Source organism: Caulobacter sp. BE254 (genome assembly GCF_031457295.1).
In the GTDB taxonomy this organism is placed as follows: Bacteria; Pseudomonadota; Alphaproteobacteria; order Caulobacterales; family Caulobacteraceae; genus Caulobacter.
Window position 1 is genome coordinate 567,468 of record NZ_JAVDWJ010000001.1, and the last position, 115,343, is coordinate 682,810.

Annotated in this window: 72 protein-coding genes and 3 pseudogenes (2 of these 75 cut by a window edge); 36 read left to right on the forward strand and 39 right to left on the reverse strand. The window is 66.9% G+C overall.

Translation table 11 applies throughout. The annotated features are described in order from the left end of the window. The 3 genes in view from J2X41_RS02580 to J2X41_RS02590 are tightly spaced (at most 5 nt apart) and all read left to right on the forward strand, a layout consistent with a single transcriptional unit that may run on beyond the window. Nucleotides 1-314, forward strand: the final stretch of a protein-coding gene (locus tag J2X41_RS02580) for a sugar ABC transporter ATP-binding protein (protein ID WP_310079365.1). 1,249 nt of this gene lie to the left of the window's left edge; 314 of the gene's 1,563 nt are visible here — the last part of the coding sequence; its start codon lies off the left edge, out of view; it ends in the stop codon at nt 312-314. Continuing rightward, a complete protein-coding gene (locus J2X41_RS02585; RefSeq protein ID WP_310079367.1) occupies nt 311-1,327 on the forward strand; it encodes an ABC transporter permease in 1,017 nt (338 codons plus the stop codon). The genes J2X41_RS02580 and J2X41_RS02585 overlap by 4 nt, the downstream gene beginning before the upstream one ends. 5 nt (nt 1,328-1,332) lie before the next feature. Further along, the gene (locus tag J2X41_RS02590; RefSeq protein ID WP_310079370.1) at nt 1,333-3,627 is read left to right on the forward strand and encodes a GH92 family glycosyl hydrolase; all 2,295 of its coding nucleotides are present in this window, start codon (nt 1,333-1,335) and stop codon (nt 3,625-3,627) included. A gap of 8 nt (nt 3,628-3,635) precedes the next feature. Here the strand turns inward: J2X41_RS02590 and J2X41_RS02595 are convergent. From J2X41_RS02595 to J2X41_RS02610, 4 genes and pseudogenes are all read right to left on the reverse strand, one after another. After that, nucleotides 3,636-6,047 (reverse strand): annotated as a pseudogene (locus tag J2X41_RS02595) (glycosyl hydrolase 115 family protein); the annotation flags it as partial. Between the two features lie 178 nt (nt 6,048-6,225). Beyond that, nucleotides 6,226-7,482 (reverse strand): histidine-type phosphatase, encoded by a 1,257-nt coding sequence (locus J2X41_RS02600; RefSeq protein WP_310079372.1) that lies wholly within the window; start codon nt 7,480-7,482, stop codon nt 6,226-6,228. Between the two features lie 16 nt (nt 7,483-7,498). After that, nucleotides 7,499-10,054, reverse strand: a complete 2,556-nt coding sequence (locus tag J2X41_RS02605) for a GH92 family glycosyl hydrolase (RefSeq protein WP_310079374.1) — start codon at nt 10,052-10,054, stop codon at nt 7,499-7,501. 131 nt (nt 10,055-10,185) lie between these two features. Continuing rightward, nucleotides 10,186-13,269 carry a TonB-dependent receptor gene (locus J2X41_RS02610; RefSeq protein ID WP_310079376.1) on the reverse strand — a complete coding sequence of 1,028 codons (3,084 nt, stop codon included), beginning with the start codon at nt 13,267-13,269 and terminating at the stop codon, nt 10,186-10,188. 439 nt (nt 13,270-13,708) lie between these two features. Here J2X41_RS02610 and J2X41_RS02615 point away from each other — a divergent pair, with 439 nt between their 5' ends. Next, complete coding sequence (locus J2X41_RS02615) at nt 13,709-16,924, forward strand: glycoside hydrolase family 2 TIM barrel-domain containing protein (RefSeq protein ID WP_310079377.1); 3,216 nt, start codon at nt 13,709-13,711, stop codon at nt 16,922-16,924. 66 nt (nt 16,925-16,990) lie between these two features. Next, entirely contained in the window at nt 16,991-17,914 is a 924-nt protein-coding gene (locus tag J2X41_RS02620; protein ID WP_310079379.1) for a family 43 glycosylhydrolase, read from the forward strand. Here the strand turns inward: J2X41_RS02620 and J2X41_RS02625 are convergent. From J2X41_RS02625 to J2X41_RS02650, 6 genes are all read right to left on the reverse strand, one after another. Continuing rightward, nucleotides 17,860-18,177 (reverse strand): hypothetical protein, encoded by a 318-nt coding sequence (locus tag J2X41_RS02625; RefSeq protein WP_310079381.1) that lies wholly within the window; start codon nt 18,175-18,177, stop codon nt 17,860-17,862. The two genes, J2X41_RS02620 and J2X41_RS02625, sit on opposite strands and share 55 nt — an antisense overlap. A 4-nt stretch (nt 18,178-18,181) precedes the next feature. Beyond that, entirely contained in the window at nt 18,182-19,750 is a 1,569-nt protein-coding gene (locus J2X41_RS02630) for a carboxylesterase family protein (RefSeq protein WP_310079383.1), read from the reverse strand. 10 nt (nt 19,751-19,760) lie between these two features. Further along, entirely contained in the window at nt 19,761-21,734 is a 1,974-nt protein-coding gene (locus J2X41_RS02635) for a glycoside hydrolase family 3 N-terminal domain-containing protein (RefSeq protein WP_310079386.1), read from the reverse strand. 66 nt (nt 21,735-21,800) lie between these two features. Continuing rightward, nucleotides 21,801-23,993 carry a TonB-dependent receptor gene (locus J2X41_RS02640; protein ID WP_310079388.1) on the reverse strand — a complete coding sequence of 731 codons (2,193 nt, stop codon included), beginning with the start codon at nt 23,991-23,993 and terminating at the stop codon, nt 21,801-21,803. A gap of 305 nt (nt 23,994-24,298) precedes the next feature. Next, nucleotides 24,299-25,321, reverse strand: coding sequence for a LacI family DNA-binding transcriptional regulator (locus J2X41_RS02645; RefSeq protein ID WP_310079390.1), 1,023 nt, complete (start codon nt 25,319-25,321; stop codon nt 24,299-24,301). A gap of 96 nt (nt 25,322-25,417) precedes the next feature. Then, nucleotides 25,418-26,776 carry a glycoside hydrolase family 27 protein gene (locus tag J2X41_RS02650; protein WP_310079392.1) on the reverse strand — a complete coding sequence of 453 codons (1,359 nt, stop codon included), beginning with the start codon at nt 26,774-26,776 and terminating at the stop codon, nt 25,418-25,420. A 385-nt stretch (nt 26,777-27,161) separates the two neighbouring features. On the opposite strand from J2X41_RS02650, the gene J2X41_RS02655 reads away from it, so the two are divergent. Further along, nucleotides 27,162-28,814, forward strand: coding sequence for an alpha-L-fucosidase (locus tag J2X41_RS02655; RefSeq protein WP_310079394.1), 1,653 nt, complete (start codon nt 27,162-27,164; stop codon nt 28,812-28,814). Nucleotides 28,815-28,909: 95 nt separating this feature from the next. Here J2X41_RS02655 and J2X41_RS02660 read toward each other — a convergent pair whose 3' ends face one another. Beyond that, a complete protein-coding gene (locus tag J2X41_RS02660) occupies nt 28,910-30,364 on the reverse strand; it encodes a TolC family protein (RefSeq protein ID WP_310079396.1) in 1,455 nt (484 codons plus the stop codon). 93 nt (nt 30,365-30,457) lie between these two features. Here J2X41_RS02660 and J2X41_RS02665 point away from each other — a divergent pair, with 93 nt between their 5' ends. The 5 genes from J2X41_RS02665 (at nt 30,458) to copD (ending at nt 36,777) form a co-directional block, all read left to right on the forward strand. Beyond that, nucleotides 30,458-31,081 (forward strand): TetR/AcrR family transcriptional regulator, encoded by a 624-nt coding sequence (locus tag J2X41_RS02665; RefSeq protein ID WP_310079398.1) that lies wholly within the window; start codon nt 30,458-30,460, stop codon nt 31,079-31,081. Between the two features lie 76 nt (nt 31,082-31,157). Next, nucleotides 31,158-32,249, forward strand: a complete 1,092-nt coding sequence (locus tag J2X41_RS02670; RefSeq protein WP_310079400.1) for an efflux RND transporter periplasmic adaptor subunit — start codon at nt 31,158-31,160, stop codon at nt 32,247-32,249. Beyond that, nucleotides 32,246-35,344: an efflux RND transporter permease subunit gene (locus J2X41_RS02675; RefSeq protein WP_310079403.1), complete on the forward strand. Its 3,099-nt coding sequence runs from the start codon at nt 32,246-32,248 to the stop codon at nt 35,342-35,344. Before J2X41_RS02670 ends, J2X41_RS02675 begins: the two co-directional genes overlap by 4 nt. Nucleotides 35,345-35,484: 140 nt before the next feature. Further along, nucleotides 35,485-35,847 carry a copper homeostasis periplasmic binding protein CopC gene (copC, locus tag J2X41_RS02680; protein ID WP_310079407.1) on the forward strand — a complete coding sequence of 121 codons (363 nt, stop codon included), beginning with the start codon at nt 35,485-35,487 and terminating at the stop codon, nt 35,845-35,847. A 3-nt stretch (nt 35,848-35,850) separates the two neighbouring features. Continuing rightward, a complete protein-coding gene (gene copD / locus J2X41_RS02685; protein ID WP_310079410.1) occupies nt 35,851-36,777 on the forward strand; it encodes a copper homeostasis membrane protein CopD in 927 nt (308 codons plus the stop codon). 25 nt (nt 36,778-36,802) lie between these two features. Here the strand turns inward: copD and J2X41_RS02690 are convergent, their stop codons facing one another. From J2X41_RS02690 to J2X41_RS02710, 5 genes are all read right to left on the reverse strand, one after another. Then, nucleotides 36,803-37,780: a copper resistance protein B gene (locus J2X41_RS02690; protein WP_310079412.1), complete on the reverse strand. Its 978-nt coding sequence runs from the start codon at nt 37,778-37,780 to the stop codon at nt 36,803-36,805. Continuing rightward, nucleotides 37,777-39,600 (reverse strand): copper resistance system multicopper oxidase, encoded by a 1,824-nt coding sequence (locus tag J2X41_RS02695; protein ID WP_310079415.1) that lies wholly within the window; start codon nt 39,598-39,600, stop codon nt 37,777-37,779. The genes J2X41_RS02690 and J2X41_RS02695 overlap by 4 nt, the downstream gene beginning before the upstream one ends. A gap of 103 nt (nt 39,601-39,703) precedes the next feature. Beyond that, on the reverse strand, nt 39,704-40,276 hold the full coding sequence (locus J2X41_RS02700; protein ID WP_310079417.1) for an RNA polymerase sigma factor: 573 nt from the start codon (nt 40,274-40,276) through the stop codon (nt 39,704-39,706). Continuing rightward, nucleotides 40,273-40,713 (reverse strand): periplasmic heavy metal sensor, encoded by a 441-nt coding sequence (locus tag J2X41_RS02705; protein WP_310079419.1) that lies wholly within the window; start codon nt 40,711-40,713, stop codon nt 40,273-40,275. The genes J2X41_RS02700 and J2X41_RS02705 overlap by 4 nt, the downstream gene beginning before the upstream one ends. Before the next feature lies 1 nt (nt 40,714). After that, nucleotides 40,715-41,002: a hypothetical protein gene (locus tag J2X41_RS02710; protein WP_310079421.1), complete on the reverse strand. Its 288-nt coding sequence runs from the start codon at nt 41,000-41,002 to the stop codon at nt 40,715-40,717. Nucleotides 41,003-41,300: 298 nt separating this feature from the next. Here J2X41_RS02710 and J2X41_RS02715 point away from each other — a divergent pair, with 298 nt between their 5' ends. The 8 genes and pseudogenes from J2X41_RS02715 to J2X41_RS25235 form a co-directional block, all read left to right on the forward strand. Continuing rightward, a complete protein-coding gene (locus J2X41_RS02715) occupies nt 41,301-43,487 on the forward strand; it encodes a TonB-dependent receptor (protein ID WP_310079423.1) in 2,187 nt (728 codons plus the stop codon). Nucleotides 43,488-43,516: 29 nt separating this feature from the next. After that, nucleotides 43,517-43,611 (forward strand): annotated as a pseudogene (locus tag J2X41_RS25230) (hypothetical protein); the annotation flags it as partial. Nucleotides 43,612-43,693: 82 nt separating this feature from the next. Further along, the gene (locus J2X41_RS02720) at nt 43,694-44,662 is read left to right on the forward strand and encodes an alpha/beta hydrolase (RefSeq protein ID WP_310079425.1); all 969 of its coding nucleotides are present in this window, start codon (nt 43,694-43,696) and stop codon (nt 44,660-44,662) included. Nucleotides 44,663-44,718: 56 nt separating this feature from the next. Next, nucleotides 44,719-46,092 carry a tetratricopeptide repeat protein gene (locus J2X41_RS02725; RefSeq protein ID WP_310079428.1) on the forward strand — a complete coding sequence of 458 codons (1,374 nt, stop codon included), beginning with the start codon at nt 44,719-44,721 and terminating at the stop codon, nt 46,090-46,092. Beyond that, entirely contained in the window at nt 46,089-48,644 is a 2,556-nt protein-coding gene (locus tag J2X41_RS02730; RefSeq protein WP_310079430.1) for an ABC transporter substrate-binding protein, read from the forward strand. Before J2X41_RS02725 ends, J2X41_RS02730 begins: the two co-directional genes overlap by 4 nt. Then, entirely contained in the window at nt 48,641-49,459 is an 819-nt protein-coding gene (locus J2X41_RS02735; RefSeq protein ID WP_310079432.1) for an ABC transporter permease, read from the forward strand. The genes J2X41_RS02730 and J2X41_RS02735 overlap by 4 nt, the downstream gene beginning before the upstream one ends. A gap of 1 nt (nt 49,460) precedes the next feature. After that, entirely contained in the window at nt 49,461-51,056 is a 1,596-nt protein-coding gene (locus J2X41_RS02740) for a dipeptide ABC transporter ATP-binding protein (protein WP_310079434.1), read from the forward strand. Between the two features lie 29 nt (nt 51,057-51,085). Next, nucleotides 51,086-51,181 (forward strand): annotated as a pseudogene (locus J2X41_RS25235) (hypothetical protein); the annotation flags it as partial. A gap of 324 nt (nt 51,182-51,505) precedes the next feature. Here the strand turns inward: J2X41_RS25235 and J2X41_RS02745 are convergent. Then, nucleotides 51,506-52,558, reverse strand: coding sequence for an alpha/beta hydrolase (locus J2X41_RS02745; protein WP_310079436.1), 1,053 nt, complete (start codon nt 52,556-52,558; stop codon nt 51,506-51,508). Between the two features lie 486 nt (nt 52,559-53,044). Between J2X41_RS02745 and J2X41_RS25240 the strand changes: the two genes are divergently transcribed. After that, the gene (locus tag J2X41_RS25240; RefSeq protein ID WP_404979870.1) at nt 53,045-53,230 is read left to right on the forward strand and encodes a transposase; all 186 of its coding nucleotides are present in this window, start codon (nt 53,045-53,047) and stop codon (nt 53,228-53,230) included. Here J2X41_RS25240 and J2X41_RS02750 read toward each other — a convergent pair. The 4 genes from J2X41_RS02750 to J2X41_RS02765 form a co-directional block, all read right to left on the reverse strand. Further along, on the reverse strand, nt 53,157-55,301 hold the full coding sequence (locus tag J2X41_RS02750; protein WP_310079438.1) for a peptidase domain-containing ABC transporter: 2,145 nt from the start codon (nt 55,299-55,301) through the stop codon (nt 53,157-53,159). The two genes, J2X41_RS25240 and J2X41_RS02750, sit on opposite strands and share 74 nt — an antisense overlap. Continuing rightward, nucleotides 55,298-56,593, reverse strand: coding sequence for an HlyD family efflux transporter periplasmic adaptor subunit (locus J2X41_RS02755; protein WP_310079442.1), 1,296 nt, complete (start codon nt 56,591-56,593; stop codon nt 55,298-55,300). Before J2X41_RS02755 ends, J2X41_RS02750 begins: the two co-directional genes overlap by 4 nt. 4 nt (nt 56,594-56,597) lie before the next feature. Next, nucleotides 56,598-57,548 carry a glycosyltransferase family 9 protein gene (locus J2X41_RS02760; protein ID WP_310079444.1) on the reverse strand — a complete coding sequence of 317 codons (951 nt, stop codon included), beginning with the start codon at nt 57,546-57,548 and terminating at the stop codon, nt 56,598-56,600. Between the two features lie 879 nt (nt 57,549-58,427). Then, a complete protein-coding gene (locus tag J2X41_RS02765) occupies nt 58,428-59,141 on the reverse strand; it encodes a hypothetical protein (RefSeq protein WP_310079445.1) in 714 nt (237 codons plus the stop codon). Nucleotides 59,142-59,731: 590 nt separating this feature from the next. Here J2X41_RS02765 and J2X41_RS02770 point away from each other — a divergent pair. Next, the gene (locus J2X41_RS02770; RefSeq protein WP_310079448.1) at nt 59,732-59,941 is read left to right on the forward strand and encodes a hypothetical protein; all 210 of its coding nucleotides are present in this window, start codon (nt 59,732-59,734) and stop codon (nt 59,939-59,941) included. A gap of 213 nt (nt 59,942-60,154) precedes the next feature. Next, complete coding sequence (locus J2X41_RS02775; RefSeq protein WP_310079450.1) at nt 60,155-61,432, forward strand: radical SAM protein; 1,278 nt, start codon at nt 60,155-60,157, stop codon at nt 61,430-61,432. 838 nt (nt 61,433-62,270) lie between these two features. Here J2X41_RS02775 and J2X41_RS02780 read toward each other — a convergent pair. Further along, nucleotides 62,271-63,260, reverse strand: coding sequence for a P1 family peptidase (locus J2X41_RS02780; protein ID WP_310079452.1), 990 nt, complete (start codon nt 63,258-63,260; stop codon nt 62,271-62,273). Nucleotides 63,261-63,394: 134 nt separating this feature from the next. On the opposite strand from J2X41_RS02780, the gene J2X41_RS02785 reads away from it, so the two are divergent. Next, nucleotides 63,395-64,786, forward strand: a complete 1,392-nt coding sequence (locus J2X41_RS02785; protein ID WP_310079454.1) for an amidase — start codon at nt 63,395-63,397, stop codon at nt 64,784-64,786. A 13-nt stretch (nt 64,787-64,799) separates the two neighbouring features. Here J2X41_RS02785 and J2X41_RS02790 read toward each other — a convergent pair whose 3' ends face one another. The 10 genes from J2X41_RS02790 to J2X41_RS02835 all read right to left on the reverse strand — a co-directional run bounded on the left by J2X41_RS02790 (nt 64,800) and on the right by J2X41_RS02835 (nt 80,756). Beyond that, a complete protein-coding gene (locus J2X41_RS02790) occupies nt 64,800-66,053 on the reverse strand; it encodes an MFS transporter (protein WP_310079456.1) in 1,254 nt (417 codons plus the stop codon). A gap of 275 nt (nt 66,054-66,328) precedes the next feature. Then, nucleotides 66,329-67,411 (reverse strand): non-reducing end alpha-L-arabinofuranosidase family hydrolase, encoded by a 1,083-nt coding sequence (locus tag J2X41_RS02795; RefSeq protein ID WP_310079458.1) that lies wholly within the window; start codon nt 67,409-67,411, stop codon nt 66,329-66,331. A gap of 50 nt (nt 67,412-67,461) precedes the next feature. Beyond that, nucleotides 67,462-68,655: an acyltransferase gene (locus J2X41_RS02800; protein WP_310079460.1), complete on the reverse strand. Its 1,194-nt coding sequence runs from the start codon at nt 68,653-68,655 to the stop codon at nt 67,462-67,464. A 112-nt stretch (nt 68,656-68,767) separates the two neighbouring features. Continuing rightward, a complete protein-coding gene (locus tag J2X41_RS02805) occupies nt 68,768-70,648 on the reverse strand; it encodes a glycoside hydrolase family 97 protein (RefSeq protein WP_310079462.1) in 1,881 nt (626 codons plus the stop codon). Between the two features lie 45 nt (nt 70,649-70,693). Beyond that, nucleotides 70,694-72,265, reverse strand: coding sequence for an alpha-L-fucosidase (locus tag J2X41_RS02810; protein WP_310079464.1), 1,572 nt, complete (start codon nt 72,263-72,265; stop codon nt 70,694-70,696). A 113-nt stretch (nt 72,266-72,378) separates the two neighbouring features. After that, a complete protein-coding gene (locus J2X41_RS02815) occupies nt 72,379-73,965 on the reverse strand; it encodes a GH39 family glycosyl hydrolase (RefSeq protein WP_310079466.1) in 1,587 nt (528 codons plus the stop codon). A gap of 131 nt (nt 73,966-74,096) precedes the next feature. Beyond that, nucleotides 74,097-75,119: an alpha/beta hydrolase-fold protein gene (locus J2X41_RS02820; protein ID WP_310079468.1), complete on the reverse strand. Its 1,023-nt coding sequence runs from the start codon at nt 75,117-75,119 to the stop codon at nt 74,097-74,099. Nucleotides 75,120-75,235: 116 nt separating this feature from the next. Next, a complete protein-coding gene (locus tag J2X41_RS02825) occupies nt 75,236-76,912 on the reverse strand; it encodes a DUF5597 domain-containing protein (RefSeq protein ID WP_310079470.1) in 1,677 nt (558 codons plus the stop codon). Between the two features lie 89 nt (nt 76,913-77,001). Beyond that, nucleotides 77,002-79,908, reverse strand: coding sequence for a beta-galactosidase GalA (gene galA / locus J2X41_RS02830; RefSeq protein WP_310079471.1), 2,907 nt, complete (start codon nt 79,906-79,908; stop codon nt 77,002-77,004). Nucleotides 79,909-79,937: 29 nt separating this feature from the next. Continuing rightward, nucleotides 79,938-80,756, reverse strand: a complete 819-nt coding sequence (locus J2X41_RS02835; RefSeq protein WP_310079473.1) for an FCD domain-containing protein — start codon at nt 80,754-80,756, stop codon at nt 79,938-79,940. Nucleotides 80,757-81,777: 1,021 nt separating this feature from the next. On the opposite strand from J2X41_RS02835, the gene J2X41_RS02840 reads away from it, so the two are divergent. Further along, nucleotides 81,778-82,530: a helix-turn-helix domain-containing protein gene (locus J2X41_RS02840; RefSeq protein ID WP_310079475.1), complete on the forward strand. Its 753-nt coding sequence runs from the start codon at nt 81,778-81,780 to the stop codon at nt 82,528-82,530. Nucleotides 82,531-82,551: 21 nt separating this feature from the next. Here the strand turns inward: J2X41_RS02840 and J2X41_RS02845 are convergent, their stop codons facing one another. Together J2X41_RS02845 and J2X41_RS02850 are read right to left on the reverse strand one after the other, a co-directional pair. Beyond that, entirely contained in the window at nt 82,552-84,939 is a 2,388-nt protein-coding gene (locus tag J2X41_RS02845) for a glycoside hydrolase family 127 protein (protein WP_310079477.1), read from the reverse strand. Then, nucleotides 84,936-87,281 carry a glycoside hydrolase family 95 protein gene (locus tag J2X41_RS02850; protein ID WP_310079478.1) on the reverse strand — a complete coding sequence of 782 codons (2,346 nt, stop codon included), beginning with the start codon at nt 87,279-87,281 and terminating at the stop codon, nt 84,936-84,938. The genes J2X41_RS02845 and J2X41_RS02850 overlap by 4 nt, the downstream gene beginning before the upstream one ends. A 289-nt stretch (nt 87,282-87,570) precedes the next feature. On the opposite strand from J2X41_RS02850, the gene J2X41_RS02855 reads away from it, so the two are divergent. From J2X41_RS02855 to J2X41_RS02870, 4 genes are all read left to right on the forward strand, one after another. Further along, nucleotides 87,571-89,334 carry a glycoside hydrolase family 43 protein gene (locus J2X41_RS02855; RefSeq protein WP_310079480.1) on the forward strand — a complete coding sequence of 588 codons (1,764 nt, stop codon included), beginning with the start codon at nt 87,571-87,573 and terminating at the stop codon, nt 89,332-89,334. A 46-nt stretch (nt 89,335-89,380) separates the two neighbouring features. Further along, nucleotides 89,381-90,976 carry an alpha-L-arabinofuranosidase C-terminal domain-containing protein gene (locus tag J2X41_RS02860; RefSeq protein ID WP_310079483.1) on the forward strand — a complete coding sequence of 532 codons (1,596 nt, stop codon included), beginning with the start codon at nt 89,381-89,383 and terminating at the stop codon, nt 90,974-90,976. A 185-nt stretch (nt 90,977-91,161) separates the two neighbouring features. Then, entirely contained in the window at nt 91,162-91,899 is a 738-nt protein-coding gene (locus J2X41_RS02865; RefSeq protein WP_310079484.1) for a FadR/GntR family transcriptional regulator, read from the forward strand. Between the two features lie 200 nt (nt 91,900-92,099). Beyond that, nucleotides 92,100-92,876 carry a GntR family transcriptional regulator gene (locus J2X41_RS02870; protein ID WP_310079487.1) on the forward strand — a complete coding sequence of 259 codons (777 nt, stop codon included), beginning with the start codon at nt 92,100-92,102 and terminating at the stop codon, nt 92,874-92,876. A 26-nt stretch (nt 92,877-92,902) separates the two neighbouring features. Here J2X41_RS02870 and J2X41_RS02875 read toward each other — a convergent pair whose 3' ends face one another. Both J2X41_RS02875 and J2X41_RS02880 read right to left on the reverse strand, forming a co-directional pair. Then, on the reverse strand, nt 92,903-94,795 hold the full coding sequence (locus J2X41_RS02875; RefSeq protein ID WP_310079489.1) for an NPCBM/NEW2 domain-containing protein: 1,893 nt from the start codon (nt 94,793-94,795) through the stop codon (nt 92,903-92,905). Between the two features lie 25 nt (nt 94,796-94,820). After that, nucleotides 94,821-95,864, reverse strand: a complete 1,044-nt coding sequence (locus J2X41_RS02880; protein WP_310079492.1) for an alpha/beta fold hydrolase — start codon at nt 95,862-95,864, stop codon at nt 94,821-94,823. 326 nt (nt 95,865-96,190) lie between these two features. On the opposite strand from J2X41_RS02880, the gene J2X41_RS02885 reads away from it, so the two are divergent. Next, nucleotides 96,191-98,278: an alpha-N-arabinofuranosidase gene (locus J2X41_RS02885; protein ID WP_310079494.1), complete on the forward strand. Its 2,088-nt coding sequence runs from the start codon at nt 96,191-96,193 to the stop codon at nt 98,276-98,278. A 36-nt stretch (nt 98,279-98,314) separates the two neighbouring features. Here J2X41_RS02885 and J2X41_RS02890 read toward each other — a convergent pair whose 3' ends face one another. Both J2X41_RS02890 and J2X41_RS02895 read right to left on the reverse strand, forming a co-directional pair. Continuing rightward, nucleotides 98,315-99,349, reverse strand: a complete 1,035-nt coding sequence (locus J2X41_RS02890) for a cupin-like domain-containing protein (RefSeq protein ID WP_310079496.1) — start codon at nt 99,347-99,349, stop codon at nt 98,315-98,317. Continuing rightward, a complete protein-coding gene (locus J2X41_RS02895) occupies nt 99,346-100,032 on the reverse strand; it encodes a SapC family protein (protein WP_310079498.1) in 687 nt (228 codons plus the stop codon). Before J2X41_RS02895 ends, J2X41_RS02890 begins: the two co-directional genes overlap by 4 nt. 313 nt (nt 100,033-100,345) lie before the next feature. Here J2X41_RS02895 and J2X41_RS02900 point away from each other — a divergent pair, with 313 nt between their 5' ends. The 6 genes from J2X41_RS02900 to J2X41_RS02925 all read left to right on the forward strand — a co-directional run bounded on the left by J2X41_RS02900 (nt 100,346) and on the right by J2X41_RS02925 (nt 114,068). After that, nucleotides 100,346-103,306 (forward strand): TonB-dependent receptor, encoded by a 2,961-nt coding sequence (locus tag J2X41_RS02900; protein ID WP_310079500.1) that lies wholly within the window; start codon nt 100,346-100,348, stop codon nt 103,304-103,306. 72 nt (nt 103,307-103,378) lie between these two features. Then, a complete protein-coding gene (locus J2X41_RS02905; RefSeq protein WP_310079503.1) occupies nt 103,379-104,923 on the forward strand; it encodes a tryptophan 7-halogenase in 1,545 nt (514 codons plus the stop codon). A 94-nt stretch (nt 104,924-105,017) separates the two neighbouring features. Next, nucleotides 105,018-107,711: a glycoside hydrolase family 3 C-terminal domain-containing protein gene (locus tag J2X41_RS02910; protein WP_310079505.1), complete on the forward strand. Its 2,694-nt coding sequence runs from the start codon at nt 105,018-105,020 to the stop codon at nt 107,709-107,711. 121 nt (nt 107,712-107,832) lie between these two features. After that, nucleotides 107,833-108,792, forward strand: coding sequence for an alpha/beta hydrolase (locus J2X41_RS02915; RefSeq protein WP_310079507.1), 960 nt, complete (start codon nt 107,833-107,835; stop codon nt 108,790-108,792). Between the two features lie 790 nt (nt 108,793-109,582). After that, a complete protein-coding gene (locus tag J2X41_RS02920; RefSeq protein WP_310079846.1) occupies nt 109,583-110,572 on the forward strand; it encodes a LacI family DNA-binding transcriptional regulator in 990 nt (329 codons plus the stop codon). A 577-nt stretch (nt 110,573-111,149) separates the two neighbouring features. After that, nucleotides 111,150-114,068 (forward strand): TonB-dependent receptor domain-containing protein, encoded by a 2,919-nt coding sequence (locus J2X41_RS02925; protein WP_310079509.1) that lies wholly within the window; start codon nt 111,150-111,152, stop codon nt 114,066-114,068. 195 nt (nt 114,069-114,263) lie between these two features. Here J2X41_RS02925 and J2X41_RS02930 read toward each other — a convergent pair whose 3' ends face one another. Then, complete coding sequence (locus tag J2X41_RS02930) at nt 114,264-115,019, reverse strand: DeoR/GlpR family DNA-binding transcription regulator (RefSeq protein WP_310079511.1); 756 nt, start codon at nt 115,017-115,019, stop codon at nt 114,264-114,266. 224 nt (nt 115,020-115,243) lie between these two features. On the opposite strand from J2X41_RS02930, the gene J2X41_RS02935 reads away from it, so the two are divergent. Continuing rightward, nucleotides 115,244-115,343 carry the 5' portion of a TonB-dependent receptor gene (locus tag J2X41_RS02935; protein WP_310079513.1) on the forward strand. The gene runs 2,666 nt beyond the window's last position, so only the first 100 of its 2,766 coding nucleotides appear in the window; its start codon is at nt 115,244-115,246; its stop codon lies off the right edge, out of view.

The following is a 115,343-nucleotide window of genomic DNA, read 5'->3' on the forward strand; positions in this document are numbered from 1 at the left end:
TGCTGGGCCGCTCGATGGCCCTGGCCCCGCGCGTGCTGATCGTCGACGAACCCACCCGCGGCATCGACATCGGCGCCAAGGCCGAGGTGCACCAGGTGCTGTCCGACCTGGCCGCCCAGGGCGTGGCGATCCTCGTCATCTCCTCGGAACTGGCCGAGGTCATGGCCGTCAGCGACCGCATCGTCGTCTTCCGCGAAGGCGCGGTCGTCGCCGACCTCGACGGCGAGACGGCCACCGAAGAGGGCCTGATGGCCTACATGGCGACCGGCGTCGGCCGGGCTCCGCCGGCAGGAATGGAACACCGTCCCCAATGACCTCCTCCCCGACGCTTTCCCCCGATCCGGCGGCCGACCAGGCGACCTCTGCGCCGCGCCGCTTCGACCCGCTGGCCTTCGCGCGCAAGCACCGGACCATCCTGTTCCTGCTGCTGCTGATCGCCGTGTTCGGCGCGGTCAACGAGCGGTTCCTGACCATCCGCAACGCGCTGAACATCCTCAGCGAGGTGTCGATCTACGGGATCATCGCGGTCGGCATGACCTATGTGATCCTGATCGGCGGCATCGACGTGGCGGTAGGCTCTTTGCTGGCCTTCGCCTCGCTCGTGGCGGCCTATGTGGTGACGACGGTCGTCGGCCCCTCGCCGGTGAGTTGGCTGATCGCCCTGGGCCTGTCCAGCCTGGTGGGCCTGGCGGGCGGCTATGTCCATGGCAAGGCGGTCACCTGGCTGCACGTGCCGGCCTTCATCGTCACCCTGGGTGGCATGACCGTGTGGCGCGGCGCGACGCTGATCCTCAACGACGGCGGCCCGATCTCGGGCTTCGACGCCGCCTACCGCTGGTGGGGCACCGGCGACATCCTGTTCGTGCCGGTGCCGATCGCCGTCTTCGTGCTGGTGGCGGCCCTGGGCCATGTCGTGCTGCGCTACACGCGCTACGGCCGCCAGGTCTACGCCGTCGGCGGCAACGCCGAGGCCGCTCGGCTGTCGGGCGTCAATGTCGACTTCATCGTCACCAGCGTCTACGCGGTGATCGGCGCCCTGGCCGGCCTGTCGGGCTTCCTGCTGTCGGCCCGCCTGGGCTCGGCCGAGGCCGTGGCCGGCACGGGCTACGAGCTGCGGGTCATCGCCTCGGTGGTGATCGGGGGAGCCAGCCTGACCGGCGGATCCGGCGGCGTGGGCGGCACCATCCTGGGCGCGCTGCTGATCGGCGTGCTGTCGAACGGCCTGGTGATCATGCACGTCAGCTCCTACTTCCAGCAGGTGGTGATCGGCCTGATCATCGTCGCGGCGGTGGCGTTCGATCACTACGCCCGCACCCACAAGGCCTGACGCCAATGCGCGCCCTGAGCGGCCTTTTTCTCGGCGTCGCCCTGGGGGTCCTGCCGCTCGCGGCGCAGGCCCAGACTACACCCCCCGACCTGACGCAAAAGGCCGATCCGTTCGTCGGCGTGGACGGCGGCGGCGTCGCCGGCGGCAACACCGTGCCCGGCGCCGGCGTGCCGTTCGGCTTCGTGTCGCTGAGCCCCGACACCACCAACGCCGACACCAACGGCTACGACTCCAGGAGCCCGATCATGGGCTTCAGCTACACCCACGTCAGCGGCACGGGCGGCTCGGGCAAGTACGGCAATTTCCGCGTCACCCCCGCCGTCGGACCGCTGAGACTGAACCACCTGCATTTCGACAAGGCCGACGAGCAGGCCTCGCCGGGCTATTACAGCGTGGGCCTGGGCAACAGCGACGCGGAGCGCATCAAGGTCGAGCTGACCGCCTCGCGCCGGGTCGGCTTCCAGCGACTGACCTATCCCGCGGTCGCCGACAGCCAGCTGATCTTCGACGTCAGCTCGGTGGTCGCCATGCGCGGGCGCGGCCAGCGGGTGCGGCTGGCCAAGGTCCAGCTGATCGACGACCACACCCTGGCCGGCGAGGTCACGGTCGAGGGCGGCTGGAACCCGGCGCCCTACACCCTCTACTTCCACGCCGTCGCCGATCGTCCGGCCAAGGCGTTCGGGGCGTGGAAGGCGGGCCAGGGTTGGTTCGAGACCCAGCCCGGCGTCGGCCGCCTGGAAGGCGGGTCGCAGGTCAAGAGCCCCGCCAACCGCCAAGGCCTGATGATCGAATACGACACCGAGCGCGAGTTCTCCAACCGCCTGGGCGCCTATCTGACCTTCGACACCACCGGCGACCGTCAGGTGCGGATGAAGCTGGCCGTGTCGTTCGTCAGCGCCGAGAAGGCCCACGCCAACCTGGCCGAGGAGATGCCCGGCTGGGACTTCGACGGCTATCGCCAGGCCGCGCGGGAGCAATGGAACGGCGCCCTGGCCAAGATCCGGGTCGAGGGCGGCTCGGACGAGCAGCAGCGGATCTTCTATTCGGCGCTCTATCGCGCCCACACCATGCCGCACGACCTCAGCGGCGAGAACGTCTGGTGGAAATCCGACGAGCCCCACTACGAGGACTTCTACACCCTGTGGGACACCTTCCGCACGCTGCACCCGCTGCTGACCGTGATCCAGCCGCAGCGGCAGCGGGACATGATCCGCTCCCTGATTGACACCTACAAGCACACCGGCTGGATGCCGGATTCCCGTATCGCCGGGGCCAACGGCATGACCCAGGGCGGCTCCAATGGCGACATCCTGATCGCCGACGCCGTGGTCAAGCGCCTGGGCGGCTTCGACGAGGCCCTGGCCTATGAGGCGATCCGCAAGAACGGCGAGGTCGACAGCGACCAGCCCTTTCTGCAGGGCCGCGTCCTGAAGGACTATCTGAAGCTGGGCTATGTGCCGTTCACGGAGACCCGCTCGGCCTCGCGCACCCTGGAATACGCCTATGACGACTACGCCATCGGCGTGGTCGCGAAGGCCCTGCGCAAACCCGAGGACGCCAGGCGCTACCTGGCCCGGTCGGGGAACTGGAAGAACCTCTGGGACGACACGCTGGGATGCATCCGCCCCCGCTATCCCAACGGCGAATGGGTCGAGAACTACAGCTGCACCTACGAGTATCCTGACCGTTCAGGACCCTGGTGGGACGCCCCGTTCTATGAGGGCAATTCGCTACAATATTCGACCTACGTGCCGCAGGACGTGGCCGGGATGATGGCCAAGACCGGTGGGCGCGAGGGCTTCGTGACCTGGCTGGACCGCCTGTTCGACGGCCACTACTCGCAGGGCAACGAGCCCGACATCCTGGCGCCGTATCTCTATATCCACGCCGGCCGCCCTGACCGGACGGCCGAGATCGCCCGCCAGCTGATGGCCAAGCACTATCGTCTCGCCCGCACCGGCCTGCCGGGCAACGACGACGCCGGCGCGATGTCCAGCTGGTACGTCTGGAACGCCATCGGCCTCTATCCCAACGCCGGCCAGCCCTATTACTACATCGCCTCGCCGCTGTTCACGCGCAGCACCCTGGCGCTGGAGGGCGGCAAGACCTTCACGATCCAGGCCCTGGCGACCTCGGAGACCAATCGCTACGTCACGGCCGCCAAGCTGAACGGCAAAGCGTTGGACCGCGCCTGGATCACCCACGCCGAACTGGCCCAGGGCGGCGTGCTGGACCTGACGATGGGTCCCGTGCCGTCCCGCTGGGCGACGACCTTCACGCCGCCGCCCAACGGGCTTTAACCCCTCCCCTAGTGGTTCTCGTGCACGGCGACCTGCTCGGGCAGGACCAGCCGCACGCGGTCGAGGGCGACGCGGCCGGTGCGCGAGGTCACGGTGATGGTATGGCGGCCCGGCGACAACGATGGGCCGACCGTCGCCTTCAGCAGGTTGTCCAGCACGCCCTCCGCCCAGGCCGGAGAGCCGACCTTGCGCGGCAGCTTCACATGCTCGACCGCGCCGCCGTCGATGCTGACGTCCAGTTCGATGTCCTGAGCCTGGCCGTCGGGGAAGATCGGCAGGACGCCCAGTTGAACCCGGCGACCGTCGGAACCCGCGACGTCGACGGCCAGGGTCAGGGCGGCGCCCGGCGCGTCGGCCACCATCACGCCGCGGCCGCGACCGACGCCCTCGACCAGGCGCCAGCCGGTATTGGCGGCGAACGCTTCGGCCTCGAGCACCGGCGAGGCCGCGGGCGCATTGCCGTCGACCACCGCCAGGAACCGGGCTGGGTCAGCGGTCAGGCCGGAGCCCGGCAGCGGGATCGAGCGCGCGCGATAGATCCGCCATTGGCTGTCGGCCGGCTCCTCGGGCATCAGCCAGCGCCACTTGCCGCCGGCGACCTGATTGTTGAAGCGATCGGTCAGGGCGGTGATCTCGGCCTGGGCGTCGACGGCCGCGCCGCCGGCCGACCGCGCCATCGCCTGGTCGTTGTCGATCAACTCGTTATACCGCTCGGCGGCGAAGAACCGCATGTTGGCGGCCGCCGAAATGCGGATCGGGAACTCGACCAGCTCGAACCAGGCGTCGGCCAGCTCCGGCGGCACGGAGGCCCCGGTCGCCTTCGTCTCCGCCACTAGCTTGCGGAAAGCCCGCAGGCGGTCGTTGACCTCGTCAGGCGTGTAGCTGGACATGTGGCGGCTCTCGGCCTGTGGTTGCCATTCCAGGTGCTCGGGCCGGCGCTCGAAGTTCAGATGGTAATAGCGGTCCATCAGGTCGGCGGTGTTGCCGGCCAGGGCGGGCCCGAAGGCGCGGCGGCTCCAATCCTCCAGGAACTGGCGCTGGGTCTTGCCGCGCCAGCGGTCGATGTCCCAGGCCATTTCCAGGAAGTGGCTGGTCCCGATCTCGGCCGGCTTGATGTCGCCGACATTGGCGATCCAGACGTTGCGTGCGCCCTTGTCCCAGGCGTGGATCATTTCCTCCTGCACCAAGGCCGGCGGCGTCGTGCCGAGCCAGAGGTAGGCCAACGGAAAGCCCAGATAGGACAGGTGGTAATAGACCCCTGCCCCGCCCTTGCGTCCGGCCTCCTGGGCGCTGGGGAACTGGCGGATATAGCCGAAATTATCGTCGGGCCAGACGATAGTGACGTCGTCCGGAACCGCGACGCCGGCCCGGTAGATGTCCAGCACCTCCTTGTAGGGCACGAAGATCTGCGGGACCTTGGCCACGTCCGGCGAAACGTTCCGGCCCAGGATCTCGCGCTGGTCGGCGATGATCCTGTCCAGCAGCGCCACCTTGTCCTGCATGGTCTTGGGCCCGACCATGCCGGTGTCGTGGATGCCGCGCATGCCCAGGGTCCATAGGTTTTCGTAAGGGCCGTTGGCCTTGGCGCGCTCTTCCCAATAGGCCTTCACGCCGTCGGGATTGGTCGCGTAGTTGAACTTTTCGGGCGCGTCCTTCCACTCGCCGACATTGTTGCGCAGCATGGCCTCGGCGTGGGACGAGCCCATGACGATGCCGTACTCCTGCGCCAGCTTGGCGTTGGCCGGATCGGAATTGAACGGCGCGGTGGTGTGGTGCATGGCCGGCCACAAGGTGTTGGCCTTCAGGCGCAGCAGCAGGGTGAAGATCCGGCGGTAGGTCTTGGGCCCGATGTCGCCGCGCTCGGGGTCGAAGGTCTTGGCCGCCCAGGGATAGAGCCCCCAGTCCTCGTCATTGACGAAGACGCCCCGGTAGCGCACCGAGGGCGGGCCGAAACGGTGGACGCCGGGGGCGACGAACAGCGTGTCGCGATGCTTGGGCGTGACGTCGGCCCACCAGGCCCAGGGCGACACGCCCATGGCCTGCGCCACCTCGTAGACGCCGAAGGCCGTGCCCCGGCGATCGCTGCCGATCACCACCAGGGCCTTGTCGACGCCGGGCAGCGGATGGTCGACCGAGGCGATGACGAAGCTTTCCCAGGCGCCGTTCAGGCGCGAGACATCGATCTTTCTCGCCGCGACGATCTGGTCGATCAGCTTGCTGCCACCCAGCGTCCCGACCAGGATCGCCGTCCTGCCGGCGGGCGTGGCCGCGACGGTCGCCTGCTGGGCGGTGACGGTCTTGATGTCGTCCGCCAGGTCGTCGGCGGCGTGGCGCACCACGGCGGCGTCGGCAGGATCGACCACGATGGTCGGCGCCCGTCCCGCCTCGACCAGCACGAAGCCGCCCCGCGCCAGGCTGTCGGTGAAGAGGGTCCCGGTCTCGTCGCGCCCTTCTCGCGCCTGGGCCGCGTGAACCGCGCCGAGACAAAGAACGAGCGCCAGGACGCTCCGCCAGATCGACTTCAGTCTGTTCATCGGCCCAGGCCTCCCTACGCGTGGCGGGTCTTGTACTTCGGATGATGCATGGTCGGACCGCTCGTCACGAGTCCAAGGCTTGCGACACGATCGCTTCGAACCGGTCCAGGGGGCAGTCGAACGCTGGCGTCGCCGTGCTGCAGCCCGGAATGAACACCGGGGCGGCCGGCGGCGGCGTCGCCTGGGTCAGCGGCGTGGCCTCGCGCAGTTGGCGAAGGCTCTGGCCGGTGAAGCGGGCGCGGATCACGCGCACGCCGTCGGCGCGCCGCCAGCGCTCGAACACCAGGGCGCCGCCCGGGCCGATCTGGTTGGGCTGATAGCCCGGCAAGGCCCATTCCAGGCGCAGCAGGCCGCCCAGCACCGCCAGGGTACCGTCATGGCCGGCGACGAAGACGACCCGCGCGCCCGTCGGACCGATCGCCGCGTCGGAGGCTCCGGTTTCGAGCGTCGCCAGGATCCGTCGCGCCAGGGGACCGCCCAGGGCCTTGGCGACATAGGGCGTGCGGAGCCGCAGGTCGAACTCCGCCTGGTGCAGGGCGAAGACGCGGGTCAGCGTATCCTCGTCCAGGCCTCGCCACCCCTGTCCCGCGAAGTCCTGGCCGTCGGCCCAGGCCATCAGCAAGCTCTCGGTGACCCCGGAGGCGAAGGCTTCCGGCCCCCACAGCGAGACCAGGTCCTCGCCTTCGACGAAGCCCGGCTTGGCGTCGAGGATCCGCCTCTTGCCGGGCGACGGCGGGCACGGACCGACCGGACATTGCATCAGCAGCGCGTCCAGGCGCTCGATCGCATCGCGATGGCTGGCGCTCCAGGCCGTCAGGTCGCCGCCGGCTCGGCCAGCGACGGCGGCGCGCGCCAGGTCGGCGTCGGCGACCACCACCCCGGCCTTGATCGGCTCGAACATCGGGTCCACGCGCCCCTCCCCGACGTTGCCGACGGCGACGACGCAGCCCGGCGACAGGGTCCGCGCGACCGCCTTGGCCGTGGCGATCGTCCTCTGGGTGACGTTAGCCCAGTAGTAGGTCGCGCCGCAGTCGTCCGGGCGCAACAGCCCCTCGGCGACATAGCGCTCACGGAAATAGCCGCCCATCAGAGCCGCCAGGGTCTCGCCGCGGGCGGTCAGGTGGCCGGGCGGGACCGAGAACCGCGGCCAGGGCCGGGCCGAGGTTTCCTCCAGCCGCTCGGGGCTCGACATCGCCGCCCGCACCCCGTGGCGACTGAGGATCACCACCTTCTCCAGCCGCTCGCCCGGCGCGCCGGCCCAGGCCGAGCCCGCCGACAGCAGAAAGAACACGGCCAGGGCGGTTCGAAGGAACGGGATCATCGCGCGGCTCCGAAAGTCAGCGGCAACCGGTTCCGGCGATCAGCTCGACCTCGGCCACCTGGATGGCTTTACCCGCGGTCAGCTCCAGCCGATAGCGGGCATAGGGCTTGGCCACGAGCGCGAAGGTCCGGGTGGCGTGGCGATGGTCGAAGCGTTCGCCGCGCCGCTGGTCCAGCTTCACCCAACGCTTGCCGTCGAAGCCGCTGAACCGCCACGCGGTCGGATCGGCCTCTTCCGCGCCGACGCTGACGGTGTAGGCCTTCAAGCAGGTCGCCGCCGGCCGGGCGAACACCGCCGACTGGCCGGCCGAGGCTGTCCAGACGGTCGAGGTCTTGCCGTCGGTCAGGGCCGGCGCGCTGGCCTCGGTGGTCAGCACGGCGCCGTCATAGGCCCACTGGCCGGGCTTGTCGCTCATGGTGAAGCGCAGCACGCCGCCGGCCAGCAGCTGGCCTTGGGAAACGAAGGGCCCCAGCAGCGGCTTGCCGTCCAGGCTGGCCGCCGCGATGTACGGGTGATCCGCGCCGGCGTTCTGCGCGACGATCTCCAACGTCTTGCCGCCTTCGAGATGGATCAGGCTGCGCGGGTGGCGCGGCCCGTGCAGGTAGAACAGGTCGCTTCCCAGCTTCGGAAACAGGCCCAGGCGGTTGAACACGTAGTTGGAGCTCATGGCCCCGGCGTCCTCGTCGCCCGGATAGGCAGTGTCGGTGAAGTGTTTGAACACCTCGCCGGCCCAATAGGACGACAGGTCGGCGCGGCCCAGGTTGTGGAACAGCCAGGGCGTGGCGAAGGAGGGCTCGTTGGTGATGTCGATCAGGCCGGCGTCGAGGGCGTGGTTGAGCCGCTCGTTGAAGCGCACCCGCCCGCCCATGGCCTCGACCAGGCCCGGCAGGTCGTGCAGCACGCCGTAGGAATAGATCCAGGCCGTGCCCTCGTAATAGCCGACATTGTTGTGGACCTTGCCGTCCCAGCCCTGCTTGGGGTCGACGTCCTGGAACTTGCCGTCCGGATAGCGCGGCATGAGGAAGCCCTTGAAACCGTCGCTCTCCGTCTCCGGATTCCAGATCTTGCGCCAGTTCTGCGAACGCCTGGTCAGCGCCTCGGCTTCGTCGGCATGCCCGGCCTTGGCCGCGACCTGGGCGGCGAAGTAGTCGTTCAAGGCGAAGCCCAGGGTCGACGAGCCCGACTTGGCGCGCTGGTTGTTCGGTTCGGGGCTGAGGTCGCCGACGCCGAAATAGCCGCTTTCCAGATAGCGCGGGCGGCGGCGCTCGAAGGCGTTGAAATGGGTCACGCGCCAGGCGTCGGTCCAGTTGACGCCCCGGGCCCCGCGCAGCGCTGCCTCGCCCAGCACGTTGTCGACCTCGTCGCCGCCCTGGCCGACATGGTAGTTCTGGCCGCCGATGATGGCGGTGTCGGCCGCGCCGAACTTGTCGAAGGTGTGGATCAGCGAATTGAGGTTGGCCGCATACTCGCTGGGACGCAGCACCGACATCAGCGGGAACAGCGTCCGGTAGGTGTCCCACAGGGTGTAGTGGTCATCCCAGTTTGGACGGCCCAGCTCCTTGGCCGGCTGGTCCAGCGAGCGGTCCCGCGGGTGGGTCGAGGCGTGGTAGAGCGCGGTGTAGAACCGTCGGGTCTGGGCGTCCGAAAGCCCCGAGACCTCGATCTCGCCCAGCCGGTCGTTCCAGGCGGCCTGGTTTTCCTGGCGCACGCGCTCGAAGCTCCAGTCCGGGATCTCGCGGTCCAGCAAGGCTTCGGCCGTCTCGGCGCTGGTGAAGGACACCGCGATCTTGACCAGCAACGGCTTGTCGCCGGTGGTCTTGAAGGTCTGCCAGGCGCCCAGACGCTCGTCCGGACCGGTCCTGCCCTCGATGGCCCCGGCCTTGCGGTCCTGCTTGTCGAAGACGCCCCAGGCCGTCGGCTTCCGGTCGAACTTGGCGACGAACCAGATGTCGATCAGGGCGGGGTTCCAGTAGCCCTTGGCCTTGACGTGGCCGACGACCTTGCCCTCGGCCGGGAACAGCTTGACGTCGGCCTGGTCCGAGGCGACCAGGCCACCGACCTTGCGCGTCACGTCGAACACCAGCTGAGCTTGGTCGGTGTCGGGATAGGTCAGGCGATAGATCGCCGCATAGTGGGCCGGCGTGACCTCGACGCGCGTGTCGTAGCGCGACAGGCGGACGGAATAGGCGTCGGCCGCCAGGACCTCGTCGGCCTTGGGCGACAGGTGGGCGGCCTCATCGAACTGGGCGAGCCCGACCTGGGGCGACAGCAGGAACGTGCCGTAGGTGGTGACGCCGCCCGACCCTTGCGAATGCAGCTGGGCGAAGCCGCTGATCGGCTCGGCGGCGTTGTAGCCGGCGTTGCTGGGGTTGGGGGTCTCGGGCGACGGATGGATGGAGCCGTTTGGCCGCGTCGGCCCGGGGATGGTGTCGCCTTCGTTGTCGTTGCCCAGGCCGACCGTCAGCGCGGGAAGCTTGTAGAGCGGCCGGTCGGACTCGGCCCAGGCCGCGGATGACGCCGCCAGGAGGACCAGAACCAACAGGGGCGACAGGCTCGCGCGAAGTCCGGGCATCAAGATCCTCCGGCTACGGAACGAGGAGGGCCGCCGAAACTGAATGTCCCGCCGGGTCCCTCCCCCGAAATCGAAAATATAGCCGGTCCACGAATGGACCGGCTATCAGGTGGCTTCACGGGGAGTGAAGATCAGAAGGTGGCGCGCGCCGTCAGGGTGTAGGTGCGGCCATCATAGTCGACCCAACGCGAGACCTTGGTGTCGTTCTCGTATTCGAAACGCTTGGAGTCCGTCAGGTTGTAGGCGTCCAGCGACAGGGTGAAATTGTCCGTCACGTTGTAGGAGGCCGACAGGTCCAGCTGGCCGCGCGCCTTCACCGAGCGAGCGCTGCCGGTATAGGTGCCGTTGGCGTTCAGCGGGTAATCGGAGCGATAGTTGTAGACCATGCGCACGCCGTATTTCGGCGTCTCGTAGTAGCCGATGACGTTGACGTTATGCTTTGAGATGCCCGGGAACGGAGCGATCGCCGGGCTCTTGGACGTCGTGTAGGCGTAGTTGAAGCTGCCGCCCAGGTTCTTCCAGAAGCCCGGCAGGAAGTCGAGGTTCTGCTGGATGTTGAACTCGACGCCCTCGACGGTGGTCGGCTTGTCGAGGTTGTAGGACCCGGTGGCGTTGACGTGGACCTGGGTGTTGGCGCTGCTCAGGCTGGTGGCGTTGCAATAGGTCCCGTCCCACGACAGGGCGCCGAAGCCCCAGGTCGAGCCGTCGGCCGGACAGATGATCGACGGGTCGGTGGTGGTGGCGATGCGGTTGGTGATGTTCTTGTGGAAATAGGCCAGCGAGATCAGGCCGTTGGGACGGTTGTACCACTCCAGCGACAGGTCGAACGACTCGGCCAGGTAGGGCCTGAGGCTGTTGTTCCCGATGGCGACCGAGACGTCGTAGACGTTGGTCGAGCCCGAGCTCAGGCTGCTGTTGAAGATCGGCGACGGACTGACCTTGGTCGACGGCGAATACTGGCGCGGGTGCGGGCGGACATAGGTCTTGTAGTAGGCGCCGCGCAGGATCAGGTCGTCGGTGACGTCGGCCACGAAGATCGCCGACGGCAGGAAGTAGTGGTAATTGTTCTTGTATTCGTCGGTCTTGAACGCCGTGGCCGAGCCGATCGAGTCGGTCGGCGGGGTGACGCGGTCCAGGGTGGTGATGGTGTTCTTGGTGTCTTCGTAGCGGCCGCCGAAGTTGCCGCGCACGCCATGACCGAAGATTTCGGTGTCGTACTTCGCCTGGATATAAAACTCGTTGACGTCGTTCTCGTTGGTGAAGTTCTTGTCGTAATAGCTGCTGTCGGCGTACTGGATGTTGAAGCCCTGGCTTGAGAGGCCGCCGTCCTTATAGGGCGTGACCGGACGGACCGCGTCCAGGAACTGGTGGATGTTCAACACCTGCCAGTTGCGATTGTAGTCGCCGGCGGAGCCGCCCATGAAGTCGTCGACGAACGGCGCCGTGACCATCATGCTCGAGGTGATCTTGTTCAACTGAGCGCCGTAGGCGTAGACCCGGTAGCCGGTCGACACGTACTTCTCGCGCTCGAGGCGCACGCCGGCCTGGAGGCTCTTGACCGGTCCGAACTTGACGAAGCGCTCGAGGTCGAAGGCGGCGGTGCTCAGGTCGTTCTTGGCGAAGCTCTCGGTGCCCTGGATCTGGATCTGGTTGGTCGAGTTGGCCTTGGAACCGTTGTTGTAGAACGACGTCGGGTCGCCGGGGCCGCCCCAGGTCCAGGTCTGGCCGTTGGCGATCGCGTTCTGCGGCGTCGGGCTGGTCGAGTATTTGAAGGCGCTGATGTCATCCAGGCCCGTGGTCAGCGAGCCCGTGATGCCGTTGCCGCCCGCCTTGGTGTAGGTGGCGACGTCGACTTCGGTCTCGACCGAGGCGTTGTAGCCCGACGACACGGTCAAGGCGCCGGCGAAGCGCCAGTCGTCGTTGCTCCAGTCGATATTGCCGATCAGGCCCTTCGACTTCTGGTGTTGGGAATAGAGACGGGTCGAGGAGAGCGCGTTCATGTTGTTGAACGAATAGCTCTCGTACAGATAGCGTCCGTCATTGGTCTTGATCGGCGTGCCGGTCGGGGTGATCACCGTGCCCGCGCCGGCCGTGGACGACGGCAGGACGGTGTTGATCAGGAAATATTGAGTGGTGTCAGGCAGGTTGCGATCGGTCGAGAAGCCGATCAGACCGACCTTGGTGTTGTCGTTCGGCTTCCACTCCACGCCCGCCGAGCCCGACCAGACCTTGCCCACGTTCATGCGGGTGTACTGGCGGATCTGGCTATTGGCCCAGATGCCGTTGTTGCTGGTCGAACCGGTATTGCTGGTGATGTAGCCCGCCTTCACCAAATCGTCCTGCTTCATGCCCAAGGCCTGAGCCAGTGATCGGCAGTACGAGGTCGCGCTGGTGGGGCATGCGGTCGGCGAGAAATACTGGCCGTAGGTGCTGTTGAACTGAGTGGGCGAGAGGCCCGTCATCGCCGAGGTCAGATAGTCGTAGCTGTTGAGCCGGACGGTGTCGCGGCGGAACTTTTCCTTCTTGTAGGCGATCGTCCCGAACACGGCGAGATCGTCCGTCAGGTGCTTGTTGTAGCTGAGGGTCGCGGCCGGCGCGCCCAGATCGCCCAGGTCGTTGTACTCGTAGGACAGCTTGGCGAAACCGCCGTCCTTGCGCGACAGCGCCGGGGCGATCTGCATGTCGACATTGCCGCTGAGGCCGCCCGACACGGTGTTGGCCATCGGCGACTTCTGGATCACGAAGGCCGAAAAGATGTCCGAGTTGAACGCGCCCAGCGGCGTGCCTTGGTTGTCGCGCAGCAGCGGCGGATAGGCGAACGACTGGCCGTTCAGCGTGGTGCGGGCGTATTCGCCCGGCATGCCGCGCAGGTTGATGGTGGCGTCGCGGCCCTCGGCCTCGCGGTTGATCTGCACGCCCGGGATGCGCTGCAGGGCCTCACCGACGTTGAGGTCCGGGAAGCGGCCCAGGCCGTCCGAGGAGATGCCGTCGGTGATCTCGATGGCGTTCTTCTTGGCGCGAACGGCGTTGGCGTAGCTCTGCTTGAAGCCGGTCACGACGACCGCGTCGAGCGTGTCCGAGCTGGCGGCTGCACTGGGAGCCGAACTGGGGGCCGCGGCTTCCTGCGCGGCGGCGAGCGCCGGCGCCCCGCCAATGATGGTGGCCGACAGGAGCGCGACCTTCAGGGCGCGTCTCGGGCTGATCTTCGCTTGCAATTCGTTTCCCTCCTCGTTTGCGGCCATTGCCTTGGCGGCTTATTGGCCCGACCTCTTCGCGACATCGGTTGAACCGGAAAACATTGACTGGTCAGGACAATATTTCCGGTACGCCCACCCCCGTGTCGCACCCTTGGATCGGCTACAATGACATTGATATCACTGACCTATTTCATATAGCCAATTTGGTTTCTATATTATTTTTCGTTATAGATCTAGAATTTTTTTTTCAATATTTCCATATTGGTCAGGCCAGATGGAGATCTACAACCCTCGGTGAAGAGCGCTTCAGCCGAGCGTTGAGAGCGTTGACGACAAGGATGGAGGAGACCACCGGGTCCAGTCGTGGTCTCCGTGGCATATGCGCCCGCCCCCTTCGAACCGCGGGTGTTGGAAAACAGGCGTGAGTCCGGCGAGGCCTGGGTCAGGAGAGAGTGGAATGAAGCGAAGCGTGGTGGCGGCGAGCCTGGCCGGGCTGGCGATGGGCTTCGCCGCCCAGGCGGAGGAAACGCCCCGCGTCCAGCCGGTGCAGGTGGACGCCTCGCGTCCGGACTGGGAGAACCCGGCGGTGTTCGCGCGCGGCAAGCTGGCGGCCAGCGCCACGCACTTTGCGTTCGAGAGCCGCGAGGCAGCCCTGGCCGGCGACATGACCCGGTCGGCGCGCTACCAGTCGCTGGACGGGCCGTGGTCGTTCAGCTTCTCGCCGTCGTCGGACGCGGTTCCTGAAGGCTTCGAGAACCCGGACTATGACGTCTCGGCCTGGAAGACCATCAAGGTCCCGGCCCTGTGGCAGACCGAGGGCTATGACCAGCCGCGCTACAACAACATCACCTATCCGTTCCCCGCCAACCGGCCGCTGATCCCCCACGCCACCAATCCGGTCGGCTCGTATCGGCGCACCTTCGAGATCCCGGCCGGCTGGAGCGGCCAGGCCGTGATCCTGCACATCGGCGCGGCCGGCTCGGCCTACCAGGTGTGGGTCAACGGCGTGGAGGCCGGCTATTCGGAGGACTCCAAGCTGCCGTCGGAATTCGACGTCACCAAGCTGCTGAAGGCCGGCCAGCCCAACATCGTCGCCATCCAGATTCACCGCTGGTCGGACGGCAGCTACCTGGAGGACCAGGACTTCTGGCGGGTCTCGGGCATCGAGCGGTCGGTCTATCTGAAGGCCGTCCCCAAGGCCGCGGCCAGCGACCTGTTCGTCCATGCCGGCCTGGACAAGGCCTACAAGGACGGCGTGCTGTCGACCGACGTGGCCCTGGCGGCCCGCGACAAGCCGGTCACCGTGCGCATGACCCTGCTGGACGGCGACAACACCGTGCTGACCAAGGCGGCCAAGGTCGCGGCCGGGGCGGCCAGGACCGAGACTCTGGCGGCCAGCGTGCCGGGGGTGAAGGCCTGGACCGCCGAGACCCCCAACCTCTACACCCTGCTGGTCGAGGTGCTGGACGCCAACGGCAAGGTGATCCAGGCCACGCCGCAGCGGATCGGCTTTCGCACCGTGGAGATCAGGAACGGCCGGGTGGCGGTCAACGGCAAGCCGATCGTCATCCGCGGCGTCAATCGCCACGAGCACGACCCCGAGACCTTCCACGTGATCTCGGAAGCCTCGATGCGCCGCGACATCGAGCTGATGAAGCGCAACAACATCAACGCCGTGCGCACCTCGCACTATCCCAACGCCGAGCTGTGGTACGCCCTGGCCGACGAATACGGCCTCTATGTGATGGACGAGGCCGACATCGAGAGCCACGCCTATATGGGCTGGGGCAACGCCGACCCGTCACAGCGTGACAAGCGGCAGATCGGCTTCGACCCAGCCTGGGAGCAGGCCCATGTCAGCCGCGTGATGAACATGGTCGAGCGCGACAAGAACCATCCGTCGGTGATCTTCTGGTCGCTGGGCAACGAGGCCGGCATCGGACCCAATTTCGAGAAGGCCGCCGCCGCGGTCCGCAAGCGCGATCCCTCGCGCCTGATCTCATACCTCGGCTGGGGGGCGCGGCCCTGGGAGCACGTGCCCAACAGCTATGTCGACATCTATGCGCCGATGTATGACGACCTGACCAAGATGGTCGACTGGGCCACCGACCCCAGCCGCACCCAGCCGATGATCCAGTGCGAATATTCGCACATGCAGGGCAATTCCGGCGGCAACTTCAAGGACTACTGGGACACCATCTACCGCTACGACAAGCTGCAGGGCGGCTTCATCTGGGACTGGGTGGACCAGTCGATGTACCGCTACACCAAGGACGGCCGACGCTACTGGGGCGATGGCGGCGAGTACGGCCCCAACCCCGGCGGCGACGTCGAGTTCGGCGACGGCCTGCTCCAGCCCGACCGCACCCCCAACCCCCAGTTCTACGAAGTCGGCAAGGTGCTCTCGCCGATCCAGTTCGGCGCTTTCGACCCCGCGACCGGCCGCGTCACGGTGACCAACCGCCACGACTTCCGCGACCTCTCGGGCTTCGACTTCGATTGGGTGCTGGAGGAGAACGGCGTGGCGATCGCCTCGGGCCAGCTGCCGGCCTTGAAGACCGCCGCGCGGGGCGTGGAGGACGTCGTCCTGCCGCTGCCGAAGATCCAAGCCAAGCCGGGCGCGGAGTATTTCGTCACGGTCCGGGCCAAAGCCAAGGCTGGCGCCGTGCCGTTGACCCCGGCCGGCTACACGGTCGGCTGGGAGCAGTTCGCCGTCTCGGCGACGCCGGCTCCGGCCGTCGCCCGCTCGGGCGCGGTGTCGCTGGCCGAGACTGGCGCGGCGATCACCGCCTCGGCCGCCGGCGCCACCCTGACCATCGACAAGGCCACCGGCCTGGTCGAGGCCTACGCCAAGGACGGCGTCGTCCTGGCCAAGGGCGGCCAGCCCAACTTCTTCCGCGCCGAGACCGACAACGACACCGGAACCGGCCTGACCGCTCAGCAGCGGCCCTGGCAGGAGATGACCAAGCAGCGCCAGCTGCGCGCCGTGACGACCCGCACCGTCGCCGGGGACCGCCAGATCGTTGTCGACTACGCCCTGGGAGCCGGCGCGGCGCGGTTCACCACCACCTATACCATGGCCGGGGACGGCTCCGTCGCCGTGGTCGGCGAACTCACCCCCTTGAAGGACGACCTGCCGCCGCCCGTGCGCGTGGGCCTGTGGTATTCGGTTCCGGCGGATCTCAAGACCGTCGAGTGGTACGGCCGCGGCCCGCACGAGACCTATGTCGACCGCTACACCTCGGCCCCGATCGGCTTGTGGCGCGGGGCCGTCGCCGACCAGAACCACGACTACATGCGGCCCCAGGACACCGGCAACAAGATCGACGTCCGATGGATGGAACTGAGCGGCCGGGGACGCGGCGTGCGGGTGGCCGCCGACAAGCCCCTGATGATGACGGCCCTGGCTTTCCCCTATGAAGACCTCTATCGCCGCCCGCCCGGAACCTGGAAGTCGACCGACATCGTCCCGCACGGGGACGCAACCCTGCTGGTGGACGCCGTCCAGTGGGGGATCGGCGGCGACACCGCCTGGAACAGCTTCGGCCTGCCGCACATGAAGTACCGCACCAAACTGGAGCCCACGCGGGTCAGCTTCCGCCTGGAGCCGTTCGCGGGCGCGGGGACCTCGCCCGACAAGGCCCGTCCCGCCGAAGCGACGCCGCCGCGATAGCGGTCATCCGCCTCGTCGCCTGCTAAGGTCGGTGACCGTCGGAGTCGCCGAATTCAAGGAGTCCCCATGAAACGTTTCGCCCTCGTCCTCGCCGCCCTGCTCGCCGGGCCGGCCCTGGCCGGCGAGCCGATCAGTCCGCGCTTCAACGCCGATCCCTCGCCGCACGCGTTCAAGGGCGGCTACTATCTCTACGCCACCGACGACGCGTCCAATTCGGGGACCTATTGGGACTCGACGACCTGGCGGCTCTATACCTCCAAGGACCTGAAGACCTGGAAGGACGGCGGCGCGTTCCTGGGGGTGTCGGTGTTCAAGTGGGCCAAGCCCGACGCCAAGGCCTGGGCGCCCGAGGCCGCCTACCGCAACGGCAAGTACTACTTCTACGCCCCGGTCGGCGGCGACAAGATCGGCGTCGCCGTGGCCGATCGTCCCGAAGGGCCGTTCCACGACGCCATCGGCGCGCCGCTGGTCGACAAGGCCCGCGACGCCAACGCCGGGGCCGAGCCGATCGACCCGCAGGTGCTGATCGACGACGACGGCCAGGCCTACATGGTCTTCGGCACCCGCGTGCCCAAGATCGTCAAGCTGGGCGCGGACATGAAGAGCCTGGCCGGGCCGATCCAGGACATCGCCGTCACCGGCTTCCCGGCCGACGACCCGAAGAAGGCCTACGGAGAGGCCCCTTTCCTGCACAAGCACAAGGGTCTCTACTATTTCAGCTTTTCCACCGGCTGGCCCGGCCAGATCGTCTACGCCACCGCCAAGACCCCGACGGGTCCCTACGCCTATCGCGGCGTGATCCTCGACTATCTGAAGATCTCGACCAACCACCAGGCGATCCTGCAGGACAAGGGCAAGACCTGGTTCTTCTATCACGACGCGCTGTTGCCCGGCGGCGGAAGCCATCGGCGCTCGATCGCGATCGAGCCGCTGAGCTATGCGCCGGACGGCTCCATCGTCGAGGTGCGGCCCAAGCCATCGGCTCGATAGCCGTGTCCCATCGCGGCTGAGACCGATGGCGAGTCGAAGGGGGTCTCGCCGGCCGACGCGTAGCCGCAAAGCGCTCGGTAGCGGTCCAGCACGCGCTCCAGCGTGCTGGCCTTGACCGGGCGACCGTCGCGCAGCTTGACCCAGGTGGTCTCGCTGATCCCGAACGTCCCCCGCAGGCAGACCTTGGTCGTCGCCGGCAAGACCCGGCGCAGGGCCAGGAAGGTCTCGCGGTCGGCGACGGTCATGGCTGATCGTACGCTCATCGGCCTACCCGCCGGGGATCGAGGCCTGGACCAGGTCCAGCCGCGCCTTGAGCGGATCGGCGCCGACCTTCACCCCGTCATTGGCGAAGTCGATGATCGTATCGCTCTTGGCGTCGAACCGCGGCCAGGCCGGCTGCCCCGCCGCTACCGGCGCGCCCTTGGCGGAGAAGGCGATCCAGTAGGCGTGGGCGGCCTTGGCCGCGGCGGCGTCGGCCGGGGTCAGGGCCGCGCCGTAGCGGGCGTCGACGGTATCGAACACGAACGGGATCTCGGTGGCGTGCGGCGCGCCCCACCAGTCCTTGCGCTGGCTTTCGGCCACGTAGGAGAAGCGGTACTGCCAGACCGGCGCGCCCTGCTCGGACAGGATGCGGGCGATCTTGCGCGAGGGCTCGATGAACATCCGATCGCCGGCCGCCTTCCAGCCGTAGACCTTGATGTCGTCCTTGCCGGTCGGGTCGTAGACGGCCTCGGCGGCGGCGCGCTGGTCTCCGAACGGCGCGAACACCTGGTCGCGGGTCCCGCCGAAGAAGAAACCGTCGGCGCCGGTGGCCCCGACCATCACCGGCATCTTGCTCCAGGCGCCGGCGGCGTAGGCGGCCAGCGGTTCGCGAGCCAGGATCTTGCCGTCGATCATCGGCCCGCCGCCCCAGGTGGGCGTGCCCGCGGTGGCCATGTTCAGGCCGTCGACCACCGCGTCGGCCGGCAGGGCGCGAAGGGCCGCCAGGGCGTCCGGCCCCTCCCCGCTGACGCCGGCCTTGGCGGCGAAGGCCAGGCCCGCGCTCTCGGCCGAGCGCTCGCCGTTCGCGGCCCGCAGCGGCAGGGTCGGCAGGAGCCTCGGCCGGCCGCCGCCCGACTGGATGATCGCCTTGTGGAACAGCCCCTTGGCCAGCGGCGAGGTCAGCAGGTCGTGCACCGACACGCCGCCGGCCGATTCCCCGAAAACGGTGACGTTGCCTGGGTCGCCGCCGAACGCCGCGATATTGTCGCGCACCCATTTCAGCGCCGCGATCTGGTCGAGCAGCGCATAGTTGCCCAGCAGGCCGCCGTCGGCGTTCTCGGCGGTCAGGGCCGGGTGGGCGAAGAAGCCGAAACGCCCGACCCGATAGTTGAAGCTGACCAGCACCACGCCGTCGCGGGCGAAGCGATCGCCGGAATAGACCGCCGGAGAAGAGCCGCCGTTGACGAAGCCGCCGCCGTAGATCCAGACCATCACCGGCCGCTTGGTCTTGGCTGTCTCGGCCCCGGCCGGCGTCCAGACATTGACGTAGAGGCAATCCTCGGCCGGCTGGACGCCCAGGGGCGCGGCGTCGCCGGGGAACGGGTTCTGCATGCAGTCGGGGCCGTAGGCCGCCGCCGAACGCACGGCGGTCCAGGCGGCGGGCGGCTGGGGCGCGCGCCAGCGCAGGTCGCCCACGGGCGGCGCGGCGAACGGCACGCCCTTGAATGCGTCCACGCCGTCGGCCTGCCGGCCGGCGACGGGGCCGTAGGTCGTCTTGACCACGGGATCCGCGGCGAAAGCCGAAGCGGACATGAGATTGGCGACGGAGAAGGCGATCAGGGCGTAGCGGTGCATGACGTCGTCCTTAATAGGTCAGGCCGTAGTGTATCGGATAGAGCGGCTTGACGGAGTCGTGGGGGGCGTCCTCGGCCTGGGCCTCGGCGGCGGCCATCGACGAGGGCAGTTCGAACGGCAGGCGACCTTGCGGCGCGACCGCCCCGGTCAGCGCGTCGAGCAAGGCGTCGTCGCTGGCCCCGAAGTCGCCGATCAGGGCCGTCGCCTTGTCCCTGACGTTGGTCAGGACGGCCGGGCGGTCGAGATAGACGCTGACGATGGTGGGGACCCTGGCCGAGGCGGCCTTGATCGCCTCATAATCGGTCGCGTCGTCCCTGAACGACAGGTCGCCCTCATGCTGGCGGGCGCCGAAGGTGTAGGTCGGGTGCAGGGTCTGGAACGGCGCGGCGGTGCGGATGATCGCCAGCTCGGCCTGGGCCAGATCGGTCACCGGCGTCAGGCCGTGAGCCTTGGCCGCCTCGGGCGAGACGCCCATCAGCCACACCTTGCGCCCGGCGCCCTTCAGCGGCAGCAGGCCGGCCTTGTTCTCCAGCAGGGTCAGGGCCCGGCTCTGGGCGGCGCGGCCTTCGGCGACGAAGGCCGGGGCCCCGACGATCGCCTCGGCGGTCTTGGGATCGACATAGGGGTTCTCGAACAGGCCCTGTTCGAACTTGACCTGCAGGACCCGCCGCACGGACTGGTCGATCCGTTGCTCGGTGATCTTGCCGCCCTTGACCGCCGCCACCAGCTCGGCCGTGTCCTCGACGCCGCCGAACTGGTCGAGGCCGGCGTTGACGCCCTTGGCGTAGCGGTCGACCTTGCTCAGGTCCTCCACGCCCCAGGCGGTGGAGAATCCCTCGAAACCAGGCGCCTGGCCGGCCGGGAAACCGTCGCGGCAGGTCTGGCCGCAGTCGTTGGTGATCGCCCAGTCCGAGATGACCAGGCCCTTGAAGCCGTGCTTGCCGCGCAACAGGTCGGTCAGCAGTTGCCGGCTGAAGCCCGCCCCGACGGGCTCGAGCGGCTTGCCGTCAAGCTTGACGCCCTGGAGGATCGCGTAGGTCGGCATGACCCCGACGACGCCGGCGGCGAAGGCGTCGTCAAACGGCTTGACGTGCTGGTCGAACTGGCCGGCTGGGAACACGGCGTAGCGGCCATAGCGGTTATGGCCGTCGAAGCCCTTGGCCGAGGCGCCGTAGCCGACCCAATGCTTGACCACGGCCGAGACGCCGTCGGCCGCCAGGCCCGTGTCGCCGCCCTGGAAGCCCTGAACATAGGCCTTGACCATGGTCCCGACCAGCACAGGGTCCTCGCCGAACGTGCCATTGATCCGCGACCAGCGCGGCTCGGTGGCCAGGTCGGCCATCGGCGACAGCGCCTGGTGGATGCCGACCGCGCGGTATTCCTTGCGTGCGACTTCGCCGAAGCGCCGGGTCAGGGCCGGGTCGCCGATCGCGGCCAGGCCGGTGGCTTCGGGCCATTGCGAAAAGCCACCGGAGGTCACGCTGGCGCCGGCGGTGAACTGAAAGTGGTTGCGGGGATCGGTGCTGATCGTCACCGGTATGCCCAGCCGCGTGTCCTCGGCCAGAGCCTGGAGGGCGTTGTTCTGCTCGGCCAGCATCGCCGGCGCGCCCGACAGCCGGGTGATGAAGGTCTCGACATGGCGTGACCGGATCAGCGGCGCGGCCTTGTCGAGGTCGTAGCCGGCGCCGATCCCGGCGACGCCCAACGGCCCCTTGGCGGGCACGGTGCCGTGCATCATCGCCCCGGCCTTCTCGTCCAGCGTCATGCGGGCCGTCAGGTCGGCGGCCCGCCGGCCAGGATCCAGCCGCCAGTCCTCGTAGGGCGACAGTTTTCCGTCGCGGTCGAGGTCGCGGAACTTCAGCCCGTCCACGGCGATCGTCGCGCCGCTGCGGGAACCGAGGGCGGGCTGGACGGGAGCGGCCATGGCGGCGGGCGCCAGGGCGATCGCGGCGGCGGTCAGGAGCAGACGGCGAAACAGGGACATACGGGAACTCGAAACGAGAAAAGACAGCTCCCGGCGGGCAGGTCCGCCGGGAGCCAGGCAGCAGGTCTAGAAGGTCACGCCCAGGCGCACGCCGTAGGTGCGCGGCGGGGCGTAGAAGTCGGCGTTGCCATTGGTGGCCAGGCCGGTGGTGGCGTTGGGCGACGAGGCGGTGCGGACGTCCTCGTTCTCGATGTTCCGCACATAGCCCTGCAGGGTCCACCGGTCGTCGGCGCTGGCGTAGGTCAGGCTGACGTCGGACTTGGTGAAGCCGTCCTGCCTGTTCTGGACGAAGCCGTGATATTCCAGGTTCTTGCCGCTTTCATAATGGGTCTGGACCCGCCCGGTCAGCGTGCCGCCGAACGATAGATCCCAGACGTGCTGGTAACCCAGGTTCACGGTCCAGGCCGGGGTCCGGGCCATCCGGCAGCCCGAGAAGTCGGTCGAGCGCGGGGCGGCGGCGGCGAAGTTGGCCGTATAGCAGCCGGCTACCGCCGCATTGGCGTTGTTGTTGGCGAAGGCGTCGCCCAGCGGCAGCACGAAATCGGTGTATTCGGCGTGGATCCAGCCCAGCGTGGCGTCGATCCGGTCATGCTCGGTCAGCACGAGGTTGCTTTCCAGCTCCAGCCCGTAGACCCGGGCCTTGTCGGCGTTCAGCGTAACCGTGGCGTTCTGGCCGGCGATCACCCCAACCGCCGAAACCTGGAAGTCCTTGTAGTCGTAGAGGAAGGCCGAGGCGTTGAGCTGCAGGCGGTTGTCGAGGAAGCGGTTCTTCACGCCGGCCTCGTACGAGGTGATCTTCTCCGGCTCGTAGGTGTTCTGGCCGACGCCGTCGAAATAGCCCCCCGCCTTATAGCCGGTGGCGACATTGGCGTAGAGCATCGAGTCCGGCGTCAGGTCGAAGTCGGCGCCGAGCTTCCAGTTGGTGGCGTCCCACTTGGCGTCGGCGACGTTGAGCACCACGGTCGAGGTGATGGCGCCGGCCGCGTTGGTCAGGAAGGTGCCGCCGTTGCGAGCCTTCTGATCCTCCGTGTAGCGCAGGCCCGCGGTGAGCCGCAGGCGATCCGTCACCGCATAGGTCCCCTGGCCGAACGCCGCCCAGGACTCCGCGGTCACTTCCGGCTGGATGAAGGACAGGTAGGAGTTGGTCGCCAGGAACACCCGGAAGTCGACATTGTTGTCCTCGGTGAACCGGTAGAGGCCCACCACCCACTTCAGGTCGCCGGTCTCGCCGCCCAGCCGCAGTTCGTGCGACCAGGTGTGGTCCTTGCCCTTGAAGTAGCTGGGCGCGCCGGTGCTGGCGTTCTCGCCGTTGCGGTCCAGGCGCGAGAAGTTGTAGCCCATCAGATAGGTCAGGGTGGCGAAGCCCAGGTCCCAGTTGGCTTCGCCGCCGGTGCTGAAGAACCGGTTGTTGCGATAGAGATTGACCGAGCAGTTGCAGGTCCACGGATCGCCGGTCACCCGAGCGGTGCCGTAGGTCTGGTCGCCGCCGCCGGCCCCGCCCTGGTGCAGGTAGTCGGCGGTCAGGCGCACCGAGAACACGTCGCTGGGCTTCCACAGCGCCTGCACCCGGGCCGACTTGTCGTCCTGGTCGTAGCGGTCATTGCCGCCGGTGCCCGGGCCCTTGTTGAGGGCGGTGACATAGCCGTCGTGACGGCTTTGCTGGAAGGCGGCCCGGACCGCCAGGGTGTCGCCGAGGGGAATGTTAACCGCCCCGCTGGTGGTCAGGGCCCCGTAGTTGCCGACGTCGACCGAGCCGTAGCCTTCGTAGTCGCCCAGCTTGGGCTTCTTGGTGATGACATTGATCGCGCCGGCGGTGGCGTTGCGGCCGTACAGCGTGCCTTGCGGACCGCGCAGCACTTCCACCCGGTCGACGTCGTAGAACAGCGAGCCCACCGAAGTGGACCGGGCGATGTAGATGCCGTCGATGTGGTACGCCACCGCCGGGTCGCCGACCTCGGTGGTGTTGGTGCTGCCGATGCCGCGCAGGAAGATCTGGGCCGCGCCGCCGCCGCTTGAGGTGATCTGCAGGGCCGGGACCTGGCTGCCCAGGTCGACCACCGACTTGATGCCCTGGGACTCCAGCTTCTCGCCGGTCACCGCGGAAACGGTCAGAGGCGTCTTCTGCAGGTTCTCGCTGCGACGCTGGGCGGTGACCACCACCTCGTCGAGCTGAACCTGCGCCGTGTCCTGGGCGTACGCCTCCGGCGCGTGAAGTCCCACGATCGCCATGGCGGTCGAAACGAAGAGCACTGTGCGCATGTTGTTCCCCTTTCCTGCGCGAAGCCATCCGGAGCCGACGCGGAAGCGTCGGCCGGCGAACCGGCTTCCTGACGGACGCCACAGAGCGGCGACCGATTGTTTCCTCCGCCCCTGTCCCGGGGCTTTGATGGACGCGATCGTGATGCATCCAATGCGCACGACAACGTTGTCTTAATTAGACATCATGCGACGACAACGTTGTCTATCGGTTTTTCAAAGACACCGCTGTCTAGAATTTTAGTTCCCAAACAGAGGATGTCGGGGGCGTGGACTTCTATGATTTCGCCACAAGCGGCAACGAAGCACTACAACCCAGAAGCGGATTTGCGCGGCGGAGCAATCGATGCGCGGTCCACGACGCGGAAGTCCAACTGCCGCACCAGGGTTCGGCCACGGAATCGCTTGTCTCCGAAACCGTCGATCAGCATGTCGGCCGCCGCCTCGGCCATTTCCGCGACGGGTTGGTGAACCGTCGTCAGTCGCGGCCATGCCGACGCCGCGACCGGGCTGTCGTCGAACCCCACCACGGAAAGCGAGCCGGGAACCGACAGTCCGCGCTTGGCCGCGGCGGCCAGCACGCCGACCGCCATGCCGTCGTTGGCCGCGAAGATCGCCGTGGGCGGATGGGAAAGGTCCAGCAGCCGCTCGGTGACCTCGAAGCCGGAGAGGCTTTCGAAGTCTCCGGACTGGATCAAGTCGGCGCAGGGCGTGACGCCGCGGGCGCCCAGAGCGGCCAGATAGCCCTGGCGGCGGCGGGTGGCGGCGGTGTGCTCCCGCGGCCCGTCGATGAACGCGATCCGCCTGTGACCAAGGTCCAGGAGCCGATCGGTGATCTCGCGGGCCGCCGAGGCGTCGTCCATGAACACATAGGGAGAACGGCCAAAGTCGCCGCCGGGCGCGATGCGGACATAGGCCAGGCCGTGACTCTCGACGATGTCGAGCAGCTCTGGATCGTCGCAGACGGGCGGGGTCAGAACCAGGCCGTCGAAACGGCCGGCGCGCAGCGTCTCGATCAACGTCTCGCGAGGGCCGGCGGCGCCCTCCCCGACCTGCTCGACCACCAGCTGATAGCCGGCGCGGCGACAGGCGCGCATCGCCCCCGCCTGGATCTCGCCGATATAGTGGTAGGCCCCCATGCGCAGGAAGATCACGCCGATCAGGTAGCTGCGCCGACTGGACAGCAGGCGGGCGGCGACGTTGGGCCGGTAGCCGAGCCGGGCGATCAGGTCCTCGATCCGGGCTCGCGCCTCGGCGCCCACGCCTTCCTCGCGGTTGATCACCCGCGAGACGGTCTTGATCGAGACGCCGGCCTGCCGGGCGATGTCCACGATCGTGACGCCTGCCGCCCCCTCCCCCTTCGATCCACGTCTTTGCATGGGCCGAGCTTAGCGGAGTCGCGCAGGGGAAGCGAGTTGGCCCCGCTTTCAGGCGAGGCGGTAGAGGCCCGCGCCGTGAGCGGGCAATTGCGCGGAGACCCTTTCCGTCGCCTTGCCGAGGCCGCCGCGCGTCCACAGATCCCGCACGGAAACCGAAGGCGGCAAGCCGATCGCCTTCAGGTCGACCCCGACTTCGCGCGGCTTGTCGCCGGTGTTGAACAGCGCCAGATAGGTGTCGCCGCTGGTCGCCTTGGCCGTCCAGACGCGGATTCCGTCCTCCAGGAAATGGGGGCCGTTGTCGCGCGAGGCCTGGTTGACCGCGATGACCTCGGGATTGGTCAGCAGCGCCTTGGTCGGCGCATCGAGATGGCGAAGGTCGCCGCCCATGATCAGCGGCGAGCGGGCGATCGACCACAGGGTCATCAGGGTGCGCTGTTCGTCGGGGGTGAACTTGGTGTCGCGCTCGCCCAGGGCCAGGCGGCCCAGCGGCAGCATGTCGGCGTCCGGCCAGCCGCCGTCGCCGATGTGCGGCGACCAGTTCTCCAGCCGGGTGAACTGGGCGGCCAGCATGTTCCAGTCATCCCAGAAGTCGTCCGAGATCCGCCACATCTGGGCGTGGCGGTGGGCATGGTCGCCGCGCACCACAGGGGTCTCGCCGGGCGACATGGACAGGAGGATCGGCCGGCCCGAGCGGCCGATCGCGCGGTGGATCGCCTCGATCTCGGCCATGTGGGCGTCGTAAGGGCGGCACAGATCGTCGACCTTGACGAAGTCCACGCCCCACGAGGCCAGCAGGGCGAAGACGCTGTCGTAATAGGCCTGGGCGCCGGGCTTGCTCATGTCGACCCCGTACATGTCGGGGTTCCAGGAGCACACGCTGCGCTTGTCGACGATGTCGGCGATGGAGATGTTCGTGCCCAGCACCTTCAGGCCGCGCTCGACGGCCAGGCGCGGAGCGCCGCGCATCAGGTGGACGCCGAAGCGCAGACCCAGGGCCCGGCAACGGTCCGCCAGAGGCTTGAAGCCCTTGCCGCCGACGCTCGACGGAAAGCGGTTCGGGGCGGGCAGCAGCCGGCCATGGTCGTCCAGCGTCGGGACCGGCTTGGCGGCGTAGGTGTAGCTGCTGGCCCCTGGCTCATACCACTGGATGTCGACGGTCAGGATGTCGTAGCCGGCGGGCAGCAGTTCGCGGGCCATGATGTCGGCCTGCTCCAGGGTCTGAGCTTCGGTGATGGTCGTGGCGAAGCTGTTCCAGCTGTTCCAGCCCATCGGCGGGGTCGGCGCCAGAAGCGGCGTCTTCTTCGCCGCCTGTTTCGGGGCCGGCTTGGTCCCCGCGACGGCGGGCAACGCCGCGCCCAATGCCGCGGAGGCGCCCAGCAGGCCGCGACGGCTCAGATTCGTTTTCATTTGAGGCGTTCCTCGGTGTCTCTTACGAAATCAGCGACGATGACCCTGCGCTTCAACCGTCAGAAATCGCCGTGATGGCGGCGACGCCTGGTCGGTGATGAGCGCCTTCCCCCGCTTGTTGGCGCAAGTGCTACAGCCGACCGATGGCCCGCTGCAAGTCCTATTGTCTGACTTTTACAGGACAACCACACTTGGTTGACCTGCCTCCACAACCGCTTCGAGGGGCGTATTTCTCCTCCGTCGACGACCTAGGCCAACCGGCAAGCCTCGGCTTTCGGGATCCCAGGCGAGCAAGCGATCCAGGCTCGATCCCTTGACAATCCAAAAAACTCAGACAAGTCATATCCGAAATAGAATTCAAATATAAAATTCAGGGAGAGCGACCATGACACCGACCAGACGCGCCTTGTTCCGGGGCGGAGCGGCGGCGGGCTTGATGGGCGCTTCGACGGCCCTGGCTTCGGACCTGGTTCCCCCCGGGTTCGACCAGATCGCCAAGGGACCGTTCCAACCGACCTGGGAGTCTCTTGACGCCGGATACCAGACGCCGGACTGGTTTCGCGACGCCAAGTTCGGCCTGTGGGCCCACTGGGGCGCCCAATGCGTGCCGGAAGCGGGCGACTGGTACGCCCGCGGCATGTACCAGCCCGGACAGCACGCCTACGACCACCACCTGAAGACCTATGGCCATCCGGCCGATACGGGCTTCATGGACATCTATCCCCGATGGAAGGCCGAAAACTGGAATCCCGACGACCTGCTGGATCTCTATGCCAAGGCCGGCGCGAAATACTTCGTGGCGATGGCCAATCACCACGACAATTTCGACGCCTTCCACTCCAGGTTCCATGACTGGAACTCGGTCCGCCTGGGCCCTGGGAAGGACATCATCGGCCTCTGGGCCAAGGCGGCCCGCAAGCAGGGCCTGCGCTTTGGCGTCTCCAACCATTCGGCCCATGCCTGGCACTGGTTCCAGACCGCCTACGGCTACGATCCCGAGGGCGCGCGAAAGGGCGAGCGCTACGACGCCTTCAAGCGCTTCGCGGCGGATGGACGGGGAAAATGGTGGGAAGGCCTGGACCCCCAGCAGCTGTACGGCGGGTCGGTCATGCCGCTGCCCGATGGAATCCAGACCAACGCCGCCGCCAGCGCGTGGCACGAAGCCAACGACCGGGTGTGGACCGAAAAGGCCCCGCTGAACAATCCGGCCTTCACCCGTCAATGGTATCTGAGGTGCAAGGACCTGATCGACAGCTACCAGCCCGATCTTGTCTATTTCGACAATTTCGATCTGCCGCTCGAACAGGCGGGCCTGGACATCGCCGCGCACTACTACAACGCGTCGCTGCAAAGGCACGGCAAGGTCGAGGCGGTGATCAACATCAAGCCCCACGACACCCACCGCCCCGGCATCGTCGCCGACGTCGAGCGTGGCATGCGCGGCGAGATCAGCCCCGAGCCCTGGCAGACCGACACCTGCATCGGCGACTGGCACTACAATCGCCGCATCTTCGAGGAAAAGCGCTACCTGCCCGCGGCCGAGGTCATCCACCGGCTCTGCGACATCGTCTCCAAGAACGGCAACCTGCTGCTCAGCATTCCCGTGCGCGGCGATGGCACGATCGACTCCGAGGAGCGGCGGATCGTCGAGGAGATCGGCGCATGGATGGGCCGGTTCTCCGACGCGATCCACGGCACGCGGCCCTGGACGATCTTCGGTGAAGGACCCACAGCCGTGGCCAGCGGCATGTTCAGCGAGGGCAAGCAGAAACCCTTCACGCCGCAGGACATCCGCTTCACGACGAAGGGCGCGGTCTTGTATGCGATCACCTTGGGCCGGCCGGAGGGCGGGCAGGTCGCGATCGCCAGCCTCGCCCAGAACGGGCGTCACGCCAAGCGCCCCGTGCGGCGGGTGAGCCTGGTCGGCGACAAGGCGCCCCTGCCCTTCCGCCAGGACCGGACAGGCCTGCGCGTGACCTTGCCCGACGCCGCCCTGCACCCGTTCGGCGTCGCGCTCAGGATCGATGGCGTCTTGTAGCGGAAGGCGGGGCCTCGGCTGGCCGCGCAAGATCGCGTTTTGTTAGTCGCCGCAACCGATCGGTCTTCCAAGGGCTAGTGGGACGCGCCAAGCGCCTAGCCTGCGTCTCTCCCGGGCGCGTCGCGCCAGCCGCCGCCCAGCGCCTGGAACGAGCGGATGGAGGCGCGCGCCGCCTCGGTGCGAGCCTGGGCCCTGGCGTCGCGCACGGCCAGCAGCCGCGCGTCGGCGTCCAGGACCTCGATCAGGCTGACGACGCCGGCGCCGTAGGCGGCCTGGGACGCGTCCCTCGCCCGCGCCAGCGACACCTCGCCGTCGGCAAGGACCCGCTCCTGGTCCTCGCGCTTGACCAGGCTGGTGAACGCGTTCTCCACGTCCTCGGTCGCGCGCAGCACCGACTGCCGGTAGGCGGCCAGCGCCTCGGCCTTCTGACCCCGCGCGGCGCCCACCTCGGCGCCGACCCGGCCGAAGTCGAACAGACGCCAGCGAAGGCCGAGCAGGCCCTGGACCTGGCTCGCCGGACCCTGGAACAGGGTGTCGCTCGCCGTGGTGGCCGTACCCGCCAGCCCGCTCAGGGAGAACTTGGGGTAGTACTGCGACAGGGCCGCGCCGACGCGCGCGTTGCTGGCGCGCAGCCGCTGCTCGGCCACGACGAGGTCCGGACGCCGCCGCAACAGCTCGGCCGGACCGCCGGCGTCCGCCAGGCCGGGCGCTGCGGGGATCGGGGCCGGCGCCGCGAGCTCGGCGCGATAGGTTCCCGGCTGGGCGCCCAGGAGCACGTCCAGGGCGTTGAGCGCCGCCTCGAGGCCTTCCTCGAGCGCGGGAACACTGGCCTTGGTCTGCTGGAGCGCGCCGAGCGCCTGTTGGAACTGAAGATCGGCGGCGACGCCTTGCTCGCGCTGGACGCGGACCGTCTCGACGAGCCGCGCCTGGGTCTCCACCTGCTCGCGCGCGACCGACAGCCTCGCCTGCAGCCCGCGCACCAGCATGTAGGTGTCGGCGGTCTGGGCGGCGACGGTTAGGCGCGCGGCGGCGACGCCGGCCCGGGCGCCCTCGTACTCGGCCTTGGCCGCCTCCTGCTCGCGGCGGGTTCCGCCGAAGACGTCCAGCTCCCAGCCGGCGACGAGATTGGCTTCATAGAGCGCGCCGTCCCGGTCGAACCCCGGCGTGGCGGCCAGGAGCCGGCCTGTCGGCGTCTGGGTCGAGGCATGGGCCTTGGCGCCGCGGGCCTCGACCGAGGCCGAGGGCAGCAGGGCGGCGGTCGCCGCGCGCACGCCGGCCCGGGCCTGGGTCACGCGGGCGACGGCCTGCGCCAGGTCGAGATTCTGCGCCAGGGCCTGGTCGACCAAGCGATCCAGGACGGGATCGTTGAAGCCGCGCCACCAGGCGTCGACCGGCGCGGGCGCGGGCTGGCGCGCGGCGACGGCGGCCGCGCCCATGAAGCGAGGCGGCGCGGCTATGGTCGGCGCCGCATAGTCCGGACCGACCGCGCACCCGGCGAGCAGGGCCACGGCGACGGCGGCCGGAAGGGTCCGAAGGATGACGGCGCGCATCGGGAACTCGCTTTAAGGATAACAGGTCTGTGACTAAATTCTCTTATGGTCACAAGTTTGTCAATCGTAGCGTCCGATGATAGCGTGCCGGGCATGAGCACAACCGAACCAGCGCCCCCCGCCGCCGGCCAGCGCGGCCCAGCCGACCACGACGTCCGCGGCCAGATCGTGGAGGCCGCCGAGGCCCATTTCAGTCGCTACGGCTATGGCAAGACGACAGTCGCCGACCTGGCCAAGGCGATCGGATTCTCCAAGGCCTACATCTACAAGTTCTTCGATTCCAAGCAGGCGATCGGCCAGGCGATCTGCGTCCAGTGCCTGGACAAGGTGCTGGCCGCCGGCGAGGCCGGCATCGCCGACGGCAAGACGGCGACCGAGAAGTTACGCCGCTTTTTCAATGGTATAGTCAGCACCAGCGCCGACCTCTTCTTCGAAGACAAGCTGCTGTACGACATCGCCGCCTACTCGGCCGAAGAGCGCTGGCCATCGGCGATCGCCTATGTCGAACGGGCCGAGGCCCTGCTGCGCGAGATCATCCTCTTGGGCCGCGAGACCGGCGAGTTCGAGCGCAAGACGCCTGTCGACGAGGTCTGCGAAGCGATCCTGCTGGTGATGCAGAGCTTCATGAATCCGCTGATGCTCAAGCACAATCTGGACGATTTGCCCGAAGCGCCCACCAAGGCCATCAACCTGGTGCTTCGGAGCCTCGCGTCCTGACAAAAAGTGACCAGTTGACAAATTGGTCACAAGCAACGAGCCTAAGGCCCTTCCGTCAAGGCAGGACCCTTAAGCCATGTCGCCTCGCATCGTCGCCGTCGCCCTCCTCCTGGGCGGCCTCACGCCGCTCGCCGCCTGTGGCGGCAAGGCCGGCGACCAGGACCCCCGCACCCAGCCGCCGCTCGTGCGGGTGGCGGTGGCCGGCCAAGCCGTCGGCGTCGAGCGGCGGTTCAGCGGCGTCGTCTCGGCCCGCGTCCAGAGCGACCTGGGCTTCCGCGTCGGCGGCAAGGTGATCGCCCGCCTGGTCGACGCCGGCCAGACGGTCCGGCGCGGCCAGCCGCTGATGCGCATCGACGCCACCGACTACGCCCTGGCGGTTTCCGCCCAGAACGAACTGGTCGAAGCCGCGCGGGCCCGCGCCGTGCAGACAGCCTCCGACGAGCGGCGCTATCGCGGGCTGGTCTCGGTCGGCGCGGTCTCGGCCCTCGCCTACGACCAGGCCAAGGCCGCCGCCGACGCCGCCAAGGCCCAGCTCCAGGCGGCAGAGGCCCAGGCGAGCGTTTCGCGCAACACCGCCGGCTATGCGGTGCTGGTCGCCGACGCCGACGGCGTGGTGGTCGAGACCCTGGCCGAGCCCGGACAGGTCGTGGCCGCCGGCCAGCCGGTCGTCCGCCTGGCCCAGGCCGGTCCGCGCGAGGCGACCGTCACCCTGCCCGAAACCGTCCGCCCGGCGCTTGGCTCGGTGGCCGAGGCCTACGGCTCCGACGGCGCCGGGGCCGGCCAGGCGCGGCTGCGGCAGCTTTCCGACTCCGCCGACCCGCGCACCCGCACCTACGAGGCCAAGTACGTGCTGAGCGGCGCGGCCGCCCAGGCGCCGCTGGGCTCGACCCTGGTCGTGGCCCTGCCCACGGAAGGGGACGCCAAGGCCGGACATGGCGTGGAGGCGCCCATCGGGGCGCTCTACGACACCGGCAAGGGACCGGGCGTCTGGGTCGTCGAACCACGCGCGTCCACCGTCCAATGGCGTCCCGTGCGCATCGCCGCGGTCGGCGGGGAGACGGTGACCCTTTCCGAAGGCCTGAACAGCGGCGAGCGTTTCGTGGCGCTGGGCGCCCACATGCTGCACCAGGGCCAGCGCGTCCGTCTCCAGGCCGGAGCGGCGCAATGAACCTCAACCTCTCCGCCCTGGCGGTCCGCGAGCGTTCGATCACCCTGTTCCTGATCATCGCGATCACCTTCGCCGGCGCCTTCGCCTTCCTGAAGCTCGGCCGCGCCGAGGACCCGAGCTTCTCGATCAAGGTCATGACCATCGTCACCGCCTGGCCCGGCGCCACCGCCCAGGAGATGCAGGACCAGGTCGCCGAACCGCTGGAGAAGCGGCTGCAGGAGCTGAAGTGGTACGACCGGACCGAGACCTTCACCCGCCCCGGCCTGGCCTTCACCACCCTGACCCTCAAGGACCAGATCCCGGCCAAGGCGGTGCCCGAGGAATTCTACCAGGCCCGAAAGAAGATGGGCGACGAGGCCGCCAGCCTGCCGCGCGGGGTGCTCGGCCCGTTCGTCAACGACGAATACGGCGACGTCACCTTCACGCTCTACGCCTTGAAGGCCAAGGGCGAGCCCCACCGTCTCCTGGTGCGCGAGGCCGAGACCCTGCGCCAGCGGCTGCTGCACGTCCCCGGGGTCAAGAAGGTGATGATCATCGGCGAGCAGCCCGAGAAGATCTTCGTGGAGTTCTCGCAGGCGCGCTTGGCGACCCTGGGCGTGAGCCCGCGGGACCTGTTCGCCGCCCTCAACGACCGCAACCTGGTCACCCCGGCCGGGTCGATCGAGACCCAGGGCCCGCAAGTGCAGATCCGCCTCGACGGCGCGCTGGACGACCTTGCGAAGATCAAGGAGACGCCGATCGTCGTGGGCGGCCGGACGCTCAAGCTGGCCGACATCGCCGAGGTCAAGCGCGGCTACGAGGACCCGGCCACCTTCCTGATCCGCAGCGGCGGCGAGCCGGCCATCGAGCTCGGGGTGGTGATGAAGGAGCGCTACAACGGGCTGTTGCTGGGCAAGAGCCTCGACAAGGAGGCCAAGGCCATCTCGACCGAGATGCCGCTGGGCATGAGCTTCACCAAGGTCACCGACCAGTCGGTGAACATCACCGAAGCCTATGACGAGTTCATGCTGAAGTTCTTCGTGGCGCTGGCGGTGGTCATCGTCGTCAGCCTGGTCAGCCTGGGCTTCCGGGTCGGGCTGGTGGTGGCCATGGCCGTTCCCCTGACCCTGGCGGGCGTCTTCGTGATCATGCTGGTCACCGGCCGCGACTTCGACCGCATCACCCTCGGCGCCCTGATCCTGTCTCTGGGCCTGCTGGTCGACGACGCCATCATCATCATCGAGACCATCGTCGTGAAGATGGAGGAAGGTCGCGACCGGGTCTCGGCCGCCACCTACGCCTGGGGCCACACGGCCGCGCCGATGCTGGCCGGCACGCTGGTGACGATCATCGGCCTGATGCCGGTGGGCTTCGCCAAGTCCACCGCCGGCGAATATGCCGGCAACATCTTCTGGGTCGTGGCCTTCGCCCTGATCACCTCGTGGTTCGTGGCGGTGATCTTCACGCCCTATCTCGGCGTCCTGATGATCCCCAAGATCAAGCCCGTCGAGGGCGGGCACGCGGCGATCTACGACACCCCGCGCTATCGCCGGCTGCGGTCGCTGGTCGTCTGGACGGTGACCAACCGCTACAAGGTGGCGGCTGGGGTGGGCGTGGCGATGGTGGTCGCCGTCCTGATGATGGGCGGGACCAAGAAGCAGTTCTTCCCGATCTCCGACCGGCCCGAGGTGCTGGTCGAGGTGCAGATGCCCGAGGGCCAGAGCATCGGTTCGACCAGCCAGGCGGTGATCAAGGTCGAAACCTGGCTGCGCCAGCAGCCCGAGGCCAAGATCGTCACCAGCTATATCGGCCAAGGGGCGCCGCGGTTCTTCCTGGCCATTTCGCCGGAACTTCCCGACCCGTCCTTCGCCAAGATCGTCGTGCTGACGCCCGACCAGAAGGCGCGCGACGCCCTCAAGCGGCGCCTGCGCCAGTTCGCGGCCAGCGGCGCCGTGCCGGGCGCCAAGATCCGCGCGACCCAGATCGTGTTCGGCCCGCCCTCGCCCTTCCCTGTCGCCTTCCGCGTCATGGGCCCCGACGCCGAGCGCGTGCGCGGGATCGCCGAGCAGGTCCGCGCCGTGATGCTGCGCAACGACGCCCTTCGCCAGGTCAATACCGACTGGGGCGAGCGCGTCCCGACCGTGCACTTCGTGCTCGATCAGGACCGCCTGCGCGCCTTCGGCCTCAGTTCGAGCGACGCGTCCCAGCAGCTTCAGTTCCTGCTGACTGGCGTGCCCGTCACCCAGGTGCGCGAGGACATCCGTTCGGTCGAGGTCGTGGCGCGCACCAGCGGTCAGGACCGCCTGGACCCGGCCAGGCTGGGCGCCTTCACCCTGGTGGGCGCCTCGGGCGAGCGCATCCCGCTCGACCAGATCGGCCGCGCCGAGGTGCGGATGGAAGACCCGATCCTGCGCCGTCGCGACCGGTTGACGACCATCACCGTGCGCGGCGACATCGACGAGCGGCTGCAGCCGCCGGACGTCTCCACCCAGGTGCTCAAGGACCTCAAGCCGATCATCGCGGCCCTTCCGGCCGGCTACCGGATCGAGATGGGCGGTTCGATCGAGGAGGCCGGCAAGGCCAATGTCGCCCTGGCCGCGGTGTTCCCGCTGATGTTCATCCTGATGATGGTGGTGATCATCTTCCAGGTCCGCTCGCTGTCGGCGATGTTCATGGTGCTGCTGACCGCGCCGTTGGCCTTGGTGGGGGTCGCGCCGACCCTGCTGATCTTCCACCAGCCGTTCGGCTTCAACGCCATCCTCGGGCTGATCGGCCTGGCGGGCATCATCATGCGCAACAGCCTGATCCTGATCGGTCAGATCCACACCAACCAGGAGGACGGCCTGGACTCGTTCCACGCCGTCGTCGAGGCGACCGTGCAGCGCGCCCGGCCGGTGATCCTGACCGCCCTGGCGGCCATCCTGGCCTTCATCCCGCTGACCTTCTCGGTGTTCTGGTCCTCAATGGCCTACACCCTGATCGGCGGGACGATCGGGGGGACGGTCCTGACGCTGGTCTTCCTGCCGTCACTCTACGCCATCTGGTTCCGGATCAAGGACACGCGCGGGCGTGAAGAGCCGGCGCCAGTCGCCGATCCGGGATCCCTGGCGACCTGAGCCCGTCATCGCACCGAACCCGCCGCCCTCGTCCGAGGGCGGCGCGGCTGTCGGCGGCGACGGAGTCCTGTCAGGGTGAGGGAAGGATCGGCGGCCCGCGTAGGGTCTTGGGCAAGCCTCCCTTAGACAGGACCCCGTCCATGGCCTTCCGCGCCCTCCTCGTTCCCGCCGTCGTCTCCGTTTGCGTCCTGGTCGCCGGACCGGCCAGCGCCCACGCCAGGCTGGTGACCTCCGATCCCGTGGCGGGCGCGACGGTCGCCGCGCCCAAGACGATCCGTCTGACCTTCAACGAGAAGCTGGCCCCCGCCTTCTCGACCTTCGACCTGGCGATGGCCGACGGCATGAAGGCGCCGGTGAAGGTCTCGGTCTCGCAGGACCGCAAGACGATGACCGGCGTCCCGAAAGGCCAGTTGATGGCCGGGGTCTACAAGGTCGCCTGGCGCGCCGCCTCGGCCGATGACGGCCACCGCATGGACGGCGCCTTCACCTTCACCGTGAAGTAGCCGATGGAGACGGCCGTCGTCCTGCTTCGGTGGGCGCAGTACATGACGAGCTTCGTGCTGACGGGCGGGGCGCTGTTCGCGCTCTACGCCCTGCCGACCGGCGGTCCCTCCAGCGCCGTCGCCTTGGGCTGGCCGCGTCGGCTGCTTGGCGAGTCGGCCGCTCTGCTGGCCTTGGCGAGCGTTCTCGGCCTCCTCCTGCAGACCGCGGTCGTGGCCGGATCGCTGGCCGCGGCGCTCGATCCGGCCACCCTCGCCTCGGTGATCACCGAGATGGCGATGGGCGCGGCCTCGCTCGTGCGAGCCGCGGCCGCGGCCTTGGCGCTGGCCGTTCTGCTGTTCGCGCCGCAAGGCCGTGTCGGCTGGATCGCGACGGCGGGGCTGGGCGGCGTCGCCACCGCCAGCATGGCCTGGATGGGCCACGGCGCGGCGACCGAGGGCCTGGCGGGCGGCGTCCACCTGCTGGCCGACCTCGCCCACCTGGCCGCCGCGGCGGTCTGGGTCGGGGCCCTGGCCTTCTTCGTCGGCCTCGCCAGCGATCGCCGACGCGACGCCGACCGGACGGCCGTGTTCCATGCCGCCCTGGCCGGTTTCTCGGGCGTGGGTTCGGCGCTCGTCGCCGTGCTGGTCGCCAGCGGCCTGGTCAACAGCTGGTTCCTGGTCGGTCCCTCGGGATGGCCGGCGCTGGCGGCCACCGCTTACGGGCGCCTGCTCCTGTTCAAGCTGGTCCTGTTCGCCGTCATGGTCGCCCTGGCCGCCGCCAACCGCTTCCGGCTGACGCCCGCCCTGCGGACGGCCCTGGCCGATCCGACCAGGACGGACTCGGCGGTCATGGCGCTGCGGCGCAGTCTCCAGCTGGAACTCGGCGTGGCGCTGGCGGTCGTCGCCCTGGTCGCCTGGCTCGGACGCCTGGCGCCGATCACCGCGCAATAGCCCGCCGACGTCGCGTCGGACCGGGCTAGAACCAGCCGCGCAGCCCGACAACGACGCTGGTGTCGGAGACTTCGCGCCCTTGGGCCCGCGCATAGTCGGCGGTGCGGCCGAAGCGCTTGGCCCAGGTCACGCCGACATAGGGCGCGAATTCCCGACGGACCTCGTAGCGCAGGCGAAGGCCCAGTTCGCCGTCGGACAGGCCCGATCCGGTCGCGGTCTCGGGGATGTCCTGGGCGGCGAAGTTGAGCTCGGCCCGCGGCTGCAGGATCAGGCGCTGGGTCAGGCGCCAGTCGATCGCGCCCTCGGCCCGGCCCAGGACATCGCCCTTGTTGGACAGGAAGAGCCCGCCGCTGGCCTCGATCCAGTAGGGCAACAGGGTCTCGAAGCCGACGGCGGCGTAGGTCCGCGACTTGGGCTCGACATCCTGGCGCACCCCGACCTGCAGGTCGGTGTAGAGGCCGACGGCCCGCGAATAGAGCGCCTGCGCCTCGCCGGTCTCGACGCCGTGGCGATCGCCTTCGCCCTCGGACTTGAGAACCAGGCGGTTGAGATCCCCGCCGAACCAGGCCTCGCCGTCCCAATGGTAGCCGTCGCCGCCCGATTGCGCCCGGTATTCCAGAAGGTTGGCCATGACCTGGGAAACCTGCGCGCCGCCATGCTCCTGGCGTAGCAGGGCGCGGGCGCGGTCCATGGCGGCGGGATCGAAGACCTTGTCCGCGAGGTGGTCGGTGGGCGGCGGCGGCGCTGGCGTCTCGTGATCCGGAAGCGGCGGAGGGCCCATGGCTTCGGCCTGCCCTCCGGCCGGCGCGGCGCTGGGCGAGGCCATGCCGGGCATGTCCCCCATGTCGTGTCCGGCGTGCGGATCGGCGGCGGACGGGCTCGCCGGCGCCGCCGGGGCGCTGGAGCCTGTCGGCGAGACCGGCGCGGTCTCGTGGCCGGCGTGCTGGGCCAGCGCCGGAGCGGCCCACAGGGCCGGCAGCAGGGCGATCAGCGGGGCCTTCATCGCGCGCCCTCCTTTTGGCCGTCCCGCACGCTGAAGACCTGAAACATCCCCGCGTGCATGTGGTAGAGCATGTGGCAGTGGAAGGCCCAGTCGCCGGTCTCGGGGGTGAAGTCGAAACCAACGCGCCCGCCCGGCAGGACGATCACCGTGTGCTTGCGCGGCCGGTGTCCCGCCGGCCCGAAGGCCAGGTCCAGGAAATGGCCGTGCAGGTGGATCGGGTGGGCCATCATGGTGTCGTTGACCAGGGTGACCCGCACCCGCTCGCCGCTTCGGAACGCGTAGGGCGGCGGCCGGTCGCTAAACTTTCGCCCGTCGAACCCCCAGATGAACCGCTCCATATTGCCGGTCAGGTGGATCTCCAGCGATCGCTGCGGCGGGCGGGTGTCGGGGTTGGGCTCCAGCGCCACTAGGTCGCGATAGACCAGCACCCGGTGACCGACGCTCTCCAGGCCCTGCCCCGGCTCGCCGGTACGGTCCATCGGCATCGGGGCGATGGTCTGCACGCCGGGCCCGAGCTTGACCTGGGGGGCGTTGTCGGGATTGCGCATGGACATGTCCATGCCGCCCATGTCCATCTTGCCCATGACGTCGCTTCCGCGCTTCCGAGGCGGCGCCATGCCGGGCGGCGGGCTGGCGGCCATGGCGGGGTGATCCATCCCGGACATGTCCATGGCTCCATGGCTCATGCCGCCCATGTCCATCCCCATGTCGCGCATGGTCGTCAGCGGCCGCGCGCGCAGCGGCGGGACCTCGGCGCTCATGCCCGGTCGCGGCGCTAGGGTGGCGCGGCCCAGGCCCGAGCGGTCCACGGACTCCGAGACGATGGTGAAGGCCTTGTCCTGCGTCGGCTGGACGACGACGTCATAGGTCTCGGCGTTGCCGATCTGGAACTCGTCCACCTCGACGGGACGCACAGGCTGGCCGTCGGCGGCGACCACGGTCATCCGAAGCCCCGGTATCCGGACGTTGAAGACCGACTGGGCCGCGGCGTTGATGAAGCGCAGGCGCATGCGCTCGCCCGGCGAGAACAGCGCCGTCCAGTTGTCCTTGGGCCCGTGGCCGTTGACCAGGAAGGTGTAGGCGGCGGCGGTGACGTCGGAGATATCCGTCGGGTCCATCAGCATCCGGGCCCAGTCCAGGCGTTCGGCCAGGGTCTGGTCCTGGCCGGCCAACAGGCCGCCGATCGTCTGGCGCTGATAGTTGAAGGCCCCGCTCTGCTGCTTGAGCTTGCGGAAGATCTGGTGCGGATGCAGGCGGCTGAAGTCCGACAGGACCACGACGTGCTCCCGGTCGAAGGCCACGGGGTCCTCGCCGGCCGGGTCGATGATGATCGGCCCGTAGTGGCCCATCTGCTCCTGCAGCCCCGAATGGCTGTGATACCAGTAGGTGCCCGACTGCCGGACCTGGAAGTCGTAGACGAAGGTCTCGCCCGGCTTGACGCCTGGGAAGCTGACGCCAGGGACGCCGTCCATCTGGAACGGCACCAGCAGGCCGTGCCAGTGGATCGAGGTTTCCTCGTCCAGCGTGTTGGTCACCGACAGGCGGACGCGCTGGCCCTCCTTCAGGCGGATCAGCGGCCCGGGAACCGTGCCATTGATCGTCACCGCATGGGCGGCCACGCCGTCGACCTTCACCGGCGTGTGGCCGATGGTCAGCTGGATGTCCTGGCCCGACAGCGCCGGCGGCGCGCGGCCCTGATCGCCGCTCCCCGCCGCCCGCGCCCAGCCGGGCAGCAGGTTGGCGAGGCTCGCCCCGCCGCCGACCACGGCCAGGGATCGCAGGAAGCGACGGCGATCGAAAGCCGTACCGGGTCGAAGCATGGCAGCCCTTCTGGCGATGGCGCGCTGGCGAAGGCGGCCGCGACGCGATCTCAACGGGTGGTACGCGGCGCGCGTTCACCCCCCTCACCGGGTGGGTGAAAATTCAGGGCTTGTCCAGCCAGTCGGCCAGCCGCTTGCGCGCACGGTAGGCCCGGGTCTCGACTGTCTTGACGCTGACCCTCAGGAGGTTCGCGGCCTCCTGCTGCGAATAGCCCTCCAGGTAGGTCAGGATCAGCGGTTCCTTGAGCGGGTCGGGCAGGCGCGCGATCGCCGCCTCCAGCCGGGCCAGCTGTTCGGCGTGAAGGGTCGAGGCCTCCGGTCCCGGCGCCGGATCGGCGGGGTCGGGCGTGTTGGGCGCGTCGATCGACCGCTCGCCCAGGATCAGCCGACGCACCAGCAGACGCCGCCCCCGGTCACGGCACTTGTTGAGCACGATCGCCCGCATCCAGGCCCCGAACGGACGGTCGGGATCATAACGGCCCAGCGCCTTCCAGGCGGCCACGAAGCTTTCCTGCACCACCTCGAGCGCCGCCTCCGGATCGCCCACGTGGCGTCGCGCGAAGGCGTGCAGCGGTCCCTTGTGGCGACGCATCAGATGGCTGAAGGCGCGCTCGTCGCCTTGCGCGGCGCGCCGGGCCAGCGCGCCGTCCTCGTCCTCGCCGGGAACGGTGGTCACGGCGCTTCGTTCGTGAGCGCCTCGCTGACGCGGCGATCGAACCTGGCCGCCTGCTCCGGCGTCAGCACCTTGCGCATCGCCAGGACGTGCTGGACCGTTTCCAGCTGCAGCGCGCCCATGGCGGCGTGGAAGCGCTCGACCGCGGCCTCGACCTCGGGCCCGTAGGCGTGGCGCGCCTGGATCGCCGCCGCAAGCTGGGCGTTGGCCGCCCGCAGCTCGGCCTCCCGGGCGCGGCGGCGCACCGCGAAGTCCTGTTCGAGCGCGTCGATCTGACGATCCTGGGCCGCGGTCAGCTTCAGGTCGTGGTGCACCATCTCGTGCAAGGACGGCGGCGAGCGCGAGGCGAGAAAGCGGCCCGAACCGAGCCATCCTCCGGCAGCGCCGGCCAGCAGCGCCAGGACGACCGTCAGCACCGCGCCGCGAGAGATCCGCCGCATGTCAGCGACGACCCAGCAGGGTCGAGGGCGCCAGGTGCGCGTCGACCGAGAAGGCCGAGATTTCCGGCGGCGTCCGGGCGGCGGCCCCAGCCGCCAGGCTCCCACCCAGCACGCCCACGCCCAGGGCGGCGACGATCGAGGCCGCGCGCAAAGGCACGAGCGCGGCCGAGGCGCGCCGGCCCTGGCGCCAGGCGTCGATCCTGGTCCAGACATGGCCTTCCAGCCCTGGGAGCTCGGCGTCGGGCTCCCGTCGCAACGCCGCGAAAAGGTGGTCGAGCTTGTCGCTCATCGCCGATCCCCTGACCTCTACACCGCCACTATACGTGGCCCACGCGGCGATCCCTCGCGAAGAGCGTCGCATTGTCGGTCCATGGTGGCGGACGCCGATCCCGCGGCGCCTCAAGGTTGCACATCGTCGAGCCGCTGCAACCCCAACCCTGCTTGGCGTCCTCGCCGATAGAGAAGCTTGGCGCTAAGGTCAGAAAAACTCGGTTTTCAATCCCTACTTACTGGATAGGTGTTGCGCCATCGAAACCGGCGTTCCGCCGTGGCGCCAGACCACGCCCGCCGACACAGGGGATAGTTCAGTGATCAAGCGTCTTCTCATCGGAACCGCGGCCGGCGCCCTGGGCGCGGCCTTCGTGACCGGCGCCTACGCCCAGGCCGCCAACGACACCGAACTGGAGCAGGTGGTGGTCACCGCCCAGCGCCGCGAGCAGTCGGCGCAAGACGTGGGCATCGCCCTGTCGGTGCTCTCCGGCGACCAGCTGGCGGCGCGCGGCGTGACCAACGTCAACCAGCTGCAATACCAGACGCCCAGCCTGGAAGTCGTGCCGGCCTTCGGCGGCGGCCAGCCGCAATTCCGCCTGCGCGGCGTCGGCTTCGACGACTACGCCACCAACAACACCCCGACCGTCGGCGTCTATGTCGACGAGGTCGCCTATCCGGTCCCGGCCGCCACCCAGGGCGTGCTCTACGACATCGACCGGGTGGAAGTGCTGCGCGGCCCGCAGGGCACGCTGTATGGCCGCAACACCACCGGCGGCGCGATCAACTTCATCACCCGGCGTCCCACCGACCAGCTGTCGGCCGGGATCACCGCCGAGTACGGCCGGTTCGACAGCGCCAAGGTCGAGGGCTTCGTCTCCGGCCCGCTCGGCTCGACCCTGAAGGGCCGCCTGTCGGCCGTGACCGAGCAGGGCGGCGCCTGGCAGCGCAACCGCGTCACTGGCGAGAAGCTCGGCGACGCCGACCGCAGCGCCGTCCGCGGCCAGCTGGACTGGTCGCCGACCGACAAGGTCGACGTGCTGCTGAACGCCCACTACGGCCGCGACAAGTCCGACGGCCAGGGTCTGTACCTGCTCGACGTGCCCGGCCAGACCGGCGACACCCGCTACAACGCCACGGGTTGGGGCGTCTCCTCGACCTTCGCGGCCCTGGCCGGCGTTTCGCCGGGCGCCAAGCCGCAGCGCGACAACGAGTCCGGCGGCGGCTCGATCACCGCCAATATCGACCTGGGCTTCGCCAAGCTGACCAGCATCAGTTCGTACGAAAAGCTCAAGCGCCGCGAGCTGAACGACTGGGACGCCAAGCCGACCTCGGAGTCCGACACCTTCTGGGGCAGCGACGTCGACGTCTATTCGCAGGAAATCCGCCTGGCCTCGCAGGGCGCCGGTCCGCTGAGCTGGGTGGCCGGCGGCTATTACAGCCACCAGACCCTGGAGGAGACCTTCCTGACCGACTTCACTCAGAGCCTGGGCTTCATCACCAACACCGCTTACCGCCAGAAGGTCGAGTCGATCAGCGGCTTCGGCCAGGCTGAATACGCCCTCACCCCGCGCCTGAAGGCGATCCTGGGGCTGCGCTATGAGCATGAGGAGCGCGACCTGGAGAACTTCGCCACCAAGATCGGCGGCGCGCCGCTGTTCAACAACGGCGACCGTCACACCTCGCTGAACGAGCTGTCGGGCAAGGCCGGCGTCGAGTTCCAGGCCGACGACAACGTCCTGCTCTACGCCAATGTCAGCCGCGGCGTGAAGTCGGGCGGCTTCACCGTCTACAACTCGCCCCAGTCCGACCAGATCAACGCCTTCAAGCCCGAGGTGCTCTGGGCCTACGAGGCCGGCTTCAAGGGCGACCTGGCGCGGAACCTGCGCCTGAACGGCTCGGTGTTCTACTACGACTACCGCGACCAGCAGGTGCTGGGCGTGGTCATCAACCCGACCAACGGGGCCATCGGCCGGATCACCAACGCGCCCAAGTCCGAGATCTATGGCGGCGAGCTGGAACTGCAGTGGACGCCGTTCCACGGCCTGCAGATCACCCAGACCGCCAGCTACAAGAAGGGCTCGTACAAGACCTTCGACGACGTCGACGCCAGCTCGGTGGTCAAGGATCCGGTCACCGGTCTGTGGACCGGCCGGACCATCGACAAGTCGGGCGTGGCCCTGGACTTCCCCCGTATCAGCTATGGCGGCGCGGTCACCTACACCTGGGCCGTTGGCGACTTCGACGTTCAGGCGGCCACCGACTACGCCTATCGCGACAAGGCCCCGTCGTTCCTGGGCGCGGAATACGCCGTGGCCTCCTACTGGCTGGCCAACGCCAACCTGACGATCCAGCCCAAGGACGGTCCCTGGAGCCTGGGCCTATGGGGCCGCAACATCTTCAACGAGAAGTACGATGTCACCCGCAACTACTTCCTGACCTCGGCCAAGGTCGGCGCGGCGGGGCGCCCCGCGACCTATGGCGTGCGCGCCAGCTACGCGTTCTAGGCGCTGTGGGCAGTTGATGATCTTGGGCCGAATTCCTCGTCCTTCGACAGGCTCAGGATGAGGAATTCTACTGAACCGCCCTATCAATAGCCCTCATCCTGAGCCTGTCGAAGGACGAGGGCGGCCCACCGTCGCCAAACGCCTAACTGTCTACACCGCCTAGTCCTTTCCCCGCCCAAGCCCCCGCCGCTCTGTTCCGGACCTTCATGATGATCAAGACCCTGTTGCTGATCCTGGGCGGCCTGGCCGCCCTCGTCGTGGTGGTCGGCCTCGTCGGCTGGCTGCTGCTGCGCGGCCCCGACATTTCCTACGAGACCCTTGAGGCCAAGTACGCCACCGCGGCCTCGCACTATGCCGACCTGCCCGGCGGCGTGCGCCTGCACTACAAGGACCAGGGCAAGGCGGACGGGCCGGTGCTGATGCTGGTCCACGGCTTCGGCGACTCGCACTTTTCCTGGGAGGGCTGGGTCGCTCGGCTGGGCGACCGCTACCGGATCATCACCGTCGACCTGCCCGGCCACGGCCTGACCCGGGCCCCGGCCGGCTACGTCGCCACCGCCGACGGCTATGCCGAGCTGATCGACGCACTCGCCACCAAGCTGGCCCTGCCGAAGTTCGCTATCGCCGGCAATTCCATGGGCGGCGGCGTGGCCTGGCAGACGGCCGTGCGCTATCCGAACCGCCTGGACGCCCTGGTTCTGGTCGACGCCGCCGGCTGGCCCGCCGAAACCCTGAAGAAGCCGCCCCTGGCCTTCAAGCTGCTCAAGTACTCGTGGGGCCGCGCCTTCCTGCGGTCGATCGACAACAAGCCGCTGATCCGCTCGGGCCTGCGCGGCGAGGTCGGCGACCCGGCGGTGATCACCGACGCCTTCATCGACCGCTGGGCCGAACTGCAGCGCGCGCCCGGCCACCGCGCCATCCTGATGTCGATCCAGCCGGGCAAGCACAGCCAGGCGACCAAGGAGGTCCTCACCACCATCAAGGTCCCGACCCTGGTGCTGTGGGGCCAGGTCGATCCGCTGATCGAGGTGGCCAGCGCCCATAAGTTCGCCGAGGCCATCCCCGGCGCCCAACTGATCCTCTATCCCAAGGTCGGCCACCTGCCGCAGGTCGAGATTCCCCAGCGTTCAGCCGACGACGTGGCGGCGTTCCTGGCCGCCCATCCGGCCCCGTGACGGACAAGGGCGCGCCGCCGCTGGCGCGCCCGTCTTCACCGACTAGAGTACCCCCCATGCGCGTCGACTATCTGGGCAATCCCGTCACCGTCTCCACCGAAGCCTCGCTGGCGGCGGTCGACGATTTCGTCGACGGGTTCCTGGCCTACGAGACCCGCGCCGCCAACGTCCTGGCGGCCGCCGACGCCGATCCCGCCAGCGCCCTGCTCAACGCCTATGCCGGCCTGCTGTGGCTGCTGCTGGAGTCGTCGGAAGCCCCCGGTCGCGCCGCGCCCTATGTCGCCAGGGCCCACGCCGCCCGCGCCGCGGCCCATCCGCGCGAGCAGGCCGTGGTCGATTTCCTGCTGGCCTGGTTCGACGACGACATCCGCCACGCCCTGGCGATCGCCGACACCATCCTGGCCGCCTGGCCGCGCGACCTGCTGATCCTCAAGCTGCGCCAGTACCACGACTTCAATCGCGGCGACTTCCCCGCCATGCTGCGCGCCGCCGCCAGCGTCGGCGACGCCAACGCCGACATCGCCTGCTGGCATGGCATGATGGCCTTCGCCTACGAGCAGTGCCACCTGCTGGACGAGGCCGAGGCCGCCGCCCGACGCGCCTTGAGCCTGCAGGCCAGGGAGCCCTGGGCCCAGCACGCCCTGGCCCACGTCATGCTCACCCAGGGGCGCATCGACGAAGGCGCCCGGTTCCTGGAAGGCGTGCGCCACACCTGGACGGGCCTGAACTCGTTCATGGACACCCATCTGTGGTGGCACCTGGCGCTGTTCTATCTGAGCCAGGGCCGCTTCGATCAGGCGCTCGACGCCTATGACCAGCACTGCTGGACCCAGGAGAAGGACTATTCCCAGGACCAGGTCGGCGCGGTCTCGCTGCTGGCCCGCCTGGAATGGGCCGGCGTCGATGTCGGCGGGCGTTGGCGCGACGTGGCCGATCATCTGGCCAAGCGCCGCGACGACGTCGTCCAGCCGTTCCTGACCTTGCAGTACCTCTATGGCCTGGCGAGGGCCGGCCGGGCCGAGGCCGACAGCCTGCTGGCGGCCGTGCGCCGCAGGGCGGCCCATGCGCCCGACTTCACCCGCGCGGCCTGGCGCGACGCGGCCCTGCCCGCCGCCGAGGGCCTGGTCGCCCACGCCCGCGGCGACTTCGAGGCCGCCGTCCAGGGCCTGCGCACCGCCCTACCCCGAATGATCGAAGTCGGCGGCAGCCACGCCCAGCGCGACTTCTTCGAGCAGATCGCGCTGGACGCCACGATCCGGGCGGGACGGCTTTCGGAAGCCCAGCAGGCCCTGGAGCTTCGACGCGGCTTCGACCCCGACGGCGTGCCGCTGAACCGCCGCCTGGCCGAGGTCTATGACCAGCTTGGCCTGCCGGCCGAGGCCGCCAAGGCCCAGGCCCGCGTCGCGCGCCGACTGGCGGCCCTGGCGTGAAGCTTTTCAAGGTCCTAGGCGCGATCCTCGCCGCCTGCGCGCTGGTCCTGCTGGGCACGGCCGGCCCCGCCCTGGCCAAGGACAGCCTGACCCTCGCCCTGCAACTGGAGCCGCCCAATCTCGACCCCACCTCCGGCGCGGCGGTCGCCACCGACGAGGTGGTCTACGCCAACATCTTCGAGGGCCTAGTGCGGCTGGACCGCGACGGCGCGATCAAGCCCCTGCTGGCCGCCTATTGGGAGGTCGCGCCCGACGGCCTGACCTATACCTTCCGCCTGCGCGAGGGCGTGCGCTTCCAGGACGGAACGCCCTTCGACGCCGGCGTGGTCAAGTTCAGCCTCGAACGGGCCATCGCGCCGGCCTCCACCAATGTCCAGAAGCAGGCGCTCAGCGTCATCCGCCAGGTCGAGGTCGTCGACCCGCTGACCGTGCGACTGCACCTGGCCCAGGCCGACAGCAACCTGCTCTATGTCCTGGCCTGGGGCGACGCGGTGATGGTCTCGCCCCGGTCGGTCGCGACCCTGGCGACCGCGCCGGTCGGCACCGGGCCGTTCAGGTTCTCCGGCTGGCGGCGCGGCGACGCGGTCACCCTGGTCCGCAACGACGCCTATTGGGGCCAGCCGGCCAGGCTGCGCCAGGTGGTGTTCAAGTTCATCGCCGACCCCGCCGCGGCGTTCGCGGCGATCAGGACCCACGACGTCGACGCCTTCCCCGACTATCCCGCGCCCGAGAACCTGGCCCAGCTGCGCACCGATCCGTCGCTGAAGGTGATCTCGGCCTCCAGCGAGGGCGAGGTGATCCTGGCGATCAACAACCGCAACGGTCCGCTGGCCGACGTGCGCGTGCGCCAGGCCATCCAGCACGCCCTGGACCGGCGGGCGATCATCGACGGGGCGATGTACGGCTACGGGACGCCGATCGGCAGCCACTTCCCGCCGCAGAACGCCGCCTATGTCGACCTGACCGGCCTCTACCCCCATGACGTCGCCAGGGCCAAGGCCCTGCTCGCCCAGGCCGGCTATCGCGACGGCTTCTCCCTGACCATGAAGCTGCCGCCGCCCAACTACGCCCGCCGCAGCGGCGAGATCGCCGCCTCGCAGCTGGCCGCGGTGGGGATCAAGGTCCAGATCGAGAACCTGGAATGGGCCCAGTGGCTGGACCAGGTGTTCGGCCGCCACGCCTTCGACCTGACCGTGGTCAGCCACGCCGAGCCGATGGACTACGACATCTACGACCGGCCCGACTATTATTTCGGCTACCACAGCGCCGACTTCCACGCCCTGATGACGACGCTGAAGGCCACGGCCGACGAGGGCCAGCGCACCGCGATCCTGCAGCAGATCCAGCGCAGGATCGCCGGCGACGCGGTCAACAGCTTCCTGTTCCAGTTCCCGCGGCTGGGCGTGTTCGACGCGCGGCTGAAGGACTTCTGGGTCAATTCGCCGACCCAGACGGTCGACCTGCGCACCGCCTATTTCGACGGGTCCAGCGCCGCCGGCGACGTGTCGGCCGCCACGACCAGCCGAGCCGGCGGGATCCTCGGCCTCCTGGCCGGCCTGACCGTGGCGGCGGGCCTGATCGCCCTGCTGGTCCGCTTCGGCGCCGCCTATCTGGGCGGACGGGCCGCGATCATGGCCCTGACCCTGCTGGCCGCCAGCCTGGTGGTGTTCGCCATCATCCAGGTCGTGCCCGGCGACCCGGCCGCCTACATGCTGGGCCTCAACGCCAATCCCGAGGCCGTGGCCAACCTGCGCCACCAGATGGGGCTGGAGGGACCCGCGCCGCAGCGCTACCTGGCCTGGCTGCTGGGCCTGCTGCACGGCGACCTGGGCGTCAGCTACACCTACCAGACACCCGTGGCCGGCCTGGTGGCCGAGCGCCTGGCCGTCTCCCTGCCCCTGGCCGCGGCGGCCATGGCGCTGTCGGTGCTGATCGGCGCCCCGATCGGCGCGCTGGCGGCGGCCCGTCGCGGCGGCGCGGCCGACGCGACGGTGATGGGCCTGACCCAGGTCGGCGTGGCCATCCCCAACTTCTGGTTCGGCGTGCTGCTGGTGATGGGCTTCTCGCTGGGCCTGCGCTGGTTCTCGGCCGGCGGCTTTCCGGGCTGGGACGCGGGGCTGTGGCCAGCCCTAAAGGCCCTGACCCTGCCCGCCCTGGCCCTGGCCGCGCCCCAGGCGGCGATCATCGCCCGCGTCACCCGCTCGGCCCTGATCGACACCCTGGCCGAGGACTATATGCGCACCGCCCGCGCCAAGGGCCTGTCGCAAGGCCAGGCCCTGTGGCGGCACGGCCTGCCCAACGCCCTGATCCCGCTGCTGACCATCCTGGGCCTGCAGTTCCCGTTCCTGCTGGCCGGAAGCGTGATCATCGAGAACGTCTTCTTCCTGCCGGGCCTGGGCCGGCTGGTGCTGCAGGCGATCACCCAGCGCGACCTGATCGTCGTCCAGGGCGTGGTCATGCTGCTGATCTTCGCCGTGGTGGCCGCCACCTTCCTGGTCGACGTGGCCTATGTGCTGGTCGACCCCCGGCTGCGCGGGAGGAACCGGTCATGAGCCGCCGCTCGGCAAGCCTGGTCCTCGGCGCGGCGATCACGACGCTCTTCGTCCTGGCGGCCCTGGGGTCGCTGGCCTGGACGCCCTATGACGTCGCGGCCTTCGACATCGCGCATCGTCTACAAGGACCCTCAGCCGCCCACTGGCTGGGAACCGACCATTTCGGCCGCGACGTCCTGTCGATGATCCTGGCCGGCGCGCGAAACGCCCTGGCCGTCTCGCTGGTGGCGGTGCTGCTGGGGGCGGGAGCCGGCGTGCCGCTGGGCCTGCTGGCGGCGGCCCGTCGCGGCTGGATCGACGAGCTGGTCATGCGCGCCAACGACGTGGTCTTCGCCTTCCCGTCGCTGATCCTGGCCATCCTGCTGACCGCCGTGCTGGGTCCCGGCGCGATCAATGCGGTGATCGCCATCGGCGTCTTCAACATCCCGGTCTTCGCCCGCCTGACCCGCGGCGGCGCGCTCAGCCTCTGGACCCGCGACTACGTGCTGGCGGCGCGGACGGCCGGCAAGGGTCCGACGCGGATCTCGTGGGAGCACATCCTGCCCGGCCTGCTCAGCATCCTGGTCGTCCAGGCCACCCTGCAGTTCTCGCTGGGGATCATCGCCGAGGCGGGCCTGTCCTATGTCGGCCTGGGCGTCCAGCCGCCGGCCGCCAGCTGGGGCAAGATGCTGGCCGACGCCCAGACCCTGATCAGCCTCTCGCCGCTGCAGGCGATCGTCCCCGGCCTGGCCATCGTGATCACCGTCCTGGGGCTGAACCTGCTGGGCGACGGCCTGCGCGACCGGCTCGACCCGCGCCTGGACGGGACGCGCTGACATGGCCCTGCTGGAGATCCACGACCTGAACGTAACGATCGGCGACCGGCCGATCCTGCGCGACGTCTCCCTGACGCTGGAGCCCGGCCAGGTGCTGGGGGTGGTCGGCGAGTCCGGCTCGGGCAAGTCGATGACCGCCCTGGCGGTCCTGGGCCTGCTGCCGCGTGAGGCGACGGCTGCGGGCGCGGTCCGTTTCGAGGGCCAGGACCTGGCGGACCTGTCCGAGGCCCAGCTCTGTCAGGTGCGCGGCGCCCGGATCGGCATGGTCTTCCAGGAGCCGATGACCGCCCTCAACCCGGTCATGACCATCGGCGACCAGGTGGCCGAGGTGGTGCGCCTGCATCGCGGCGGCTCGCGGGTCCAGGCTCGGGCGGCGGCGCGCCGGGCCCTGGACCGCGTCGGCCTGCCCGCCGACCGCTTCCCGCTGAACCGCTACCCGCACCAGCTGTCGGGCGGCCAGCGCCAGCGCGTGGCCATCGCCATCGCCATCGTCCTGTCGCCGCGCCTGATCATCGCCGACGAGCCGACCACCGCCCTGGACGTCACCACCCAGGCCCAGATCCTGGACCTGCTGCGCCAGCTGGTGCGGGAGGACGGCGCGGCCCTGATCCTGGTCAGCCACGATCTGGCCGTGGTCGCCGGCATCGCCGACCGGGTGGCGGTCATGAAGGACGGGGCGATCGTCGAGCAGGACCAGACCGCCGCCCTGTTCGCCAACCTGGCCCATCCCTTTACCCGCGCCCTGGCCGCCGACGCCGCGCGCGTTCCGGTCCGCCGCCGCGGCCCCGACCTGGCCGCCCCGCCGGTGCTGGAAGCCAGGGCGATCGTCCGCGACTATCCCGGCCCGCGCCGCCTGCTGGGCCTCGGCCCCGCCTTCCGCGCGGTGTCCGAGGTCAGCCTGGCGATCCGGCCGGGCGAGATCGTCGGCCTGGTCGGCGAGTCCGGCTGCGGCAAGTCCACCCTGCTGCGCACCCTTCTGGCCCTGGAGACGCCGCAGGGCGGCGCGGTCGAGCTGGTCGGCCGGCCGTTCTCGCCCGCCGCCCCCCGCGCCCTGCGCCGCCACGTCCAGGTGGTGTTCCAGGATCCGCACGGCAGTTTCGACCCGCGCTGGACCGTGGAGCGGCTGGTCGCCGAGCCGCTGCACCTGCTCGACGCCAGGCCGACCCCGGCCGACCGCCGCGCCAGGGTCGAGAAGGTCCTGGCCCAGGTCGGCCTGCCGCGCGAGGCCGCCGACCGCTATCCGCACCAGTTCTCCGGCGGCCAGCGCCAGCGTATCGCCATCGCCCGCGCCCTGATCGTCGAGCCCTCGGTGATCGCCCTGGACGAGGCCGTCTCGGCGCTGGACGTCACCGTGCGGGCCGAGGTGCTGGACCTGCTGGCCCGCCTCTCGGACGAGCTGGGCCTGGCCTATCTGTTCGTCTCGCACGACATGGGCGTGGTGCGGGGGCTGACCGACCGGGTTCTGGTCATGAGGGCCGGCCAGATCGTCGAGGAAGGGCCGACGGCCGAGGTCTTCGCCCGTCCGAAACACCCCTATACGGCGCAGCTGATCGCCGCGACGCCGAACCTGGAGCGGGCCTTGGCCGCCAGGATCTAGGAGCTGTGGACAGTTGACGATCCTGGGCCGAATTCCTCGTCCTTCGACAGGCTCAGGATGAGGAATTCTACTGAATCGGCCTATAAAGTAGCCCTCATCCTGAGCTTGTCGAAGGACGAGGGCGGCGCACGACCGCCAGACGCCTAACTGTCTACAGCGCCTAGGGCGGGTCGATCTTCAGTCGCGTGTTCCCATGAGGCGCCGCGCCCCACGAGGGAGGTTCACCGGAATCGATTGCCGCAGGCAGGATCTTAACGTCCGGGTTCCGGCACGGCGTTCCTGACGAATTTCGCCCCTTAGCGGACGCTCATAAACGCCCTCTCTCTTCAAGAGAGGGAGGGTCGGGCAGAAGGACCATCCACCCGTAACTGACCCTGATGGTCGGGCGAAATGCGGACATTCAAAAGCTTGGCCAAGCTCAAGCCTTGATGAATAAAGCAATAGCAGAGCTACCGTGACGGGTTGGACAGCATGCCGATCTGATCCAGCCAGTTTTCCAGCAGACCGGGCCAGACTGTGTCAGGCGAATGGTTACGCCTTAGTGCGAAAGCGTGACCGCCATGGGCGAATAGGTGAACTTCCGCCGATACGTTCGCGTCATTCAACGCTCGGGCATACAGTGTGCTGTTACAGATGGGATCTACTGGGTCGTCCCAGGACTGAAGTAAGAAGGTCGGTGGGGTACGTTCGGTCACCCGTACGCCAGGATCCAAGTCGCCATTCCGGCAGAGATGCCCAGGAAAGAAAGCGATGGCGAAGTCAGGGCGGCTGCTAACTCGGTCCGCCCCATCGACCGGCGCGTAACTAGACTCGAAGATGTTGCTGGTCTGGGCCACCAGATACCCCCCAGCCGAAAAGCCCATGACGCCGATTTTGTGCGGATCAACGCCCAGGCTGGCAGCTCGCGTCCTGACGAGGCGGATCGTTCGTTGGGCGTCTTGGAGCGCGCGGGGCGGCTTGGGGTCAATGACGCGGCGGCACTGGGGGTTCCAGTAGTGGTTGCTGCCGGGCACCCGATACTTAGACAGGATGCACGTCACGCCCCTTGCCGTGATCCAATCGCAGACTTCAGTCCCCTCCAACGTGATCGCCACCACACGAAAACCGCCGCCGGGAAATACGATGATTGCGGCGCCCGTATTGCGTCCCTTGGGCGGATAGATCGTCATGGTCGGACGGCTAACGTTGAGCACCGTTTCGGATCGATCGCCCGTGAGCGCGTCGGGCGTCTTGGCGACGCGCACGCTTTCTGGATCGGATTGCGCGCCGACCATGTTCGGGGGCTCGCCAGGCCAGACAGGCTCCCGGACCAGGCCATGGGGCGCTGACCAAACCCGCTCCGTATCGCCGACAGGCCACGCCTCGAGCGGCGCTGTTGCCCGAGGGGTCTCCAACGAAAGGGGAGGCAGTTGACCGGCAAAGCAATGCGCCAGCTCCAGAGCGAGACCGCTGGCGCCAAGCAGCACAGTGGTGGTCAGCGCGACGCGGAAGAAGAATCTCATGATTTTGATTGGCTCCGATACTTCGTCGGCGACGAGCGTTCATCGGGCCCAGGCCGCCTGACCTCAGCAATGCATGCATTGAAGGCCTTATGGCGAGGGCCGACAATCGACCTAAACTATGGGGAGCCATGCGTAAGATTCATGCCTGGAGTGTCTTGGTTTCCTTCATCTCAAGGCGCTTCGCGCCTGCAAGCCCGCCGCGCCCCAAGCTAGAGGTTGGTTTTCTGAGGCGAGCGAGACCGTCTGCCAAAGCGACTTGAGGAGGCGTCCGACACAGCCTTCGAAAATGGCGTCGTCAACTGGACGAGGAGCCCCTCGAAATCGACTGGCGAGAGCTAGTTCATCCCGGCGCCCGCCCATATGAGGGACCCCGGCTTAGCCCTAGTGCTAAGGCCAAGGGCGCGAAATCTGGCTTGACGATGTCGCGCCGAGATGTTCGTGACGGCGACGGGCGCAGTAGTCGCCGTCACGAACAGCGACGCCCAAATGCGAGCCATCGTGGCGGAGACCGAGGCTCTAGGCGCAACGGTGAGCGCGGTGGCCAGACGCAATGGCGTGGTCACCAACATGCTGTTCCGCTGGCCGACTGGCTCGAAACTCAGATCGCGTGCCTTTGAAACCCACCCTCAATTGACGATGACCGAGTCAATTCCGCAAGCCCCGCTACTGTGAGAGTGAAGACCCTATCTGCCTTATTGATCAAAGCGGGGCGGTGCGCGACGACAATTCTGGTGATCGGTAGATCACGGATCAATGTCGCAATCTGAAGCTCCGTTTCCACGTCGAGGTTCGCTGTACCTTCGTCCAGAAAAAGAACGCTCGGATCGCGGTATAGAGCTCTCGCTAAAAGTATTCTCTGCCTTTGCCCGCCAGAAAGGGATGATCCCATATCACCAACCAAGGTCATAAATTGCATAGGCATATACTCTATATCTTCAATAACCTGCGCGGACGTTGCGGCGGACCGCACTTTCTCCATATCGAGATCCGGATCAAAAAAAGCGATATTCTCGGCGATAGTACCCGACAGGAGTCGATCATCTTGTGCGACCACACCAACATTACGCCTCCAAGATCGCCACAAGGCGGGCGTCGCAGCTCGCCCTTCAAGAGTAATCTCGCCACTGCTGGGTGCGTTCAGTCCGAGCATTAACTTTAGAAGCGTGGTTTTCCCCCCGCCCGACGGTCCTGTAATAGCAATGAAATCACCAACCGATATCTGCAAGTTTATATCTTGCAGGATTAAAGGGTCTGTCGGGGCGTATGAGAACGATACGTTTTTAAGAAGGATCGCACCTTTCGCCTCAAACAATGACGCCTCCCCTTCGGCGTCATCCGCTTCCGTCGTCACGATATCTGACAATCGATCCAGATGAAGAGTCAGCAATCGAAATTGTATCCCTTGCTGTATCAGAGATTGCATCCGATCTGTAAAGGTCTGACGAAATGACAAGAAGGCAATTAGCATACCTACCGAGTATCCAGCGCCAGACAAGACAAGTTTAGCGCCAAAGTAAATCACAAGAACGGTCTGCGCATGGACCAAGATTGCTTGAATTAGAGTCAGATTGATCTGGAGTTTTCCTACAGAAATATTGGCGTTGAGAACGGAGGCGTACAGATTGCGCCAGCTCGCCTCGCGCTCCGTCTCTCTTCCCATAACCTTGATCGTGGTCGCGCCGCGAACGGTCTCCATGAGGTGGGACTGTTCCTGGGCGCCCGCCACGAGTTGCTCTTCAGTACGTGCGCGCATCGCCGCGTAGAAGGCCAAGTTCGCGGCAAAGACTAGTATCAAGGACGCCACCACGATTAGCGCCAATTCAGCAGAATAAAAGAATAGAATAACGGCTGCGGCGGTTCCCATCACACCGTCGAGAAGGGCGGCGACGATACCCCGCGTGAGGGCGTCCTGGATCGCGCCAGTTGAACGGACGCGAGATAGAATATCGCCGACGTGCCGCTTTTCGAAAAAGCTGGAAGGAAGCCGGATGAGGTGGCGCACGACGTTTCCAACCATCTGGAACGTCAGCAAATTTCCAAAGACCTGGAGCGCCCAGGCACGCAGGGCTTCCAGCAGGGCTTGCAGGAGCAGTAAGAAGCCAAAGGCCAGGGCCAGCACCGTCAATAGATCAGAATCCGCCCGGCCGATCGCTTCGTCCACCACCAGTTGCAGCTGAAAGGGGGCCGCAAAGACCGCGACCTGCAGTGCGAGCGACAGCGCCAGGACCTGGACAAGCCCACCCCCAAAGCCCGTCATCTTGGACCAAAGGCTGGACAGCCGCACAGGTAACCTGGCTTCGACTTTCTCGAACTTGGCGGCTGGAGTGAGTTCAAGCGCCACGCCAGTGAAGTGGTTCGAAAGTTCATCTACAGAAATTGACCGGGCGCCGCGCGCGGGATCGTGAATGACGACCGTTGCCTTGCCAATGGATTTTAGGACGACGAAATGGTTCAGATCCCAGTGCAGGATTGCGGGAAGCCGGAGTTTGCGAACTCCTGAAAGTTCGACCCGTAACGCCCGAGGCGCTAGACTGAGTTGGTCAGCGATCACCATGAGGCCCCGAAGGGTCGTTCCGGCGATTGACAAGGCAAACCGCTGGCGAAGGCCGTTCAGGTCTACGTTGTGGCCGTGAAAACGCGCGATCATTGCGATGCAGGCTAGGCCACACTCCGCAGCTTCCGAGGCCATATAAACCGGCAAGCGTCGGTGTCCGGAAAAGTTCAATTCGCTTCTTTGGGTCAAATCCGCCTCCCCGCGGCAAAGAGCGGATCCAAGAGCCACTCCCAGAGCGACCGTCGGTCGAGCACGACGTCAGCCCCGACAAGCATCCCCGGCTGCAATGGCATCGATTGGCCGTAGGCTTCCACCGTCGTTCGATCGAGTTGCACGCGCACGCGAAACACCGGTTCTTGGATCGACAGGCCTGGAACTGAAACCTCGGACGGGGCGAGAACGGTCCTGGAAACTGAACGCACGATTCCGTGGGCCGTCCCGAATTTCTGAAACGGGAAGGCCGCGTACATGAGCTTGACGTCCTGCCCCTTCCGGATAAATCCCGCAGCACGGGACGGGGCGAACAACTCTGCTTCCAATCGCCCCCCCGCCGGCGTCAAGATCGCGATCACGCCACCCGTGGGTACGCTCTGTCCCTGCTCTACTGGGATCGCAACGACGCGCCCGCCCACAGTCGCCGTGGCCATGAGCGCGCTCTGGACGTCTGTCGACGTTCTCTTCTGAGCCAATTGGGCCTCGGCAGCTCTGGACTGCGCCGCGAGCGACTGAAGATTGAGGGGAAAGGCCTCTAACTGCGCATCGATGTCGCCCATCTGGCGCTCGAAACCCAAGGCCGTCGTTCTCACCTCGGCGACGTCCTGATCCGCCGCCAACGCGGCCGACTGACCGACCTCCAGGTCGCGCCGGCTTAGGAACCCTTTCGTCGCTATTTCTTGGTAGCGGTCAGCGTTGCGCCTAGCCAAATCCGCCCGCGCGACCAGAGCGTCGATCCGTCGCTTCGTTTCCGCCAACTCGCGCGACAGGGCCGCGCGTTGTGTGAGAAGCTGCGCGCGCTTGGCCAGCAACTCTCCACGGGTTGCATCGGCCTGTGCCCGCGTGGCCGCCAACTCAGCCGCGACTTCCTGCTGGAGGCTGGCTCCAGAATCACCATTGGCAATGTCGGACGAAAGTCGCAGCAGCGCTAGGGGCTCGCCCGCCTTAACCTCGGCGCCTTCCGAGACGTCTAGCCGTTCGATGATTCCAGGCTGGCGCGCGACAACGCGAATAAGACCGCCTTGTGGGACGACCCAACCGGTCAAAGTCTCTTTCCTCGCATAGGTCGCGAGCGACGCCATGAGCACGACGCCCATGACCAGCGAAACACCAATGGCCGTGAAGACTTTCAAGGAGATTGGTCCGTGAAGGACTACCTCTCCCTGTAGTCGGCGGCCGGCGAACTTTACGGCTTCGGCGCGAAAGAGCGCCTTATCGCGAGGCAATGCACCGTCGATCGTGTCGCGAGAGCGGGTCGGCTCGGTCATACCGTCAGGCATCGGCCAACACCTCGCGCGCAGCGCTAATCTTCCGCACGGCCGCCCGCACGGTGCGTGCCAGCGAAGGCCCGTCGTCGGCCGCATGAACGATGGTTCCGCCAACTTTGGTCAGTCTCAGACCCCATTTTCGGTGGGAGGTCGAGCGAAAGATCGCGATGGATGGTCGGCGCTGCAAATCCGCATAGTGCAAGAAGCAGGAATCTATTCCTATAAAAAGGGCCGCTCTCGAAATGAGCCAAGTAGAGAAAGAAAAGGCACCGGGGACGTAAATTAATCGCGAATGAACAATTCTCTCTCTGAGCTTGAGAATTGCATCGGAACCCACCATGAAAAAGGTATGGTTGGGTAATTCCCGGGTGAGTACCTCGATCACTGAACCCCACGCGTTGACGCTGAAGGTCTTATGGTCGTCGGTATCGGTGTGGATAACGCAAAATGGTTCACAGGTGGCCGCTTGATCAGTGTATATCTTGGGTAACAAAGACCAAGATAGAGATTCTTGTGGCCAGGAGAAATCGTCGATAAGAGCCGATGGATTCAAAACTTGCGAGAGGTGCATATAACGGTCTGTGTAGTGCTCCATGTCGAGATTCAATGAAGCTACTGGTTGATCCCAGAAACCAACACTCTTAATTCTATTTGACGTCACCTCCGACAATTTCCGACGACTGTCGGAGTCCCATGAATTCAAATGCACGAAATATTCTGAGCTCGAGAGTCTCTGACAAACTTCGGAAACTGAAAAATTTCTATCCGCATCACATGATACTACATCATCACAGATATTAAACTGTGAAAATACATCTCTAACTACGATATTATTTGGAGATTCGAGAAGAGTGATTTCGTGATCGGGCTCCCGATCGACCATCGCCCGCAACGCCGGTAGCGTTAAGATGGCATCACCAATGCCATTGCCGAACAAGACGACAAGTTTCGTCATGTCCATCTTGCTCCGTGTTTCACAAAATGGTGCATCAACTTCAAATAGGCGCTTCCGCCTCATCCTCGATCTGGTCATTGACATGGCTAAAGGCGCCACGGACGGTGAAGATTAGATCGTAGGGTGAATGGGAGGGCCGACCGCCATCGTGCAGGCAGTTTTCAGTCGGCGCGATATAAGCCCATCCGGGTGGTATCTCACAACGAACCACGGGTACTTCGGGGTTTTGACGAAGATAGGTGCGACCAACCTCCGAATATGGGCGAAGTGATCGATCTCCGCCGGTCGCGATGTGGCGCTCATGGAGACTCCGAAACGACTGCGCCACTACATAAAGATATCGTTCGGTTCGGCCCAAATTGACGCAGATTCGATTTCGAGCGGTGTGGCGATGTTCGGGCGTTGTATTGTCCCAATCATCAATGTGAAGGCCAATATAGTGTGAGCGATCGCTGCTTCTTGTCGCCGTTCTACTGGAAGGTCTTCCTGGATTCGACGTAAACCCGATGATCGAGAATGGAGGCGACGCCCGCACCTCGGTCGGAAGTCCTTCGAGTAGCGCGGAAAAGCCCGCATCGCTCTGCGTCTTTGCGGAATCTCCGTCCAGGATAATGCGACCAGCTCTATCGCGCAGAACGGCTACCGCTCTTGTCTCAAGCTCGAACAGCGACACTGTGATTCCCAGGTCACGCCCCTCCCGTTCGCCATGCCTAAGGATTTGGGGGAGTGCAGCGAGCTGGTCCTTGAGTGGCTCACCAGGGACTAGCGCGCCCGCGAGATAGCGGGGGTCGCCTGCGGCTCCGACGATATCAAACAAGGATAACAGGTCTGGCCGATCCGAGCGAAAGCCTGGCCGAAAGGCGATGGACTCCGGGACCATCATCGTGACGACGGCGACTTCTGAGCGCCATCCCAAAACCAGGTAAACGCTCGACTATACTCATCGCGCAGCAGGGAGCCTTTGGCTCCCTCCACGGCATTGAAGCCGTGATCGGCGTCCTGAATGCGCCGCACTGTCACATCCTTGCCCCGAACCAAAAGTTCGGCACCCAGCGCTTCTGTCGCCAAAGGCGCAACATTCTCGTCCGACATGGCAATACCGATATAGACGCGAGCCTTGCTTCTCGAGAGCTCGTCAACCGACGACAGGCGGTAGAACGAGGCCCAGCGCTTGTAGGGGTGCCCCCACGCAAAGTCATCGACACTGTCTGGTTTCTGGAAGATCGCTCGGACCTGTGCTTCGCGCTCCTCCACGCGCGCCGCGCGTTCAGCTGAGGTTCGGTAGCTCTGATAGTCAGATGCGATCCCAGCATAGTAGGGCGTGACTCCAGGGCCGGCGAAAAAGATCACGTCGGTTACAGTAGGGTCGTGACCGGCAACCATGGCAGCCATGGACGAACCCTCGGAATGACCGAGTACGAGCGTCCTTCCCCGCTCGCCCCATGGCAGGCCGCGCGCCTCCGCCAAACCGGCCTGGAGAGCAAAGAGCCAGCGCTCCGCCGTGAAATCTTCGTTGAACTTGCGGCTACATTCTGAGGCTGCTCCACGTAGCGCCCCATCCGGTTCACCGGCGAAGGGCTTCTCGACCGCCACGATCGTAAAACGCCCCTGAGCCTCAAACGGAAGCAATCCAGGCACAGTGCTTCCGTATCTCCCGCCACGTTCCAAAAAGAGATTTGTGCAGCCGGACCCTTGTATCCAAAGAAGTATAGGCCGCGGGGTTTTTGGGTGACTTATATATACCTTAATTATTCGACCAAGTTTATCCTTAGTGTTGTACTCGGAGAATGATGTTCCCGGAATAGTCTTCCCGGTCGGTTCGCTGTGAGCTCCAACGCCCCAAACTGTGACCGCAATAGCGGTCAACGCACTTATGGCCCACCGACGCATTCCATTTCCTCACGCTACCTGCAAAGCATCCACCGATCCTTGTTCGGGCGTCTCATTCCTGTCAACCCAGGATGGATTCATAGGCAGTTTTTGCTGAGATCCTGTGCGATTGAGCCCAAGAAACGAACTTATCGGTGATTTTTATTAATAAAAATCAACATCTTAATTGAGAAAGCCTCATCGTCCTTGAAGCTGGCTCATGTAATTTATAGTTGCGTGTAGACCTTCCATCGGCAATCTTGGATTGCCTTGCGCGTGGTGCGTAGGCGGTTTCATCCACAGAGGAAGTTAGAATGATTACCAAAGGTGAACTGCTGGATCGCGTTCTCAGCTCTTCCGAAGACAGTGATGTCTGGAATATCTCGGACGCTGATCTGGATCGGATCTCAGGCGCGGGCGGTCCGCCCCGCCAGGGAGCGTTCATCGAAATCGGCGGCCCTGGTACGTTTCTGGAGACGCCGACGTTCCATGACACCGACCCCTTCATCGAATGGATCGGCTAAGACTACCATTCAATCAATAGCCGCTCGGCAGCATTCTGCATCATACGATTGCTTGCAATAGCCAGCATAAGGCATACGAAGTTCATGCGACTGCGGGGGCGCGCGTGTCTGTAACGTGTGCCCCCCCCTTTCCTCGTGAATAGATCGCCTTCTACGCTCCGGACGCATGACAAATCGAGAAATGATTTAATACCTTATAAGGATACTAGCGACATGGCTGATGGTTTTGGTAGCGAACATTCTGAATTATCGCTTCACAATCAACAAACTGGCGTTTTTTGCTCACACGATGCAAGTGTAGAGATAGTTTTAAAAATTCAAGAGACCTGTAATATAAACTGCAGATACTGTTATATGTATAATCTTGGAAATTCTCTCCACGAAATTGTTCCCAAGGCGGCATCTATAGAAGTTTGCTTGAGCGTTGCGAAATTTATTGAAACCGAATTTATGCGGCGATCTCCTAAATATGTTCGCATAGTTCTCCATGGTGGAGAACCAATGCTGATGCCACCTCATAGGTTTGAGGAAAGAATTGTGGCTATATGGAGTTATCTGAAGGGTAAAATTAAAGATGAAGATCTAAAGCGTGTTGTATTTGCACTTCAAACCAACGCGACATTGGTGTCGGATAAATGGATCGATGTTCTGTCTAGGTGGAACATAACTGTCGGTGTTAGTATAGACGGCCCCGAAGAAATTCACGATCAGAATCGTGTTGACTTTAGTGAGCGAGGTACACATTCCCGCGTGGTGGCGGGGTTGCGTACACTTCAGGCAGCAGGAGATGCGGGCAGAATCAAGCGACCTGGCGTTCTTTGCGTAATCGACCCTAATGCAGATGGCGAAGCCGTTTACAAACACATTGTACGCGATCTTGGTGTACAAAGCGTCGATTTTTTGCTCCCATTTTTAACTTGGGATCGATTTGATGAGAAAACCGTCGATGGAGTCACCAGGTTTTTGCTAAGCGCGTTTCAAGAGTGGCGACGCGATGGATTTGGCGCAGATATTCGGATCTTTCAATCCGCTATGTCACGACTGCGGCGAGCCAATGGAGATGCAAGCGAGGGGCCTATCCACGTCTCTCATGTCGTTCTTCTCGTAGAAAGCGATGGTTCTATTTCCCCCGAAGAATCCCTTAGGGAGACTGTTGATACACGAGCAACGGCCCGGACTATTCACACTGATCGCATGGTGGACATTCTAGCCGATTGGCAATTCGGCGGCGTGATTAGGTCGTCATTGACGCGGTCTAAGGAGTGCGACGATTGCGCGATTTTGGAGGCGTGCAACAGCGGCGGCAGCCTTGGGCGCGTCGGTCAAAGATTCCAGACGGGCCAGATGTTTAACCGAAAGTCTGTCTATTGCTCGACGTTCGTTGACCTATTTATTGCAGCCGCTCGCGTGATCACCCGCCAAGGTCAAGACATTTCGGCTCTCCAGTCGCTCTTTGAAACCGACGAACTCACAGGGTTCGCCGCCTCTTAGTGTCACTGTCTGAGACGACGAACTGCTATAGCCATCGAGAAAATTTGCTTGGTCAGCTAGTGCCTGGACCTTGGGAACCCCAGGCCTCGGAAGTTTGCAGGCCGCGTCGGTCTGTGCCCTGTAATTGGCCGTGTAGGCTCGCCTCCTGATTCAGTTGACGGTGAGACGCCTTGGCGCGCTGGCGCGCCACGCCGCTCCTGCGGCGGACAAAGGGGTTCCCGCCACAAGGGCGGGAATGAGGACTGTTGGGGGGATCGGGCGGCGTCTATCCCCGCGACCGCCGAAAAGAAGTCCAGCAATCTCAATGTCCTGAAAGTAAAGCAGCGTCACAATCGCCGCCGCGTTCAAACCGCCCACATACTGAACAGGTCTCCATCGCGGGGGAGGGCTCTTGGTACCGGCCCAAGCAGGCGATGGGGATGGAACCGAGCGGGGCCGCCTGGCCTTGGCGATCGGATCGCGTTTGGCGGCGGGGCTCAGAAGGCTCCAAGGCTGGTCGGGGACGATGGCGGGACAGGCGGGTTGACGGGGCTGGGAGTTCAAACCGGCCTGTTCCAGGATCAGTCGGAGTCGCCGACGGCCCCTTCCGGGCGACTTTGATCCTGCCCGCCTGAGGGGAAACGTCGATCGGGATGAAACAAGCCCTCAATCGCCGTCCCTTGAGAAGAACGGTTTCGCGGAGCGGTCAGGTCTAGCCGAAACGCAAACTCATACACCCACGGTCATCCGGGCTCGGCCCGGACCGCTCCGCGCCTCCCCATCCTCCTCGCCCGCGAAGGCTGAGGTCGAGAAGCCGTGGCTGGAGACAGGCGCATGCGCCTGTCCGCGCTGATCCGCCTTAGCCCTTGGCCAGATAGACTCCGCGGGCGATCGCCCGGGCCAGGCAGTCGGCGAGCGCCGAGCCGATGCGGGCGATGCGGCGCAGGCGCTCGTCCTGGCCCAGGTCGATCTCGCCCGAGGCCAGGGCGAACACCACGTCGCCGTCGAACGGCGTGTGGGCCGGCCGGACGGCGCGCGACAGGCCGTCCTGGGCCATCATCGCCACGCGCTTGCACTCTCCGGCCGTCAGGGCGGCGTTGACCGCCACCACCGCCAGGGTCGTGTTGGCGCCGGGCGCCAGGCGCCCCTGCCCCGCCAGCCGCGAGTCGTCAGGCATCGGTTCGATCGCGCCCGCCGGACCGCTCGGCGTGCGACCGCCGAACTCGCCTTCGATCTCGAACGGCCAGGCCCAGAACGTCCGCCCATCCGGCATGAACACCGAGCCGACCGGATTGACCGCCGCCAGGGCCCCGACCATCAGGCCTTCGCCCAGGTCCAGCGAGGCCGAGCCCAGCCCGCCCTGGACCAGTCCGGCCCGCGCCCCCCGTCCGGCGCCGTGGGCGCCGAGCTCGAACGCCGGGCCGGCGACGTCCACGGCCTGCGCGCCCAGCCGGCGGTAGGGCGGGTCCAGGCCCCAGGCCTTGTCGCCGCCGTTGGCCAGGTCGTAGAGCACCGCGCCCGGCACGATCGGCACGCTGGGCGCGCCGGGGCGGACCAGGAACCCCTCCCCCTTGGCCGACAGCGCCGCGACCACGCCGTCGGCCGCCCCCAGGCCGAACACCGAACCGCCGGACAGGGTCACGGCGTGGGCCTGGGCGTAGCCGTTCTCGGCCGCCAGGGTCTCGGTCTCCCGCACCCCCGGTCCTCCGCCGCGCACGTCGACGCCCGCCGTCCAGCCACCCGGGCACAGCACCACGGTCACGCCGCTGCGCACCGCCTCGTCGGTGGCGTTTCCCACGCTCAGCCCCGGGACGTCGGTGATCAGGTTTCGGGGTCCGGGACGATACAAGGCAGCCACCCTTCGAAGATTCGACGCGTCCCGACTTTTAGCCGACACGGCCGGCCGGCGGGCGGAAAACGACTTCGCGGCGGCGCGAGCGACTGTAGGCTGGCAAGGTTCGAGTCCCGCTTTCCGGAGTTCCCATGACCGACCTGCCGGACCTGTCCGCCGTCGAACTGCTGGCGCTCTATCGCGACCGGCGCGTCTCGCCCGTCGAGGTGATGACGGCGGTCCTGGCCCGGGTCGAGGCCCTGGAGCCCCGCCTCGCCGCCACCTGGGCGCTGGACCCCGACGCGGCCCTGGCCGACGCGCGGGCCTCCGAGGCCCGCTGGGCCAAGGGCGCGCCGATGGGCCCGCTGGACGGCGTGCCGGCGACGGTCAAGGAGCTGATCGCCACGAAAGGCGTGGCCAAGCCCCTGGGCAGCGCCGCCACCGACCTGACGCCCGAGCCCGCCGACGCGCCGCCGGCGGCGCGACTGCGCGAGGCCGGGGCGGTGATCTTCTGCAAGACCACCTCGCCCGACTTCGGAATGCTGTCCTCGGGCCTGTCGAGCTTCCACAGGCTGTCACGCAATCCCTGGGATCTGTCCAAGACCCCCGGCGGCTCCAGCGCCGGAGCGGGCGGCGCCGCGGCCGCCGGCTACGGCCCCCTGCACCTTGGCACCGACATCGGCGGTTCGATCCGCCTGCCCGCCGGCTGGTGCGGCGTCTATGGACTCAAGCCCAGCAACGGCCGCGTGCCCATCGACCCGCCTTATATCGGCCGGGTGGCGGGTCCGATGACCCGCACAGTCGCCGACTCCGCCCTGATGATGAGCGTGCTCAGCGCCCCCGACTGGCGCGACCACATGAGCCTGCCGCCGGCCGACCTCGCCTGGACGGACCTCGACATCGACCTGAAAGGCCTGCGCATCGGCCTGATGCTGGACGCCGGCGCCGGGGCGCGGGCCGAGCCGCAGGTCGTCGAGGCGGTGACCGCCGCCGCCCGCCTGCTGCAGGCCCAGGGCGCGATCGTCGAGCCCTTCGCCCCGTTCCTGACCCGCGAGATGCTCGACGGCCTGGACCTCTTCTGGCGCACCCGGTCGTGGAGCGACATCAGCGCCCTGCCGCCGGACCGGACGGCGCGCATCCTGCCCTATATCGACGCCTGGGCCCGGGCCGCCAGGGACGCCGACGGTCTGTCGGTCTATCGCGGCTTCCATCAGATCCACCGGATGCGCGAGGCCGGGGCTCAGGCGTTCCAGCCCTTCGACTTCGTGCTGTCGCCCACCGCGCCGATGCCGGCCTTCGCCGCCGAGCTGCCCTCGCCCACCAACGATCCGGGCCGGCCGTTCGAGCACATCGGCTTCACCGTGCCGTTCAACATGACCGAGCAGCCCGCGGCCTCGATCAATTGCGGCTATACGGCCGACGGCCTGCCGATCGGGTTGCAGATCGTCGGCCGGCGGTTCGACGACCTGGGCGTGCTGCGGCTGTCGCAGGCCTACGAACGCCTGAGGCCCGCTCAACGCCCGTGGCCGATCGTCGAACCTTGAGGCTCCGGAAAGTTCAGGGACAGGCCTCGCAGGCGACCGGCGTCGGCTCCGGGCGGCCGCCGCGGCGCAAGGCGGCGACCACAGCGATTCCCGTCGCCGCGGCCAATCCGGCATAGGCCGAGGCGCTGACCGCGCCGAGATGGTCGACCAGCACGCCGCCGGACACCGCGCCCAGGGCGATCGCCACCTGGAAAGTCGAGGTGAGCAGCCCGCCGGCCAGCTCGGCTTGATCGGAAGCCTCCGAGGTCACCCAGGCCTGGAAGCCCACCGGCAGCATGGCGAAGGCGAAACCCCAGACCGCCAGGGCGACGGCGACCACGGCCGCGAAGGCGCCCAGGGTCACCACGGCCAGGGCCGAGGCGGCGAGCAGGCCGGCGCCGGCCAGGACCGCCAGGCGCGGATCGCGCTCGGCCAGGAAAGCGCCGGCGAAATTGCCGAAGAAGCCGGCGACGCCGAACACCAGCAAGACCAGGGAAATCGTCTCGAAGCCCAGGTGCGTGACCTGCTCGAGCACCGGACGCACATAGGTGAAGCCGGCGAAGTGGCCCGAGATCACCAGCAGCACCGCGATCAGGGCGGCCGCGACTCCCGGGCGACGCGCCACCTGCCACAGACCGCGCAGTTTCGGGGGCGTGGTCGGGGCCAGCCTCGGCAGGGTCACGACCTGGGCCAGCAGGGCCAGGGCCCCGACCGCGCCGGCGATCACGAAGGCCGCGCGCCATCCCAGGGTGGCGCTGACATAGGCGCCGACCGGCGCGGCCGAGACCGTCGCCACCGAGACGCCGGTAAAGACGATCGACATTGCCCGCGGCAGGGCCTTGGCCGGCACGAGCCGCATGGCCAGGGCCGCGGCCATCGACCAGAAGCCGCCCAGGCTGGCGCCCAGCAGCACCCGCGCGACCAGCAGCATCGGCAGGTTGACGGCGAAGACGGTCAGCAGGTTCGAGACGCAGAGCAGCGCCATCAGCCCCCACATCACCAGCCGCCGGTCGAAGCGTCCGGTCAGCACCGGCGTCAGCGGCGCGGCGATCGCGCCGACCACCGCCGTGGCGGTGACCGCCTGGCCGGCCGCGCCGACGCTGACCCCAAGGTCAGCCGCCAGCGGCGTCAGCACGCTGGCCGGCAGGAACTCGGACGTGACCAGGGCGAAGACCCCGAGCGCCAGGGCGCCGATCGCCGTCCAGACGGCCGGCGCTTCGGGTTCCTCGTGCGGCGTCGCGCCGTCCTGTGCGGACTTCCAGGTGGACTGGGGGGCTGAACCATCCATGGCGATCTCCGGTAAGCGGCCCTGCCGGGCGAGACTGGAGGCAGAGATGGGGTGGCCGACCGGCGCGCGAGGGTTGAGCCGGCGCAAATTTCCCAACGGCGGACCCAGCATTTCTGGGTGGCCAGCCCTTTGCGCGACGACTCAGCAGCGCCGCTCAAGCGTCACTTCAGCCAGGCCAATTTGCGACGCCTCGCCGGCCGTGGTCGACCAGCCCAAGCGCGGCCGGCGGCGCGCCAAGGTGATCGACCACTGAAGCTCGCTTTAGCGGGCGAGCCTTACTTGACGGATCGCGGGCACATCCTGCTGACCGGATTGGGCGCCGTCGCCGTCAGGAGAGCGAGACGATAGGGCAGCCGGATATAGTCCATACCGGGCGCGTAGGACGCCAGGCCCTGGTAAAGGAACCGCAAGGGCTTGCAGGGATCGAGGGTCAGCGTCTGGTCATGTCCGTCGCGCACCAGTTCGCCATGGGAAACGCCTTCCGACCAGGCGGGCCCGTCAAAGGCGACGTTGTCCGAGCCGGCGAACGAATTCGAAGCGCTGACGGCGAGCGGCCGCCACTCCCCGTCGAGCCTGTCGCTGGTCCACGAGCGGAAGTAGCGGCCGTGCGGGCCGATGGCCTCGACGGCTGTGAGGTAGGTGTTCGTACCCGCGATCTTGTAGTGCATGCTGGCTTCGAAGATGTCGTCGCGAGCGCCGGTCAGGACGAGCTTGGTGTCCGCGAAGCCCTCGGGAAAGCGGCCGATGGGCGTCTGCGACCGGAACAGGTGGCCGTTGTCGTCCGTGTTGAAGAGATGGCAGTTGACGTCGTCGCAGATGACCCAGAAATCGAGCCACGACGCCTCGCCCGCCGCGTTTTTGACGGCCGCCGGCGTTTCCGCGAAGAAGGGTTTCGGCGCGCTCCAGGACATCGGGTCTTCGATGTTCGTCGTCGTCGAATAGAGGGGCGGCCCGCCCTGATAGACCAGGTACCAGAGCTTTTGCGGCGCGAAGTAGAAGACCTGCGGGGCCGCGCGATAGCCAGGGCCGACGCCCGACTGTTTCAGGCTGACCACTGTGGCCTTCGGCGCCTCGGACCAGTCCTTGAAGCGGGCGTACGCCATGTTCCACCCGTCTGGGGCGGCGGTGGTCATGAAGACGTGATAGGCGCCGTTGAAATAGACGACCGAAGAGTCCTTGAGGCCGGAATAGGCCTGAGCGCCCGCGTTCGAGGGGGTGACCAAGGGCGCGGACGAGCGCCATTCGAACAGCCCCTTCGTACCCGCGCCGTCCTGAGCCTGCGCCGCCCCGGCGGTGGAGACGGCGCCGAGAAAGGCGGCCGCGACGTACGCCCAGAGCCGGTGTTTGGTGATGGCCACGATGTCAGTCCTGTTTGAAATTGAAAGTGAAGCTGGATGTGAGGGGGAGATCAGTTCGGCGTCCGCAAGCGAGGCCCGGCCAAGAGCTTGCCGCCCAGCCAGCGCCGCACCGGTTCGTCGTAGAATTTGAGGCAGGCATAGGCGATCGTGACCGCCGCCACGAACACGCCCGCCCCGACCAGCGCGCCCTGCCCCGCCGGAACCTTCCTGTCCACGACCCAGCCGGTGTAGATGTAGATCAGCGGGTAATGGGTGATGTAGAGCGGATAGGACAGGTCGCCGAAGAAGCGGGCGATCCGCACCGACGGGCCGTCCGCGTCCTTCTCGCCGGCGCCGATGACGACGATCAGCGGAAACAGCACGATCACGCAAAACGCTTCATAGAGGCCGTTGACCCACAGCCGCTCCGTCCCGCCGAACCGCGGCAGCGCCAGGGCCACGACCAGCAGCAGGCTGCAGACGGCGAAGGCGCCGCCGACCTTGATCCGCTTGCCCAAGCGCATCAGCAGCACGCCCGCGAAGAACGGGAACAGCACCCGCGTGAGGCCGATGCGGACGCCGCCGGCGTCGAGCGCCCAGCCGCCGATGACGTCGCCCCGGGGACCGAACACCAGCAGGTGGACAAGCGCCAGCGCCGCTAGTCCCGCCAGCACGCCCAGCGCCCGGTTCGACAACTTCCGCAGCCCCGCCGCGTAGAGGATGTTGGCGACGTACTCGTAGAACAGCGACCAGGCTGGCCCATTGAGCGGATAGATCTCGCCCCATCCGCGGATTTCCGCCGACGGCGTCAGCGGGATCATCACGAAGCCCAACAGCATGACCGCCGCCACCTGCCAGGCCGAAACGGCCTCCAGCTTGGGGAAGATCGAGAAATGCTGGAAGGCGAGCAGGGTCGCGCCGATCAGGGAGCCCATGACGATCATCGGCTGAAGGCGGACCAGGCGGCGCTTGTAGAAGCCCCATTGGCCCATGCCCGCCGCCCAGCGGTCGTCGTAGGCGTAGGCGATCACGAAGCCCGACAGCAGGAAGAAGAAGTCGACCGCCAGATAGCCGTGGTTGACGATCTGCTTCTGGGGGTTGCCGCCCGCATAGGCTTCGAACAGATGGAAGACGACCACCATCAGGGACGCGACCCCTCGCAGTCCGTCCAGGACGACGTAGTGGCTTTTCGCGGGCGTGGCCGCGTCGGTCGACGTGGCCGCGTCCGATGAAGGTTTGGCGAGCAAGGAGGTCTGCTGAGTCATGGCCTTCCCAAGGCGGCGCGCCGGTGGCGCTGAATGCTGTTGTTGATCTGACCGCCGATTTCGGGGGCGCGCCCCCTTTGATCTGAGCCGGACAAAGGGGTGCGATGCAGCCCTAGTGAACGGGCTTGATGGCGATCGCGGCGCCGCCCCCCGCGCTCAGGGGAATATCGAGGACGTCACGGCTGGAAATCGACTTGACGACATGCTCGACGTCATTGGGCCCCGCGCCGTCCCGCCAGATCTCGGCCTTGAACGTCCCTGCCCCCAGGAAGGCCAGCGGTATGGCGACGGCGCGAGCCTGTTCGTTGGTCATGGCCCCGACGTACCAGGTCTCGCCCTTGCGCCGCGCGACCACGACATGGCTTTCCGGCGTTCCGTCGATGAACCGCGTCTCGTCCCAAGCGGTCGGAACCGCCTTGAGAAAGTCGAAGCCCGGCGCGTTCGCATAGGCCGCGGGATCGTCGGAGACCATCTGCAGCGGACTGTCGAACACCACGTACTGCGCCAGGGCCTGGCCCCGCGTCGTGCGGGTCATCGGCATGACTTCCCGGGCGACATAGGTCTGCGGCGTGCTGTTGCGGAAACCGCCCGGCGTATAGTCCATGGGCCCCAGCAGCATGCGGGTATAGGCCAGCTTGACATTGTGTCCGGGCGTGACCGGTCCCCACGGGAACTTGTTGTATTCCAGGCCCAGCACGCCTTCCTGGGTGATGTAGTTGGGATAGGTGCGCGCCAGGCCGGCCGGCGGGAAGGCGCCGTGCATGTCCAGCAGCAGGTGGCGCTTGGCGGTCTCCTGAGCCAGGCGGACGTAGAACTGGACCATCTCCTGGTCGTCCCGCTCCATGAAGTCGACCTTCACGCCCTTGATCCCCCAGCGCTGATAGGTGTCGAGGACCTCCGCCATCCTGGGTTCGACATGCTTCCAGTGCGCCCACAGAATGAGGCCCACGCCCTTTGAGCCCGCATATTTCACGAGGGCCGGCATATCGATCGCCGGATTGCTCTGGGTGATGTCCGTCTTCGGGTCCGCGTCGCAGCACGGCGTGGCGTTGAGGGGCCATCCCGCGTCGATCAGAAAATAGGGAAAGCCGGACTCGGCCGCGAAATCGATGAAGCGATGGAACCGCTCCACGGTCGGCTTCTCGCCCGCCGTCGGTCCCGACCACCAGTCCCAGGCCGCCTTTCCGGGCTTCACCCACGAAAAATCGCCGCTCGCCTGCGTCGCCAGGTTTCCGATCAGGGGCGACTCGATCAGGTCGCCGGCGCGGTCCCCCATCATGATCACCCGCCAGGCGCTGGTCAGGCCGGCGGCGGAGTCGATGGCGACATCCTTGCGGTTGGGGAGCGGCGTCACCCTGACCTTTAGCCCGCCCTCGACCGGGACCAGGCTCGAGCTCGCATAGGCGTCGATTCCCGACTGCGCGATCGCATAATGGGTGCGGCCGGAGGCGGACGAACAGACCACAGGAACGTCGTAGCGCTTGGCCCGGTCCAGTTCGGAGATCTTCTTCAGGGCCCAGGTGTTCTCATGGGAACCCCCATATTCGCTGACTTCGCAGGCAGGGTCGTTCGGAAAGCGATACGCCGTCTTTTCTGCCTTGAGCACGACGGGCGCGTCTTTCGGCAAGAGGTAGCGGAACGCAACCCCATCGCTACTGGCGCGCGCTTCCACAGACAGCGTGCGGTGGGCGCCGGTCTTTTCGCGGAAGGTGACGACGGCGCCGTTGTACCAGTCGCGCGCCGCCTTGGACTTCGTCGCCGTCAGCGGAATGTCGCGCCGCTGACTTTGCTTTTTAACGTCGACGACCTCCAGATCCGAGAAGTCAGCGGCGTTCGAAAGCTCCAGGCCCATCGGCGAGGCCGACACGATCGGCTCGCCCTTGCGGTAGACCGAGTAGCTCGCCCCATCGGCGGCGATTCTGATCTCGGCCGCGTTGTCCGGCGAGGCCACGATGACTTGCGACGCGGCGAGCGCCATCACGATATTGAACACTGGGGGACTCCCTTGGAGCGCGAATTCGATACGGAGGGCCGCGCCTTAGGCGAAGCTGATCTTGAAGACGCTGGCGTGGCGCGTCGGCAGGCGGGCCGGGACGTCGATCGACAGCGCGCCGGCGCCCTGGCGGAACTTGAGCGGTCCGCGAAGGCCCAGCATCTCGACCCGCGCGACGCGTCGGTGTTCATGCGGATTGCCGACGGCGAGCGCGGCGATCTCGGTCACGCCCGAGGGCTCTCCGAGCGCGATCGCATAAAGGGCGCCGCCCTTGGTCGTGAAGCGGATGTCCCGGGCGGTATAGGCCGCGCTTTCCTGGAACGCCCCGGCCGCGGCTTCGGTCGGTCCTTCGCCGTACAGCTTCCACGGCCGGGTTCCGTGGATGGCCTCTGCGTTCACCGCCATCCATGGCGCCAGCTCGTCCAGCAGAAGCTGCGACTCCGGCGGCAGGCTGCCGTCCGGATACAGCACGACGTTCAGCAGCAGGTTGCCGTTCTTGCTGACGATGTCAGCCAGCATGGCCACGACTTCCGACGTGGTCTTGTACTTGAAGCCGTCGCTGTAGAACCAGTCGCCGTTGGAGGTGTCGGTCTGCCACGGCAGCGGGTTGATGCCCTTCAGCACCCCGCGCTCGACATCCTGGACCGCCCATTCCTTGTGGAATTCGCCCGAGCCCAGGTCCTTGCAATTGTACACGGCCTCGAGCTTGCCGCTGCGGGCGATGCTGCTGTTGTACATGTGCGCGACCAGGCTGCGCCCGACCTCGCCGAACGGCAGCCCGCCGTCCGAGTACAGCAGGTCCGGCTCGTAAGTGTCGAGCAGGTCGCGGATGCGGTCGAACCAGATCTGATGGAACCTCGGATCACGCGAGTACCAGGTGTCGGCGGAGCCGCGGTAAGGCTCGTTGTGCGGCGAGTGGTAGAGGTCGGCGTATCTCGGGTCCGCGCCGTCATAGGCCACGCCGTTTTCGGGCCAGGTCTGGTTGTAGAGATGGCTGGGGTGATACCAGTTGTGACTGGCCCCCAGGTGCTCCGACACGCCGAAGCGCAGCTTGCGCTTGCGGGCGGCCGCCTTCCAGGCGCCGACGATGTCGCGCTTGGGCCCCATGGCCGCGGCGTTCCAGCGGTGGTGCTTGGAGTTCCACAGGTCGAAATTGTCGTGGTGCACCCCCATGCTGACGAAGTACTTGGCGCCGGCGGCGGCGTACTTGTCCATCAGGCTCTCGGGATCGAACTTGTCCGCCGTCCACAGGGGAATGATGTCCTTGTAGCCGACCTTGGAAGGCTGGCCGTAGGTCTTCAGGTGGTGGTCGTAATGCGGGTGGCCGGGAACGTACATGTAGCGGGCGTACCAGTCGCCCTGGCGCGGCACGGCCTGCGGTCCCCAGTGGGCCCAGATCCCGAACTTGGCGTCGCGGAACCAGTCGGGCGCCTGGTAGGTCTTCAGGGACTCGGGCTCCTGGCGAAACGGACCCTTGGCGATCGGCAGCCGATAGTCCGGCGTCGGCAGCTTGGCGCAGGCGTCCGCGGACGGCTCCTGCCTCGCCTGCGCGGCCCCCGCCAGGCCCAGCGCCGCAAGGGCCGGGACACCCAGGAACTGCCGCTTGCTCACCTTCATGATGTATATTCTCCAAATTTCTTGGTCTTAAGCAAGCGACGGTAAACAGTTCTCCGAGCGCGATTGCTCGTGATATTCTTGAGTACTTGTTTTTGGGAAAATGTTCGAAAATCTTATGAAACCGGCGTCAAGGTGACCAGGCCGATGTCATTGCTGCGCATCGGCACCATAACCACGGCCGTACCCTTGTCGCTCACCGTAAGCGTTTGAGCCGTTTCAGGAGTGTCGCGCGTAAGATCTTGCAGCGTCTGAAGCTGCTTCGGCGTCAGGTCCTTAGGGGCGCCCATCTCAAGGTAGTGGCTGTAGGCGTCGTTGATCTTGTAGCCGGTACGCTGGATCTTCAGCTCGTACCGACCAGGCTTGAGTCCGGTCAGATTCAGCCTCACAGGGGCAGACTTGGCGTTCGGGACCAACTTGCTGAAGAAGACGCCGTTGCTGCGCCCCCCCTGGTCGGGGTGCTGATAGTCCCAGACGACCGCCGCCAGGGCGCGGCCGTCCCAGGACGCCCACACCTGATGATCCGTAGACGGAATTTCCGCACCTTGCAGGGCGCGCAGGTACTTGTAGGCGAACCACGACGCCTTGCGAACGCCGTCGCGGGTCATCAGGCCGAACCCGCCGTGAAAAGCGCTCGGGGGCGCACCGGGCTCTTCGAACAGATCGGAATAGACCCAATAGCTCATGCCCTGGACGAGGCCCTGAGTGGCCCTCAACTTGCTAAGGATGTAGGGCGCGGCGATGTAGGAGTCGTGGCTGAGGTCATGAGGATTGTAGCTGGTGCTCCACTCGGTGAAGAACAGCGGCAAGCCGGGCCGGTGCGAGGCTTCGATCTCTTTGCGAACCTTGCGGACGTCGCCGACAATGGCGTCGGGGTTCTTGGAGAGTTGGAGGTCCATTTTGCCCTCCTCGTCGAGATAGCCGTAGTCGACGCCATAGGTATGGGTGGTGGCGAAATCGACTGGCGTGTTCGTGGTCTTCGCCCAGGCCAACAGTTCGCTCACCCAGGCGGCGCCGGCCGTTGAAGGCCCGCCGACCCGAAGCTGCGGATCGATGGCCTTGATTGCGCGGGCGGTGACGCCATACAGGGCGAAATAGGCCTCTTGGTCACCATACTGCCAGAAGCCATCGAGATTGGGCTCGTTCCACACCTCGAAATACCAGGTACGGACCTCAGCTAGGCCGTAGCGGGCGACCAGGTGACGGACGAAGGTGTCGATCAGTTGCTTCCACAGGTCCAGGCGTGGATGCGAGGTGTTGCCCTTCCAGTAGAAGACCGTCTGGTCCGACGACTTCATGGCGCCAGGCGTGAAACCGAGTTCGACGAACGGCCTGATGCCCATCTTCAGGAAGCTGTCGTAGAGGTAGTCAATCTTCGTCCAGTCATAGACCAGCTTGTTGTCGACCATCTTCACGACGCCCATGTCATCGTGGAAGATGTCGTGGAACCGGATGTAGCGGAAGCCGAGTTCCTTGGTGGCGATCTTCAATTGCGCCAGATTGGCGTCACGGATCGTTGTGCCGGGATAGTCCGCTCCGACCGACAGATCGAAGAATCTATCGATGGGTTTGGAGGCTTGCCGAACATCGAGGGTGACGCGCCGCTGGTTGATCGACTGCGCCAGCACGCCGCTGGCCGGAGCCGCCGCTGCAAGGGTCAGGAACGAAGCTAGAGCATTACGCCGCGAAATTTGATTTCTCATGTCTTTAATACCCGCTTTGCGTTGGTGTTCTTTGAAATTATCGATCGACCTGAACGAGACCAAACAAGGCAGGAAGCCGCCGCTTGGTCTAAGAAAGTCAACCGAAAGAGCCCGTGCGGAGCCTTCATGCTCTATTCGCCGCTCGAACGAAGTACACGTCCGAAGAACGGCAGAACGTTATTCTGGAAACGACTGGCGACGGCGCTGCCGTGGTCGCCGCTGTAGATCTCGAAGGTGTTCGCCACGCCGGAGGCGACCAGGCGGTCGTGCAATTCGGCCGCGTCGACCTTCAGCCCGTCACGATCGCCCACGTCGATGGCGATCGCCTGGTATCGCCGCAGATTGAAGATGTACTGGTCAAGCATGCTCAGGGGCGCGTTGGCGGCCCATCGCGCCAGCACCGACCGGTCGACGACGCCGTTCGACGTCGGCAGGTCGACATAGAACGGCGGCTTCTTGGGGTTCGGCGACCAGGCGGCGGCGACGGCGAAGGTGGCGCGCGGCAGGAAGCCGAGCCTGGTCGCCTCCTCCCGGGTCTTGACGGCTTCGACGGCGGCGGCGTCCCCCGGGGGCGGCGCCTCTCGGGCCGACAGGCAACACGGGCTCATGATGTACAGCGCACCGAAGGTCTCGGGGTGCTTCATGCCGAGGCGCGCGACGCCGTAGCCGCCCATCGAGTGGCCGGCCAGGCCGCGGCTCAGCCGGTCGGGCAGCGTGCGGTAGTGCGCGTCGACATAGGCGACTAGGTCGCGGGTGATGAAACCCTCCCAGTCGCCGATCGTCACCGAGCTCGAATACATGGAGCCGTTGTGCAGGGTCTGGGTGTCGGGCAGGACGACGATCATGCCGGGCGCGCCCGCGGCGAAGGCGCCCTCGGCGGTCTGCGGGGTCTGGAGCAAGCCCGCGAACCCGTCGACGGTCAGGCCGTAGCCATGCAGCGCATAGACCACCGGATAGCGGCGCGCCTTGTCGGCGGCGTAGCCGGGCGGGAGATAGACCACGACGTCCCGGTCGGGCGACTCGCCTTCGAGATTGCCCTCCAGGGCCGCGCCATGGACCTTGATGCGCTCGACGGTCACGGCCTTGGCGCTCGCCGCCACCGGCGCGGCGGCGGCCCGCAGGTCCGCGCCCGACGCCGCCAACAAAATGGCCATCGCCATGGAAGCCCAAACTGCCTTCATCTGCCTCCCCGCCTCCTTCATCGGTGGAAGCGAAATTCGCTCCACCGCCTGTGCTTTCTCACGCCCCTGTTCCGGGGCTTGGCCGGCGGTCAGTTCGGATTGCCGACCGGTATGATCGCCGCGCCCTGGGCCGCCCCGAACTTGATCCGCAGGACCTGCTGGCGATCGACCAGGTTGAGGCCATTGTCGGTCTGGTCGCCGTTCCAGACCCGCCGGAAGATCCACTTCCCGTTCTCGAAGCGGCCCTCCTCGACCCGGAGCATCTGGCCGCTTTCGGGCTTAGAAGCCTCGAACTTCACGCGGGTGTTGAAGCCCGTCAGCAGATAGTCCCCCGGCCCAAGCTCGGCGACCGCCGCCCCGCCCACGGGCTGGGGATTGCCCGTCGGCTTGTCCGCCCCGAACTGCCATTGGCCGAAGGTGGCGACGGCGCGGTAGGGACCGAGTTCCATGACCTGGGTGTGGTTGGCCTTGGGGTCGGTCGGCTCGGAAACGCCCCAGGTCTTGCCCGCGAACGCCAGGGCCGCCCACTCGCGCGCCATGGGCTCGAACAGGGTGTAGTTGCGGGCGAACAGTTCCTGCTTGGCCGCGTCGAAGTCCTTGGCCCCGAGCGGGTAGTTGTAATAGCCGGTGTCGTCCATGCCGAACGGCGAGAACCCGATCGCCCCCTTGCCGATGGTCGCGAAGAAATAGCGGGCGAACTCGGTGTCGTTGCCGGTTTCGGGCACGAAGAGCGCGTTGTCGGGCCTGGAGTAGTAGTCCAGATAGGCCAGGTACGCCGCGTGATCGCGGACATAGATGTCCGGCGCGACCACGTCGATCGACGGCGCGGCGGCCTTGTAGACGTCGATCACGTGGTGGACCGGACCGCCGCTGGCGTAGGTCGGGGCCGGCTGCCGGCCGAAGGCCGAGGCCAGGGCCGCGTTCATGTACATGGGCAGCGGCTTGACCGCCTTGCCGGCCTTGGCGATCTCCTCGACATAGGCGGCGAACGACCAGGCGTTGAAATATTCGTCGGCGTCGGTCCCGAACACGGCCTTCCAGCTTCCCGGCGACTTGCCCAGGCGCTTGAGCAGGGTGGCGGGAACCGGCCCGTCAAACAGCTTCTGGGCCGCGGGCGAGAAGTCCCGGACGCTGCCGTAGGAGCCGACCTCGTTTTCCGGCTGGATCATGATGATCGTGTTCTGGGGGTCGATCCGCCGGATGTGCTCCATCAGCTTGACGAAGGCGCGCTTGTCGGCCTCCAGCGTGGTCCGGCTGTGCGGCGACAGCACATAGTGGGGCTGGCCGCTGGCGGTGATCATCCGCGGGAAGCGCTTGCCGTCGAGCTTGACCCATTCCGGCGTGTAGCTGGGACCCGTGTTCTTCCAGGTGCCGAACCACAACAGCACCAGCCGCACCTTGTTGGCGCGGGCCTGCTCCACCAGCGTGTCCACGAACGAAAAGTCGAACTGCCCCTCGACGGGCTCGATCTGCTCCCAGGCGACCGGGACCTCGACGGTGTTGGCGTGGATGCGCTTGATCGTCGGCCAGACCTCCGGAAGCATGTCCGGATAGTTGCTGCTGTTGTTGACCTGGGCGCCCAGCATCAGGAACGGGGCGCCGTCGACGAACAGGGCGTGGCGACCATCGCGGGTCACGATGCGCGGAACCGGGTTGGTCGTCGGCGTCTCGGCGGCGGTCGCCACCCCGCCGCCGAGGGCCAGGACCAGCGCCGCCAGGCCGGCCATGAGGCGCGGCGAGCGGCCGCCATAGATCGAAGTCCACATGCTCGGAAATAACTCCACGGGTCGCTCGAACGGCGAACTCGACATTGGGGGTGAGGGCCTGACCGGGCGCCCCGGCCGTCCAGCCGGGTTCAATCGAGCTCCTCGACGATCACCGGGGCGCTCATGCCGAAAGGCTCGCCCGGCGCGACGGTCATCAGCACCGCCACGGTCCGTTCGCCCTCCTTGGCCGGCAGCAGCGTGGTCAGGGCGCCAGGCGCGGCGTCCGTCTTGACCGCGACCTTGACGCCGTCGACATAGACCTCGGCGGGGCCGGTCAGGCGACCGAACATCAGCTTTCCGCCGGCCCGCCGCACCGTCCCGCGCGGCGTGAAGGTCAGGCGATAGAGCACGAAGCCCCCCGCGGGATCGGCGCCCTGCAGCGGGCCGGGCTTGGCCCAGGTCCAGGAGTTCATGTCGTTGTCGGCCGGCTTGGCCGACGGGTCGGGGCGAACCCGCGCCACCGGCGACAGGCGCCAGTCGGAAAGGACGGCGACCGGCGGCGTCCGCGGCTCCAGCGCCCGTGTCCCCGGCTTGATGGACAGTTCCGTTCGCGCAGCCCGCAAGCCCGGCGCCGAAGCCGTCAGGCGCAGGACGCCGCTGGAGCCGCGGTCGCTCTGCACGATCACCTGGGCCAGGCCGTTGAACAGGCTGCGGGCGTTGCCCTTCTCCGGCTCGTGGCAGTTGGGGTCGCCATTGCCCAGGCCGATGATCCGCCCGTTGGCGATCTCGAAGGTCACCGGCAGGTTGGCCGTGGGGACCACCCTGCCCGCCTTGTCCAGGGCCTCGACGGTGATCGGCGCGGCGTCGGCGCCGTCTCCGGTCAGGACGGTTCGGTCCGGCGTCAGACGCAGGGCGACGGGCGGACCGGCGGTCTCAACGACTGCCTTCGACACCGGCTTGCCGCCGACATAGCCGATCGCCTCCAGGCGTCCGGGCGCATAGGGCACGGTCCAGGACGGCATGACGAAGGGATCCACCGCCTGGCGCGAGACCAGCTTGCCGTTGAGGCGCAGCTCGACCATCTCGGCGTTGGTCAGCGCCATCACCTTGATCGGCTGGCCCTCCTTGCCCGGCCAGGTCCAGTGCGGGGCCAGGTCCAGCAAGGGGCGGTCCTTGATCCACTGGGCCCGGTGCAGGAAGAACGCCATCTTCGGGAAGCCGCACAGGTCCATGGCCCCGAAGAACGAACTGGCCGAGGGCCATTCGAACGGAGTCGGCTCGCCGCGATAGTCGATGCCCGACCACAGGAAGGCGCCCGCCACGAACGGGCGCTTGGCGATCGCCTCCCAGCCCTTGCGGTGGGTCGTCCCCCAGGACGACGGTTCCTCGTCGTTCTCGGCCAGGATGTTGCGCCCGCGGTCGGTGAACCATTCGCCCCGGGTCATGAACGCGGAGGTGTCCTCCGAACTCATCATCGGCAGGTTCGGATGCTCGGCGTGGAACCGGTCGTAGTTGTCGGACTGATAGTTGAATCCGACCACGTCGACGGCCTGCGAGACGTTGATCGGGGTGAACATGCCGTCGTTCATCGCGGCGGTGACCGGGCGGCTGTCGTCCAGCCGCTTGACGGCCGCCACCATCCGCCGAACCATCTGGTAGCCCGCCTCGGTGCCCTGCATGGGTTCTTCGTTGAACACCGACCACAGGAAGACGCTGGGGTGGTTGCGGTCGCGACGGATCAGCCACTCCAGCTGCCGCATGTAGTCGGGGCTGGGGTTGAAGTTGCGGTTCTCGTCGAGGATCAGGACGCCCAGGCGATCGGCCGCCTCCAGCATCTCCGGCGCCGGGGCGTTGTGGGCGCAGCGGACGGCGTTGGCGCCCATCGCCTTGACCCGGCGCAGGCGGAAATCCCACAGGCTGTCGGGCACGGCCACGCCGACCCCGGCATGGTCCTGGTGCAGGCAGACGCCCTGGATCTTCAGGGACCGGTCGTTGAGGAAGAACCCCTGGGCGGCGTCGAACCGCAGCGTGCGGAACCCGGTCGAGGTGATCGCCTCGTCGACCAGCTGGTCGGCGCGCCAGACGCGGGTGCGCACCGTGTAGAGCGCCGGATCGTCGACCGACCACAGGCGCGGGGCGGCGACGTCCAGGACGAGGCGAGCCTCGCCCTGGTCCAGCGACGGGACTTCGGCGGCGACGCGCCCCGCGCCCACCACCTTGCCCCAGGGATCGATCAGCTGGGCCTCGACCTCGACCGCCTCGGCCTTGGGGCCGATATTGCCCAGGGTGGCGACGACCGGCAGGGTCCAGCGCCCCTCCCCGTCCCGTCGCGGATCGGCATGGACGCCGTCGTCGGCGATGTGCACGGCCGCGCGCTTGGTCAGCCAGACGTGGCGATAGATGCCGCCGCCCTCGTACCACCACCCCTCCATCGGGTCGGCGTCGACCCGCACGGCGATGCTGTTGAGCTCGTCGCCGTAGCGGGCGAACGGGGTGAGATCGATCTGCAGGGCGTTGTAGCCGCTCCAGTTGTGGGCCACGACGCTGCCGTTGAACCAGACCGTCGCATTCGTGGCGATGGCCCCGAACTCGATGGAGATGTGCTTGCCGCGATCGGCGGGGTCCAGCCGCAGGGCGCGGCGATACCAGGCCTTGCCGCGCGGGCGATAGCCCTGGGAAAGGTTCTCGTCCTTGTCGAACGGCCCCTCCACCACCCAGTCGTGCGGCAGGTCGAGTTCGCGCCAGTCGCTGTCGTCGTATTCGAACGAGGCGGCGCCTTGGGCGTTCCCGGCCTTGGCGTTGGCGTAGGACCAGCCATGGCCCTTGACCTTCGGAAACGGCACGTCGCCCAGGTGGAAGCGCCAGCCCTGGTCCAGCGACGTCCGCTCGCCGGGCGCCTTGAGCTGCGGCCTCGGATAGGACCGACCCGACTCCGCGACCTCGCCCGCGCTCGCCCAGACCAGGCCTGGCGCGCCGCCCGCGGCGCCCAGCGCGATGGCCGAGGTCGCCCACAGGAACCGGCGGCGATCCACGGTCACGCTGGCCTTCTCATTCATCTCGCCCTCCCAACGTCTTCGGCCTGCGCTCAACCTATCACCTGGCGCATGGCGGCGGCGGCGGCGACCTCGTCACCGTCTCGGACGGCGTAAAAGACCCTGCGCATCGCCCTCGATCGGTCGGCCGTCGATCCGCGTTTCCAGCGGGCGTCCAGCAGCAGTTGAGCCTCGATCAGCCCGGACAGCGAGCGCATCACCGGTCGGTCGGACGCCGCGCAGATCGTCAGCCTGAAGACGCGCTGAATAATCCGGATCGCCGTGTCGGAGGGATCGGCCGCGAGATCGGCCAGGCATTGATCCAGGACCTGCAGATCATCAAGCGAACGCCGCTTGGCCGCCCGGCGCGCCGCCTCGCACTCCAATCCCAGGCACATCGCCCGCAAGTCTTCGCCAAACACCGGGTTGTCGCCGGCGCTGAGGCGCCATCTCAGGACGTCGCGATCGAAGTGGCTCCAGTGCTCGGCTCGCCGGACCGTCGCTCCGACGCGCGTCTTGACGCTCAGAAATCCCTTCGCAGTCAGGCCGCGAATGACCTCGCGCAGAAAAGAACGGGAGACCTGGAAACGGCCCAGCAGCGCCGCCTCGCTGGGAAAGCCGGTCACGTCGTAGGCGCCGTCCATGATCTCAAGCGCCAGGATACGCAACATCTGATCATGGGCCGAACGCGGGCGCTCCAGGCCCAGCCCTGGCCAGGATGACCGCCCCTCGTCCTCGGCGCGCCGACCGGGTCCAGCTGCGACCAAGATCGCCGCCTCGGACGGCAGCGCCTCCTCGGCCCCGGCGCCACGCCCCGATTCCTCCTCGCCGGCCTCTTGTCCGCGACGTCCCGCGTTTCCCTCGGCGCGCATCACGGAATCGCCCGTGTCGCCGCCAAGCCCGACCGTTCGAGCATCGCGCCCGCCGGCGCCGGCATGCCCTCGCCCTTCAAAAGTTTGGCAAGAGAGGACATCGCCTGAGCGGTAGCATCGCACGTCAAACGCTTTGCCTCCGAAGCATTTTTAACCCTCCCATTTGCCTACCGGGGTTCTGGCGCTCTCTGGGCGCCGCCCGAACCGCAGCGACGCGTCGCAGAATGGCAACGCTGTCATCGCCCTACCGACCTACCTCATCGCCGCAAATTAGCAAGCCTATTCCTCATACAAATATAGTGAAATCTTCAGAATGTGGCGCCATGTCGCTGACACCGGTGGCATTGCACGGAACAGGAGCTGGCCCATGCCCCAACCCGAAAGACGGATGAGGCGGGTATAACTAATTGTATTTGCGATATACCATCTCGGTAGGTCTGTCAGGTCAGCCCATGACCCAACGCCTATGCTGGCGCTCTCTAGGAAAATAATTAATCAGACAATTTAAATAAATCGCTGAAGCAGGCCCAGCGCTCTCCCGTGACGCGTATACAGATCAGCCGCCGCCCGCCCAGGCCATTTACCGAAGGGCCGCCAAAATTCGTCAGACACAGAAAAAAGGCAAATTCTACCCGAAAATTGGCTCGTTATTGTATATATGCAGATCTTTTTATGCGTGTTCTCGCGTTTGAGACTTGACCAACAATGCTGGTCCCCTTTCAGGCCGTGCCACCCGTTTCAGAGACTGATGCGCGACGGCCAAGCACGAGGTTGCAGAAAACCGACGACATCGATCGAGACGCCGTCGCCTCAAAAGGCGCCCCGACGGGAACGCCGAACCGAAAGACCGGAAGCGGTCAGCGTTCCATACAGCCGTCGCAAACCTCGCCCACCATGAACCGCCAACGCTGGCGTCATTCCAAGACGTGCGCCTGAACACACCCGGGTCCAGCAAGCGTCCGCTTGCCCGGGAGCGCGGCGAAAGCTAGAGGCTGGAGCCCGGGTTTTCGAAGGTCTCGCCATGTCGGATCGCAAGTACACCGCGCCCGCCCTGGAAAAAGGGCTGGATATCCTCGATCTGCTGGCGAGCCACGGTCAGGCCATGACGCTGTCCCAGATCTCGGTGGCGCTGGAAAAGTCCGTTGGCGAGATCTTCCGGATGATCCACGTTCTGGAGTTCAAGGGCTTCATCGAGACGGTCCCAGGCGCGGAAGGCTATGCGTTGACGAACCGTCTGTTTCGGCTCGGCATGGCGCGTGCTCCGGTCAAGACCCTGTTGGAGGCGGCGCTTCCGCAGATGCGCGAACTGGCCGCGCGGGTCGAGCAATCCTGCCACCTCGCCCAGGTTTCACGCGAACAGATCGTCGTCGTCGCCCGGATCGAAAACCCCGGCTACTACGGCTACTCGGTGCGCACAGGCCACCGGCGCGACATCGTGGAAGCCACTTCGGGCATGGTGCTCTACGCTTTTCAGCCGCCGCCGGTGCAGGCCAGATGGCGCGAGGTGATCTTCGACGGCGTCTCCGAGGCTGACCAGGCCACGTTCCTGGCCAACGCCGAGCAGGTGGCCCGGCAGGGCTATTGGCGCGCCGAGAGCGATCTCGTGCCCAACGTCACTGACGTCTCGTCGCCGATCATGGCCGACGGCGCCGCGGTCGCGGCCCTGACCATGCCCTACATCTATAAGCGTGGCATGCGGCTGGCCGACGAGATCATCGCGGAGGTGATGGCCACCGCGGCGGTGATTTCGAGCGAGATCCAAGGCATCACCTGACAGAGGCTGATCCTGCGGAGGTCATGATGTCGACCGTCGCGGCGGCTCGATGAAGGCCAGGCCGTAGACGACGCTGGTGTTCTTGCGGCCGATCAGCTTCACCTTCGATTGGGTCAAGGTCGTGAGCGGCGCCGGATAGTCGACGATCACCCAATCGCCCCGTCCCGGACCCGGCCTGCGCTCCACGGCGATTTCGACGCCGTCGACCTCGATCGCGAGCTCCCGGTCGACGTTGTCGCCCCAGTAGGTCACCTGCAGGATCGCCGCGCCGGGCCGCCGGGCCATCGTGAACGAGACTTCAGCGCCCTGGGGAATGGAGCGGTTGTGTCGCCCGTAGAAGGTGTCGGGGGCGCCGCCGGTGGCCTCCAGGTCGTGGTCGCGCTCGGGCTGCATCTCGCCGATATGGAACACGTCGATCGTGCGCCGCGCCAGATCCGCCCGTTGCGCCTCGGCGGCGAGATAGGCTTGGCCGCCCTCGGCCCAGGTGGCTGGCGTGAAGGTCGGGAAATAGACCGCCGCGCGCCGGTCATACATGGCGTAGAACGGACGCAGGGTCTGGTCTTGACCCAGGACGCTCGTCGCCGAGTAGTGATGGAGGCCGCCGCCGGGCTTCAAGGCGTCGATGGGCGCAGCCTGGCTCAGAAGGGCCGGCGGCGCGCCATCGAAGGCCGCCGCTGCGGGGCCCAGGTCGGACGCCAGCACCAGCGGGCCGCTCATGAAGGCGTAGGTGTCGGTGGCCCCCTTCAGGGCGACGGCGCGCAGCGAACTTGGCAGGGTCACCGCGATCCGGTCCCCCGCGCGCCAGTCGCGCGCGATGCGCCAGTAGCCGTCGACCACCTTGACCGGGAGATGGCGGCCGTTGAGCGTGATCGTAGCGCCCTTGGCCCAGGCGGGACATCGAATGGCCAGGGCCGTCGGGTTGGCGGGCGCGCGGTCCACACGGATGGCGACCTGGTCGCTCTCGGGATAGCGGGTTTCCATCACCAGCCTGATCCCGCCCGGCAGGTCCAGCGTCGAAGGGATGAACAGGTTCACGTAGAGGGAGGCCGGATCGCGCCAGTAAATCGAATCCGCGTGCTTGGCGTGGCTTTCCATCCCCGATCCGACGCAGCACCAGAAACTGTTCTCGGCCGTGGAGTAGTCGCGCTTGGCGCCGGCTTGCAGCGGCATGAAATAGACGAACTGGCCGGTGTCGGGACGCTGATGCGCCAGGATGTGATTGAGCTGGGCCCGCTCGTAGTAGTCAAACAAGGCGCCGTCGGGCCGCCAGGTGAACAGCCGTCGCGTCAGCTTCAGCATGTTGTAGGTGTTGCACGCTTCGCAAGTGGCCGTGGTCAGGCGGTCGCCAAGCTGGTCGGGCGGACCAAAATGCTCGCGCTCCGAATTGCCGCCGATCACGTAGCTGTGGTGGTCGACCACGGTCTGGTGAAAGAAGCGGGCGGCGTCGCGGTACTCGGTCTTGCCGCTGGTTTCGTAGAGCCGCGCCAGGCCGATGATCTTCGGGATCTGGGTATTGGCGTGCAGCCCGTCCAGCGCATCGCGGCGCGCGATCAGCGGCTCGACGACGGCCTGGTGGCGTAGCCGCTCGGCCAGGCGCAGCCAGCGGGCCTGCTCCGTGATCGCATAGAGCTCGGCATAGGATTCCAGGATGCCGCCATGCTCGACCGACAGCACCTTCTGGATCTGGGCGTCCGAAAGAGGTTCGAGCACGCCGGCCAGGTACGCGGCCAGGCCCAGGGCGATGGGCAGCGCCCTGTCGTTCCCGGCCAGCAGGTGCGCATCGAGCACCCCGGCCAGAACCTTATGATAGGTATAGAGCGGGACCCATCCGCCGTTCAGCGCCCAGGTCGCCTCGATCTGGCCACGTCGCACCTCCTCGAAAACGACCTTGCCTGGAACTTCCTGGCCGCCACGGTTGGCTGTCGTGCCGCCAACATAGCCGTCACCTTCGGCCCGCTGGATCTTCGCCATCTCGGCCAGCGTGCGATCGAGAACCGCCGCCACTGCCGGATCTCCGGTGTTGGCTACCGTGAGGCTGCAGGCCGACAGCCAGTGGCCCAGGGTGTGGCCGGCGATGCTCGCGCTTTCCCAGCCGCCGTAGCGCGGCTTGTCGGCCTTCAACCCCGCCGACCAGTAGAAATTGTGCAGCAGCCGCTCTGGATCCAAGGCCAGGAGGTAGCGGCGATTGGCGGCCATGGCGTCGCTGAAGGCCGACGGCGCGAGGCTCACGTACCGTGCGGGAACCGCTTCGATCCCGCGGTCCGAGGCCATCGCCAGGCCCGGCGCGCTGACCAAGGCCGCCGATAGAAGGCTCCCGGTGAGCAGCAATTCCCGGCGGCTGAGATGAGCCGCGTTCAGGCCGGACGGCATCCGCGGCAAACCAGATTGCCCCACGCGCGGATCGCTCATGCTCTCACCAAGGCGCCCTGAACCACGGCCAGCCGCACGGGTCGTCCGCGGTGAAGGTCGACGTCCAGGCTGGAACCGGCATGGACGACGGTGACGCGCCCGTCGACGCTGGCCGTCAGCACCGCCTCGGTCAGCTTGCCGCCAGCCCAATGGACATCGACACCAACCGCGCCGCGCGCCCGCAAGCCTGTCATGCGGCCGGTCGGCCAGGCCGACGGCAGGGCCGGCAGCAGGTAGATCCTGTCGTTGCGGCTTTGCAGAACCATCTCGGTCATGCCCGAGGTCCCGCCAAAATTGCCGTCGATCTGAAACGGCGGATGGGCGTCGAACATGTTCGGATAGGTCCGTTCCGGCCCTAGCAGCAGTTTGAGCACGTTGTGAGCGTGGTCGCCGTCGCCCAGCCGCGCCCACAGGTTCAGCCGCCAGGCGATGGCCCAACCGGTGGCGAGGTCGCCGCGCGTCAGCAGCGAGGTCCTGGCCGCCGCCGCCAGCTTCGGCGTGGTGTCGATCCCGATCTGGTCGGACGGGAACAGGCCGTAGAGATGCGAGACGTGGCGGTGATGGATGTCGATGGCGTCGGCGTCCCAGTCCTCCTGCCACTCCTGGAGCTGGCCGTCCTTGCCGATCCTGTAAGGCGCCAGCTTGTCGCGCGCCGCCTTCAGTTCGGCGACGAAGGCCTGGTCGGGACCCAGGATGGTCTCGGCCTTCAGACAGTTCTCAAACAGGTCCCGCACGATCGCCTGGTCCATGGTCGGACCGGCGACCAGCGACGAGCCGTGGCCGTGGTCGTTCTCCGGCGAGAGCGACGGATTGGTGACCAGCACCCCGAACTTCGGATCCACCACCAGCGTGTCGAGGAAGAACCGCGCCGAACCCTTGATCAGCGGATAGACCCGCGCGAGGTAGGCGCGGTCGCGATTGTAGTCGTAGTGGTCGTAGACGTGCTTGCACAGCCAGGCGCCGCCCGTGGGCCAGACCCCGTACATCGCCCCGTCGATCGGCGCGGTGGCCCGCCAAAGATCGGTGTTGTGGTGGGCGACCCAGCCGCGCGCGCCGTACATCACCTTCGCCGTGGTCGTCCCGGTCTGGGCGATATCCCGCACGAGCGCGATCAGCGGCTCGACCAGTTCGGGGAGATTGGTCGGCTCGGCCGGCCAGTAGTTCATCTCGGTGTTGATGTTGATCGTGTATTTGCTTCCCCAGGGCGCGTCGGTCTTGTCGTTCCAGACGCCCTGCAGGTTGGCCGGCTGGCTGCCCGGGCGCGAGCAGGCGATCAGCAGATAGCGGCCGTACTGGAAATAGAGCGCGGCCAGGGACGGGTCGTCGGTGGTCGGCGAGCGCTTGATCCGCTCGTCGGTGGGCAGCAGGTCGGCCCGCGTGCGGCCAAAGTCGACGCCGACCCGCCGAAACAGGGCGCGGTGGTCGGCCTGGTGGTCTGCCAACAGCCTGGCCCAGGGCTTGCCGGCCAGCCTGGCCAGGGCGGCCTTGTTCAGCGCCGTCGGGTCACCCGACACGTCGTCATAGCGGCGATAGCTGGTGGCGGCGGCGATCAGCAGCAGCACCTCGTCCGCGCCGGTCACCGAGAGTTTGTCGCCCTGCCCGGCCACCCGGCCGCCCTTGGCGCGGACCTCGACGCGGCACTCGAACTTCAGCTGGGCGGGGACGCCCTGCTGGCTGTCGTTGCCGCCCGTCAGCACCAGGGCCGTCCCTTGGACCGAGGCGACGGGCCTGGAGTTCAGCGGGCTGGCGAAGCCGAGATCCACGGTGATCGCGCCCTTGCGACTGGCCGTGAGGCGAACGGCGATCACGCCATCCGGCGCGCTGGCGATCACTTCGCGGACATGGCGGACACCGTCGGCGGTGAAGGTCGTCGTGGCGATCGCCCCATCGATGTCCAGGTCGCGGACATAGTCGCTCGCCGCCTCCGCCAGACCCGGAAACTCGAGCTTCAGGTCGCCGATCGTCTGGTAGGACATCTGGCGCTTGGGCGAGCCCATGAACTTGGCCTCGGCCAGTTGGGTGGCCTTGGCGTACTCGCCCGCGTCGATCAGCCGACGGATCTCCGGCAAGGCGGCCAGGGCCTCGGGATTGGCGGGATCGTAGGGGCCGCCAGCCCACAGGGTGTCCTCGTTCAGTTGCAGCCGCTCGGCCGCGACGCCACCGAACACCATCGCCCCCAGCTTGCCCGAGCCGACCGGCAGGGCCTCGACCCATTCCCGGGCGGGCTGGCGGTACCAGAGGCGCGGCGGCGAGCCCTTGGACGTCGCGGCCCGGGCCGGAGCATTGGCCAGCGCCGTGGAAGCACCGAGGGCGGCGAGCGTGGACCGGCGTGTCAGGGTCATGGGGCTCTCGAAGCGGGATTGGGAAGTCGTTGGACGGCGCTAAAGCGGATCGAACCGCTTAGCCGGTCGAGTCGAATTACTCCGACAAGATACGGCGACGCCATCTTGGCGCAAGACGATCTTGGATCGACCACGGCGAGGTCGCCCCTTTAAAGTTAGCGCTACCATTTATTTTTCACCAAATTAGGATGGCCGAAAGTCTGGTTCAACGCCGACGTGTCGTCGAGCGATTTGCCGGACATAAGAACAGCCGCGACCTCAACCGCGCTCTTGGAGGAACCGACGCCAGATGATCCGTGAAAGCCTCATCGCCCTTTCCCTTCTGGCCGCCGGCGCCGCCCAGGCTCGCGCCCCCATCGAGACTGGCCGACGGCCAGTCGAGGGTCGCTCCACCGCCCCCGAGGCGACGTTCGAATGGTTCGAATATACGGGCGCCGACCCGTCGGACGCCGCATTCAAGCCAGGCCCGACCCAGTACGCCAACCCCATCCTCAAGGGCACCTATCCCGACCCGGCCGTGATGCGGGTCGGCAAGGACTTCTATTTCGTCAGCTCGACCTTCGCCTGGTTCCCGGGGCTTCCGGTCTTCCACTCCACCGACCTGGTGCACTGGAACCAGATCGGCAACGCGATCGATCGCCCTGGCATGCTCGACTTCAAACGCCTGGGCCTGTCGCGGGCGGTCTTCGCGCCGACCCTGAGCCATCGCGACGGGGTCTTCTACATCCTGAACACCTGCGTCGACTGCGGCGGCAATTTCCTGATCACCGCCAAGGATCCGAAGGGCCCCTGGTCGGATCCGGTGTGGCTGCCGGCGGTCGAGGGCATCGATCCGTATCTGTTCTTCGACGACGACGGCAGCGCTCTGATCGTCTTCAACGGCGCGCCTCCAGGACCGCCTGAATACAAGGGTCATCGGGCCATCTGGGCGATCGGCTACGACGTCGAGGCCCAAAAGACCGTCGGCCAGCCCAAGCTGTTGCTCGACAAGGGCGTCAATCCCGCGGCCAAGCCCATCTGGCCTGAGGGACCTCACATCCTCAAGAAGGACGGCTGGTACTATCTGGTCGCCGCCGAGGGCGGCACCGCCGAGGGCCACAGCCAGGTGGTCCTGCGATCGAAGGACGCCTGGGGGCCCTATGTTCCCTACGCGAACAATCCGATCCTGACCCAGCGGGGCCTTCCCAAGGACCGGCCGCTGCCCATCACCTCGGCCGGTCATGCCACGCTCGTCGACACCCCGGACGGCAAGTGGTGGGCGACGTTCCTGGCGGTCCGGCCCTATGGCGACGATCTCTACAACACCGGCCGCGAGACCTTCCTGCTGCCGGTGGAGTGGAAGGACGGCTGGCCCGTCATCCTGGAGAACGGCAAGACCATCCCCTACATCCAGACCAAGCCGAACCTGCCCGCGACCACGCCGCCCCCGCCGCCGACCGCCGGCGCCTTCACGGCTCGCGACGAGTTCGACGGCAAGGCCCTGCCGCTCAACTGGGTGACCATGCGGATCCCGCAGCAGCGCTGGTGGCGGCTCGAAGGCGGCAGGCTGGTCCTCACCGCGCGGCCTGAAACGATCGGCGGCATGACCCAGCCGTCGTTCTGGGGGCGTCGCCAGCAGCATATCAACGCCAGCGCCTCGACCCTGATGCGCTTTCGTCCAAACAAGGTTGGCGACAAGGCCGGCATGGTCGCCGTGCAGAACGACGACCACTTCTTCTTCCTGGGCCTGACCCGGGACGCCAACGGCCGAGACAAGGTGGTGCTTGAGCGCCGCGCCGGCCCGAAGGACGCCGCCGATGGCGTGGAGGTCGCCAGCGTCCCGGTCACGCTCAAGCCCGGCGTCCCGATCCAGCTGAAGATCGCCGCCCGCGGCGGCCTCTACGATTTCTCCTACGCGCTCGCTCCGGGCCAGTGGAAGACCCTGAAGGCCGGCGAGGACGGGACAATCCTTTCGACCAAGACGGCGGGCGGCTTCGTCGGCGCGCTGCTGGGCGTCTACGCCCACAGCGCCGAGCCAGGCGCGGCCTCCAGATCGACCGTCGAAACACACTGAAGCCGAGGCCCGGCAAGGGCGCGCCGATACACGAAGGGCAAATGACATGACCAGACTGACCCGGCCGCTGGCCGCTTGGGCCGTGGCTTTGGCGCTGGGGGCGCCGACTCTGGTTCAAGCCCAGGCCAAGGCCGATCCGCCGATCACCGTGCGCATCGACCCCGGCGCGCAAGGCCCCAAGATCGACCGCAACATCTTCGGCCAGTTCGCCGAGCATCTGGGAACGGGCGTCTATGGCGGCGTCTGGGTGGGCAAGGACTCGCCGATCCCCAATACGCGCGGGATCCGCAAGGACGTGGTCGAGGCGCTGCGCGCCATCAAGGTGCCCAATGTCCGCTGGCCGGGCGGCTGCTTCGCCGACGAGTACCATTGGCGCCACGGGGTCGGCCCGGCCGCGAACCGGCGCGAGACGATCAATTCCAACTGGGGCGGCGCCGTCGAGCCCAACACCTTCGGCACGGACGAGTTCATGGACTTCGTCGACCAGATCGGCAGCGAGGCCTATGTCTCGGTCAATATCGGCTCCGGCACGGTCGAGGAGGCCGCCGCCTGGGTCGAGTACATGACGGCCGACCCGCAGACCACCGCGGGCAAGGAGCGCGCCGCCAACGGCCATCCCGCGCCCTACAAGGTCAAGTATCTGGGCCTCGGCAACGAAAGCTGGAGCTGCGGCGGCGCCATGCGCCCCGACTACTATACCGACGAGATGAAGCGGTACGCCCGGTTCGTGCGAAACTACAATCCCAAGCAGACCGGCGCCGAGGCCATGCAGCGGATCGCCGTGGGTCCCAACCAGGGCGACACGGCCTATACCGAGGCCGTGATGGCCGCCCAGAAGTCGCACGACTGGGCCTGGAACATCGAAGGCCTGTCGCTGCACTCCTACACGACCGGCGGATGGCCGCCGTCCTATTCGAGCACCCGTTTCGACGAGACCGCCTACGCCAAGCTGCTGCAGGAAACGCTAGGCATGGACGACCTGATCGCCAAGCACGCGGCGATCATGGACAAGTACGATCCCGACAAGAAGGTGCCGCTGGTCGTCGACGAATGGGGCGTCTGGCTCGCGCCGCTGGAGGGCAGCACCCCCGGCTTCCTGGCCCAGCAGAACTCCCTGCGCGACGCGATCGTCGCCGCGCTCAACCTGAACATCTTCGCGCGCCACGCCGACCGCGTGCGCATGACCAACATCGCCCAGATGATCAACGTGCTGCAGGCGATGATCCTGACCGACAAGGACAAGATTGTCCTCACCCCCACCTACCACGTCTATAAGATGTACCTGCCCTTCCAGGACGCGACCCTGGTTCCGGTCAGCTTCGACAAGGGAACCTATGCGCAAGGCGACATCAAGCTGCCGCGCATCGACGCCACGGCCGTCCGCGACACCCAGGGCAAGCTCTGGCTGTCGGTGACCAACCTCGACCCGGCCAGGGCCGCGACGATCGACCTGGCCGGCTTCAAGGCGGCCAGCGCCAGCGGTCAATTGCTCACGGCGTCCCGCGTCGATGCGATCAACACCTTCGACGCGCCCAACACGGTCGCGCCCAAGCCGTACTCGGCCAAGGCGTCCGCCAAGGGCCTGATGCTCGAGGTTCCCGCCAAGTCGATCCTGGTCGTCCAGCTCGCGCCTAAGGTCTGACCTTTGAGTCGCGGGGCAGTCTGCGAGACCACCCCGCGAACTCGCACACCGAACGATAGTCCTGATATTATAAGGCGACGCGCCAAAAAGGGGTGCGGCGTTTCAGCCGACAAATTGCCTGACAACTTGCCAAGCCTCACTGGGTTGCGCTTATAGACCGCTTCGCACCCAGGAGCCTCACGCCCATGCCGTTGGACGAGCCGGACGACAAGCCGATCAAACGATCGGCGAGAGGGTCTGGCCGACGCCTGCGTGGCGCAGTCGCCCACTATCTCGGCACGGCGATCGTTTCGGGCCAGATCGCGCCGGGAGAGAAGCTGACCGGTGAAATCGCCAACGCCGAAGCGCTCGACGTTTCACGCGGCGCCTATCGGGAGGCCGTCCAGGTTCTCACGGCCAAGGGCCTGGTGGAAAGTCGTCCCAAGGCCGGCACGCGGGTTCTGCCCCGCAGTTCCTGGAACATTCTGGATCCCACGGTCCTGGCCTGGGCCTTCGCCGCCGAACCCGATCTCGGATTCGTGCGCGACCTTTTCGAACTGCGCGCCGTCGTCGAGCCGGCCGCCGCCCGCTTCGCGGCCGCGCGTCGCGACAAGGACGACATCAAGGCGATGAAGGACGCCTTGGCGAAGATGCGACGCCATACCCTGGCGACCGAGACCGGCCGGGCTGCCGACCGCGCCTTCCACGATGCGCTGCTGCGCGCCACGCATAACGACGCGATGATCGCCCTCAGCGCCAGCATCGGCGCCGCGGTGAGCTGGACGACCGAGTTCAAGCAGCGTTCGCGCGCCCTGCCCCGCGACCCGGTGCCCGATCACGCCAAGGTCTGCGACGCGATCGCGGCCGGCGATCCGGAAGCCGCCAGCGCGGCGATGCGAGCGCTGGTCGATCTGGCGCTGGATGACACACGCTCGGCCATGTAGCCGCAGGCTGCGCGCATGACGCTGTCGACGCGAGTTTTTCAAGACTGAAGCTCTGAGCCTGAGGGCGACAGTAAGTGGTCGCCTCGACAAACACCCTCGCGCGACGTTTTTCATATGTGAGATTATTCTTATCAATAAGAAATTGGTCGACGTTTTCACGGCGAGATCGTAGATTTCATTCGTGTAAATCCGAGATATCGATGCCCCCGTTCGCCTCCCTGCGGCCTGCCCGAGAGACGCCCCTGGGACGCCGAGCGCCGCATCGGCTGGCCTATGAACTGCTGAGACGCATCGAGGCTGGAGTCCTCCGTCCCGGCGATTGGCTGCCTGCCGAGCGAGAGCTGCTGGAGGCGTTCCCGGCCAGCCGTACCGCCTTCCGCGAAGCCTTGATCATCCTGGAGTGCCTGGGCCTCATCGAGTCGCACCTGGGCGTCGGCAGCCAGGTGATCGCTCGTCGGCCCACCAGCCGCATGGGGCCTGCCGCCTCGGTCGATCTGGTGACGCTGCTGGAAGCTTGCCGCGCCTTCGAGATCGAGGCCGCCAGCCTCGCCGCCGGCCTGCCGGTAGAGAACGGACCGTCGCCCTTCGCGCCGAGCCCAAGCCTGAGCCCGTCAGGCCTGATGACCGCCAGGGACTGTCGAGACTTTCATGTCGCCCTCGCCCAAGCGAGCGGCAACCCGGCGATCCTGGCCTCGATTCGCAATCTCTGGGACCTGGCCGCGGCGAGGCCGGCCCTCTACGTTCCACTCAACGCCGCGCTCACCCGCTCGGGCCGTAGGATTCGCGCCTTGCAGGGCGAAGTGGTCGAAGCGCTTCCGCTCCGTTCTCCCACCGCAATCCGTCAAGCTGTCGAGGCGCTGTTTGGCGGCTATCTCGCCGCGGTGGTCGCGTTCGAAGACCGGAACCGTCCCGCGTGGGTCCAGGGCGCCCAAGGCCGCGCCCAGCGTAACAGACGAGTGGTTGCCGCCGACCAATAGCCTCTGCACGAACGGTGGCCGCCCGATCAGCGCCGCAACGCCGCCTCGCCCCAAGTCACCGGCTGTGGAACAGGGGTTGGCTTCGAGGCGCGGGCGACCAGTTCGATCAGCTTGACGCCGCCGATCTCGACATCGAGCGCCTGCGGGGCCTCGCCGAACTTCATCGGGCGGGACTGGCCCATCAGCTTGCCGTCGCCATAGATCAGGAAGGTGACGGCTTGCCCGCCGCCGATCGCGGAGTCGTCGATGCCGACCTTGGCGGTGAAGCGCTGGAACCCGGCGTTGCGCACTTCCAGACGGGAGTTGGCCAGGACGCCAAGGCCGGTGTCGAACCTTTGGCCGGCGACGGCTAGCTCCTGGTCATAGGGCGTGCGGTCGGCCTGGGCCCCGCCCCACCCGCCATAGCGCGGCGGCTCGCCAAGGCCGCGCGTGCCGCGCCAGGGCAGGATCGCTCGGTGGATCAGGGGATCGGCTTGCGGCGTCACCACACCGTCCACCGCCGGGTTCACCCTGCCGGGCTGTTCGGACAGGAATAGGCCATCCGCCAGCTTGCGCGCGCCATGAGCCCGGTAGACCAGCGTCTGATGCGGCGCGAGTTGCAGCTTCTGCTCCCCCTGGAAACGGCTCGCCTCGCCCGTCCAGAGATCGGCGAGCTCGACCTCAGCGGTGGGCAGGAACTTCAGGTGATCGGCCGTCAGCACGGCCTCCGCCGGCGCGGCCGTCCGGTTGAGGATCGCCACGGCCTTGTCGCCGTCCGCCAGGGTCTTGACCCAGATGGAGACGTCGGCGGAATCGAAGGCCAGCACCGCCTGGTTGCCCGCCGGGTCCTGGTTCACGGCGATGATTTGCTTGGCGCCCAGGACATCCAGAAGCGCCGGAGCGGCGGTTCTCAGGTCGTAACCGATGATTAGTGGCGCGTTGACCATCGCCCACAGCGCGAAATGCGACCGCGCCTCGATCAGGTGGCGCTCATCGAAATCGCCTTTGCCGACATAGAGCATGTCCGGATCGTTCCACGACCCGGGATGGGCGTAGAGCGGCCGGCGCGAGACGCTGTCGAGATTGTGCAGCATCCGGCTCCAGGTCGGCGAGATGTCTTCGCTGGTGCGCGACATCGCCCCGACGTTCTTGCCCCAGGCGCGCACGTCGGCCGCGCCCCAGAGGCAGAGCGAATAGACGAAATCGCCATCCGGATTGCTGCGGTCCAGGGCCTGACCGACAGCCTCGTAGAGACCGCGCGTGGTCGCCACGTCCGTGCGGCCCAGGGAATCGGCGTCGACCAGCGGGCCGAGCGCGCGGTAGAGGCCCGCCTTGACGCGCGGATCGGCGGGCCCCAGTCCCCGCACGCCGCAGCCGTCGACCTTGATCAGGTCGAAGCCCCATTCCTCGAAATAAAGCCGGATATCCTGGTCGACATGGCCGTGGAGACCGACCTCCCGTTCGTCGATGTCACCTTCGGGCTGGTTGGGGAAGGTCGAGGTGAAGACCTGTCCGCAGCTGTTGCGGCCGATGTCCGAATAGATGCCGGCCTTCAGGCCCATGGCGTGCAGGCGGTCGGTCAGGGGCCGGAAGCTGGTGTCGCCGTTCGGCGTCGCCGCCGATGGGAAGCGCTCGGCGCGGACCAGCATGCGGCCGTCGCTTTTCCGGCGCTTGAGCCACCAACCGTCGTCGATGTTCACATAGCGGTAGCCCTTGGCCGCCAGGCCCGCATCCACCAGGATCCTGGCCGAGGCCATGACCTTTTCCTCATCGATGTCGCTGGTGAAGGCGTTCCAGCTGTTCCAGCCCATGGGCGGTGTGCGCGCCGCCGCGCGCTCGTAGGCGCTCCAGCGGCCTGTCGGCGCGAGCGGATCGGCCGCCGCGCCGGTCGCCGAAAACAGGAGCGCGGTCGCCAGGACGGCGCGGCCAAACAGGCGCATCAGGATTCTCCGAGGATCACGCGGCTCAGCGAGCCTGGAAGACGAGGTGGCGGCTGAAGAACGGCAGGACGTTGTCCTGCATCCGGGCTGAAACACCGCTGGTGTGGTCGCCCGCATAGATCTCGAAGCTGTTGGCGATCCCATAGCGATCCAGCGCCGCATGAAGCTTGGTCGCATCGTCCTTCAGGCCGTCGCGGTCCCCGACATCGATGGCGATGGCCTTGTAGCGAGCGAGGGCGGAAACATACTGGTCCACGAAGGCCAGCGGCGCATTGGCGGCCCACTTGGCCAGGATCTCGGGCCGCGCCACGCCGTTCTCGACCGGCAGGTCCAGGAACAGCGGCGGCTTGTCCGGGTTGGGCGACCAGGCCGCGGCTGTCGCCAGCTGGGCGCGCAGTCCCCACGGCAGCTTCTGGGCGTCCTCGAGCGTCTTGATCTGGGCGAGCGCCGCGGCGCCCTCGCCGCCCAGTTGGCCGGCGTCGCGCGGCGACAGGCAGCACGGGCTCATCATGTAGAGCGCGCCGAACACGTCGGCATGGCGCATGCCGATCCGGCTGGCGCCATAGCCGCCCATCGAGTGGCCCACTAGGCCGCGGCTCTCGCGGACAGGCAGGGTGCGATAGTGCTTGTCGATATAGGCGACCAGATCCCTGGCGACGAAGGTCTCGAAATCGCCCGTGGTCCGCGAGCTCGAATACATCGAGCCGTTATGGACGGTCTTGCTGTCAGGCAGGACGACGATCATCTCGCCGGCCCCCTTGGCGAAGGCGCCTTCGATCGTCTGGGGCACGTGGATCTCGCCCATCCACTGCTGGGCCCCGATGGAATAGCCGTGCAGGGCATAGACCACGGGATAGCGCCGCTTGGGATGGCTGGCGTAACCGGGCGGCAGCACCACGAAGACGTCGCGGTCGGCGCTCTCGCCCTCCAGATTGCCCTCGATAGCGACCGCGTGGACCTTGATCTTCTGGACCACTGCCGGCTTGGCGCCGGCCACGGGCGGCGGCGCGGCGGTCTTTACCTGGGCGCGGGCCGCGATCGGCGCGGCGAGCAGGAGCGTCAGGAGCATCAGAAGCCCTACGCGGGACCACGACGCGCGCATCCGCGTGTTTTGCCCGTCCTGAACCGTCATCGAAGCCTCCCCTGCCGCGCGTTCCGGCTCTTGCGCCGCGCGATCTGTTAGCGCTACCATTTGTCCGGCAAATTCACGGCGTGTCAATCGCCCGCCGGTCAGTCACCGCGCTGTCCGGCTCGACTCGCCGCCATGAACAGCGCTGAACGTCCGCCGATCGCGAACTGATGCGAGCGGCCAATACACTCGCCAGAGCAAGGCGCCGCGTCGCTTCCACGAGGCGGCTTGGCGTCAAATGACAGAGTAAATTAGGGAGAACCTGGATGCGACACGGATTGATGCTGGCCGCCTGCATCGGCTGGACGATGGCCGCCTCGACGGCGGTGACGGCGGTGACGGCCGCGACCCCGGTCAAGGTGGCCGTCGACGGCGCCAGCCGGGCCGCCCCGGTCACGAAATACGAATACGGCATGTTCATCGAGCCCATCGGCGGACTGGTGGCGCGCACCCTGTGGGCGGAAATGCTCGACGATCGGAAGTTCTATTACCCCGTCGTCGCGCCGGCCTTCGACCAGCCGCCGCCGCTCAACGCCGAAGGCCGTCCGGGCGTCAGCTATCGCAAGTGGCGGCCGATCGGCGGCGACACCGCGGTGACCATGGACACCAAAGTTCCGTACGTCGGGACGCAAAGCCCGGTCGTCGCCGTCGATGCGGCGGTGCGCAAGGGTTTCTCCCAATCCGGGATCGGCGTGGCCAAGGGCAAGCGCTACGACGGCTATTTGCTGCTGGCGGGCGATCCCGGCGCGAAGGTGGAAGTGGCGCTGGTCTGGGGACCCGGCCCGAACGATCGTCAGGTCGTCGCCCTGCCCGCCCCCGGCGGCGACTGGCGCCGGGCCGAGATCGGCTTCACGCCGGCCGCCGACACCGCCGACGCGCGCCTGGAGATCACCGGCCTGGGTTCGGGGTCGTTTCGCGTCGGCGCGGTCTCGCTGATGCCCGCCGACAATATTCGCGGCTGGCGCGCCGACACCACCGCCATCGCACGCTCGCTCAATTCGGGCATGTGGCGCCTGCCCGGCGGCAACTTCCTGTCGGACTGGGACTGGCACGGCGCGATCGGGCCGCGCGACAAGCGCGCGCCGATGTTCGACCACGCCTGGAGCGCGATGCAGCCCAACGACATCGGCATGGACGAATGGCTGGACCTGACCAGGATCATCGGTGTCGAGCCCTATGTCACGGTCAACGCCGGCCTCGGCGACGCCAATTCGGCGGCCGAGGAAGTCGAATATCTGAATGGTCCGGCGACCAGCACTTGGGGCGCGCGGCGGGCGGCCAACGGCCATCCGGAACCGTACGGCGTGAAGTTCTGGAACATCGGCAACGAGCCCTACGGCTGGTGGCAGATCGGCAAGACCTCGCTCGACTATTTCATGATCAAGCACAACGCCTTCGCCGAAGCGATGCGAGCGGTCGATCCGACCATCACCCTGATCGGCTCGGGGGCGATGCCCGACCAGGGCCATCCGCGAGGCACCAAGGAAAACGCCTCGCTCGAGAGCGTCGGGCCCAAATTCGGCACCGAATGGGACTGGACGGGCGGCCTGCTGGCCAAGGCCTGGGGCAATTTCGACGGCATTTCCGAGCATTGGTACGATCAGCCGGAAGTCCGGCCCAACGCGCCCGCCGACGCCGAGCTGATGGAGTATGCGCGCTCGCCCTCCAACCAGGTTCGGATGAAGGCCGAGCAGTGGAAGATCTACCAGCAGCGCTTTCCTGCCATGAAGGACAAGAAGACCTTCCTGGCGATCGACGAGTACGCGTATTTCGGCGAGGTGAACCTCAAGTCGGCGCTGGCCTATTCCATGGTTCTGCAGGAGATGCTTCGCCACACAGATTTCCTGACCATGGGGGCTTTCACCACCGGGGCCTCGACCATGGACAGCACGCCGACCGACGCCGTGCTCAACACCACCGGCCAAGTGTTCAAGCTCTATGGCGAGCATTTCGGGGCCGGCGTCACGCCGGTGTCGGTGCAGGGCGACGCGCCTCAGCCCGAACCGCGCTTTCCTGTGGGCTACAACCATCCCAAGGTGCGGGCGGGAAGCCCGACCTATCCGCTCGACGTGATCGCCGGCCTGGCCCCCGACGGCAAGACCCTGAGGATCGGCGTGGTTAATCCGACCTTCACGCCCCAGTCCGTGAAGCTTGACCTGAAGTCGCTGGCCCTGAAAGGCGCCGGCCGCAAATGGGTGCTGAGCGGCGCGTCGCTGAAGGCCCAAAACAAGGTCGGCGCGCCGGCCGGCGTCACGATCACCGAGGGCTCGGCGCCGCGCCCGGGAACCGGCCTCATTGTCCAACCGATTTCGACGACGGTGTTCGAGTTTCCGGTCGATCCCGCCAAGCGGTAGCGGGCCAGGCGCCGGTCGCCCCCGCGGCCGGCGCCTCTAGCCGCCCCGCAGCATCTTCATGACCAGCGCCCGGATGCGACCGTAGTTGCCGGCCGCCAGCGGCCCCAGCAGGCCGTGGCGCTCGGCCGGCAGGTGGGCCAGCGGATGGCCTTGCGGACGAAAGACATAGTGGTCGAAGAACGCGCGCCAGGCGCGTCGCTCGGCCATGGGCCGCTCGGCGATCGCGATCATCGCCAGCATCATGGTGAGATAGGGCGCGTCGGGCCCGGCGGCGAAGGCGTCCCACCAGTAATTGACCAGCAGGTTGGTCGGTTCGAGCGCCTCCACCTGGTGCCACCAGAGCTTGGGAATGTAGAGACCGTCGCCGGGCTTGAGCTCGATGACGATCGCGCGCGGCGCGGCGGCGGCGAACCGCGGATAGCGCTCGTCGCCCAGCGCGGCCCCGGCGGCCAGGCTGATCGGCTGGCCAGCCAGGGTGTGGTCGATCGGCCCGACATAGAGATCGCCGATCGCGTCGGGCGGATAGAGCGTGAAGCGCCGGCGTCCAGCCACGACGCAGGCCAGGTTGTCGAAGCTGTCATAGTGGCAGGCCACGCGGCTGGCGTTGCCCAGCCACAGGCGCGGCGTGGCCAGCGACGGCAGGACGTCCATCGGATTGTCGGCGGCGAATCCCGGCGCGCAGTCGTCGGCCGGTACCGAGCCCATATAGACGCTCGCCAGGCTGGGGTCAGCGGCGGCCTCCCCGATCCGCTCGAGCGCCTGGGCCAGGGTCAGGGAAGCGCGCTCGAAGTTGAAGCCGTCCGGGCCGTCGCCATAGTCGTAGCGGCCCGCGATCGACGGCGCTCCGATGAACGCCTGTCCGCTCCGGCCCGCATCGAACCGCGCGAGATAGGCCGACAACGCCGCCCAGCCACGCCCGCTCGCCTCGACCACGGGCCAATGGCGACAGAGGCCCGGCAACAGAACCGGCTGGCAATCGGCCGTCACCGCCTGGGCGAACCCGGCCGGTCCGGCCTCGCTGATCGTGGCGGGGTCGATCCTGCGCAGGTTCGGCAAGGCCTGGTCGTTCATCCCGTGATCTTGTCGTTTCGAAGCTTCGCCAGGCTGGACACCTGCTTCAGCGAACCGTTCATGGCGTAAATCAGCTGCAGATAACCCCGCCGGAAGAGGTCGAGAACGGCCGCATCCTCCAACTCGCCGAGCGCGTCGAGGCTGACGGTGTAAAGGCCGGCCAGGCTCAGGGTCTGGCCATCATCGAACGACAGGTCGATGTCGACCGGCTCCACCAACCGCGCCGCGACAAGCGTCTGGATGAAGACGTCGGTCTCGGGAACGCCGGCGCCGAGCTGGGCCAGGACGTGCTGGATCCGTCGCAGGGCCGGGCTCGGCTGGCCGTCGGATTCGAAGAGCGGCGCGCCGTGAGGGTCGGCGAATCGGCCATGGGCCGGATCGATGGCGACAGCTCTCTCCGACGTAATGAAAAAGCCGATGCGCTCAAGATCCAGCGGCGTGAACAACGGCCGGCCCGCTCCCTCGTAACGCAGCAGATTTTCGCCCGGCTCGAAACCGAACATCGCCCCGGCATAGAAGCTTCCCGTCTCGGCGTTCTTGGTCAGGAAGATCGGACAGACGGCGGCGGCGGCCACGAACTCGCTCGCCACAACCTGGACGAAGTGCGGACCGCCGGCCGGCGGATCGCCCAGACGCAAGCCCGCATGATGCTGTGCGTTCAATAGTTCCAGGTCCGTCGCCATCGCTTCCCTCCCATGCGTCGCCAGCGGATCGCATCGCCCGCCTTCATCCCGATCGATAGCGGCCTTCGAGCTCGCCGTCCAACGGCTGCATATTTACACCGACAAATAGATATTGATACCGGTACCTTTTGGCGCTAGCGTCGGCCCATAAGAATAAAAATGCGCAGGGAGGAACGTGATGGGCCTAGATCGCCACGGCGAGAACACACCCCTCTTTGTCCTTTGAACTCGCGACGTTACGGCGATCGCGCGTGAACCGACCGTTCGTGTCGGACCATCGGCAATCCCATGGAACCCGGAGGGGGAGATGAAAATGTCCAGGTATTATTATCAGAGTAATAAAGGCGACCGCTGGCGCGGCTCAAAGGCCGTTCTGGTCGGGGCCTCGAGCCTTCTGGCGCTGACGCTGGCGAGTACGGCCGGCACGGCCAGCGCGGCCGAGAACGGAACCGAGGCGGCCATGGTCACCGCCGCCGCGGTCGCCGCGCCGGCCGCCGAACAGTCGGCTCCGGCTCAATCGAACGATGCAAGCGTCGTCGAAGAGGTCGTCGTCACGGGCCTGCGTGGCTCGCTGCAACGCAACCTCGACATCAAGCGCAACGCGGAGGGCGTTGTCGACGCCATTTCCGCCGAGGATATCGGCAAGTTCCCCGATTCCAACGTCGCCGCCTCGCTGCAACGCCTGCCGGGCGTCTCGATCCAGCGCGCCGGGCCCCGCGGCGAGCCGCAGGGCATCACCGTTCGCGGCTTCAGCGGCGACTTCAACGAAACCCTCTATGACGGTCGTCGGATCTCGACCGCCACGGGCGGCCGCTCGGTGGACTTCAGCACGGTCGGCGCCGACTTCGTGGGCGGCCTGTCGGTGCTCAAGACGCCCGACGTCACGCTGTCGAGCAGCTCGATCGGCGCGACGGTCAATGTCCAGTTTCCCAAGCCGTTCGACCGTCCTGGCCGCCGCATGGCGTTCACCGCCTCCGGTTCGGTGCAGGACGACGCCGGCAAGGTGGTGCCGACCGTCGGCGCGCTGTTCAGCGACACCTTCGCCGATGACAAGTTCGGGGTGCTGGTCGACGCGATGTACACGCGCCACGACACCCAGACCAACCGCGTCTTTGTCAGCGGCTGGCCGGGCGGATACTACCGGCCGTGCCAGCTGACGGCTTCCTGTACGGGCGCCCAACTGACGGCCGACAAGACCGTCCTAGGCTGGTTCGAGCAACAGGCCGGCGCCACCCAGGTCTACACCAAGGACGAACGGATCGACGGTCGCATCGCCCTGCAATGGAGCCCGACCGAAGGCGTGACGGTCACCCTGGACGACAACTATTCGCGCCAGAACGTCCGCGCCGACAACTTCGGCTACGGGATCTGGTTCAATCAGGACAACTTGCGAAACGTCAAGCTTGACCAGAATGGAACCACGGTCGACTTCACCCAGGCCGGCTCGCAGACCGACTTCACGGCCGGGACCGATCACAACGTCCTGCAGACCAACCAGACCGGCCTGAACCTCAAATGGGACGTGTCGGAGAACCTGAAATTCGAGGCCGACGCCAGCTACGCCAAGAGCTGGCTCAACCCCGACGGCGGCGTCAGCAGCGACAACGCCGACGTGGGCTATGGCTTTGGCATCGGCCCGTCCCTGGGCATCAGCATCGGCGGCGACAGCAAGAACACCCTGCCGGTGCTCCATAGCTACGGCCCCAATGGCGACGCCACGCGCTGGGCCGACACCTCGGTCATCGGTTCACACGTCACCGTGCGCCAGGCCCAGGAAAACACCGACGTCGTCAAGCAACTGCGGTTCGCGGGCGCGTGGGAACAGGAAGGCTTCCGCATCAAGGCCGGCGGCAGCTACATGGAAGACCACTACCAGATCCAGCAGAGCAACACCTTCGTCAACAACTACTGGCAGGCCTATCCCGGCTATGGCCCTGCCTCGGGCGCCAATGGCGGCGTCATGATCCCGGCCAGCCTGTTCACCGGCAAGGTCAGCACCAAGAACTTCATCCCCGGTTTCGACGGCGCCCTGCCGCCGTACCTGCTGAAATTCGACGCCCACGCCTACCAGCAGTACCTGACCAGCCTGGGCAATCCCCAGACCAAGAACATTCCTGGCTTCAACTATGGCGGCGGGACGGTCGGAACCCAGTTCACCGGCGCGTTCGACCTGGCGCTCGACAACGGCAGCATCCGCGACATCACCGAAAAGACCTGGGCGCTGTTCGTGAGGGCCAATTTCGACGTCGACGTGGCCGGCATGCCGTTCCACTTCAACGCCGGCGTGCGTGAGGAAAACACCCACGTCACCGCCAACGGCTTTGGTCAGCTGCCCACGGCGATCACGCCCAGCACGGGCGATCCGACTCTGCTGACGGTGACCCTGAGCGATCCCCAGGCCGTCTCGACCAAGAGCAACTACTCCTACCTGTTGCCCAGCATCGACATGAAGCTGGAACTGACCGATAGCATCCACCTGCGTCTGGACGCCTCGCGGACCCTGACCCGTCCGGGCCTCAACCTGCTGACGCCCGTACTCAGCGTCGGAACCGGCCAGCGGGTCGGCGCCTTGACGGCCAGCGGCGGCAGCCCGGCGCTCAAGCCCTACCTGGCCGACAACTTCGATGCGGCGGTGGAGTGGTACTACCAGCCCAACTCCTACGCGTCGGTCAACTTCTTCATCAAGGACGTCAGCAACTTCATCGTCGGCGGCACCCAGCGGCAGACGATCAACGGCGTGATCGATCCCTCCACCGGCCAGCCGGCGCTGTTCAGCGTCACCCAGCAGGTGAACGGGCCCGAAGCGACCGTGCGCGGCGTCGAACTGGCCTGGCAGCACGTGTTCGGCGACAGCGGTTTTGGGTTCAACGGCAACGTCACCCTGGTCGACACCAACAAGCCCTATGACCGCACCGACATCTCTCAGAGCGGCTTCGCGATCACGGGCCTGGCCGACTCCGCCAACCTCGTGGCCTTCTACGACAAGAATGGCTTCGAAGCGCGGTTCGCGGTCAACTATCGCAAGGAGTATCTGCGCGCCTTTGGCCAGAACCAGAACACTGGCGCCTTCGGTTCGGAGCCGACCTTCGAGAACCCGAGCCTACAGATCGATTTCAGCACCAGCTATGCGCTGACCAAGCAGATCAATCTGTTCTTCGAGGCTCTAAACCTGACCAATGAGGTTCAGAGCACCCACGGGCGGTTCGACAACCAGCTGCTCGACGTGTTCGCCTATGGCCGGCGCTACACGGCCGGGGCGCGGTTCCGCTTCTAGGGTCCTTCCCGCACTTGGCCGGGAGGGTCGCTCGTCGACCTTCCCGGCCGCCTTCTTAAAAAGTTTCGTCCCATGGTTCGCCCCGTCAAGAACATCGTCATCGTTGGCGGCGGAACCGCCGGCTGGCTCACCGCCGGCCTGATCGCCGCCAAGCACAAGGCCCGACAAGCGACCGGCTTTACCGTCACCCTGGTGGAGTCTCCCAACACGCCGATCATCGGCGTGGGGGAAGGTACCTGGCCGACGCTGCGGACCAGCCTGGCCAAGATCGGGGTGTCGGAGACCGATTTCTTCCGCGAATGCGACGCGGCGTTCAAGCAGGGCGCGAAATTCGCGCGCTGGACCACCGGCGCGGCCGACGACGCCTACTATCACCCGCTGATGCTGCCCCAGGGCTTTTCGCAGGTGAACCTCGCGCCCCATTGGCTTGCCGGCGCCACCGGGCAAAGCTTCTGCGACGCGGTCACGCCCCAAGGGCGGCTGTGCGACGAAGGCCTAGGGCCCAAGACCATCACCGCCGCGCCCTACCAGGGCGCGGCCAACTACGCCTACCATCTCGACGCGGGCAAGTTCGCGCCGTTCCTGCAGCGTCATTGCTGCGGCAAGCTCGGCGTGCGCCATGTGCTGGCCGACGTGAAGAGCGTCGCCATGACCGAGGACGGCGACATCCGCGGCGTCGTCACCGAACAGACCGGCGAGATCCAAGGCGACCTGTTCGTCGACTGCACCGGCTTCCGCGCCCTGCTGCTGGGCGACGCGCTCGGCGTGCCGTTCCGCGACTGCGGCGACGTGCTGTTCTGCGACACGGCCCTGGCCATCCAGGTTCCCTACGAGACCGAAACCAGCCCGATCTCCAGCCATACGATCTCCACGGCCCAGTCGGCCGGATGGATCTGGGACATCGGCCTGCCGACCCGCCGCGGCACGGGTCACGTCTATTCCAGCCGCCACATCAGCGACGAGGACGCCGAGCGCGAGTTGCGGGCCTATATCGGCCCCGCCGGCCGCGACCTTCCAGCCCGGAAGATCGCGATCCGCTCGGGCCATCGCGAGACCTTCTGGAAGCGCAACTGCGTGGCCGTGGGCCTGGCGGCGGGCTTCCTTGAGCCGCTGGAGGCTTCGGCCATCGTGCTGATCGAGCTGTCGGCCAAGCTGATCGCCGAGCAGATGCCCGCCTGCCGCGAGGTGATGGACATCGTCGCGGCGCGCTTCAACGCCACCACGCATTATCGCTGGGGCCGCATCATCGACTTCCTGAAACTGCACTACGTGCTCAGCCAGCGCTCGGACACCGCCTTCTGGCGCGACAACCGGGCGCGGGAGACCATCCCCGACCGGCTGGCCGACCTGCTCCTGCTGTGGCGTCACCAGCCGCCCTGGCAATACGACGAGTTCGACCGGGCCGACGAGGTCTTTCCGGCGGCCAGCTACCAGTACGTCCTCTACGGCATGGGCTTTCGCACGGAGATCGAGCCGGAATCCCTGGCCGACGAGCGGACGATCGCCGAGCGGGCCCTGCGTGAGGCCGCGGCCCAGACCGAACGGCTGCGCGCCAGCCTGCCGCGCCACCGCGACCTGATCCGCAAGATCGTCGAACACGGCCTGCAGCCGGTATGAAGATGCGCCGCTCGTCCGTCCAAGGACGAGCCGGCTCGGTCTCGTTGCCTCCCGCCCTCCCCCGAAAAACAGATCAATCTGCGAGGTAGCTCACATGTTCAGCTCCAATTGGCGACGATGCGGCTTGGCGACGGCGCTTTGCGCGGCGCTGTTGGCTCTCGCGCCGCCCGTCCATGCCACGCCCGCCTCGCCGCCGGCCTCGACCGAACGCGCCGAGGCCGATCGCCTGGCCGCAGCGCTGGTGGGCAAGATGACGCTCGACGAGAAGCTGGAACAACTGCTCAACACCGCGCCAGCGATCCCGCGGCTCGGGGTCCCGGCCTATAATTGGTGGACGGAGTCGCTGCATGGCGCCCTGGGCGCCCTGCCCACCACCAACTTTCCCGAGCCCATCGGTCTGGCGGCGACCTTCGATCCCGCGCTCGTTCACGATGTCGCCGGCGCGATCGGCGTCGAGATGCGGGACCTGCACGCCCTGGCGCGCGCCACCGGCCGCATGGGGCGCATCGGGACGGGCCTGAACACCTGGTCGCCCAACATCAACATCTTCCGCGACCCCCGCTGGGGTCGTGGCCAGGAGACCTACGGCGAAGACCCGTTCCTGACGGCGCGGATGGGCGTGGCCTTCGTGCAGGGGATGCAAGGTGACGATCCGGACCATCCGCGCATCATCGCCACCCCCAAGCATTTCGCGGTGCACAGCGGCCCCGAATCCACCCGCCACGGGGCCAATGTCTTCGTCTCGCGCCACGACCTGGAGGACACCTACCTGCCGGCCTTCCGAGCCGCCGTCGTCGAAGGCCGGGCCGGCTCGATCATGTGCGCCTACAACCGCATCGACGGTCAGCCGGCCTGCGCCAGCGATCTCCTGCTGAAGGAACATCTGCGCGGCGCGTGGAAGTTCGACGGCTACGTCGTGTCCGACTGCGACGCGGTCAAGGACATCAGCGATCATCACAAATACGCCCCCGACGCGGCCAGCGCCGTGGCCGCCGCGCTGCGGGCCGGCGTCGACAACGAGTGCAACGGCGCGACCCTGACCGACACCGACGGCCTGGCGGGCCGCTACCGCGAGGCGTTGGATCGCGGCCTGATCACCACCGCCGAGATCGACACGGCCCTGGTGCGCCTGTTCTCGGCCAGGTTCCGCAATGGCGACTTGTCGGCCAAGGGCGGGGTCGACGGACGCGCGGCCCCCAGCGCGGTGATGACCCCGGAACACGAGGCGCTGGCCCTGGCCGCCAGCGAGAAGAGCCTGGTGCTCCTGAAGAACGACGGGGTGCTGCCGCTCAAGCCGGGTCTGCGCATCGCGGTGATCGGTCCGCTGGGCGACGCCACCCGGGTGCTGCGCGGCAACTATTCCTCGGCCCTGTCGGCGCCGCCGATCTCGGTGGTCGACGGCTTGCGGCGGGCCCTGCCCTCGGCCCAGGTCTCCTATGCGCCGTTCGGCGCCTCGTTCACCGATGGCGATCGTGTGCCGACCGAGGCCCTGCGCACGCCTGACGGCAAGGCGGGCCTGCTGGCGCGCTATTTCAACACCGCCGAGCCCCCGCCCGCCCGGTTCGCCCCGGGCACGTTTGGCGCGGCCGTCGCCAAGATGACCTATGCCGAAAAGCCGGTGGTCACGCGGGTCGAAACCGACGTCGCGGCCCGCAGCCTGGACCTAGCCAGCGTCTCCGACCACCACCGGGTGGTGTGGACGGGTTTCCTGGTTCCGCCCGAGAGCGGGACCTATCGCCTGGGCCTGGCGGGCTTCAATGGTGAGCTGAAGGTCGACGGCAAACCGTTCGCCGATCTTCGCAAGGCCGGCTGGGCCAGCCTGCCGACCCTGAAGACCCTGCGCCTGGAAAAGGGCCATCGCTATCCGATCGAGGTCACGTCGGAGTCGCACGCCTTGTCCGGCGTCAGCCTGGTCTGGAAACGCATCGCCGACGATCCGATCGCCGAACTCAAGGCCGCCGCGGCCAAGGCCGACGTGCTGGTGGCGGTCGTGGGCCTGACCTCCGACCTGGAGGCCGAGGAGTCCCCGGTCGAAATCCCCGGCTTCAAGGGCGGCGACAAGACCACGCTCGATCTTCCCGCCGACCAGAAGGCCCTGCTCGAACAGGCCAAGGCCCTGGGCAAGCCGCTGATCGTGGTGGCCATGAACGGCAGCCCGCTGAACTTCTCCTGGGCCAAGGACAACGCCTCGGCCCTGCTGGAGGCCTGGTACCCCGGCCAATCCGGCGGCTTGGCGATCGCCAACGTCCTGACCGGCAAGACCAATCCGGCGGGGCGCCTGCCGCTGACCTTCTATCGCTCGACCAACGATCTGCCCTCGTTCGACGACTACGCCATGGCGGGCCGGACCTATCGCTATTTCGCGGGCGCGCCGGTCTATCCGTTCGGCTACGGCCTCAGCTACACCCGTTTCGACTACGGGCCGCTCAAGGTCGAGCCCGCGGCGAAGGGCGCCGGCCAAGGCGTGCGCGTGACCACGACGATCCGGAACGCCGGCGCCCGCCCCGGCGAAGAGGTCGCCCAGCTTTATCTGAACTTTCCCCAGACGCCCGGCGCGCCTCGCCTGGCCCTGCGCGGCTTCCAGCGGGTGGCTCTGAAACCCGGCGAGACTCGGGAGGTCAGCTTCGCGCTTTCACCCCGCGACCTCAGTTCCGTCGATCTCGACGGCGAGCGCCGCGTCAGCGTGGGGCGGTATCGCGTCAGCGTCGGTTCGGGTCAGCCCGACACCGGCGCGGCGAGCCGCTCGGCGGAGTTCGCGGTCGATACGGCCGTGGCGGTGGCGAAGTAACCCGATGGACGATCGCGCCCCGGCCGTCAGCGCCCGGGACGCGATCGTCTTCGACGCAGCGACGACCATGAACTCGCGACACCTTGGTGAGCGCGGGACTGAACAGCACAGGAGGAATGTCATGAAATCCAACGGCTTCGAGAAATCTCACGGTCGCGGCGGATCCCTTCGCGCGGGCCTGGCGGCGGTTGGCCTCGCCCTGGCCCTGGCGACCGGGGCCCAGGCGCAGGACGACAAGATGGTCCCCACGCCGATCCCCGCCCAACCGAACGCCATCGAGCTCGGCACCGGCGCGCTGCCCGGCGCGACGTCGCCGGAATCCTGGCATCGCCAGTACAAGAGCCTCTTCGCCCGCAACGTCACGGTCGCGACGCTGACGCCCTTCCTGCCCGATCCAGCCAAGGCGACTGGGGCGGCGGTCATCGTCGCTCCCGGTGGCGGGTTCCGCACCCTATCGATGGAGAACGAGGGCTGGGATGTCGCCCGCGCTCTCGCCGACAAGGGCGTGGCCGCCTTCGTGCTGAAGTACAGGCTGAACCCGACGCCGCCGGACATGCCGGGCTTCGAGCGGTCGATGACCGAGATGTTCTCGGCCACCGCGCGGCCCCCGCGGCCCGATCCACAGGCGGCCATGGCCGGACTGGCTCCGCAGATCGCCGACTCGCGCGCCGCCTTCGCGCTGGTCCGCCAACGGGCGGCCGAATGGAGGATCGATCCCGACCGCGTCGGCATGATCGGCTTCTCCGCCGGCGCCATGCTGACCCTGGCCACCACCCTGGCCGGAGACGACGCCAAACCCGCCTTCATCGGCCTGATCTACGGTCCGCTCTCACCTGTCACCGTCCCGACCGAAGCGCCGCCGATGTTCGTCGCGCTCGCCGCCGACGATCCGTTCTTCGCTCATGGCGGCGTGGGACTGATCGACAGCTGGCGCGCGGCCAAGCGGCCGGTCGAGTTCCACCTCTATGAACAGGGCGGCCACGGGTTTGGCATGTACCAGAAGACCACCACGAGCACCGGCTGGTTCGACGCCTACGTCCGCTGGATCGGCATGCACGGCATGTTGAAGCCCAAAGCCTGACGTTATGAGGCGGCTCGATGCGGACCGGCGCGGCGGCTTCTGGCTGGCGCGGCTTGAGGTCCGCGTCGCGGCGCCGGGCGCGACGACCGCCCCTTCCTCAAGCGATCCTCGTCTCGCCGTTCGCGCCACGCAAGCGACGACCTTCGCCGAAAACGGCCTTCCATCGCCTGAGCGATAGTCTCGCGGCGGCTTCGGTGCGATTTGCGAAAAGGAGGCGCCCGGGCCGGAAACGACGATGAAGCCGATCCGGGCCCGGGCGAGAGCGCCCAAGGGGGAAGGAGACGGGGCGATCTTAAAACCCAGCGACAGGAAGCATTTCAGAAAATCTGTACGACAGATTTTCTGATTTATGCCACCCTACGGCGATGGTTGCGTTAACATTGACTCGGATATTTCGATTTGTCCAACCAATATCGCGCTTTAATCGATATAAATTACCTCGCCTGAAGCTGAGCTTCCGACCGACAGGCGACCTCGCTGGCCCGAGGTGGCGACGCATCGGCCGAACCCCATTTCAAGCTTGCTGGACTGGCGCTGTGCACGAGAAGCTCGTCCTTGGCGACGCCGCGATTGGGACGCGAAGAGCGACCTCGCGCCCCAATCTCGACATCCAAGTCAACGTGGAGATGCTGTTAACGCAAACAATGCCCCCTGGACGCAGGGCGGGCTCCGATTATAGATCGGGGGCTATCGCGGTTGCGCCGGATTGCGCAATGGGCCAGGTGGCGTTTTGACGCGACGGTGACGGGGCGACGGATTGGCCAGAAACGCAGGGAGCGGTCGCCCGACCATTGTCGACGTCGCGGCCGAGGCGGGCGTGTCGCCGATGACCGTCTCACGCGTGATCAACGGCCGCCCGGGCGTCGGATCGGACGCGCGCGCGGCGGTGGCCGTCGCCATCCAAGCGCTGGGCTATACGCCCAATGTCGCCGCGCGCAGTCTGGTGACCTCCGCCGAACTCAGGATCGGCGTGATCTACTCCAACCCCAGCGCGGCCTTCATGAGCGATTTCCTGACGGGCGTGTACGAGGAAGCTTCTATACGCGGGGCTCACCTGATCCTGGTCAAGGGCGGCCAGGGCGGACGACCGCCGGAGCCCCAGGCGCTGGAAAGCCTGATCGCGTCCGGCGTTTCCGGTGTCATCCTGGCGCCCCCGCTCGGCGAGTCCCCAGCCGTACTCCAGGTCCTTCGCAAGGCGCGGCTGCCGATGGCCGCGGTGGGGGCCTACGACGTCGAGGGCGCGATCTGCGTGCGCATCGACGACCGTCGCGCCGCCTATGAGCTGACGCGCCAGCTGATCGATCTTGGCCATCGCCGCCTGGGTTTCATCCTGGGCAATCCCGACCAGGCGGCCAGCGCCGAACGCCTGGCGGGATTCTACGCGGCCGTGCGCCAAGCTGATGGCGTCATGACGGCGATCGCCCAGGGCGATTTCAGCTTCACTTCGGGACTGGCCGCCGCCGAGCAACTGCTCGACGCCACCCCGCCCCCGACGGCGATCTTCGCCAGCAACGACGACATGGCCGCCGCCGTAGTGTCGGTCGCCCATAGACGGCATCTCGACGTGCCGGGCGAACTGACCGTGGTCGGCTTCGACGACACCTCGGCGGCGGTCACGCTTTGGCCGCCGCTGACGACGGTCCACCAGCCGGTTCGCAAGCTCGCGGCCGAAGCGCTAGGCCTGCTGGCGGCTCAGATCTCCGGCGTCGAACCGGCCAGCGAACGCGACCGGGTGCTCGATCACCAGATCATCACGCGTCTGTCGACCGCGCGCCTCTAGACGGAAGGCGGCCCCTACCCCGTCTTCGATGCGCCAAATCTGGACAAGCCACACCGCCGGCCGGCTGACCTCTCACGCCTGAAGGCGCTCCTCGCCCAAGAGCGCCGCCACCCGAGATTGACGGCCAAAAAGCCGATAGCGGCCGTCGATTCGCGGAAAAATTCGCCCTGCCCACTCCCCGCGCCCCATGACCAGGCGAGCCTCGCGGACAGATAACGCTACCATGGCCGAACGAGCCCCCGTAGCAACGACGTACCTGGTGGGTTTTTCGCGACATTTGGCTGGAATGAGGTGGTTTCGACACTATCGCAGCGCGGTTGTCGGTAGTTTCAACCTTATTATGTCGGAGTATTGACTCCAAGGAACGGCGGACTTACCAAATTTTACGATAACGCTACCATCTGGCGGGCCAGTCCCGTGGGAAAGCGTCAAATCGCGCCGATCAACGGCGCTCTAGGGAGGGATGGAAATGTTTTCAAAGGGCACTGAGCCTTCGAGTCTGCGCGCCGATAGCGTCGACGTTTCGAGGAAGAACCTGGCGACCACGTCGGTCGCCGGCGACCGTTTAGTCCGGCAAATGAGGCGCGAGGCTTTCAGTTCGGTCGGCGCGGCCGCCCTGCTCGCCAGCCTGATCGCCGCGCCGGCTCTGGCGCAGACCGTGGTTCCCGCACCGGCGGCGACGCCGGAGACCGCCACGGTCAGCGAGATCGTCGTCACGGGCACACGCATCCAGACCACCGGCTTCAGCGCGCCGACGCCCACATCGGTGATCGGCGAGTCCCAGATCCAGAACAACGCCCAGCCCAACGTCTTCGCCACCATCGTCCAGCTGCCGTCGCTGCAGGGTTCGAGCGGCTCGACCACGAACACCTTCAGCACCTCCAGCGGCCAGCAGGGCCTCAGCTCGTTCTCGCTGCGGGGCCTGGGCACGATCCGCACCCTGACCCTGCTGGACGGCCAGCGCGTGGTGGGGGCCTATTACACCGGCGTCACGGACGTCAGCTTGTTTCCGCAACTGCTGATCCAGCGCGTCGACGTGGTGAACGGCGGCGCCTCGGCCTCCTATGGGTCCGACGCGGTGGGCGGTGTCGTCAACTTCATCACCGATACCAAGTTCACCGGTTTGAAGGGCAACGTTCAGGCCGGCATCTCGAAGTACAACGACAACGAACAAGGCTTGGTGCAACTGGCAGGCGGCCGCAGCTTCGCCGGTGACCGCCTGCGCGTGGTCGGCAGCGTGGAGTGGGCCAAGGAAAACGGCGTCGGACCGGGCGACTTCGGCGTGGATCTGGCGGGTGATCGCGACTGGTTCACCCAGACGACGATGATCAACCGCAACGTCACCAACGACGGCTCGCCGCAATATGTGGTGCGCGACTACGTCCAGCCATACGCCTATACCAAGTACGGCCTGATCTCCGCCGGCCCCCTGCAAGGCATCGCCTTCGACCAGAACGGCCAACCCTTCCAGTTCCAGTATGGCTCGGGCGGCGTGCCTTCCAAAGCCGCCAACGGCGCCGTCATCGGCTGCTTCCCGGGCGCCTGCGTAGGCGGCGACCTGTCGGGCAACGTCGACAGCGGCCGCACGCTGCAGTCCAAGATCGAGCGCAAGGTCGCCTATGGACGCGTGGGTTACGACTTCGCCGACAACAACGAGGCTTACCTCTCGTTCAATCTGGGTCAGGTCGAGACCAGCAACCAGCCCGTCAACGGCATGAACAAGACCGGCCTGACGCTGCAATGCTCCAACCCCTACGTGCCGGCCTCGGTTCAAGCCGCTTGCGCGACGGCGGGGATCACCAGCTTCCAGTACGGCACCAGCAACGCCGTGCTGCCCAACACCAAGGTTCACACCGACCGCCGTCAGTATCGCGTGGTTGGTGGCCTGAAGGGCAAGTTCGGGCTTTTCAACAAGGACTGGACCTACGACGCCTACTACGAGCATAGCGTCAACAAGACGGCCATCGACGTTGATCACATCCTGCTGACGCCACGCTTCAACCAGGCGATCCAGGCCACCACGTTGAACGGCGCGATCGTCTGCGCCAATCCGGTGGCGCGCGCCAGCGGCTGCCAGCCGCTCAATATCTTCGGCGGCAAGCCGCCCTCGGCCGCGGCCCTGGCCTATGTCCAGCCGGAGGCCGGTCCGTTCCAGCGTCTGCGCATGACCCAGGACGTCGCCAGCCTGAACTTCTCGGGCGCGCCGATCGACCTGTGGGCCGGTCCGCTGTCGGTGGCCTTCGGCGCCGAATATCGCCGGGAATTCTACACCGTCCGCGCCGACCCGTACGGCGCCGGTGTCGCCGATCGCAGCCCCAACAGCGGCGCCTATCCGGCTGACCCGCTGATGTCGACGCTCGGCAACAACTGGCACGCGGGCAACTACAAGAACGGCAACGGCGCTTACAACGTCAAGGAAGCCTATCTGGAAGTCGACCTGCCGCTGTTCGACAACGACACCGCCGGCCGCGCCAACTTCAACGCCGCGGCGCGGGTGACCGACTACAGCACATCGGGCACGGTCTGGACCTGGAAGACCGGCGGCACCTGGGACACGCCCATCGAGGGCTTGCGCCTGCGGGGCGTAACCTCGCGCGACGTGCGCGCGCCCAACCTGTCGGAACTGTTCGCGGCGCCCGTCACCACCACCCTGCCTAACTTCTTCGATCCCGCCAACAACAGGAGCGTGGTGGCGATCCAGAACGCCGTCGGCAATCCCAACCTGACTCCCGAAATCGCCCGCAACACCCAGTTGGGGGTCGTTCTGGCCAATCCGCCGTGGCTGCCCGGCTTCAGCGCCTCGTTCGACTATTACAAGATCAAGATCGACGACGTCGTTTCCAGCTTGGGCGCTGACCAGATCGTCGATTATTGCTTCCGCAACATCCTGCCCGAGACCTGCGGGACCTATAATCTCAACAACCCCAACGGCCCCAACTACATCAATGTCCAGTCGTTCAACCTGGCTTCGTGGAAGACCAGCGGCTTCGACATCGAGGCCAGCTATCGCTGGCAGCGGCCGCTGGGCCTGGACGGCAACTTCACCCTGCGAGCCCTGGCCACCCACATCCGCGAATTCCTCACGGACACGGGGCTGCCCGGCACGGTCCCCGTGGACTCGGCGGGCGTGAACCAGGGCAATACCCCGGACTGGAAGTGGCTGGCGATCCAGAGCTACGAGAACGACCGCTTCAGCCTGACTCTGCAGGAGCGTTGGTTCAGCGACGGCACCTTCGGCAACCAGTATGTCGTCTGCGCTCCCGGCGCCTGCCCTGTCTCGACGGCCAATGCTCCGACGATCGACAAGAACTTCATGGCCGGCGCCTTCTACATGGACATCGGCGGAACCTATAACGTCCGCCAGGACGTGACCGCCTACTTCAAGGTCGACAACCTGTTCGACCGTGAACCGGCCAAATCGCCAAACTACGCCAACCCCGCCCTCTACGACATCGTCGGTCGGATGTACCGCGCCGGCGTTCGCTTCAAGTTCTGATCCCGTGGCGCCCGTCGGCGTCGCCCTCGAGAAGGGCGGCGCCGGCGGCGCGGCGACGTTTGCCAGGCCGCACAGCCGGATACGAGGGGCTCCCGAAATAGCGATTACGGCCGTAACCGCCTCGGAACGATCGACTCCGTCTAGCGAGTTGCGGATCCGTCCATATCCTTGAGATCCATCGCGCCCTCACTCCGGTCAGGCGATCACGATCCGCGCGTGGGCGAACGCTTCCACGTAGTCGGGCGCTAGGGGCAGATCCGTCACCAAGACGTCGACATCGGTCAGTTGCGCCGTGCGGATCAGGCCGTAGCGGTCGAACTTGGTGGCGTCGGCGGCCAGGATTACCGTCCGCGCCTTGCCGTAGACGATCCTGTTGACCGCCGCCTCGCCCGAATGGAAGTCCATCAAGCCCTGGTCGCGGCTGATCGCCCCCACCGACAGCACCGCCAGGGTGGGGGTGAACTGGGCCAGGTACTCGCAGCTGCGATGGTCGAAGAAGGCCTTGTACTGGTAGTCGAGTTCGCCGCCCGACAGGAAAACCCTGTTGTCGTTTCGCCCGCCAAGCTCGGCGCTGACCGCCACGGAGTTGGTGATCACGGTCAGGGACTTGTGCTGACGCAGGGCCTTGGCGACGTAGTAGCTGGTCGTGCCGCTGTCGATGTGGACGATGCCGCCCTCCGGAACCAGGCCGGCGACGGCCCGCGCGATGCGCTGCTTGGTTTCGGCGTTTTCTCGCAGCCGCAGCTCGAAAGGCCCCTCCACGGCGCCCAACGGCAGACTAACCGCGCCATGGGCCTTGGAGATCGCGCCGCTGGCCTCCAGTACCTTGAGTTCGCGGCGAATGGTCTCCTCGGAGACCTGAAGTTCCTGGGCAAGGTCGCGGACCGCATAGGCGCCAGCCGCCTGGACGCGGGCGATGATCGCCTGTTGCCGAAGCCGTCGCTTTGTCATGGCCGCCCCCTAAGAACTGACCGTGAAATGACCGATCCGGGCGCTCTGCGTCAAGGGAAACGTGAATTCGCAACGATATTGACAACATCAGGGCCGTAAATGTGGATTTGTTCTGATTTGTGCACTTTTCGGTCAACAATGTCGCAGAACTGACGCGTCCACCTCCTAAAGGAATGCGCCGACAGACGGACCCGCTGGGGGGCCGCGCCTGACCTGGTGACACCATGACCCGATCGATCATCAACGGCTTCGACGACCGAGGGGTCGATCACCTGGCGCGTCGCCGGGGCCTGTGGTTGGCCGGAAGCGCCGTCGGAGCCCTGG

Excerpts from the sequence above, each read along its gene's own strand:
- J2X41_RS02655 (WP_310079394.1), top strand. The coding sequence starts at position 27,162 with ATGACACCGACCAGACGCGCCTTGTTCCGGGGCGGAGCGGCGGCGGGC.
- J2X41_RS02855 (WP_310079480.1), top strand. The coding sequence starts at position 87,571 with ATGATCCGTGAAAGCCTCATCGCCCTTTCCCTTCTGGCCGCCGGCGCC.
- J2X41_RS25240 (WP_404979870.1), top strand. The coding sequence starts at position 53,045 with ATGCGAGCCATCGTGGCGGAGACCGAGGCTCTAGGCGCAACGGTGAGC.
- J2X41_RS02835 (WP_310079473.1), bottom strand. The coding sequence starts at position 80,756 with ATGCGCGCCGAGGGAAACGCGGGACGTCGCGGACAAGAGGCCGGCGAG.
- J2X41_RS02885 (WP_310079494.1), top strand. The coding sequence starts at position 96,191 with ATGCGACACGGATTGATGCTGGCCGCCTGCATCGGCTGGACGATGGCC.
- J2X41_RS02865 (WP_310079484.1), top strand. The coding sequence starts at position 91,162 with ATGCCGTTGGACGAGCCGGACGACAAGCCGATCAAACGATCGGCGAGA.
- J2X41_RS02825 (WP_310079470.1), bottom strand. The coding sequence starts at position 76,912 with ATGTGGACTTCGATCTATGGCGGCCGCTCGCCGCGCCTCATGGCCGGC.
- J2X41_RS02915 (WP_310079507.1), top strand. The coding sequence starts at position 107,833 with ATGAAATCCAACGGCTTCGAGAAATCTCACGGTCGCGGCGGATCCCTT.
- J2X41_RS02875 (WP_310079489.1), bottom strand. The coding sequence starts at position 94,795 with ATGCGCCTGTTTGGCCGCGCCGTCCTGGCGACCGCGCTCCTGTTTTCG.
- J2X41_RS02770 (WP_310079448.1), top strand. The coding sequence starts at position 59,732 with ATGATTACCAAAGGTGAACTGCTGGATCGCGTTCTCAGCTCTTCCGAA.
- J2X41_RS02590 (WP_310079370.1), top strand. The coding sequence starts at position 1,333 with ATGCGCGCCCTGAGCGGCCTTTTTCTCGGCGTCGCCCTGGGGGTCCTG.
- galA (WP_310079471.1), bottom strand. The coding sequence starts at position 79,908 with ATGAATGAGAAGGCCAGCGTGACCGTGGATCGCCGCCGGTTCCTGTGG.
- J2X41_RS02790 (WP_310079456.1), bottom strand. The coding sequence starts at position 66,053 with ATGGATGGTTCAGCCCCCCAGTCCACCTGGAAGTCCGCACAGGACGGC.
- J2X41_RS02815 (WP_310079466.1), bottom strand. The coding sequence starts at position 73,965 with ATGAGAAATCAAATTTCGCGGCGTAATGCTCTAGCTTCGTTCCTGACC.
- J2X41_RS02620 (WP_310079379.1), top strand. The coding sequence starts at position 16,991 with ATGAAACGTTTCGCCCTCGTCCTCGCCGCCCTGCTCGCCGGGCCGGCC.
- J2X41_RS02745 (WP_310079436.1), bottom strand. The coding sequence starts at position 52,558 with ATGAGATTCTTCTTCCGCGTCGCGCTGACCACCACTGTGCTGCTTGGC.
- J2X41_RS02910 (WP_310079505.1), top strand. The coding sequence starts at position 105,018 with ATGTTCAGCTCCAATTGGCGACGATGCGGCTTGGCGACGGCGCTTTGC.
- J2X41_RS02925 (WP_310079509.1), top strand. The coding sequence starts at position 111,150 with ATGAGGCGCGAGGCTTTCAGTTCGGTCGGCGCGGCCGCCCTGCTCGCC.
- J2X41_RS02705 (WP_310079419.1), bottom strand. The coding sequence starts at position 40,713 with ATGCGGCGGATCTCTCGCGGCGCGGTGCTGACGGTCGTCCTGGCGCTG.
- J2X41_RS02740 (WP_310079434.1), top strand. The coding sequence starts at position 49,461 with ATGGCCCTGCTGGAGATCCACGACCTGAACGTAACGATCGGCGACCGG.
- J2X41_RS02660 (WP_310079396.1), bottom strand. The coding sequence starts at position 30,364 with ATGCGCGCCGTCATCCTTCGGACCCTTCCGGCCGCCGTCGCCGTGGCC.
- J2X41_RS02640 (WP_310079388.1), bottom strand. The coding sequence starts at position 23,993 with ATGCGCACAGTGCTCTTCGTTTCGACCGCCATGGCGATCGTGGGACTT.
- J2X41_RS02725 (WP_310079428.1), top strand. The coding sequence starts at position 44,719 with ATGCGCGTCGACTATCTGGGCAATCCCGTCACCGTCTCCACCGAAGCC.
- J2X41_RS02880 (WP_310079492.1), bottom strand. The coding sequence starts at position 95,864 with ATGCTCCTGACGCTCCTGCTCGCCGCGCCGATCGCGGCCCGCGCCCAG.
- J2X41_RS02755 (WP_310079442.1), bottom strand. The coding sequence starts at position 56,593 with ATGACCGAGCCGACCCGCTCTCGCGACACGATCGACGGTGCATTGCCT.
- J2X41_RS02890 (WP_310079496.1), bottom strand. The coding sequence starts at position 99,349 with ATGAACGACCAGGCCTTGCCGAACCTGCGCAGGATCGACCCCGCCACG.
- J2X41_RS02665 (WP_310079398.1), top strand. The coding sequence starts at position 30,458 with ATGAGCACAACCGAACCAGCGCCCCCCGCCGCCGGCCAGCGCGGCCCA.
- J2X41_RS02760 (WP_310079444.1), bottom strand. The coding sequence starts at position 57,548 with ATGACGAAACTTGTCGTCTTGTTCGGCAATGGCATTGGTGATGCCATC.
- J2X41_RS02630 (WP_310079383.1), bottom strand. The coding sequence starts at position 19,750 with ATGCACCGCTACGCCCTGATCGCCTTCTCCGTCGCCAATCTCATGTCC.
- J2X41_RS02845 (WP_310079477.1), bottom strand. The coding sequence starts at position 84,939 with ATGAGCGATCCGCGCGTGGGGCAATCTGGTTTGCCGCGGATGCCGTCC.
- J2X41_RS02810 (WP_310079464.1), bottom strand. The coding sequence starts at position 72,265 with ATGAAGGTGAGCAAGCGGCAGTTCCTGGGTGTCCCGGCCCTTGCGGCG.
- J2X41_RS02800 (WP_310079460.1), bottom strand. The coding sequence starts at position 68,655 with ATGACTCAGCAGACCTCCTTGCTCGCCAAACCTTCATCGGACGCGGCC.
- J2X41_RS02605 (WP_310079374.1), bottom strand. The coding sequence starts at position 10,054 with ATGCCCGGACTTCGCGCGAGCCTGTCGCCCCTGTTGGTTCTGGTCCTC.
- J2X41_RS02615 (WP_310079377.1), top strand. The coding sequence starts at position 13,709 with ATGAAGCGAAGCGTGGTGGCGGCGAGCCTGGCCGGGCTGGCGATGGGC.
- J2X41_RS02695 (WP_310079415.1), bottom strand. The coding sequence starts at position 39,600 with ATGCTTCGACCCGGTACGGCTTTCGATCGCCGTCGCTTCCTGCGATCC.
- J2X41_RS02785 (WP_310079454.1), top strand. The coding sequence starts at position 63,395 with ATGACCGACCTGCCGGACCTGTCCGCCGTCGAACTGCTGGCGCTCTAT.
- J2X41_RS02930 (WP_310079511.1), bottom strand. The coding sequence starts at position 115,019 with ATGACAAAGCGACGGCTTCGGCAACAGGCGATCATCGCCCGCGTCCAG.
- J2X41_RS02600 (WP_310079372.1), bottom strand. The coding sequence starts at position 7,482 with ATGATCCCGTTCCTTCGAACCGCCCTGGCCGTGTTCTTTCTGCTGTCG.
- J2X41_RS02635 (WP_310079386.1), bottom strand. The coding sequence starts at position 21,734 with ATGTCCCTGTTTCGCCGTCTGCTCCTGACCGCCGCCGCGATCGCCCTG.
- J2X41_RS02585 (WP_310079367.1), top strand. The coding sequence starts at position 311 with ATGACCTCCTCCCCGACGCTTTCCCCCGATCCGGCGGCCGACCAGGCG.
- J2X41_RS02900 (WP_310079500.1), top strand. The coding sequence starts at position 100,346 with ATGTCCAGGTATTATTATCAGAGTAATAAAGGCGACCGCTGGCGCGGC.
- J2X41_RS02895 (WP_310079498.1), bottom strand. The coding sequence starts at position 100,032 with ATGGCGACGGACCTGGAACTATTGAACGCACAGCATCATGCGGGCTTG.
- J2X41_RS02735 (WP_310079432.1), top strand. The coding sequence starts at position 48,641 with ATGAGCCGCCGCTCGGCAAGCCTGGTCCTCGGCGCGGCGATCACGACG.
- J2X41_RS02670 (WP_310079400.1), top strand. The coding sequence starts at position 31,158 with ATGTCGCCTCGCATCGTCGCCGTCGCCCTCCTCCTGGGCGGCCTCACG.
- J2X41_RS02850 (WP_310079478.1), bottom strand. The coding sequence starts at position 87,281 with ATGACCCTGACACGCCGGTCCACGCTCGCCGCCCTCGGTGCTTCCACG.
- copD (WP_310079410.1), top strand. The coding sequence starts at position 35,851 with ATGGAGACGGCCGTCGTCCTGCTTCGGTGGGCGCAGTACATGACGAGC.
- J2X41_RS02870 (WP_310079487.1), top strand. The coding sequence starts at position 92,100 with ATGCCCCCGTTCGCCTCCCTGCGGCCTGCCCGAGAGACGCCCCTGGGA.
- J2X41_RS02675 (WP_310079403.1), top strand. The coding sequence starts at position 32,246 with ATGAACCTCAACCTCTCCGCCCTGGCGGTCCGCGAGCGTTCGATCACC.
- J2X41_RS02650 (WP_310079392.1), bottom strand. The coding sequence starts at position 26,776 with ATGAAAACGAATCTGAGCCGTCGCGGCCTGCTGGGCGCCTCCGCGGCA.
- J2X41_RS02840 (WP_310079475.1), top strand. The coding sequence starts at position 81,778 with ATGTCGGATCGCAAGTACACCGCGCCCGCCCTGGAAAAAGGGCTGGAT.
- J2X41_RS02710 (WP_310079421.1), bottom strand. The coding sequence starts at position 41,002 with ATGAGCGACAAGCTCGACCACCTTTTCGCGGCGTTGCGACGGGAGCCC.
- J2X41_RS02860 (WP_310079483.1), top strand. The coding sequence starts at position 89,381 with ATGACCAGACTGACCCGGCCGCTGGCCGCTTGGGCCGTGGCTTTGGCG.
- J2X41_RS02690 (WP_310079412.1), bottom strand. The coding sequence starts at position 37,780 with ATGAAGGCCCCGCTGATCGCCCTGCTGCCGGCCCTGTGGGCCGCTCCG.
- J2X41_RS02720 (WP_310079425.1), top strand. The coding sequence starts at position 43,694 with ATGATGATCAAGACCCTGTTGCTGATCCTGGGCGGCCTGGCCGCCCTC.
- J2X41_RS02625 (WP_310079381.1), bottom strand. The coding sequence starts at position 18,177 with ATGAGCGTACGATCAGCCATGACCGTCGCCGACCGCGAGACCTTCCTG.
- J2X41_RS02905 (WP_310079503.1), top strand. The coding sequence starts at position 103,379 with ATGGTTCGCCCCGTCAAGAACATCGTCATCGTTGGCGGCGGAACCGCC.
- copC (WP_310079407.1), top strand. The coding sequence starts at position 35,485 with ATGGCCTTCCGCGCCCTCCTCGTTCCCGCCGTCGTCTCCGTTTGCGTC.
- J2X41_RS02775 (WP_310079450.1), top strand. The coding sequence starts at position 60,155 with ATGGCTGATGGTTTTGGTAGCGAACATTCTGAATTATCGCTTCACAAT.
- J2X41_RS02820 (WP_310079468.1), bottom strand. The coding sequence starts at position 75,119 with ATGGCCATTTTGTTGGCGGCGTCGGGCGCGGACCTGCGGGCCGCCGCC.